Raw genomic sequence first — 115,095 nt, forward strand, 5'->3', positions numbered from 1 at the left:
AAATACTAAATACCCCCCCCCGCCTCCCGGCCTCTCCCGGGGCTCGTTGTGTGGGGGGGGGGGGGGGGGGGGGGGCGCGCCCGCGGGGGGGGGCCCCCACCCCCGGCCGGGCGCCCGTCTAGTTACGGCCGGCGGGCTGCGGCTCGCGCCGGTCCGGCGCGCCGGACGTCTCGTCGCCGAGCAGCAGCCGCAGCTTCTCGCCCTCGACGTCGACGTCCGGCAGGATGCGGTCCAGCCAGGACGGCAGCCACCAGGCGGCGCGTCCGAGCAGCGCCATCACCGCCGGGACGATCATCATCCGGACCACGAAGGCGTCGAAGGCCACCCCGGCCGCCAGCGCGAAGCCCATCATCTTGATCATGGATTCGCCGGCCGTGACGAACCCGGCGAACACCGCGATCATGATGATGGCGGCCGCGGTGACGACCCGGGCGCCGTGCCGGAACCCGATGACCACCGCCTCCTTGGGCGCGGCGCCGTGCACGTACTCCTCGCGCATCCGGGTGACCAGGAACACCTGGTAGTCCATGGCCAGCCCGAACACCACCCCGATCAGGAAGATCGGCATGATGCTGATGATCGGGCCGGTCTGGTCGACGCCCAGCACGTCGGCCAGCCAGCCCCACTGGAACACCGCCACCACGGCGCCGAACGTCGCCGCGACCGACAGCAGGAACCCCAGCGTGGCCTTCAGCGGCACCACGATCGAGCGGAACACCAGCATCAGCAGGACGAACGCCAGCCCGACGACGACCGCCAGGTAGGGCAGCAGCGCCGCCGACAGCTTGGCCGACACGTCGATGCCCATGGCGGTCGATCCGGTGACCAGGGCGTTCGCGCCGCCGATGGACGGCAGGTCGCGGATGCGTTCGACGAGGTCCTCGGTGGCCTTGTCGCTCGGCCCGCTCTTGGGCACCACGGTCAGCACGGCGGTGTCACCGGCGGGGTTGACGGTCGGGGGCGTCACCGCGGCCACGTCGCCGAGGCCCTGGATGCGGCCGGCGAACCGCTGCGCGGCGGCCTGGGCGTTCCGGCCGTCCACCACGACCATGAGCGGCCCGTTGAACCCGGGCCCGAAGCCCTCGCTGAGCAGGTCGTAGGCCTTGCGCTGGGTGGTGTGCGACGGCTTGATCTCGTCGCCGGGCAGGCCGAGCCGCAGGTCCAGCGCCGGCGCGGCCACCACGCCCATGCCGATGACGGCGAGCAGCAGCACCGGCAGCGGACGCCGGACGACGAACCGCGCCCACCGCTCGCCCATGGGCCCCTTGGCGCCGCCGTCGCCGCCGCGCAGGCCGGGGATGCGGCCGCCCAGCACGCGGTTCCCGGCGAAGCCGAGCAGCGCGGGCAGCAGGCTGAGCGCAATGAGCACGGCCACCGCGACGGCGAACCCGGCGGCGACCCCCATCTCGGTGAGGATCGGGATGTTCACCACGGCCAGCCCGACGAGCGCGATGATGACCGTCAGCCCGGCGAACACCACCGCCGAGCCCGCGGTGCCCACGGCGCGGCCCGCGGCCTCCTCGCCGTCGCGTCCCTCCCGCAGCTCGTGCCGGTAGCGGGACACGATGAACAGGGCGTAGTCGATGGCCACGGCCAGGCCGAGCATCAGCGCGAGCGTGGGGGTGGTGGAGCTCATGTCGACCAGGCCGGTCGCGGCGGTGATGCCCGCCATGGCGATGCCGACGCCGAGGATCGCGTTCAGCAGCGGCAGCCCGGCCGCGATCAGCGACCCGAACGTGATCACCAGGACCACGGCGGCGACGACCAGGCCGATGACCTCGGTGGCGCTCTGCTCGGGCATGCCCTCGGTGGCGGGACCGCCCATCTCGACGGTCAGCCCGGCGGCGCGTCCCGGCTCGGCGGCCTCCTTGAGCGCGTCGCGCGCCTCCTCGGTGACGTCGATCGCGGTCACCCGGTAGGTGACCTGGGCGTAGGCGATCCTGCCGTCCGGGGAGACCGCCCTGGCCTGGTACGGGTCGACGACGTTCGCGACCTGCGGGGCGGTCTTCAGCTTGCCGATCACCTGCTGGACGGCGGCCCGGTTCGCGTCGCCGGTGAGCGTGCCGCCCTCGGGGGCGGCGAACACCACGCGCGCGTTCGCCGCGTCCGCCGACACCTGGGGCATCCGCTTCTCCAGGATGTCGATCGTCCGCTGCGACTCGGTGCCGGGCATCGAGAAGTCGCTGGTGGTCGGCCCGCTCAACGTGGCGGCGCCGACACCGAACAGCACCAGCAGCCCCACCCAGAGCAGGGCGACGAGCCTTCGCCGCCGGTAGGAGAACCGGGCGAGCCGATACAGGAACGTGGCCATGCGAATCCCAATCGATGACGAATCGGTCACGATCAGCTGCCGGGGGAACGTCCCCTACGACGGCAGCGCACCACCTACGGGCGGGTGGCGAGATCGCCTGACGACGGGCTGGCTCGTCAGACGCGAACGGGGAGAGGGTGGGATGCCGTCAGCAGGCTTGCGGCGGCCGACCTGACGGCGGGGCCGGCGCCGAGGGGTTCAGGGGGTCGCAAGCCCGGCGCGGAGCCGGGCGAAGGCGTCCTCGAACAGCGCGGTGATGTCCGTGTCGGTCTTTCCTTCCGTCCACAGATCGATTGCGGCGCGGAGCGCCAGGCCCACGGCCCCTGCCATCAGCCGGGGGTACAGGTCGCGTTCCGCGTCGGTTCCGGTGCGTTCCGCCACGGCCGCGCAGAGCTCCTCCTGCAGCTCCACGAAGCCGCGCATGTGCCAGGCGACCAGCGCGGGGTTGTCCTTGACGGCGCGCAGCAGCGCGACGGTCTCGTCCGGGTCGCCGACGGGCCCCAGCAGCTCCAGGGCCGCCTGCCGCAGCGTCTCCCAGATCGGCTCGTCCGCCGGCCGGGCCCGCACCCCGTCGATCAGCGCCCGCACTCCGTCCACCAGCGGCGCGACGATCGCCTCCTCCTTGCCGGGGAAATAGTTGTGGAACGTCCGCGGCGAGACCCCCGCCTCGTCGGCGATCGCCTCGACCGTGACGCCCTCCACGCCCCGCGCCAGCACCAGCCGTACCGCCGCCCGGCTCAACGCCTCCCGGGTCGCGGCCTTCTTGCGCTCGCGCAGGCCCATTTCCACCGTCATGCCCCTACCGTACGACAAACTTGCATAACCAGCAAAACTTCAGCTACTGCCAACTTGCGTGATCCGCATCACGCGACCCCCGCACCCGCCGCGCCGCCCCCCCGGACACTCAGCCCAGATAGCCGCATTTGCCCTGTTCAGCGGGCGTTTGCCCCACAGCGCGGCAGGTTTCGCGCCCCCGCGCGCGGGCACTCCTGCGTCGGCGCCACCCGGTGACCCAGACGTCCTGCGCTGACCAAGGAGCGGAGATCATGCCCGACACCCGGAGAATCACGCTGGCGGTGACGGGCGCCGGTGGCGTCGGCGCGTCCAAACGGCTGCTGGCCGCTCTCCAGCAGGACGAGCGGGTCGCCCATGTGGACCTCCTGGTGTCGGCCAACGGGCGCAAGCTGGCGGCCCTGGAGTTCGGCACCCAGGACGACCCCGACTCGGTCGCCCAGGCGCTGGAGGCCACGTCGGCCAAGGTGCGCATGCTGGATCCGGCCGATCTCGCCGGCCCGGTGACCAGCGGAAGCTACCCCTACGACGCGATGGTGATCCTGCCGTGCGCGGCCGGAGTGCTCGGCCGCATCGCCCAGGGGCTGGCGCACGACCTGATCGAACGCGCCGCCGACGTCGCGCTGAAGGAACGCCGCCGGCTGGTGCTGTGCCTGCGCGAGACCCCGCTGAACCTCGTCCACCTGCGCAACATGGTCGCGGTGACCGAGGCCGGCGCGATCGTCTATCCGATGATCCCCACCTACTACAACGTCCCCGAGACCCTGGCCGAGCTGCAGGACGAACTTGTCGAGCGCGTGCTCCAGCTGCTGGGCCTGCCGCACACCGACCGGTACCGCTGGGACGGCGTCAGCACGCCCGCCCGGCGCGAGCACGCCGGGACGCCCTGACCGCACGCGCCCCGAGCCCGGATCCGCCATCGCGGGCGCACCGTGCCCGCGCCACTCGCCTGTTGGGGGAGGTTCGCCGTGCGACTCGTCGTCGCCATGACGGGCGCCACCGGCGCGATCATCGGGGTGCGCCTGCTGACCGCCCTGCGCGAGCTCGACGTGGAGACCCATCTGGTGGTGAGCCGCTGGGCGCGTGCCACCATCGCCGAGGAGACCCCGCACACCGTGCGCGAGGTGACCGGCCTGGCGAGCGTCAGCTACGCGCCGGACGACCAGGGCGCGGCGATCTCCAGCGGCTCGTTCCGCACGGACGGCATGGCGGTCGCGCCGTGCAGCATGAAGACGGTCGCCGGCATCCGGACCGGCTATGCCGACGACCTGATCGGCCGCGCGGCGGACGTCACGCTCAAGGAGGGCCGCCGGCTGGTCCTGCTGGCGCGGGAGGCGCCGCTGTCGACGATCCATCTGGAGAACCTGCTGGCGCTCTCCCGGATGGGCGCGACCGTGCTGCCGCCCGCACCCGCGTTCTACGACCGCCCGGCGACCGTCGCCGACATCGTCGAGCACATCGTCGGACGGACCCTGGACCAGTTCGGGCTCGACCTGCCGACGGCGCGCCGGTGGACCGGAATGCGGCAGGGCGCGCGCTCGCCGGCCGCCGCCCCCTCCCGCGACCAGCGTCCGGTGGCCGCCGCGGGCCGGACGCCGGTGGAAGACGACACCGTGGCCGCCACCGCCTGACCGGCCCCCCTTCCCCGGCGCGCACCGCCCGGCCGCTTCGTCCGGCGCCGGGCGGTTCGCCCGCGCAGCCCGGGTACGACCTGCGGAAAGCCCGTGGCCCGGAGCATCTCGCCGGGCCGTGAAGGGACACTCTCATGGCAGCCTATGACGACCTGCGCGGCTTCCTGGACACCCTGGACAAGGAAGGCCAGCTGCTGCGGATCACCGACGAGGTGATGCCGGAGCCGGACATCGCCGCGGCCGCGAACGCGGCGCCGCGGCTGGGCGACGCGGCGCCGGCGCTGTACTTCGACAACGTCACGGGCTTCACCGACGCCCGGATCGCCATGAACGTGCACGGCTCGTGGGCCAACCACGCGCTGGCGCTCGGCCTGCCGAAGGGGACCTCCATCAGGGAGCAGGTGGAGGAGTTCATCCGCCGCTGGGAGCGGTTCTCCGTCGCGCCGGAGTGGCGCGACGCGCCGCCGTGGGCGCAGAACACCGTGGCGGGCGACGACGTCAACGTCTTCGACGTGCTCCCCCTGATCCGCCTCAACGACGGGGACGGCGGGTTCTACATCGACAAGGCCGCGGTCGTCTCCAAGGACCCCGACGACCCGGAGAACTCCGGCAAGCAGAACGTCGGCGTCTACCGCATCGAGGTCAAGGGCAGGCGCAGGCTCGCCCTGCAGCCCGTCCCCATGCACGACCTCGCCCAGCACCTGCGCAAGGCCGAGGAGAAGGGCGAGGACCTGCCCCTCGCCATCACCCTCGGCAACGACCCGGTGATCTCTATCGTCGCCTCCACCCCGATGGAGTACGACCAGAACGAGTACGAGCTGGCCGGCGCCCTGCGCGGCGCGCCCGCCCCGGTCACCAAGGCCCCCGTGACGGGCCTGCCGGTGCCGTGGGGCTCCGAGGTGGTGATCGAGGGAGTGATCAAGGGCCGCAAACGGGAGATCGAGTGCGGTCCCCGCCCTGCTCGCCGCCGGGGCCTGCCTCGGTGTCAGCACCTACACCGGAGGGCAGGACAGGGTGGTCGTCATCGTCCACGGAACGGGCGCCCCGCCGCGTCTGCCCGACCCACCGGACGACCTGCTGCTGCGCCCGGTGCACCAATGGCCCTTCCGCCGGCACGCCACCCACCACGGCCCGGCGCCCGTCACCCCGGGCGGGTGACCGGCCGCTGGCGGCTCGGTCAGGCCTCGTCGTCGCGGTCGGGCATCGCGTCCAGATGCCGTTCGAGCGCGTCCAGCCGGTCCGACCACATCCGCCGGTAGGGCTCCAGCCAGGCGTCGATCTCCATCAGCGGCTCGGGCCGCAGCCGGTACCAGCGACGCTGGGCGTCCTGGCGGACCTCCACCAGGCCCGCCTCCCGCAGCACCCTCAGGTGCTTGGACACGGCCGGCTGGGGCAGTGGAAGCCGCTCCACCAGGTCCCCGACCATGCGCTCACCCCCGCGCAGCAGGTCGAGGATCTGCCTGCGCCGCGGTTCCGCGAGCACCTCGAACGTCGTCGCCACGCCACGAATATAACCGCGACGGAATATAGGGGCAATCCCTCCGCCCCGGCGTCAGTGCGGCCGGCCGTCGGAAGCGCCCACGGGCTGCAGGGGGCGGGTGGCGCGGCCGATGAGAGCGTCGAGGGCGGCCTGGGACGCCGGGTCGGCGGCGCGGTAGATCACCAGCCGGTGGTGCGGTTCCTGCAGCGGGGACAGCACCTCGAACTCGATGGTGAGCGGGCCCGCGTCCGGATGCGCCAGGCGCTTGTGGCCGCGTCCGTTCACCTTGACGTCGCGCTGCGCCCACAGCCGGGCGAACTCCTCGCTGCCCGCGGTCAGCGAGGCGACCAGGCCGGTCAGCGCGGTGTCGTCGGGGTGGGCGGCGCAGGCGGCCCGCAGGTCGGCGATGCCCTCACGGAGCACCAGGTCACGGTCGCGGAAGAAGCCCCGCAACGCCGGATGCATCACGCACAGCCACATCGCGTTGCGGTGCTCGTCGGGCAGTTCACCGAAGTCGAGCATCAGCGCGGACATCTCGCGGTTCCAGGCGATGATGTCGAAGCGATGGTCCAGCAGCATCGCGGGCAGCGGCGACAGGTCGTCCACCAGCCGCGCCAGCGAGGCCGGGGGCCGGACGAGGCGCGGCGGCCGGACGGACGGGCGCTGCCCCGCCAGGTCGAACAGGTAGGAGCGTTCGTCGTCGCTCAGCCGCAGGGCGCGGGCGAGGGCGTCCAGCACGCTCGCCGACGGCCGCAGGCCCCGGCCCTGCTCCAGGCGGACCACGTAGTCGACGCTGACGCCGGCCAGCTCGGCGACCTCCTCGCGGCGCAGACCGGGGGTGCGCCGGGGCCGCCGCGACTCCGGAAGCCCGACGTCGGACGGAGCCAGACGCTCACGGCGCGTCCGCAGGAACGCCGCCAGTTCCCGGGTGGTGTCCATCGCCCTGATCCTACGTCCGGGTGGGAAGACCTTTCCCAGGAAGAGGTCTCCCTGGCCGTCCCCTCGCCGGCGCCGCAGTCTGGACCCTGCATACGACACGAGGGGAATGCACGTGGAACTGGACACCTACCGTTTGCTGGGCCGTTCGGGGCTGCGCGTCTCGCCGCTCTCGCTGGGCACGATGACGTTCGGCACCGACTGGGGATGGGGCGCGGACGAGGCCGAGTCCCGCCGGATCTTCGACGCCTACGTCGACCGGGGCGGCAACTTCGTCGACACCGCCAGCCAGTACACCGGCGGCACCTCCGAACGGCTGGTCGGCAGGTTCGCCAAGGACCGGCGGGACCGCCTGGTGCTGGCCACCAAGTACTCGATGGCCTCGCGTCCGGGCGACCCGAACTCCGGCGGCAACCACCGCAAGAGCATGGTGAACTCGGTCGAGCAGAGCCTGCGCCGCCTGGACACCGACTACATCGACCTGCTGTACCTGCACGCCTGGGACTTCACCACCCCCGTCGAGGAGGTGCTGCGCGGCCTGGACGACCTCGTCCGGTCGGGCAAGGTGCTGTACGCGGGGATCTCCGACACCCCCGCCTGGCAGGTCTCCCGCATGCAGGCGATCGCCGACCTGCGCGGCTGGGCCCCGCTGGTCGCGCTGCAGGTGGAGTACAGCCTGGCGCAGCGCACCACCGAACGCGACCTGATCCCGATGGCACGGGAGATGGGCCTGGGCGTCGTCCCGTGGTCGCCGCTGGCCAGCGGCGTGCTGACCGGCAAGTACACCCGCGCCGACCTCGACCACGGCGGCGGCGAGGGAGAGGTCACGGGCACCCGCAAGAACGTCGCGGCCGCCAACGGGGCGCTGACCGAACACGCCCTGGACATCGCCGACACGGTACGGGACGTCGCCGCCGAGATGGGCCGGACGCCGTCGCAGGTCGCGATCGCCTGGACGCTGCTCAACCCGGGCGTCACCGCGCCGATCATCGGCGCCCGCACGCTCGCCCAGCTGGAGGACAACCTCGGGGCCCTGGAGGTGACCTTCACCGACGACCAGCGGGCCGCCCTGGAGAAGGTCAGCGAGATCGAGCTGGGCTTCCCGCACGACTTCCTGAACATGCCCATGCCCCGCGGCGTCATCTTCGGCGGCGCCCGCATCGAACCCCGCGCCTGACCGACCGCGCCACGCTCCCCCGGCCGCGCCTCGACCACATGACCAGCGCGGCCGGGGTTCGGCGTCACGCCGCCGTTGTCGTCCGGAATCCGCTGAGAAATTTCTCCTGAGCCATGTAGAGACCTCCCCCGCCGCTCCGACCCCCCTGTGAAACGACACCACCCCACAGGGAGGCGAAGAGATGAGCAAGGTCACCAGTGACATGGCGATGTCGATCGACGGGTACGTGACGGGCCTGCACCAGAGCCTGGACGACCCGTTCGGCGAAGGCGTCGGCGAGCGTCTGCACCGCTGGATGTTCGACGAGCCCGAGACGCACAAGGCGGTGCTGGACGGCATCGTCGCGGCGGGCGCGTTCGTCATGGGACGCAACATGTTCACCCCCGGCCGCGGGGACTGGGACCTGGACTGGACCGGCTGGTGGGGCGAGGAACCGCCGTACCACGCGCCGGTGTTCGTCCTGACCCACCACCCCCGCGAGCCGCTGACCATGAAGGGCGGCACGACGTTCATCTTCGTCACCGACGGCATCGAGGCGGCCCTGGCGGCGGCGCGCGAGGCCGCCGGCGACCGCGACGTCGCGATCGCGGGCGGCGCCCAGACGGTCAACCAGTACCTGGCGGCCGGACTGATCGACGAACTGCGCCTGCACGTCGCCCCGGTGATCCTCGGCCGGGGCGAGCGGCTGTTCGACGGCGTCGGCGACACGAACCTCGAACCGGTCGGCACCCCGACCGGCACCGCCCTCGTCACCCACCTGACGTACCGGGTGGTGCGGTAGCGTCCTGGCACGCCATGTCGGCGCCCGACGAACGATGCTCAGCCCTTCAGTGCCTTGGTGACGGCGCCGACCACGGCGGAAGGCTGTTCCATGTGCACCATGTGACCGGCGTCGTCGACGTAGGTGATTTGGGCGCGGCCGGTCAGCGTCCCGGCGTTGTCGACGGGCAGCACCTGATCGGCCCGGCCCCACACCACTCGCACCGGAGCGCCGATCCTGTCGAGCAGGCCGTCCACGTCGATGCCGGGCCGGTCGCCGTCGAGCAGGGTGCCGAGCAGCGTGTCGAGCGCCTGTGGCACGCCGTCGAGCCGCTTGTACTTCATCAGGTCGTCGGCTAGTTGCCGGGTGACCTGCGAGGGGTCGGCGAACAGTTTGGTCAGGTGCGGTTTCAGCTCGCGGCGGGACGAGGCGCCGGCGAATCCGCGCAGGTATCCGGCGTCGATGGCGGTGCCGTAACCGGCGGGCGCCACGAGTGTCAGCGACGCGACCTTGCCCGGTTCGCGGGCGGCGGCCGCGGTGACCACGGCGCCGCCGAGCGAGTGGCCGACCAGGTGGACCCGGGTGATGCCCCGCTGCTCAAGGAAGCCGAGCACGGCGTCCGCGAGCGTGTCCAGGGAGCCGTCGCCGACGTCCTTGGTGGACTCGCCGTGACCGGGCAGGTCGATCGCGTGCACCGTGGCCTCGGCGGACAGCGGTTCCTGCACGAACAGCCAGGAGTTCTTGTCGCCGCCGTAGCCGTGCACGAGCAGCACGGTCTCCTCCCCCTCGCCGAGGGTGGCGTAGGAGATGCTCCGCCCGTCCACGGTCACCGTGCCGGTGATCGGCCCGGCGACCTCCGCGACCGCGCCGGAGTCCAGCTCCTCCCGGGCGGCGCGGGCGACCTGGTCGATCAGCTCGTCCGGCACGTCGGCGGGCGCGATGAGCGCGATGGTGGCGCCGACCGGGATGTCCTCGTTCACCTCGGCGATGAGCCGCCGTACGACACCCGACCCGGTGGCCTCCAGAGCGCCCGTGATCTTGTCGGTGTCGATGTCGGCCAGCTCGTCGCCGTCGGTCACCTCGTCACCCTCGGCCACGATCCAGCCGGTGACCTTGCCGCTGGTCATCGACAGGCCCCATTTGGGCATGGTGACCTTCGTGATGGCGTCTTCGGTACTCACGGCTTTCGTCACTTCTTCCAATCCATGGTCTTCTTGACGGCGTTGGTCACCTTCTGCGCGTCCGGGATGTAGAGCGACTCGAGAGACTGCGCGAACGGGACGGGCGTGTGCGGCGCGGTCACCATCGCGATGGGCGCCCGCAGCGCGCCGAAGGCCTCCTGCGCCACCAGGCCGGAGATGTCGGAGGCCATGCCGCAGCGCGGGTTCGCCTCGTCGACGATCACGAGGCGGCCGGTGTTCTCGACGCTCTCCAGGATCGTCTCGGTGTCGAGCGGGCTGGTGGTGCGCGGGTCGATGATCTCCGCCTCGATGCCCTGGCCGGCCAGTTCCGCGGCCGCCTGCTCGGCCATCGCCACCATGCGGCCCAGTGCCACGATCGTGACGTCGTCGCCGTCACGGACCACGTTGGCCTCGCCGAACGGGATCGTGTAGCTATCCTCGGGTACCTCGCCGGTGACGTCGTACATGGCCTTGTGCTCGCAGAAGATCACCGGATCGTTGTCCCGGATGGACTGGATGAGCAGGCCCTTGGCCTCGTACGGGCTGGAGGGCAGCACGACCTTCAGGCCGGGGATGTGCGTGAAGACCGGGTACAGGCACTGGGAGTGCTGCGCGGCGGCGTTGAGGCCCGCGCCGTACATGGTGCGCACCACCACGGGGGTTTCGGCCTTGCCGCCGAACATGTAGCGGAATTTGGCGGCCTGGTTGAAGATCTGGTCGAAGCAGACGCCCATGAAGTCGATGAACATCAGTTCCGCGACCGGGCGCAGGCCGCGCGTGGCGGCGCCGACCGCGGCGCCGATGAACGCGGACTCGCTGATCGGGGTGTCCAGTACCCGGCCGGGGAAGCGGTGGTAAAGCCCTTTGGTGACACCGAGAACGCCGCCCCACGCGTCGTCGTCGCCGGGGCTGCCGGCGCCGCCCGCGTTGTCCTCGCCGATGACGATGACCGAGGGGTCCCGTTCCATCTCCTGCGCGAGCGCCTCGTTGATCGCTTCGCGGTAGCTGATCGTCCGTGCCATGACTCGCTCCTGGAAGTCCGTCGGGTCAGTAGGTGACGTAGACGTCGGTGGTCAGGTCGGCGGCGGTCGGCTTCGGCGCCAGCTTCGCCTCGGCGACCGCGGCGTCGATGAGGTCGGCGACCTGGGCGTCGATCCCGTCCAGGGCCGACGCGTCCAGTTGGCCGCTCTCGGTGACGCGGGCGCGGAAGCGCTTGAGGCAGTCCAGCGTCTCGCGGGCACGGGCGACCTCGTCGGCGCGATAGGTCTGCTGGTCGCCCTCGAAGTGGCCGAAGTAGCGGGTGAACTTGATCTCGATCAGCGTCGGGCCACCGCCCTCGCGGGCCCGCTGGACGGCCTCCCCCGCCGCCTCGTACACGGCGAAGAAGTCGAACCCGTCCACGATCACGCCCGGCATGCCGAACCCGGCGGCGCGGTCGGCGATGTTGTCCGCGGCCACCGACCACGTGCTCGACGTCGCCTCGGCATAGCCGTTGTTCTCCGCCACGAAGATCGCCGGCAGGTTCCACACCGACGCCAGGTTCATCGCCTCCAGCGTCGTCCCCTGGTTGCTCGCGCCGTCGCCGAAGAACGCGACTCCGACCCCGCCCGTGCCCTGCAGCTTGGCGGCCAGCGCGGTGCCGCAGATCAGCGGCGGGCCGCCACCGACGATGCCGTTGGCGCCGAGCATGCCCTTGGACAGATCGGCGATGTGCATCGAGCCGCCCTTGCCGTGACACGACCCCGTCTTGCGGCCGTAGATCTCGGCCATCATCGACTTGACGTCCACGCCCTTGGCGATGCAGTGGCCATGGCCTCGATGGGTGCTGGCGATCGAGTCCCGCTCGTCGAGGTGCGCGCAGACCCCGGTCGCGGAGGCTTCCTCACCGGCGTAGAGGTGCACGAACCCGGGGATCTCGCCGGTGGCGAACTCCTCGTGCAGCCGCTCCTCGAAGTCACGGATGGTGCGCATCGTCCGGTAGGCGTCGAGCAACGCCTTCTCGTCGAGCCCCAGTGAGATCCGGTCCGGCTGGGTGGTCGTCATCGTGACCGTCCTTTCTGCATGAACGTCTCTGGATGAACGTCGCTTCATTGACCGGGAGAAAGCTCGTGCCGGAGCAGGCCCGCCCTGGCCGCGTGGGTCATGGCGGCCGTGATGTCGACACAGCGGGGACCGTCCGCCCGGAGCCGCACGGCCGCCGCGCCGCCGTGCAGTTCGATCTCACGCTCGCCGTCGACCGCGACCACCCCCTGGCGGGTGGTCACCTCGATCCGCTCGCCGACGCGCAGAGGACGCCAGTCGGCCACCCCGACGGGCAGCACCAGTCCCGGAGCGATCGGTGCGTGGACGACGGTGGTCGCCCGCTCGACCGGGCACAGCCGCAGGACGACGCCGTCAGGCTCGTCCCGCGGACTCGGGCAGAGCAAGCCCGGGATCGAGGACAGGCCGATCGCGTCCGGCTCGGCGAAGGTGCAGTAGAGCTCGGTCAGCGCGTCGGGGTGCCACAGGGCTCTGGAGCCCACATAGCGTGCGGTGGACACGCCGACGTCGACCAAGGCCAGTTCACTGCGATCCCCGCTGGTCACCTCAAGGACGGTCGCCCTGTTCGTGGCCAGGGAGATGTCAACGGCGCCGGTGGCGACCAGGCCCGCCGCCAGACCCGCGACGGTCGCCTCCCGCAGTTCGGGAAAGGCGTTGTTGGTCCCCGTGGACAGCGACAGCAGCGGTATGTCGTGGCCGGGGCCCGCGAGCATCGCGGCCGTGGCCACGCGGGCCGTCCCGTCACCGCCGAGGCAGATGATCACCTGGGCTCCGGCGGCGACCATGCGGCGCACCGCGTTGGTGGTGTCCTCGGCGCCGTTGGTGATGGCGTCGTCGTCGACGAAGCGGACCTCGGGCCACGGGGTGGCGGTCTTGGGCCGGTTGCGGACGGCGCGCAGCACGTTGGCGGAGATCCCGCCCAGGTCGACGGAGACGAACACCTTCTCGACACCCACCACGCCCAGAGCGGTGAACATGCGCTGCACCATGTTGGCCTTCTCGGCCGTGGGGAAGACCGACGCACTGGCCACCAGCCGCCGGATGTCCCGGCCCGATGCGGGATTGGCCACGATGCCCACCGCGGTCATGCTGCAAAACCCCTTTCACCGGCCGATGCGGCCACCGTCCTGGCGACCGCCGCGGTCATGGAACTACGGAAACCGGCCGGGCCGACAGGGTTGCCAGGAGTTGCAAACCTCGCCGACGCCGCACCCTCTGCGCACCCCTGTTGCGGCGCCGCTTGACGCACACATTGCGACCGTCACCGCCGGCCTCGACGTCGCGGACCGGCCGGAAGCGCGGATGAAACGGAGGGTCAGCGCATCACGAGGCCTCCGTCGATCATCACGGACTGTCCGGTCATGTAGTCGGAGTCCGGGCCGGCCAGGTAGGACACGAAGGCGGCGACGTCCTCAGGGGTCTGCACGCGGCCGAGCGGGATCCCGGCGGCGTACCGTTCGAGCGCCTGTCCCTTGCCCAAGCCGAGGTGTGCGCCGAGCTTGCCGTCGATCAGATCCCACATGTCGGTGCCGACGATGCCGGGGCAGTAGGAGTTGACGGTGATGCCGTGTGGCGCGAGTTCCTTGGCCGCGGCCTGGGTCAGGCCCACAACGCCGAACTTCGTCGCCGAATACGCGCCGAGGTAGTCGAACCCGGAGTGCCCGGCGATCGAGGCGGCGTTGATGATCTTCCCGCCGGTGCCCTGCGCGCGCATCCGGGCCGCGGCGGCCTGCAGGCAGTAGATGACGCCGAACACGTTGACCCGGAACAGGGTCTCCAACTCGTCCGGTGTCACCTCGGTGAGCGGCTTGACCTGTGCGATGCCCGCGTTGGACACCATCACGTCAAGCCGCCCCAGCGCGTCGACCGCCTTGTCGACGAGGCCGAAGACGGCGTCCCGATCGCTCACGTCGGCCGGCAGCGCCACCGCTCGACGCCCGAGCGCTTCGATCTCCTCGGCCACCGCCTGGGCGCTTTCGGCGCGCACGTCGTTGACGGCGATGTCCGCGCCGTCCGCGGCGAGACGCAGGGCGATCGCCCGGCCGATGCCGCGGCCGGCGCCCGTCACGACGGCCACTTTGCCTTCGATGCTCATTCGGGTCTCCTTACGAGGGTTGATCGGTTTCAGGTCGAGGAAGGCCGTGGCCGTTCAGGCAGAGCACGTAGAACAGCGCCCACAGCACCATCCAGCCCAGCGCGGCGCCGTGCATCGCGCCTGCCACGACCGGTTCGTGAAGCACCGGCAAGGCAACGAGGAAGGAGTAGGCGAGGAACGTCGCGATGCCGACCACCAGCGTCACGGCGAGGCGCACCAGGTAGTCGACGGCGGCGTTCGGCCCTTTCGGCCGGTTGCCGAACGCGTTGGCCCCGCCGTGTTGGAGGCGTACCAGGGCAGTGCACGCCGCGCCTCGGCACGGCGAATGAGCGTGGTCGTCGTCATGGCGGGAACTCCTTCGGCTCGCCGAATCAGCAGCGGCGGCGGATCACCTGGCACCGTGATACGCGCCGCAGGCCGGGCGGCCAACGGTTGCAGCGGAGTTGCAGTCAGCCCGCGGCGGTGCACAGCGGGCGCGGTGGAGCCGGCAGCAGGTCGCCAGGATGCGCGGGCCGCTGCACCGCCACCTCGACGCGATCGTGGAACCGGTACGGGCGGTGCCGGAGGACCCTGCCCAGATGCCGCCGCAGCCGCGACATCTCGGCGCGGACGGTCACCGTCCACCCCGCGTCGCCGAAGATGGCGCACGCCAATGGGACGGCATCTCGGACCAGCGCTTCCCGCAGGTCATATGGGCGCTGCCCAGTGCCGTCCAAGAGTTGCACGGGCGTTGCGTCGCCGGATGGGCGCGGGGGCGACACACGTATCGAGATCCCGTTGATGCCGTACCGCATCGAGCAGCCGGTATTCGGCCTCCGTTGCAACAGCGCGCAACCCTTGGCCGGCACGCCCGCAGCGCGGACAGTGGCCCGATGACCGCAGTACGACCACAGGGCCGGAAGTTGCTGCGCCTCGAGGTGCGCAACAGCCGCACGCCGATCGAGCAGAAGCCGCCGTGGATCAAGGCGAGGGTCCGGCTCGGCCCGCAGTTCACCGAGCTGCAGCGCCTCGTGCGCTCCGAGGGGCTGCACACGGTGTGCCAGGAAGCGGCCTGCCCCAACATCTTCGAGTGCTGGGAAGACCGGGAGGCCACCTTTCTCATCGGGGGCGAGGTGTGCACCCGGCGCTGCGACTTCTGCGACATCGGCACCGGCAAGCCGTCCGCCGTGGACGCCGACGAGCCCCGCCGGGTCGCCGAGTCGGTGCGCGCCATGGGGCTGCGGTACGCCACCGTCACCGGCGTCGCGCGCGACGACCTCCCCGACGAGGGAGCCCGCCTGTACGCCGAGACCGTGCGGCAGATCCACGAGCTCAACCCGGGAACCGGCGTCGAACTGCTGATCCCCGACTTCAGCGGCGACACCACGCTGCTGGACGAGGTGTTCACCGCGCGGCCCGAGGTGCTGGCGCACAACATCGAGACGGTCCCCCGGGTGTTCCGGCGCATCCGGCCCGGCTTCGACTACCTGCGCTCCCTCGACGTGCTCGCCCAGGCCCACGCGGCGGGCCTGGTGACCAAGTCGAACCTCATCCTCGGGCTGGGCGAGACCTCCGGCGAGGTGATCGAGTCGCTGCGCGACCTGCGCGCCGCCGGCTGTGACCTGGTCACCATCACCCAGTACCTGCGGCCGTCCCCACGGCATCATCCCGTGGCGCGGTGGGTGCGCCCTGAGGAGTTCGTGCGGCTGCGCGAGACCGCGCTCGAGATGGGATTCGCGGGTGCGATGTCCGGGCCGCTGGTGCGGTCGTCCTATCGCGCCGGACGGCTCTACGCGGAAGCCCAGGCGCGCCGGACGGGCACACGACGACGAGGAGAGCGGACATGACGGATCTGGTGATCCTGGGCGGTGGATCGGGGGGCTACGCCGCGGCGTTCCGCGCGGCCGAACTCGGTCTGTCCGTGACGCTGATCGAGAAGGACAAGCTGGGCGGCACCTGCCTGCACCGCGGCTGCATTCCCACCAAGGCGCTCCTGCACGCGGCGGAGGTCGCCGACACCGCCCGTGAGGGCGAGCACTTCGGCGTCAAGACCACCCTCGCGGGCATCGACATGGCGGGCGTGCACAAGTACAAGGACGGCATCGTCACGCGCCTGTACAAGGGGCTGCAAGGGCTGGCCAAGGCCCACCGGATCACCCTGGTCGAAGGGGCCGGAACGTTTCTGGGGGACAACACCGTCGAGGTGGACGGCGTCCGCCACACCGGCAGGCACACGATCCTGGCGACCGGCTCCCTCCCCCGCACTCTGCCCGGTCTTGAGCTCGGCGGGCGCATCATCACCAGCGACCAGGCGCTGACCCTGGACCACGTGCCGGAGCGCGTGGTCGTGTTGGGGGGCGGGGTGATCGGGGTGGAGTTCGCCTCCGTGTGGGCCTCCTTCGGCGCGCACGTCACCATCGTCGAGGCCCTGCCCCGCCTGCTGCCCACCGAGGACGAGTTCGCCTCGAAACTTCTCGAGCGGGCCTTCCGCCGCCGCAAGATCGCGTGCAGGACCGGGGTGAAGGTCATCGGCGCCGCCCAGACCGCCACGGGCGTGTCGGTCGGCCTGGAGACCGGGAACGACCTCGACGCCGACCTCCTGCTGGTCGCCGTGGGACGCGGCCCGAACACCGCCGGGCACGGCTTCGACGAAGCCGGGGTCGCGATGGAACGCGGATTCGTGACCGTCGACGAGCGGCTGCGCACCAACCTGCCGGGCACCTACGCCGTCGGCGACATCGTCGCCGGGCCGCAACTGGCGCACCGCGGCTTCGCCCAAGGCATTTTCGTCGCCGAAGACATCGCCGGGCTCGCCCCCCGCCCGATCGACGACACCGGGATCCCGCGCGTCACGTACTCACACCCCGAAGTCGCCTCCGTCGGTCTCACGGAAGAGCAAGCCGAACGGGAATACGGAACGCGGGTCACCACCCTCACCTACGACCTCGGCGGCAACGGCAGGAGCCAGATCCTCAAGACGTCCGGCGCCATCAAGCTCGTCCGCGTGTCCGACGGCCCCGTGGTCGGTCTGCACATGGTCGGCGACCGTGTGGGTGAACTCATCGGCGAAGCCCAGCTGATCCACCACTGGCAGGCCGAACCGGACGAGGTGGCCTCCCTGATCCACGCGCATCCGACCCAGAACGAGGCTCTCGGCGAGGCCATGCTCGCCCTGGCCGGAAAACCACTCCACACACACGCGTGAGCGGAACACCCGAAGACGGGGACACGGCGCCCCCGACAACCTTCGCCCGGTCGACGCCAGGAGCCCCATCCGGGACATCACCGAACGCATGATCGTCTACGGCGACCTGCCGCACACAGTGACCTTCGTCCTGCACCGCCGCGACCGTGACAGAGATCTGAAGGCGCCGGCCACAGCCGATACACGCGGCAGGTCGCCGATATGGCGGTGTCGCGATCCTGACGCTGCCACAACAGTCGGCCATCGCCGACCGTGCCTCATGTTCCGCCAGGCCACCAGGTGCACCCCTCACAGGCCACCTGCGCCTTCCGGGCTCCAGAAAGCTCACCCGAAACTTCGTCTGTGGAGCTATGGGGATTCGAACCCCAGACCTCCTCCATGCCATGGAGGCGCGCTACCAACTGCGCCATAGCCCCGGATGCCGTTCCAACCGGCCAACAAAAAGCTTAGTGCACCCGAGACACCACTCGCGCCACCCTTGCCACGCCCCACCCACCTCCGCCGCGCCGCCACGACCGCGCCCGCATCCGTGACCACGACCAGAAGGGAAGTGAGCGGCGGCCGTCCTTCACAGCCTGAGCGAATACCGCCCACTCCACACGGGCCGACACGAGCCTGGCCCTCTCCGCATCCTTCAAATCCCGCACGGCGCCGCGTTCATGGCTGTAGCTGCTCTTGCTCCACTGGGCGATCTCGACGCACATGCCGCCGCTCTCGCCGCCGTGGGGGCTCCGACGCCACCGAGCGACCTCAACACGCGACCTTCTTTCGGGTCGCTGTGACTGCTCTTGCGCCATATGACGCCCTCAACGCACCTGCGGCGGATCGGCGACGCGGTCGTCTCGCGTCCCTCTTGGCGCCTTCCCCGCGTGCGCTCTCCGTCAGACCAGGTCGTGCGTGCTGCTCTTCACGGACTGGGCGAACGCCGCCCAGGCCCCAGCGTCGAACATCAACATCGGCCCGTCCGGATCCTTCGAGTGCCGCACCGCCACCGCAGGCGCAACCCTTGCCGCCTCAACACACAAGCCGCCATTTCCACGAGGGCCAGTGGAACCGGCTTGCCGCGACCACACCGGCCCCAGGTCCGAACAACCGGGAACGCGGCTGACCACACCAGCCACACGCGGCGAGCGTCCAACGCGAGCCGCAGCCGGGGGGCTCCGGGGGGTCGCCCCCCGGGAGAAACGACGAGAGCCGATGGGGAAGCAGCGAGCTGCGACCACACCGGCCCCAGGTCCGAACAACCGGGAACGCGGCTGACCACACCAGCCACACGCGGCGAGCGTCCAACGCGAGTCGCAGCCGGGGGGCTCCGGGGGGTCGCCCCCCGGGAGAAACGACGAGAGCCGATGGGGAAGCAGCGAGCTGCGACCACACCGGCCCTCGGATCGAGTGGAGCTATGGGGATTCGAACCCCAGACCTCCTCCATGCCATGGAGGCGCGCTACCAACTGCGCCATAGCCCCGCCGCTGCGTGGACGTTCATCCCGCAGCGCTCCGCCAGTGTATAGGAACAGGGGCGGTGGACTCGAATCGAATATCGGGCGGTGGGTCAGGCACCGTTGTCGGTGCGGTCGTCGCTGAGGACGGGTTCGGGGAGGGTGCCGGCGTTGTGCTCGGCCAGGCGCCAGCCGCCGTTGCGCCGCTCGGTGAGGACGGACCAGCAGCAGTTGGACAGGCCGCCGATGCTGTCCCAGACGTCTTCGGGGAGGCCGAGCATCTGGGACATGCCGAGGCGGATCGCGGCGCCGTGGGAGGCGACGACGAGCAGGCCGTCGGGGGGCAGGTCGTCCATGGCGCGTTCGAGGGCGGCGCTGACGCGCTTGCCGACCTGGGCGGCGGTCTCGCCGCCGGGGGGCTGCCAGACGGCGCGCTCGGCCGGGTAGCGTTCGCGGATCTCCTTGCCGGTGAGGCCCTCCCAGGCACCGCCGTCGCGTTCGACCAGGTCGGGGTCGTGCCGGACGGGCAGGCCGGTTACGGCGGCCAGGGCGTCGGCGGTGCGGGCGGCCCGCTGCAGGGGCGAGGCCAGGATCGCGGTGGGGCGCAGCGCCGCCAGCAGCCGGGCCGCGCGTTCGGCCTGCCGGACGCCGGTCTCGTCGAGCGGGACGTCGGTCCGGCCCTGGAAGCGGTTCTCGACGTTCCAGAGGGTCTGGCCGTGGCGCCAGAGGACGAGGGTGCGTTTGCCGGGGGTCCTGCGGGGCTCAGTCACGCGGGCTCCCCACGGCGCGGGGGCGCTGGGCGGCGTGGGCGTTGATGCTGTCGGGCAGCTCGATGAGGGGGCAGTCCTTCCACAGCCGCTCCAGGCTGTAGTAGCCGCGTTCCTCCTCGTGCTGGATGTGCACGATGACGTCGACGTAGTCGAGCAGCACCCAGCGGCCCTCGCGTTCGCCCTCGCGGCGGACGGGCTTGGCGCCGGCGTCCTCGCGCAGGCGCTTCTCGACCTCGTCGACGATGGCGCGGACCTGCCGGTCGTTGGGCGCCGAGCACAGCACGAAGGCGTCGGTGATCACCAGCTGCTCGCTGACGTCGTAGGCAAGGATGTCGTCGGCCAGCTTGTCGCTCGCCGCCTCGGCGGCGAGCCGGACCAGCTGCACGGCCCTGTCGGATGCGGTCACGATGCGCTCGCGATCCTCCCTGTCGGGGACGGTTCCCGGATACACCCTCTCACGGGCGGTGGGAACGGGCCCCGTTCGTTGTCGTGTCCCGGTGCGGCCAGGTCCTCCGGCACCGGGCGGTCCCTTTCCAGGGTATGGCCCGCGCCGCGTCGCGGGGAAACCAATATCAGGTGATGTCCGGGCAGGTCAGGGCGATGACACCCTAGTGACCCCCCGGTCAGGCGGCCTGGTCGTGATACAGGGCCCGCTTGTTGATGTACTGGACGATCCCGTCCGGCACCAGGTACCAGATCGGCTCGCCCGCGCGGACCCGGTCCCGGCACTCGGTGGAGGAGATCGCCAGGGCGGGCACCTCCATCAGGCTGACCCGGCCGTTGGGCAGCCCCGGGTCGGCCAGCTTGTGGCCGGGGCGGGTGCAGCCGATGAAGTGCGCCAGCTCGAACAGTTCCTCGGCGTCGTGCCAGGTGAGCATCTTGGCCAGGGCGTCGGCGCCGGTGATGAAGAACAGTTCGGTGTCGGGGCCGTGCAGGCGGCGCATGTCGCGCAGGGTGTCGACGGTGTAGGTGGGGCCGGGCCGGTCGATGTCGATCCGGCTGACCGAGAACCGGGGGTTGGACGCGGTGGCGATCACGGCCATGAGGTAGCGGTCCTCGGCGGGGGTGATCAGGCGGCCCTCCTTGTGCGCGGAGCGGCCGGTGGGCACGAACACCACCTCGTCCAGCGAGAAGACGTGGGCGACCTCGCTGGCGGCCACCAGGTGGCCGTGGTGGATGGGGTCGAACGTGCCGCCCATGATCCCCAGTCGCCGCTTTTGCGTCATGGCGACGAGAATAGCCAGCGGCGGGCGTGATCGAACCCACCGGGGGTCGATCGGGTGCCGTCAGGTGGCCGCCAGGGGCCGGTCCAGGCCCGGGATGGGCGGTTCGCCGGACTCCCACGTCACGACCCGCACCGCCTTGCCGACCTCCACGCGCGGGACGGCGCCCGCGGGCAGGGCGCGCACCTCGGCGGCCAGGCCGATCTCGGCGCGCAGCAGCCGGGCCAGCTCGGCGGACACCTCCCGGCCCTCGTGCGGCTCGCAGGCCACGATCAGCCGGCTGCGGGGCTCGCGGCGGTCGACGACGAGCTGGTAGTGCGGTCCGACCAGGCCGGACGCCAGCAGCACCCGTTCCACCTCGCTGGGGTAGACGTTGACGCCGCGGATCACCAGCATGTCGTCGACGCGGCCGGTGACCTTGCTCATCCGCACCAGCGTCCGGCCGCAGTCGCACGCGCCGTGGGTGAGGGAGGCGATGTCGCCGGTGCGGTAGCGCAGCAGCGGAAGCGCCTGCTTGGTGGGGGTGGTGAACACCAGTTCGCCGAGCCGCCCCTCGGCGCACGGCTCGCCCGTCTCGGGGTCGATCGTCTCGACGATGAAGTGGTCCTCGTTGACGTGCAGGCCGTTCTGCTCCAGGCACTCGGTGGCCACGCCCGGCCCGATGATCTCCGACAGCCCGTAGATGTCCACCGCCTTGATCGGCAGGACGGCCTCGATGGCGGCGCGCATCTCCGCCGACCACGGCTCGGCGCCGAACACCCCGGCGCGCAGCGACGACACGTCCGCGCCCGCCTCGGCGGCCGCCTCGCCCAGCCGCAGCGCGTACGCGGGCGTGCAGGTCAGGATGTCGGGACGCAGGTCGGCGATCATGCGGACCTGCCGTTCGGTCATCCCGCCCGACATGGGCACCACGGTGGCGCCGAGCGCCACCGCGCCCTGGTGGATGCCGATGCCGCCGGTGAACAGGCCGTATCCGTAGGCGTTGTGGACGACGCTGCCGGGCCCGGCGCCCGCGCACGCCAGCGACCGGGCGCACATCGCCGCCCACAGCTCCAGGTCGGCACGCGTGTAGGCGACGAGGGTGGGCCGTCCGCGGGTGCCGCTGGACCCGTGCACGGCCGCGATCTGGTCCCGCGGCACGGCCACCATGCCGAACGGGTAGGCGTCCCACAGGTCCTGTTTGGTGGTGTACGGCAGCCGCGGCAGATCGGTCAGGGTGACGTCGGCGCCGCGTTCGATCCCGGCCTCGCGGAGCCGTTCGCCCTGCACGCCCCCGGTCGCCAGCAGCCGGTCGATCAGGCCCCACAGGCGGTGCCGCTGCAGCGCGGCCCGCTCGTCCCGGGACATGGCCTCGGCCTTCGGATCGAACATCGCGCCTCCTCGCGCCACGCCGCTGCTGATCCGCATTCCAGCCCCAAGCCCGCCGGGAGCGCAACCCCCCGGCGCGATCACGCCGCCCTGATCCCGCATGCCAGGCCGTACGCACCCCGCCCGCGCCGCAGTTCGGTGGGGCCCGGACTCGGGCGCGGGCACGCGGACGCCGGCCACACGGGAAAAGTTCGCGGCCGCTGCCGGACGCGGCCGACCGGCGATCTTGCGGGGAACCCGGGGGCCGCGGCGTTCGTCGGACATACCATGCCGGATATGACGACGAATACACCGGACCGAGCGCGCACACGCTTTCCCGGGATCAGTTCCCGTGCCTACGAACACCCGGCGGACCGTTCGGCGCTGGTGGCGCTGCGCTCGCTGACCGGGTTCGACGTCGTCCTGCGACGGCTGTCGGGGCTGTTCAACGAGCGGGCGATCCGCCTGGCCTTCCTCGGCGGGGCGGTGCGGGCGGGCGACAACCAGTTCCGCAACCTGCACGACATGGTGCGCGACGCCGCCTACATCCTGGACCTTCCGGAGGTCCCCGAGGTCTACGTCCAGCAGTCGCCGCAGCCCAACGCCATGGCGATCGGGTCCGACCACCCGTTCATCGTGGTCAACACCGGGCTGCTGGACCTGCACGACGACGAGGAGCTGCGGTTCATCATCGCGCACGAGGTCGGGCACATCCTGTCCGGCCACGCGGTCTACCAGACGATGATGATGATCCTGACCCGGCTGGGCGCGCGGCTGGCGTGGCTGCCGCTGGGCAACATCGGCATCGCGGCGATCATCATGGGGCTGCAGGAGTGGTTCCGCAAGGCCGAGCTGTCGGCCGACCGGGCGGGGCTGCTGGCCGGGCAGGACCTCGACGCGGCCAAGCGCACGATGATGAAGATGGCCGGCGGCACCCGCCTGTCGGAGATGAACACCGAGGCGTTCCTGGCGCAGGCCCGCGAGTACGACGCCGCCGGGGACGTCCGCGACGGGTTCCTGAAGTTCCTCAACCTGCTGAACCTCACCCACCCGTACCCGGTCATCCGGTTCGCCGAGATCGACCGGTGGGCGACGAGCGGCGAGTACGAGCGGATCCTGGGCGGCGACTACCCGCGCCGCGAGGACGACGCCAACGCCTCGATCTCCGAGGAGATCCGCAACGCGGCCAACGCCTACCGCGAGTCGTGGTCGCAGAGCGCCGACCCGTTCATCGGCAAGGTCCGCGACATCGCCGAGGGCGCCGCGTCCGCCGCGGGCGGCCTGTTCGACCGCGTCACCCGCCGGACCAACGGCGGCGCCTGACCGCACCGCGCCACGACGGCCCGCGCGTCCCCGCCGGGACGCCCGGGCCGTCGCGCGTCTCCGCCGCACACGCCAGGATGGGCGCGTGCTGCTCGACGCGCTGAAGAAGAACCGCTCCCTCCAGGACGGCCCGCTCGCGGGTGTGATGGCCACCGCCGCGGTCACCTACGCACTGGTGCATCCCGGCCACCGGCCGCTGAACGCGGTGGGCGTGCTGCTGCTGGGCGGCGCGTACACGGTGCTGACGTGGCGGCGCAGATGCCCGGCGGTGGTGATGGTCGCCGTGGTCGTGCTGCTGGTGCCCTACAACCTGCTGGAGTACCGCAACGAGGCGGGCATCCCGGCCGGGCTGCTGGCCCTGTTCACCCTGTCCGCACTGGGCGGGCGGCGGCAGGCGGTGCTGTCCGGCCTGGGGGTCCTGGCGGTCGTGCTCACCGGCATGACCGTGGTGAAGTCGGGCGTGCACTTCGGCGCGCCGCAGCTGGGCGCGATCGGGTGGACCGCCGACGCGGTGATCGCGGGCCAGGCGTGGCGGAGCCACCGGGCGTACGTGGCGGCGATCATCGACCGGGCCGAGCGCGCCGAGCGGACCCGCGAGGAGGAGGTCCGGCGGCGCGTGGCCGAGGAGCGGCTGCGCATCGCCCGCGACCTGCACGACCTGCTCTCGCACAGCATCACGGTGATCGGGGTGCGGGCCGGGGCGGCGGCGCACCTGGTGGGGGGCGACCGGCCGATCGACCGCGCCGAGCTGGCCGAGGCCCTCGGCGACATCGCGGGCACCTGCCGGACCGCCCGCAAGGAGCTGCGCGCCACCCTGGCGGTGCTGCGCGCCGCCGACGGCGGCGCCGGCGAGCCCCTGCCCGAGCTGGACCGGGTGGGCGAGCTGGCGGACGTGGCGCGGGCCGCGGGCCTGGAGGTCACGCTGGACGAGCGCGGCGACACCGAGATCCCCGCCGAGGTCGGCGTGGCGGCGTACCGCATCGTTCAGGAGGCCCTCACCAACGTGATCAAACACGCCGACGCGCGGTCGGTGCGGATCTCGCTGTGCCGGGCGGACGACCGGCTGCTGGTCACCGTCGAGGACGACGGCCGCGGACCGGCGGCGGACGACGGCCCTCGGGGGTTCGGGCTGGTCGGCATGACCGAACGGGCGCGCAGCGTCGGCGGGACGCTGCGCGCCGGTCGCGGGCCGCTCGGCGGCTTCGTCGTCGGCGCCGAGCTGCCGCTCGACGCCGGGCACGGCGGCTGAGCGGCGGCCTCAGGAGGCGGGCGGGGTCTGGCCCTTCAGGTGGCCCTCCCCCGTCACCACGTACTTGGTGGACGTCAGCTCCGGCAGCCCCATGGGGCCGCGGGCGTGCAGCTTCTGGGTCGAGATGCCGATCTCGGCGCCGAAGCCGAACTCCTCCCCGTCGGTGAAGCGGGTGGAGGCGTTGACCATGACCGCGGCCGAGTCCACCGTCGCCACGAACCGGCGGGCCTCCTGCTGGGAGGAGGTGACGATCGCCTCGGTGTGCCCGGAGCCGTACGTGCGGATGTGCGCGACCGCCTCGTCCAGGGAGTCGACGACGCGGACGGCGATGTCCAGGGACAGGTACTCGGCGTACCAGTCCTCCTCGGTGGCCGGGACGACATCGTCGTGGCCGTTCCGGGCCGCGAGGGCGCGGACCCGCTCGTCGCCGTGCACGGTCACGCCCTTGGCGCGCAGCGCCTCCAGCGCCCGCGGCAGGAACGCCTCGGCGATGCCCGCGTGCACCAGCAGCGTCTCGGCGGCGTTGCACACCGACGGCCGCTGGGTCTTGGCGTTGACGACGATGTCGACGGCCATGTCCAGGTCGGCCCAGGCGTCCACGTACACCGCGCAGTTGCCGACCCCGGTCTCGATCACCGGGACGGTCGACTCCTCCACCACCGAGTTGATCAGGGACGCGCCGCCGCGCGGGATCAGCACGTCCACCAGGCCGCGCGCCCGCATCAGGTGCTTGACCGACTCGCGGCTGGTGCCGGGCACGAGCTGGACCGCCTCCTGCGGCACCGCCGTGCCGGCCAGCGCGTCCTGCATCACCCGCACCAGCACCGTGTTGGACTCGATCGCCGACGACGAGCCGCGCAGCATCGCCACGTTGCCGCTCTTGAGGCACAGCGCGGCGGCGTCCACGGTGACGTTGGGACGGCCCTCGTAGATGATCCCGACCACGCCCAGCGGCACCCGGATCTGCCGCAGCTCCAGCCCGTTGGGCAGGACGTTCCCGCGCACCGTCTCGCCGACCGGGTCGGGCAGCGCGGCGACCTTGCGGACCGCCTCGGCGATCGCGGCGATCCGCTCGGTCGACAGGCTCAGCCGGTCGATCATGTACTCGGAGATGCCCGCCTCCCGGGCCCGCGCCACGTCGCCCGCGTTGGCCTTGACGATCTCGGGCGCGGCGGCCGTCAGCCCGTCGGCGATCGCGTGCAGGGCCGCGTCCTTGGCCGCGCGCGGCAGCGGCGCCAGCGTCGCCGTGGCGTCCTTGGCCAGCCGCGCCACGCGCAGGAACTCCTCGCGCTCCCGGTCCCGCTCACCCATCACCGGCTCCTTACTGTCCAGGTCCAGTCAGACGTCCAGGATCACGAGATCGTCGCGGTGGATGATCTCGCGTTCGTACTCGGGCCCCAGCTCGCGGGCCAGCCACCGGGTGGAGCGGCCCATCAGGTCGGGGATCTCCCCCGCGTCGTAGTTCACCAGCCCGCGCGCCACCACGCGGCCGTCCGCGCCGCACAGGTCCACCGGGTCGCCCGCGGCGAAGTCGCCCTCCACGCCGGTCACCCCGGCGGGCAGCAGCGACTTGCGGCGCTTGACCACGGCCTCGACCGCGCCCGCGTCGAGGACGATGCGGCCCTGCCCGGTGGTGGCGTGCGCCAGCCACAGGTGCCGGGTGGACATGCGGCTCTCCCGGGACGGGTGGAAGTACGTCCCGACGGGCTCCCCCGCCAGAGCGGGCGCGGCGGACGCGGCGTTGGTCAGCACCACCGGCACGCCCGCGATCCGCGCCGCCTCGATCTTGGTGATCATGCCGCCGGTGCCGACCTTGCGCGCCTGGTTCGGCCCGCCGATGCGGATGCCCGCCAGGTCGGCGGGCTCGCGGACCTGCTCGACGCGGCGGGCGCCGGGCCGGCGCGGGTCGCCGGTGTAGAGGGCGTCCACGTCCGACAGCAGCAGCAGGGCGTCCGCCCGGGTCAGATGCGCGACCAGCGCGGCCAGCCGGTCGTTGTCGCCGAACCGGATCTCGTCGGTGGCGACCGTGTCGTTCTCGTTGACGATCGGCACGATGCCCAGGGCGAGCAGCTGGTCCAGGGTGCGCTGGGCGTTGCGGTGGTGGGCCCGGCGGATCATGTCGTTGGACGTCAGCAGCACCTGCCCGACCGTCAGCCCGTAGCGGGCGAACGAGGAGGTGTAGCGGGCGATCAGCAGGCCCTGCCCCACGCTGGCCGCGGCCTGCTGCAACGCCAGGTCGGACGGCCGGCGCGCCAGGCCCAGCGGCCCGAGGCCGGCGGCGATCGCGCCGGACGAGACGAACACGATCTCCTTGCCCGCGGCGCGCCGGGCGGCCAGCACGTCGACCAGCGCGTCCACCCGGTCGGCGTCGATGGTGCCGAGCGGGGTGGTCAGCGAGGACGACCCCGCCTTCACCACGATCCGCCGGGCCCCGGCGAACACCTCACGCGCCCGCGCGAGCTCGTCGCCGGCCGTCATCACGGCGCTGCGCTCGCTGCTCATGCTCTCCCTCGCCGATGGAGCCGATGGATGGGTCTGGTTCAGCGGCCGTCGAGGCGGCTGTCGGTGCCGCGCGGGCCGTGCCCGGGACCGCCGCCGGCGGACACGTCCGGCTCCCAGTCGAAGACCACCGAGTCGTCCGGCGTGCCGATCAGCACGGTGGCGCCCGCGGCCGCGCCCGCCTCGGCCAGCGCCTCCTCCACGCCCAGACGAGCCAGCCGGTCGGCCAGGTAGCCCACCGCCTCGTCGTTGGTGAAGTCGGTCTGGCGCAGCCAGCGCACCGGCTTCTCACCGGTGATCAGGTAGGTGTTGTCGCCCATGTCCTTGATCTCGAAGTCGGCGCCGCCGACCGGACGCGGCCGGATCACCAGGCGGGTCGGCTCGGCCGGGGGCAGCGCCGCCCGGTACGCCTCCACCATCTCCGCCAGCGCGAACGTCAGCTCCCGCAGCCCCTCGCGGCTGGCCGCCGACACCTCGAACACCTTCATGCCGCGCTTCTCGAACTCGGGCCGCACCAGCTCGGCCAGATCACGGGCGTCCGGCACGTCCACCTTGTTCAGCACGACCAGGCGGGGCCGGTCCGACAGCGGGCGGTCGCCCAGCTCGCGGTCGTAGGCGGCCAGCTCCCGCTCGATCACCTCGAAGTCGCTGACCGGGTCGCGTCCCGGCTCGGGGGTGGCGCAGTCCAGCACGTGCGCCAGGGTGGAGCAGCGCTCGATGTGCCGCAGGAACGCGTGGCCCAGGCCGCGGCCCTCGCTGGCGCCCTCGATCAGGCCGGGCACGTCGGCGACGGTGAACGTGGTGTCGCCCGCCTCGACCACGCCCAGGTTCGGCACCAGCGTGGTGAACGGATAGTCGGCGATCTTGGGGCGGGCCGCGGACATCGCCGCGATCAGCGACGACTTGCCCGCGCTGGGGAAGCCGACCAGCGCCACGTCCGCGACGCTCTTGAGTTCGAGCACCACCTCGCGCTCGTCGCCGGGCTCGCCCAGCAGCGCGAACCCGGGCGCCTTGCGCTTGGCCGAGGCCAGCGCCGCGTTGCCGAGGCCGCCGTGCCCGCCCTGCGCGATGACGAAGCGGGTGCCCTCCCCCACCAGGTCGGCCAGCACGTTGCCGTCGCGGTCCTTGACGACCGTGCCGTCCGGCACGCTGAGCTCCACGTCGTCGCCGTTGGCGCCGGTGCGGTGCCCGCCCTGCCCGGGACGCCCGTTGGGCGCCTTGCGGTAGGGGCGGCGGTGGTACTCCAGCAGGCTGGCGGTGCCGGTGTCCACGCGCAGGACCACGTTGCCGCCGCGGCCGCCGTTGCCGCCGTCGGGGCCGCCGAGCGGCTTGAACTTCTCCCGGTGGATCGAGGCGCAGCCGTGGCCGCCGTGACCCGCGACGACGTGCAGCACCACACGGTCGACGAACTGCGCGCCCTGCTGGGTGGCTGCGGCCATGGTCTTCTCCTACGGCTGGACGGCTGAGGCTGGACGGTTCGGTGCCCGGTAACGAGACGAAGGGGCGGACCGGGTTCGGTCCGCCCCTTCACCAACGTCGCTGTGCGGCGGATTACTCCGCCGGCGGGACGATGCTCACCGCGTTGCGGCCGCGGTAGCGCCGGAACTCCACGGTGCCCGCGACCAGCGCGAACAGCGTGTCGTCACCACCGCGCCCGACGCCGGGCCCGGGGTGGAAGTGGGTGCCGCGCTGGCGGACCAGGATCTCGCCGGCGTTCACCAGCTGGCCGCCGAAGCGCTTGACACCCAGGCGCTTGGAGGTCGAGTCGCGACCGTTGCGGCTGGACGACGCGCCCTTCTTGTGTGCCATGTGACCGCTCCTTACTTCCCGGCCTTGATACCGGTGATCTTGACCTGGGTGTACGGCTGGCGGTGGCCCATCCGCCGCTTGTACCCGGTCTTGTTCCGGTAGTGCATGATGTTGATCTTGGGGCCCTTGACCGCGCCGAGAATCTCGCCGGTCACCTCGTAGTTGGCAAGGTCGGCCTTGGAGCTGACGACGTCGTCGCCGTCGACCACCAGCACGGCCGGGAACGTGACCGTCGAGCCGACCTCACCGGCCAGCTTGTCGACGGTGAGCACGTCGCCCGTGGCCACCTTCTCCTGCCTGCCGCCTGCGCGGACAATCGCGTACACCGCGGAAACCCTTCGTTAGCGCGCGCTTCCGGAATCAACCGGTCCCACACGTGGTCTTCCACCAGCCCTCGGATGAGGGCCTACCCCCGGCCGGAACCGGAGGCGGCACACCGGGGTCTGGACCCGGTGCTCTGTGCTTGGACCCCGCCGGACGAGCGGGGGACGCACGTCCCGATCCCTCGGGCTCGGGGTGCGAAGCCGAACGACGCGCTCGCACGCGCCGAAGTCCAAGGGTACCGGATGCCCGGACCGGAGCGCGAACCACGCGGTCCGGTCCGGGCGCCCGGCTCATCGGCCCTACTCGGCGTCGGCCTGCCCGGCGTCGGCCGCGCCGACCTCGGCCTTCGCGCGGGTCCGGCGGGTGCGGCGGCGACGGCCGTTGGCCGCGGTCGGCGCCTCCTCGCCGTCCTCGGCCGCGGCGGGCTGCTCGCCGTCGTCGGCGGGCTCCACGGCCTCCAGCGTGCCCGGTACGGCCTCGGCCGCGGCGTCGGCGGCCTCCACGGCCGCCTCCGCCGGCGACTCCTCCTCGTCGCTCGCGGCCTCGGCCGCCGGCGCGGCCTCCGCCTCGGCCTTGGCCGCCGCGCTCTTGCTCCGGCTGGAACGGCGGCGACGGGCGGGACGCTCGGCGGTCTCGGCGGCCTGCGCGGCCGCCGGCTCCTCGGCGGGCGCCTCCTCGGCGTCCGCCTTCGCCGCCTCGGCCTTGGCGGACTCGTGCTGCGCGAGCTTCTCCTCGACGGCCTTCTCGACCTCGCCCTTGCGCTTGCGGCGGCGGCCGCCGCCGGTGCCGGCCGACTTGTCCGGCTTGGGCTCCACGGGCGTGAGCTGGACGTGGATGCCGCGGCCGTTGCAGCACTCGCAGGTCTCCGAGAACGCCTCCAGCAGGCCCTGCCCGACCCGCTTGCGCGTCATCTGCACCAGGCCCAGCGACGTGACCTCGGCGACCTGGTGCTTGGTACGGTCCCGCGACAGGCACTCCACCAGGCGGCGCAGCACCAGGTCGCGGTTGCTCTCCAGCACCATGTCGATGAAGTCGATCACCACGATGCCGCCGATGTCGCGCAGCCGCAGCTGGCGCACGATCTCCTCGGCCGCCTCCAGGTTGTTGCGGGTGACCGTCTCCTCCAGGTTGCCGCCCTGGCCGGTGAACTTGCCGGTGTTGACGTCGATCACGGTCATCGCCTCGGTGCGGTCGATGACCAGCGAACCGCCGCTCGGCAGCCACACCTTGCGGTCCAGCGCCTTGGCGATCTGCTCGTCGATGCGGAACACCGACACCACGTCGGGGCCGCCGTTCCAGCGCTCCACCCGGTCGGCCAGGTGCGGCGCCACGTACCGCACGTACTCCGAGACGGTGTCCCACGCCTCGTCGCCGGAGACGACCAGCTTGCTGAAGTCCTCGTTGAAGATGTCGCGGACGACCCGGATGGTCAGGTCCGGCTCCCCGTACAGCAGCGACGGCGCCGAGGCCGACTTGACCTGCTTCTGGATGTTCTCCCACTGGGCCGCCAGGCGCGACACGTCGCGCGCCAGCTCCTCCTCGGTGGCGCCCTCGGCGGCGGTACGGACGATCACCCCGGCGTTGTCCGGCATGATCTTCTTGAGGATCTGCTTGAGGCGGCTGCGCTCCTTGTCGGGGAGCTTGCGGCTGATGCCGGTCATCGAGCCGTCCGGCACGTACACCAGGTAGCGGCCGGGCAGCGAGATCTGGCTGGTCAGCCGGGCGCCCTTGTGGCCCACCGGGTCCTTGGTGACCTGCACCAGCACCGACTGGCCGGACTTGAGCGCCGACTCGATGCGGCGCGGCTGGCCCTCCAGGCCCGCCACGTCCCAGTTGACCTCGCCGGCGTACAGCACCGCGTTGCGGCCCTTGCCGATGTCGACGAACGCCGCCTCCATCGACGGCAGCACGTTCTGCACCTTGCCGAGGTAGACGTTGCCCACGTACGACTGGTGCGTGGCGCGGTTGACGTAGTGCTCGACCAGGACGTTGTCCTCGAGGATGGCGATCTGGGTGCGCTCGCCCTCCTGGCGGATCACCATGACCCGCTCCACCGACTCGCGGCGGGCCAGGAACTCGGCCTCGGTGATCACCGGCGGGCGGCGGCGGCCCTGCTCGCGGCCCTCGCGGCGGCGCTGCTTCTTGGCCTCCAGCCGGGTCGAGCCGCGCACCGCCTGCACCTCGTCCTCGGCGGCCGCGCGGGCCTCGGCGGCGGGCCGCGACTCGCGCACGTGGACCACGGTGTTGGGCGGGTCGTCGGGCGCCACCGCCGGTTCGCCGTCCCCGGTCCCGGAGCGGCGACGGCGGCGCCGCCTGCGGCGGCTGGTGCCGGACGCGCCGGACTCGGCGCCGTCCTCGTCGTCGCTGTCGGCCTCGTCCTGCTCGTCGGCGGGGGCCTTGGAGTCCTTGGCCTTGGCGTCCTTCGCCTTGGCGTCCTTCGCCTTGGAGTCCTTGGCCTCGTCGTCCTTGTCCTTGGGCTGCTGCTCGGTGGCCTCGGCGTCGTCCTCGGCGGTGGTGTCGTCCTCGCCGGCGTCCTTGCCGCGTCCACGGCCGCGTCCGCCCCGGCGGCGGCGCCGCCGCGAGGGACGGTCGGAGTCGTCGTCCTCGTCGTGGTCGGAGGGCCCGGTGTCCTCGTCCTGCGCGGTGTCGGCGTCGCCGGCCGTCTCGGCGGGCGCGGGGGCGGGCGCCACCGGCTGCGGCGGCTGGAAGACGACCATGGGCGGCTGGAAGGTCACCGAGGGAATGCCGAACGCGGCGACGGGCTCGGTCTCGGCGCCCTCCTCGGGCCCCTGCACGGCCGGCACCTCGGGCACCTGCGGGACGACCGGAACGGCCGGGGCCTGCGCGGCCTGCCGCGTCTCGGGCCGGGTCTCCGGCTCGGGCTCCGGCTGCGGTTCGGGCTGGGGCGGGGCCGCGGCCGCGGTGCGGCGGCGCGTACGGCGCGGGGCCGCCTCCTCGTCGCCGGTCTTGGCGCGCGAGCGCGTGGCCCGCTTGCGGGGGGCGGGCTCCTCGGCGGCCGGCTCCGCGCTCGGCTCGGTGCTCGTCTCGGCGGCCGGCTCAGTGGTCGGCTCGGTCGTCGGTTCGGTCGTCGGCTCGGTCGTCTGTGCCGTCTCGTCGGACTCCTCGCCGGTCGTCTCACCGGAGGTCTCGGCGGGCGGTGCGGCGGGCGCGGCGGCCTCGGCGGCCGCCCGCGGGGGCTCCTGCCCGTCGCGCGTCGCGGGGCCGGACGCCTCGGCCGACACCGTGATCACGGCGGGGGCTTCGTCCACCTCGGGGGGCGGGCCGGCGGGGCGGCTGGCGGCCCGGCGGCGCGGGCGCCGCGGGGCGCTTGCGGCGGGGTCCGCGGAAGTGATCTCGTTATCTGTGCCTTCGGCAGTGGCCGGATCGGCTTCGTTCTCCAACATGCGGGCAACTCCCGTCAGGCTCCCGGGCGCGACCACGCGCTCCGCCCCGGGGGCGGTGCGGTGCGGTGCGCCGCACGGGAGCTCTCTCCGTCAGTCAATCGGCGCCGTCACGTCCGGACCGCGATCCGGCAGCGACGACGAAGTCGTCGGGGGCGCGCCCGCCGTTCCCTGGAGACCGGTTCCGTGCGTCCGGCACGGCTTCGGCCCTTACGGACGGGCGCTGACGGCATCCGCGCTCGCGGGCTCCGCGCTCTGCGTGCGCGCAGGGCCATGGCCCGCCGCGGCGTCGTCGCCGGACGGGGCCACGGTCTCCCGGTCGGGATCCAGCGGATCCGCGAGCTCACCGGTGCCTGCGTCCACGGGCCCCTGCGCCAGCCTGGTCACCAGCGGCGGCGACGGCGGCGCGAGGTCGGCGACCTGACGCAGTCCGGCGAGGATGTCGTCGGGTCGTACGGCGGGTGTGGTATGCCGAACAACCATTCGAAGTATCGCACAAGGGGCATCCGCCGCCGCCGAGGCGCGCCGGTCCAGCTCACAGGCGGACACGGCGGCGCGCACGTCGAACCGGCGCCGTCCCTTCTTCGTGAGGCGTTCCACCTCGATCCGGTCGGCGGCGACGAAGGCGTCGACGGCCCTCGCGGCGGCCTCGGCGTCCACGCCGTCCAGCCGCACCTGCCACAGCGACGCCTCCAGCCGGTCGGCCAGCGCCGCGGGCCGTGCGGCCTGCGCCTCCCCCGCGCGGGCCGGCGGCCGGGCCTCCACCACGTCGAGGACGTCCAGGCCGGCGGGCAGGGCGGCGTCAAGATCGCCGCGGACCCGCGCAGGGTCGCGGGTCTCGGTCAGCCCGAGTTCGAGGTATTCGGCCTCGCTGGCGACCCCGGTCGCCGCCGCGCCCGTGTACGAGATCTTCGGGTGCGGGGTGAATCCCGCGCTGAACGCGACAGGGATCCCGGCGCGCCGCACGGCGCGTTCCACGGCCCGGGAGATGTCGCGGTGGCTGGTGAACCGCATCCTGCCGCGCTTGGCGTACCGCACGCGCAGGCGCTGGATCACGGGGGCCGGCGCGGGACCCTCCGGCTGGGGTGCCAGGGCTCCAGTCCTTCCTACTCGCATCGAGTCGAAAACGTCTCCCTATAGAGTACGGGCCCCCGGCCCCCCTTTCGCCCACGCCCGGCCCCAGACACCCCCGCATCGGCCAGGACGGGCCGTCCTCCACCCCGTGTGAACGGCGGGCGGAACAGGCTCCGGACGCCCGTGCCCACGCCGTCGGGCGCGCGGGCACAGGCGGTCAGGGCCAGGTCAGACGACCGAAAGGGGAAGGAGTTTGCGGCCGGTGGGACCGATCTGGATCTCGGTGCCCATGGTCGGGCAGACGCCGCAGTCGTAGCAGGGCGTCCAGCGGCAGTCCTCGACCTCGGTCTCGTCGACGGCGTCCTGCCAGTCCTGCCAGAGCCACTCGCGGTCGAGACCGGCGTCCAGGTGGTCCCAGGGCAGCACCTCGACCTCGTCGCGCTCGCGCGTGGTGTACCAGTCCAGGTCGACCGGCTCGTCGGCCAGGGCCTTGTCGGCGCAGGCCACCCAGCGGTCGTAGGAGAAGTGCTCGCTCCAGCCGTCGAAGCGGCCGCCGTCCTCCCACACCGCGCGGATGATCGCGCCGACCCGGCGGTCGCCGCGCGACAGCAGGCCCTCGATGATCGACGGCTTGCCCTCGTGGTAGCGCAGGCCGATGGCGCGGCCGTACTCCTTGTCCCTGCGCAGCGTGTCGCGCAGGGCGCGCAGCCGCCGGTCGACGGTCTCGTGGTCGCACTGCGCGGCCCACTGGAACGGGGTGTGCGGCTTGGGCACGAACCCGCCGATGGACACGGTGCAGCGGATGTCGCGGCGGCCGGTGGCCTCCCGGCCCGCCTGGATCACCCGGCGGGCCATGTCGGCGATGGCCAGGACGTCCTCGTCCTCCTCGGTGGGCAGCCCGCACATGAAGTACAGCTTGACCTGCCGCCAGCCGTTCTCGTAGGCGGTGGTCACGGTGCGGATCAGGTCGTCCTCGGTGACCATCTTGTTGATCACCTTGCGCATCCGCTCGGAGCCGCCCTCGGGCGCGAACGTCAGCCCGGACCGGCGGCCGTTGCGCGACAGCTCGTTGGCCAGCGTGATGTTGAAGGCGTCCACGCGGGTGGACGGCAGCGACAGCGAGGTGTTGGTGCCCTCGTACCGGTCGGCCAGCCCCTTGGCGATGTCGCCGATCTCGCTGTGGTCGGCGCTGGACAGGCTGAGCAGTCCCACCTCGGGGAAGCCGCTCTCCCGGACGCCGGTCTCCACCATGTCGCCGATGGTGGTGATCGACCGCTCGCGCACCGGACGGGTGATCATCCCGGCCTGGCAGAAGCGGCAGCCGCGGGTGCAGCCCCGGAAGATCTCCACGCTGTAGCGCTCGTGCACGGTCTCGGCGAGCGGCACCAGCGGCTTGCGCGGGTACGGCCACTCGTCCAGGTCCATGACGGTGTGCTTGGCGATCCGCCACGGCACGCCCGGGCGGTTGGGCGCGACCCGCTGGATGCGGCCGTCCGGCAGGTACGTCACGTCGTAGAACTTCGGCACGTACACCCCGCCGGAGGAGGCCAGCCGCAGCAGCAGCTCGTCGCGGCCGCCGGGACGGCCCTCGGCCTTCCACTCCCGGACCACCTCGGTGATCGCCAGCGCGATCTCCTCGCCGTCGCCGAGCACCGCCGCGTCCAGGAACTCGGCGATCGGCTCGGGGTTGAAGGCGGCGTGCCCGCCGGCGAGCACGATCGGGTGCTCGTCGCCGCGTTCGGCCGCCGCCAGCGGGATGCCCGCCAGGTCCAGCGCGGTCAGCAGGTTGGTGTAGCCCAGCTCGGTCGCGAAGCTCACGCCCAGCAGGTCGAACGCGGCGACCGGGCGGTGCGCGTCGACGGTGAACTGCGGGACGCCGTGCTCGCGCATCAGCTTCTCGAGGTCCGGCCACACCGAGTAGGTGCGCTCGGCCAGCACGCCCTCGCGCTCGTTGAGGATCTCGTAGAGGATCTGCACGCCCTGGTTGGGCAGCCCCACCTCGTAGGCGTCCGGGTACATCAGCGCCCAGCGCACCTCGGCCTCGTCCCAGTCTTTGACCTGGGAGTTCAGTTCGCCGCCCACGTACTGAATCGGCTTCTGCACGCGCGGGAGCAGCGGCTCCAGACGCGGGAAGATCGACTCGACCGGCATGACGGTGCCTCCGATGATGTGGACGCGGGATGCAAAGCTCACTCAGGGCTTTTCAGCCTACCGGCGCCCACGACCTCGCGCGGATCCGTCGAGTCGCCGGGGTGGACGTCCCGCCGGTCGAACCGCCCGTGGGGACGACCCACCGGTCGGGTCCCCCCGATCAGTCGAAAGGATTGCGTCTCAGGTGGACGGCCTGCAGCAGGCCGAGGGCGATCATGTTGGCGAACGTGGCCGAGCCGCCGTAGGACACGAACGGCAACGGCAGTCCCGTGATCGGCATGATGCCCAGCGTCATGCCGATGTTCTCGAACGACTGGAACGCCAGCCAGCACACCACGCCGCTGGCCACCAGCGTGCCGAACAGGTCGGCGGCCTGGGTGGCGATGCGCAGGCCCCGCCACAGCACCACGCCGAGCAGCACCACGATCGCGGCCGCCCCGATGAAGCCGAGCTCCTCGCCGGCGACGGTGAAGATGAAGTCGGTCTGCTGCTCGGGGACGAAGTGGCCGCCGGTCTGCTCGCCGTGGAACAGGCCCTTGCCGAACACGCCCCCCGACCCCACGGCGATCTTGGCCTGCTGGGCGTTGTAGCCGGCGCCGCGCGGGTCGTGCGACGGGTCGAGGAACGCGGTGAACCGGGCGATCTGGTACGGCTTGAGCAGCCCGAAGAAGAACACCAGGAACCCGGCCAGCAGGCCGCCGCCGACCAGCCCGGCCAGCCAGCGCTTGCGCACCCCGCAGATCGTCAGCATGCCCAGCAGCACCGCGCCGAACACCAGTGTCGTGCCCAGGTCGGGCTGGCCCATGACCAGCGCCGCGGGCAGTCCGGCCAGCGCCAGCGCCCACAGGATGTCCTTGTTGCTCGGGCCGACCTCGCCGTCGCGCGGCTCGCCGAGCAGCATCGCCAGCAGCACCACCAGCCCGACCTTGGCGAACTCCGACGGCTGCACCTGGAACCCGCCGCCGAGCACGATCCACGAGTGCGACCCGTTGATCGTCTCGCCGAGCGGGGACAGCACCGCCACCAGGCCCACGCAGGCCAGCCCGTACAGGATCGGCGCGTACGCGCGCAGCAGCCGGTAGTCCAGCAGCGCCACCACGGTGCCCAGCACGAACCCGATGACCAGGTTCAGCAGGTGCCGCTGGACGAAGGTCTCGGGGTCCCTGCCCTGCTCGGTCAGCAGCGGCACCGTCGCCGAGCGCACCAGCAGGGTGCCCACCACCGACAGCGCCAGCGCGGCCAGCACCAGCGTCCAGTCCAGGCGGCGCATGCCCGCCAGGCGGCGCCGCCACACGGTCCGGTCGCCGTAGCCGCCGACCGCTCCCACGCCCGCCCCGGCGCCGCCGGAGCCCAGCCCCCCGCCGATCACCGTGCCGTCCTCGGCGTCGTGCCGGGTTCCTGGCGCGGCGCGGTGCTCGGCGGCAGGCCCGGCCCGTCGGTCAGCACGGTGTTCGGCGCGCCGCCCGGCGAGTCGTCCGGCGACGCCCCCGGGGACACGCCCGCGGACGCGCCCGGCGACGCGCTCGGGGAGGCGCTCGGCGTCGCGTCGGAACTCGTGCCGATCACCCCGCCCGATCCGGCCGGGGGCTTGGGCAGGTCCTTGGGCAGCTCGCCGTTCTCCAGCGCGGGCTTGGCGTCCTTCTTCAGCCCGTAGATCGCCTCGTAGATCTCGCGGACGGCGGGCGCGGCGGCCGAGGCGCCCGTGCCGCCCTGCGCGATCATCGCCACCACCGCGAACCTCGGCTTGTCCGCCGGGGCGAACGAGGCGAACCAGGAGGTGTCGGCCTTGCCGTAGACCTCGGCGGTACCGGTCTTGCCCGCCACGTGCACCTTCTTGAGGTCGAAGCCGCCGAACGCTCCGGCCGCGGTGCCCTCCTTGGTGACGTCGGCGAGCGCGTCGCGCATGTAGTCGAGGACCTTGCGGTCGACGTCCAGCTTCTTGGCCGGGGGCGGCGGGACGCGGCGCACCACCGAGCCGTCCGAGCGGACCACGGCCACGCCCAGGTGCGGGGTGACCAGCCGCCCCCCGTTGGCCACCGCGGCGTACGCGCGGGCCAGTTGCAGCGGCGTCACCAGCACGTCGCCCTGCCCGACGGAGAAGTTCGCGGCGTCACCGGCCCGCCACACGTAGCCCTCGGCGCAGTTCTCGGCGGCGATCGCCTTCAGGTACGCGGCGCGTCCGGGGTCGGTTCGCTCCAGGTTCGGGTAGCCCTGCTTGGCCGCCTTGCAGTCGGCGGCGCGGGTGGCCTCCCAGTAGCGGCGCTTCCACCCACGGTCGGGGATGCGCCCGGTGCTCTCGCCGGGCAGGTCGATGCCGGTGCGGCTGCCGAAGCCCCACTTGCGGGCCATCGCCACCATCGGGTCCTTGGGGTTGGCGCGCGGTTTCGTGCCGCCGTCGCGCAGCCACTCCTCGTAGGCGAACTTGTAGTAGATGGTGTCGCAGGACACCACCAGCGCCTTGTGCAGGTTCATGTCCCCGTGCCCCTGGCCCTCGAAGTTGCGGAAGGCGCGGCTGCCCACGTTGTAGGAGCCGGGGCAGGGGTAAGTGCCGTTGAGCGAGTAGCCGTCGGCCACCGCCGCGGCCGTCGAGGAGATCTTGAACGTGGAGCCCGGCGCGAACTGGCCCTGGGTGGCGCGGGAGATCAGCGGCTCGCCCTGCTTCTTGCCGAGCAGCGCGTCGTACTTCTCCTGGGAGATGCCGCCGGTCCACACCGACGGGTCGTAGGTGGGCATGCTCGCCAGCGCCACGACCTTGCCGGTCTGCACGTCCAGCACCACGGCGGCCGCCGCGTCGGCCGGGTGGCCCTGCGAGCGGGCGCTCTTCATCGCGTTGCGCAGCGCCTGCTCGGCCGCGCCCTGCACCTTCGCGTCGATGCTGGTGACCAGGTGACCGCCGGGCAGGGCGGCCTGCTCGGACGCGGTGCCGGTGACACGGCCCTGGCTGTCGACCAGCACCCGCCGCACCCCCGGACGGCCGCGCAGGTCGGCGTCGTAGGCGGCCTCCAGCCCGTCGCGGCCGACCAGGTCGACGCCGCTGTACCCGGTGACCCGGATGCCCTTGCGCTTGTCCAGCTCGTCCTGGGTGATGGGCTGCAGGTAGCCGAGCGCCTGCGCGGCGTTGGCGCCCTCGGGCTCGGGGTACTCCCGGACGGCCTGGAACTGCGCCGTCACGCCGGGGAACTCCTCCTGCCGCTCCATGATCTGCAGCGCGCGTTTGGGGTCGACGCGGTCGTCGACGGGGATCGGCTGGAACGGCGAGCCCGGCCAGCAGGGCCGCTGGATGCCGGGCGCGCACAGCCGGATGCGTTTCTGCAGCTCGTCGTAGCCGATGCCGAGCACTCCGGCCAGGCGCCTGAGCACGGCCTCGCCCCGGTCCTTCTGCCGCATCAGGGTCGTGCGGTCCACCGACACGACCAGCGCGGTGCGGTTGCGCACCAGCGGGCGGCCCTTGTCGTCCAGGATCATCCCGCGGATGGCGGGCACCACGATGTCGCGGGTGCGGTTCTGCGCGGCGACCTGCCGGTAGTGCTCGCCGTCGAGCACCTGCATCGTCCACAGGCGGCCCATCAGCACCAGCAGCAGGGCGCCGACCAGCACGTACAGGACCACCAGCCGGAAGTGCGTGCGCGCGTTCACAGCCCGCCGCCCCGCCCGGACATCGCGCGGTAGCGGGCCGCAGGGACCGCGAACCGGTCGCGGCCCTTGTCGCCCCGGTCGTAGCGGCGGGTCACCCGCAGCACCGCCCACACCACGAACGGACTGGCCAGCACGTCGTAGAGCACCTGCAGCGGCACCATCCGCGACACCACGTCCCAGCTCGCGCGCGGGTCGGCCAGCAGCATGCCGGTCATCGCGTACAGCACCGTCCCGGCCAGCGCGCCGACGGCCACCGCCATGAAGGGCACGAAGGTCTGCCGGTCCAGCTCCGCGGCGGCCATCCCGCACGCGTAACCGATCAGGCAGTACACCAGGGCGTAGCGGCCGAGGGTGTGGTCGGCGGGCGGGATGATGTCGGCGGCCAGCCCGGCGCAGAACCCGGTGACCACACCGGTCAGCGAGCCGTTGACCAGCGCGAGCGCCACCACCGCCAGCAGCACCAGGTCCGGTGTGACGTCACCGGGCAGCGGCAGCCGGTTGGCCACCGACACCTGCAGGATCAGCGCCACCGCGATCACCAGGGCGGCGGTCAGGCCCCGTCCGGCCGTCGACGGCTCCGGCGGGTTGGTCATGGGCGCGCGCAGCACGTCAGCCCTCCGAGGTCGGCGTGGTGGACGTGCCCGTGGACGGCTCACGCCCGGCGCGGTCGCCGCGGTCGCCGCGTCCGCCGGTGGTCTCGCTCTCCAGCGGCGTGGCGCCCGGTGAGGTCAGCGGGGACGACGGCGCGCCCTCGGGAGCCCCGCCGCGCGTCGCGAACGGTGTCACGCTGGACGACGCGGACGGCGTGGGCGTCGGTGTCGGTGTCGGCGTGGGCTTCGGCTTGGGCGGCAGCACCGCGTCGCGCGGGTCGCTCTTGGGCGGCGCGACCACCACCGCGACCACGTCCAGGCTGCTGAACCGCACGAACGGCCGCAGGTAGGCGGTGCGGGTGAGGCCGCCCTCGGGCTTCTCGATGCGCTCGACCGCCCCGATCGGCACGCCCGGCACGTAGGGGCGCTCGCCCTGCGACCCGAGCGTCACCAGCCGCTGGCCCGGCCGCAGGGGGGCGTTGGCGTTGAGCATCTGGAACTTCAGCGGCGCGTCGTTGCCCGCGCTCAGACCGCGGCGCCCCCGCCCCTGGACGATGCCGATCTCGCGGGAGTCCTCCAGGCGCGCGCCGACCGAGGACGCCACGTCGGTGGCCAGCAGCACCGTGGCGGTCGCCGGGCCGACCCGGGTGACCCGCCCGACCAGGCCGTCGGCGTTCATCACCGTCATGTCGCGGCGCACGCCGCTGCGGCTGCCGACGTCGATGGTGACGGTCTCCTCGAAGCCCTGTCCGGCCGAGATCACCTGCGCCGCCACGATCTTGTAGCCGCCGATGCCGGCCGAGCCCAGCAGCCGGTGCAGCTGCTCGTTGCGGGAGGCGTCGATACGGCCGGCGCGCAGCTGCTCGCGCAGCCGCTGGTTCTCCCGTTCCAGCCGGTCGGCGCGGCGGCGCTCACCGGGCGCGTCGGTGATCGCGTCGACGGTGTTGCCGACCGGCCGCACCACCGACGCCGAGGCCCGCTCGACCGGGCCGAACACGGCCGCGCCCAGACCGCGCAGGCCCGAAAGCGGGGAGTGCTGCCCGCCGCGGTAGTCCACCGTGATCATGGTCAGCGCCACCGCAAGCAGCACGCCGAGGACCCAACGGGTCCGCCGGGTGTCCTTCACCCACCGACCTCCCGTTTCCGTCTCGCGGGGGGCGTGGGGGGTCGTCCCCCCACAAGAAGAGAAACTCGCGCGCCCGGCTCAGTGACGCGGTTCGGGGACCAGCACCTGGCGCAGCGACTCGAAGTCCTCCACGCACTTGCCGGTGCCCAGCACCACCGAGTCGAGCGGGTTGTCCACCAGGTGGATGGGCATCCCGGTCTCCTCGCGCAGCCGCTCGTCGAGCTGCTTGAGCAGGGCGCCGCCGCCGGTGAGGGCGATGCCGCGGTCCATGATGTCGCCCGACAGCTCGGGCGGGCACTTGTCCAGGGTGGTCTTGACCGCGTCGACGATGGCGTTGACCGGCTCCTCGATGGCCCGCCGCACCTCCTCAGCGGAGATCACCACGGTCTTGGGCAGCCCGCTGACCAGGTCGCGGCCGCGGATCTCGGCGTGCGGCTCGTCCTCGCCGCCCGGATGCGCCGACCCGATCGCCATCTTGATCTCCTCGGCGGTGCGCTCGCCGAGCATCAGCGAGTACTCCTTCTTGGAGAAGGAGATGATCGCCTGGTCGAGTTCGTCGCCGCCGACCCGGACCGACTGGCTGGTCACGATGCCGCCCAGCGAGATGATCGCGACCTCGGTGGTGCCGCCGCCGATGTCGACCACCATGTTGCCGGTCGGCTCGTACACCGGCAGGCCCGCGCCGATCGCCGCGGCCATCGGCTCCTCGATGATGTAGACCCGGCGGGCACCGGCCTGGTAGCCGGCCTCCTTCACGGCGCGCTGCTCCACCCCGGTGATGCCGCTCGGCACCGCCACCACGATGCGCGGCTTGGCGAAGTGCCGACGCTTGTGCACCTTCTGGATGAAGTAGCGCAGCATCCGCTCGGTCACGTCGAAGTCGGCGATCACGCCGTCCTTCAGCGGGCGTACCGCGACGATGTTGCCCGGGGTACGGCCGATCATCCGTTTCGCCTCGATGCCCACCGCGACGATCTTGCCGGTATTGGTGTTGATCGCGACGACGGACGGTTCGTTCAGAACGATGCCGCGCCCGCGCACGTAAACCAGCGTGTTGGCGGTTCCGAGGTCGACCGCCATGTCACGGCCGAGAAACGACAGCTTGTTACCCATGAAGAAAGGGAGCCCTTCGATGTCGGCGGGCGTCTAGAGCGGCGTCCCCATCGTAACGCGACGAAGCGGGGCCAGGCAGGCACCCCGGCTCCGCGAGTCGATCAAAAAACCGGCGTCGAGCAGGCAGTTCTCGTTAAAGCGCACGCGGGCCGGATGACCCGGCCCGCGTGTGTCGGCGTTGCCTCGATCGACCCCCTCCCGGGGGTGCTCAGCCCAGGTCGGGGAAGAACAGCTTGATCTCCCGCTCGGCCGAGTAGGTCGAGTCGGAGCCGTGCACGATGTTCTCGCCGATCTCCAGGGCGAAGTCGCCGCGGATGGTGCCGGGGGTGGCGCTCACCGGGTCGGTGGCGCCGGCCAGGGCGCGGAACGCCTCGACGGCGCGCGGGCCCTCGACCACCATCGCCACCAGCGGCCCGCCGGTGATGAACTCCACCAGCTCGCCGAAGAACGGCTTCTCGGCGTGCTCCTCGTAGTGCGCCTCGGCGGTCTCCCGCGGCAGCGTGCGCAGGTCCAGCGCCACGATCTTCAGGCCCTTGCGCTCGATGCGCGAGATGACCTCGCCGATGACGCCGCGGCGGACGCCGTCGGGCTTGACCAGGACAAGAGTGCGCTCGGACACGGGTGGTTCACTCCTCATGCGTGCGGATTGGAGGTGGGGACGCGCCGGTCGCGGGCGCCCACGGCGAAGGGGGCCGGGCCCTGAAGGGCCTGCACACCACTGCCTCTCGCGCGAAGCTTACCGTTCCCCGCCGCCTGAAACCGCCTCGCTCGTCCGTCCTGACGGCGCCCGTCGGCCGGCCGCGGCGGCCAGGGCGACGGTGAGGACGCCCGCGGTGATGAGCCAGACGCGGTAACCGGCGCTCAGCGCGTAGAACTGCTGCGCCGCGGTCTCCGGACGGCCCCGCTGCCACTGCCCCGCCTGCAGCGACAGCACGATGAGCTGCCCGGTGAGGATCGCGGGCGGACACAGCGACAGCCCGTACAGGGCCGCGCCGGCGCTCGTCCCGCGCAGGGACGCGGCCAGCGCCGTGCCCAGGCCCGCGCCCAGCGGGACCAGGCACGCCGTGAGCGTCCAGCGGCCCGCCGTACCGTCCACGGCGAGGGTGAGCAGGACGGCGACCACCACCAGGCCGAAGCCGCCGTGGACCGCTCCCCGCGCGCCTTCCGGCGGCAGGCGGACGGTGGCGAGCGCCCCGGCCACGGCGGCGCAGGCTGCCGCCGCGAACGGGACAGGCGACACGCCGCCGCCCTCCCCCGCCGCGGCCTGCACCAGCCCGGCCAGCGGGCCGGTCACCGGAAACGCCAGCAGCCCCACGGCGACCATGACGACCGCGCAGGCCCGGGAGTCGGGCGTCGTCCGAGCGTTGGCGGCGATGTCGTCGCGGCCGCCGGTCAGGGCGAGACCGAGCAGCGTCACCACCCCGACGCCCGCGACGACCAGCCGCGCCCCGGGCGACCACCCGTAGGTGGTGACCACCGCCAGGAAGCCGAGCCCGGCGGCGGGGGCGGCGGGGAGCAGCAGTTGCCCGCGCTCGGCGCTGCGCGCGGCGCCGCGGGCGGCGGGCGGCGCTTCCGCCGGTGCGGTGTCCCGCAGCAGCAGGCACAGCAGCGCGGCGCCCAGCGCCACGGCGGCGACCTGCGGGTACGGGGCGAGGGCCAGGCGCCAGTCGACGGCGCCGGTGGCGGGGTCGGGACGCGGCGCGGCGCGCAGCGCCACCGGCATGGCGGCCAGCAGCACCGCGGCCAGCGTCCCCGCCCACAGCGCGACCGGCAGGGCGCGGCGGCGTTCCAGCGCCAGGACGAGCGCGGCGGGCAGCGCGATGCCCGCGCCGAGGCCCTGCGCCGCCCTGGCGGCGGCGAGGAACGGGACCGAGCCGGCGTACCGGACGGCGACCAGCCCGCCCAGCAGGCAGAGCAGCCCGGCCGCCAGCACGGGCCGCGCGGGCAGGCGGCGGACGGTCACGGCGGCCAGCGGCACGGCGACCAGCAGGGCGGGCAGCGTGGCGCCGGTGGCGCGCACCAGGTCGGCGGCGCCGGCGTCGTTCAGGCGCAGCTCGTCGCGCGCGGCGTCGAGGGCGCCGTGGCCGCCGCCCGGCACCGTGAGCGCCACGGCGGGCAGCACGGTGACGGTGACCGCGATGACGGCCAGCGTCCGCGCGCGGCTGCCGGCCCCGCGGTCGGGCTCGTGGTCGTGCTCGTGTTCGTGTTCGGGCGGGGGCTGCCGGGCGGGCGCGGCGCCGTTCTGGACGGGTGCGGGCGCGCCGAACTCCACGGTCCGGGTCGGGTCGGCGAGACGATCGCGTGACGGGTCGCGTGACGGGTCGGAGGACACGGCCTTGCTCCTTTGGGAGATGGTCGTCCGCCGACGCCTTTCCCCGCGGCCGGGTGCCCGAATTGCGCGTTAAATCGAAATGGCGGAATTTCGGCGGACGATTGACGTGCCGTCGTCTCCGAATTTAACGCGCCCCGGCGTTCTCCGCCTTGCGTCCGAGCCAAATGGCGGTGACCCACAACGCGCCGAACAGCGCGCCGAGGAAGAACATGGTCGGCACCATGAATCCGGTGGCGATGATGAGTATCTGCAGCACGGCGCCCGCGGGCACCGCCCAGCCGAAGCGCAGCAGCCCGGCCAGCACCACGCACAGCACGGCCAGCCCGCCGCACACCGCCCCGGCCACCGCCCCGTCCACGCCCAGCACCGTGACGGCCACCGGGATCGCCAGCGCGATCACGATCGCCTCGCACCCCAGCACCGTCGCCAGCAGCCGTCTCATCGCCTCGCTCCGCTCGTCACCGCGTCGTCCCCCGCCCTCACTTCGCCGGTGCCCTCACTCCGCCGCCGGGGCGCCGACGCGCAGCAGGGTGCGGGCCTCGCCGACGGTGACCACCGAGCCGGTGATCAGCACGCCGGCGCCCGCGTACTCGCCCGTCTCCTCGGCCAGGCCGATGGCGCGGTCGATGGCGTCGTCCAGGCGCGGCACCAGGTGCACCCGCTCGGCGCCGAACACGCCCTCGGCCAGCTCCGCCAGCTCCTCGGCGCGCATGGAGCGCGGCGAGGAGTTGCGGGTGACGACGACCTCGGCCAGCACCGGCTCCAGCTGGTCCAGCAGGCCGGGCACGTCCTTGTCGGCGGCCACGGCGACGACCCCGACCAGGCGGCTGAACCCGAACGACTCGTGGACCGCCTCCACCGTCGCGGCCATGCCCGCCGGGTTGTGCGCCGCGTCCAGCAGGACGGTCGGGCCGGTGCGCGCCACCTCCAGGCGGCCGGGCGAGGTGGCCTTGGCGAACCCGCTGCGCACCAGCGCCGGGTCGAGCTGCCCCTCCTCGCCGCCCGCGTAGTCGTCCCCGGCGGCGATCCGGGTGGCCGCCTCCAGGCTCGGCTGGGCGCGGGTGGGCGCTCCGGACGCGAACGCCTCGACGGCGGCCAGCGCGACGGCCGCGTTCGCCGCCTGGTGGTGGCCGAACAGCGGCAGGAAGATGTCGTCGTAGGTGCCGTGCAGGCCGCGCAGGCTGAGCTGCTGGCCGCCGACCGCCACGTCCCGGTGCAGCACGCCGAACTCGATGCCCTCGCGGGCGGCCACCGCGCCGGTCTCGGCCACGCGGCGCAGCAGCACCTCGGCGGCGGGCAGCGGCTGCTGGGCCAGCACCGCCACCGCGCCCGGCTTGATGATCCCCGCCTTCTCCGTGGCGATCTTCTCGATCGTGTCGCCGAGGTGGCGGGTGTGGTCGAGCCCGATGGGGGTGACGACGGCCACGTCCCCGTCGGCGACGTTGGTGGCGTCCCACGCGCCGCCCATGCCGACCTCGACCACGGCAACGTCCACCGGCGCGTCGGCGAACGCCGCGTACGCCATCGCGGTCAGCACCTCGAAGAACGACACCCGCACGCCGTGCTTGTCGTCCACCAGCCGCACGTAGGGCAGGATGTCGCGCAGCACCTCCACGAAGCGGCGCTCGCCGATCGGCTCGCCGTCCACGGCGATCCGCTCGTGCAGGGCGGTCAGCTCCGGGCTGGTGTACAGGCCGGTGCGCAGGCCGCGTTCACGCAGCAGCGTCTCGATCATCCGGGCGGTGCTGGACTTGCCGTTGGTGCCGGTGATGTGGATCACCGGGTAGGTGCGCTGGGGTTCGCCCAGCACGTCCACCAGGTCGCGGATGCGGTCGAGGGACGGTTCGATCTCCCACTCGACCCCGCGGCTCATGATCTCCCGGACGGCGGCGGGGTAGTCCGACGGCTCTTCCACGTGGTTCACGATGCTCCATGCTGCGTCGACCGACCTCTGCAGCCTATCGCCGCCCGTCCGCGCATCGGCCGGGACTCCCGGCCTGCGAGCATGGATCGTCGGGGCACGGCCGGGGTGTGATCGGGGGGTGTGATGGACGCCGACGAGGTGTTCTTCCGCGAGTGGCATGCCCGGCGTCGCGGCCAGACGCGCGACCTGGGGCGGGCGCGCCGCGTCGCCGGCCTGCTGGGCGTGGGGGATCTTCGGGTCCCGGTGCTGACGGTGGTGGGTTCCAAGGGCAAGGGCACGGCCGCCACGTTCGCGTCCGCCTGCCTGGCCGCGGCCGGGTGGCGGGTCTGCACGGTGACCAGCCCCGGTCTGCGCGGCAACACCGACCGGATCCGGGTGGACGGCCGCGCCATCGGCGAGGACGCCCTGCGCGCGCTGGGCGGCCGGATCGAGGACGCGCTGCGCCGGATGCCGCCTCCCGGGCCCAGCTACCTGTCGCCCGCCGGGCTGTTCACCGTCGCGGGGGCGGCGCACGGGGCCGGCGTCGGCGCGGACGCGCTGGTGCTGGAGGCGGGCATGGGCGGACGGTCGGACGAGGTGTCGCTGTTCGCCCCGGCCGTCGTCGCCATCACGCCGATCTTCGGTGAGCATCTGGGCGTGCTCGGCGACACCGTCGTGGCGATCGCCGCGGAGAAGGCGGGGGTGGCGGCCCGGGGCACGCGGGCGGTGGTGTCGGCTCCGCAGGACCCGGCGGTCGCCGAGATGCTGGACGGCGTGGTCGCCGCCCGCACCGGAGGCGCCGCCACCGTCGAGTACGTGGCGGGCGACGGCGGCGAGGTGCCCGCCGGGGCGCTGCCGCAAGGGCTTGGGCGCGTCAGCGCCGTGGTGGGCGTCACCGCCGGGCTGCGGCTGCTGCGGGCGCGTGGGGTGCCGAGGCCGACGGCGTCGCGGCTGCGGTCCGTCCTGGAGTCGGTGCGGCTGCCGGGCCGCCTGTCGTGGCACCGGCTGCCCGGCACGGCGACCCAGGTCATGGCGGACTCGGCGATCGACGGCACCGGCGTCACCGCGGCCCTGGACGCCGCGCACGCCCGCTGGGGCGCCGTCGACCACGCCCTGGTCTGCCTGCCCGACCACAAGGACCTGGACGGCGCCGTGGCCGCGCTGGGGGCGCTGCCGGTCACGTTCGTGCGGCTGCCGTACCGGCACCTGCGCTTCACCCGGCCGCTGCCGCCGCACTGGACGGTGATCGACGCGTCCGACCTGACCCGCGAGCGCGTCGCGGGCCTGGGGCGGCACGTGGTCGCGCTCGGCACCGTCTACTTCGTCGGCCTCGTGCTCGACCTGGTGGACGCCGACACCGGCCGGCTGTTCACCGTCTGAGTCACTTCTCCAGGTCGGCGCGCATCCGGCGCATCAGGTCGGCCATGGCGGGGGTGCCGTCGCCCACGGTGGGCATGTTGGACGCCACGAACCCGAACGAGGACTCCGTCGCCCACGAGCAGTAGACGTGCACGTCGGACAGGACGGCGAACGTCCCGCACACGCCGCGGCCGCCGCCCTTGCCCGGCTTCACGTCCCGCGCCGTCAGCACCGTGCCGGGACGCACCTTGCGCAGGAACGCGGCGGGGTCGCCGATCTTCCCGGTTCCGCCGAGGAACACCACGTTCTGCGAGCGTTGCGGCAGGTCGGCGTACACGGCGGCCACGTTGCCGGGCCGTTCGGCGCCGCCCGCCCGCACCGCCGACGCCAGGAACGGGTAGGCGGCGCTGGCGGCGGGCATGCCGGGGGTGCGCTGCAGGCCGCCCGCGACCGCCGCCGCCGTGACGCGGTGCCGGGGGGCCTTCGTGCCGTCGCGCTCGCCGGAGGCGCCGTCCTGCCGCAGCACCAGCGCGCCCACGGCCAGCGCCGCGACCAGCCCGACGGACGCGGCCGCCGCCATGATCACGACGTAGCGGCGGGCGGTGCGCCGTTTCGCCGGGGAGACGCCGGACGGGACCTGCCCGTTGGACGCTCTCCCGGACGAGGCCTGCGCGTTGCCGACGGCGCGCTGCGGCCCCGTGGACACCACCGGGTGCGCGCCGGACGTCACCACCGGATGCCCACCCGACGTCACCACGGGATGCCCGCCGGACGTCACGACGGGGTGCCCGCCGGACGTCAGCGCCCCGTTGGTCCTGGGGAGGGCGTGCGGGCCGGTCGAGACGTCCCCGGACGCCCCGGCCAGGTCGGGGATGCGCTGCGGCCCGGAGGCCAGGTCGGGAGGAGCCTGCATCCACCACGGCTGCGCGGGAAGCTCCGCCGAGGACCCGTCCGGGCCCGCCGCGGTGCCGTCGAGGGCGGGCATCTCGACGTCGACGGCCGTGGTGGGCACGGCGGACGCCACGGGAGGCGCGGAGGCGCCCACCGCAGGCGCAGGCGCGGGACGCGCGGACGCGGGGACCGCCCGGTCACCCGCCTCGTCCGGCACATCGGAGCGATGGGGCGATTCAGCCACCTGACCTCCCGACACTTACATCGAGCCCCGAAGCACGCGGACCACCACAACGATCACACGGGATCGTAACGCCGCAGAGCCGGGCATGCCGCGCGTTCCGCACACCTGACGGCAACGCCACGTCCCACCGCGCAACGGTGGGACGTGGCGGGAGGCGGTCAGGCGGTGGGCAGGGCGGCCAGCTGGGATTCCAGGCGGGCGATGTCGGCCTCGGCCTGGCTCAGCCGGTCGCGGGTCTTGGCGACCACGGCCTCCGGGGCCTTGGCCATGAACGACTCGTTGCCGAGCTTGCGCCGGGACTGGTCGGCCTCCTTGCGGGCGTTGGCGAGGTCCTTCTCCAGGCGCTTGCGCTCGGCGGCCACGTCGATGGCCCCGGCGGTGTCCAGGCGGACGGTCACGCCCTCCACCGGCAGCGACGCGGTGGCCGAGAAGCCCTCGCCCGGCGCGTCCAGGCGCAGCAGCATCCGCACGCCCTCCTCGTGACCGGACAGCGGCGACCCGCCCCACTCCAGGGCGGCGGCCACCCGCTGCCCCGGCTTGAGGCCCTGGTCGGCGCGGAACCGCCGGACCTCGGTGACCAGCCGCTGCAGCGACGCCACCAGCGCCTCGGCGCCGTCGTCGTGCCGCGCCGCGTCCGCCTGCGGCCAGGCGGCCCGCACCAGGGTCTCCTCGCCCGTCAGGGACGTCCACAGCTCCTCGGTGACGAACGGGATGACCGGGTGCAGCAGCCGCAGCAGGCTGTCCAGCACCTCGCCCAGGACGCGGCGCGTGGCGTCGGCGGTCGCGGCGTCGTCCAGCTGCACCTTGGACAGCTCGACGTACCAGTCGCACACCTCGTCCCACGCGAAGTGGTAGAGCGTCTCGCACGCCTTGGCGAACTCGAACGACTCCAGGTGCGCGTCGACCTCGGCGATCACCTTGTTGAGCCGCGACAGGACCCAGCGGTCGACGGTCGTCAGCCCCTCGGACGGCAGCTCGCCGCGCACGTGCGCGCCGTTCATCAGCGCGAACCGGGTCGCGTTCCACAGCTTGTTGCAGAAGTTGCGCGAGCCCTGCGCCCACTCGTCGGCCACCGGGACGTCGCCGCCGGGGTTGGCGCCGCGCAGCAGCGTGAAGCGGGTGGCGTCGGCGCCGTAGCGGTCGATCCAGTCCAGCGGGTCGACCACGTTGCCGAACGACTTGGACATCTTCTTGCCGTGCTGGTCGCGCACCATGCCGTGCAGCGCGATCACCTTGAACGGCTCGACCCCGTCCATCGCGTACAGCCCGAACATCATCATCCGGGCCACCCAGAAGAACAGGATGTCGTAGCCGGTGACCAGCACCGACGTCGGGTAGAAGCGCTTGAGGTCGGGCGTGTCGTCCGGCCAGCCGAGCGTGGAGAACGGCCACAGCGCCGAGGAGAACCAGGTGTCGAGGACGTCGGTGTCCTGGGTCCACCCGGCGGGCGGCTCCTCGTCCGGGCCGGGGCACACCGTCTGGCCGTCCGGGCCGTACCAGACCGGGATGCGGTGCCCCCACCACAGCTGGCGGCTGATGCACCAGTCGTGCATGTTGTCGACCCACTCGAAGTAGCGGGCCGCCATCTCCGGCGGGTGGATCCGCACGCGGCCGTCGCGGACGGCGTCGCCCGCGGCCTTGGCCAGCGGCGCGACCTTGACGAACCACTGCAGCGACACCCGCGGCTCCACGACGGTGGAGCAGCGCTGGCAGTGCCCGACCGAGTGCTCGTACGGGCGGACCTCCTTGACGATCCGGCCCTGCTGGCGCAGCGCGGCGACCACCGCGGGACGCGCCTCGAACCGGTCCAGGCCCTGGAACGGCCCGTGCGCGGTGATCACGCCGCGCTCGTCCATGATCGTCAGCGAGGGCAGGTCGTGCCGCCGCCCGATCTCGAAGTCGTTGGGGTCGTGCGCCGGGGTGACCTTCACCGCGCCGGTGCCGAACTCGGGGTCGACGTGCTCGTCGGCCACCACCGGGATGCGCCGGCCCGTCAGCGGCAGCTCGATCTCCCGGCCCACCATGTGCTTGTAGCGGGTGTCGTCGGGGTGCACGGCCACGGCGGTGTCGCCGAGCATCGTCTCGGCCCGGGTGGTCGCCACGACGATCTCGTCCTCGCCCGACCCGTACCGGATCGACACCAGCTCGCCCTCGCGGTCGGCGTGCTCGACCTCGATGTCCGACAGCGCCGTCAGGCAGCGCGGGCACCAGTTGATGATCCGCTCGGCCCGGTAGATCAGGCCGTCGTCGAACAGCCGCTTGAAGATCGTGCGGACGGCGCGGGCGCGGCCGTCGTCCATGGTGAACGCCTCGCGGCCCCAGTCCACGCTGTCGCCCAGGCGGCGCATCTGGCCGAGGATGCGCCCGCCGGACTCGGCCTTCCACGCCCAGACCCGCTCGACGAACGCCTCACGGCCCAGGTCGTGCCGGGACTTGCCCTCCTTGGCCAGTTCCCGCTCCACCACGTTCTGGGTGGCGATCCCGGCGTGGTCCATGCCGGGCACCCACGCCGTCTCGTACCCCTGCATGCGGCGGCGCCGCACGAGCGCGTCCTGGATCGAGTGGTCCAGCGCGTGGCCCATGTGCAGCGAGCCGGTCACGTTGGGCGGCGGGATGACGATCGAATAGGCCGGACCGCCGGGGTTCCGCGCCGGATCGGCGGCGAAGTACCCTGCCGATACCCAGCGCTCGTACAGCCTGCCCTCGACGTCAGCCGGTTGGTACTTGGTGGGCAGGTCGACGTGGGCGGCCGCCTGGCCGCGCTCAGTGCTGGGCGTTGTCACGGGCCCAGATTCTACGGGCCCCGAGACGGTAGAACGCGCGGCCCTCGGTACACGTCCCAACTATCAGACCCCCACGGCGGGACGTCCGACGCCGCGGCGCCCGTCCGAACCCCCTGAGGAGTGAGATGAGCGGTTGGAACCCCCCTCCGGCGCCCGGCGGTCCTCCGGGCGGCGGCGTCCCCTACGGCCACGGCCCGCAACCGCCGGGTTTCCCACCCGGCCCGTACGGCCCGGGCGGCGGCGCCTACGGCCCCCCGCCGCCGCGCCGCTCCTCGTCCGCCCCGCTGATCATCGGCCTGGTCGCCGTGCTGGCCGTGGCGGTGGTCGCCGTGCTGGTGGTGGCCGTCGTGCTGGTCGGCGGCGGGCCCAGCTCCATCGACACCCCGTCGTCGGCGGGCGGGCTGAGCCGTGACTACTCCGCCGAACGCGAGCTGGGCACCCAGATCAGCAACCAGCAGTCGACCCTGCGCAACATGGGCGGCGCGGAGATCGACGACGTCAAGACCGCGGTCTACAGCTCGGGCTCCGACCGGTACCTGTTCGTCGGGGGCACCGGCACCTTCGACCCCGACCAGCTGCAGAGCGAGTTCCGGCGCAGCATGAACAACACCGGCGGCAGCGGCCTGTCGGTCATCACGATCCCGCTGGCCGACCCGGGCGGCGACGGCGAGGCGGCCTGCGCGTCCATCCGCGCCAGCGTCCCCGGCAGCAGCCTGTCCTACCAGACGGCCACCTGTGTGTGGATGACGGACAAGACGTTCGGCATGGTCACCCCGGCCCCGCAGTCGGGCGGCTCGCTGGGAAGCGTCCGCACCTACACCTACGGCATCGTCGCCGACCAGATGCGCCGCCTGCGCCAGGACGTCGAGAGCTGACCCTGGAATCCCGCCGGGGACGGGACACAGGTCACCTGACGCCGGGTCGTCCGACCGGAAAGGCTGGCCGCGGAGGTTCTCCCTCCGCGGTCCGCGGGCGCCGGGACGACGGGCACGACGGCAGGAGGTGCGATGGCGGCGGTACTGGGGCGCGTCGCCGGCCTTGCCGCGGCGTTCGCCGCCGGCGCGGCCGTCGCGCACCTGGCGAGCATCCCCCGCCTGCACCGGCTCACCGTCGACCTGCAGCACTCACGGCAACGGATCCTGGCCGCCCGCGAGGAGGAACGGCGCCGCCTGCGCCACGACCTGCACGACGGGCTCGGCCCCACACTCGCCAGCCTGGCCATGTCCCTGGACGCCGTCCGCCTCACCCTCCCCGGCGAACCCGAACGCGTCGCGCCGCTGCTGTCGGAGCTGCGCGACCGGCTGGCCGGCACCGTCGGGCAGATCCGCGAGCTGGCGCACGGACTGCGCCCGCCCGCCCTGGACGACCTGGGCCTGGCCGGGGCGATCGAGGCGCTGGCCGCGGGCTGCTGCGAACGCGTCGACGTGCGGGTCGGCGGCCTGGGCGAGGACGCCGGGGACCTGCCCGCGGCCGTGGAGGTCGCCGCGTACCGCATCGCGCGCGAGGCGCTGGCCAACGTCCGCGCCCACTCCCGGGCCGACACGGTGCTGGTGCTGCTGAACCGGGACGCCGCCCTGCACCTCATGATCGCCGACTCGGGCGTGGGGCTCCCCGACCAGCCCGCCCGCGGCACCGCCGACGACCGCCGCTGCCCCCACCGCCGCGGCGGCCTGGCGTCGATGCGCGAGTGGGCCGCCGAGGTCGGCGGCACCTGCCTGATCACCTCACGGCCCGGCGCGGGCACGATCGTCTCGGCCCGGTTGCCCCTGACCGTCCCGGACTACCATCGGGCTTCCCCCGAGTGAAGGTGAGCGGAGCGCGACCATGACCGAGCCGGAGCGGACCGGCGAGCCCATCCGGGTCCTGATCACCGACGACCACCCCATCTACCGGCAGGGCCTGCGCGGGCTGCTGCAGGCCCTCGGCATCGAGGTGGTCGCCGAGGCCGAGAACGGCCCCGACGCCGTCCGGCTCGCCGCCGAACTGCAGCCCGACGTCGTCGTGATGGACCTGCAGATGCCCGGCGGCAACGGCATCGAGGCCACCCGCACCATCACCCGCACCAGCCCCCGCATCGGCGTGCTGGTCCTGACGATGTTCCGCGACGACGACTCGGTGTTCGCCGCCATGCGCGCCGGCGCCCGCGGCTACCTGCTCAAGGAGTCCGGCGCCGAGGAGATCGCCCGCGCCGTCCGCGCCGTCGCCGCCGGCGAGGCCATCTACGGCCCCGAGATCGCCCGCCGGGTGCTGGCCTACTTCACCGAGATGCCCGACCCCCGCCAGGCCGCCTTCCCCCAGCTCACCGAACGCGAACGCGAGGTCCTCGAACTCATCGCCCAGGGCCGCAGCAACGCCGAGATCGCCGCCACCCTCTTCCTCAGCCAGAAGACCGTCCGCAACCACGTCTCGAACATCTTCCTGAAACTCCACGTCGCCGACCGCGCCCAGGCCATCGTCCTGGCCCGGGAAGCCGGCCTCGGCGACCCCACCCGCTCCCCCGGCCCCCGCTGACCCCACCCACGCAAGCACCAGCGAAGGTGAGCGCAGCTCACCGGGCAGGCCGGACGCGGCCCGCGGCGAGCGTCCAACGCGAGACGCAGCCGGGGGGCTCCGGGGGGTCGCCCCCCGGGAGACACCAAGGGCGGGGCCCCGGCGAAGGTCAGCGCAACTCACCGAGCAGGCCGGACGGCCCGCGGCGAGCGTCCAACGCGAGACGCAACCGGGGGGCTCCGGGGGGTCGCCCCCCGGGAGACACCAAGGGCGGGGCCCCGGCGAAGGTGAGCAAAGCTCACCGAGCAGGGTGACCCGCCCCGTCCGCCCCCCTCTCAGGCGGACTTTTCGCGGGGTTCGCGTTTGGTGCGTTCGCGGGGGACGAGGGTGGGGTTGACGTGCTCCAGCACGGCCTCGCGCGTGATCACGACGCGGGCGACGTCCTGGCGGCTGGGGACCTCGTACATCACCGACAGGAGGACCTCCTCCATGATGGCGCGCAGGCCGCGGGCGCCGGTGCCGCGCAGGATGGCCTGGTCGGCGATGGCCTCCAGCGCGTCGGAGGTGAACTCCAGGTCCACACCGTCCAGCTCGAACAGCCGGTGGTACTGCTTGACCAGCGCGTTCTTCGGCTCGGTGAGGATGTTGATCAGCGCCTCCCGATCCAGGTTGTGCACGCTGGTGATGATCGGGAGACGGCCGATGAACTCGGGGATCATGCCGAACTTCAGCAGGTCCTCGGGCATCACGTCGGCCAGCACGTTGCTGGACTCGGCGAAGTCGTCCTTGGAGCGGATGACCGCGCCGAAGCCCATGCCCTGCTTGCCCACCCGGGACTCGACGATCTTCTCCAGCCCGGCGAAGGCGCCGCCGCAGATGAACAGCACGTTGGTGGTGTCGATCTGGATGAACTCCTGGTGCGGGTGCTTGCGGCCGCCCTGCGGCGGGACGCTCGCGGTGGTCCCCTCCAGGATCTTCAGCAGCGCCTGCTGGACGCCCTCGCCGGACACGTCGCGGGTGATCGACGGGTTCTCGCTCTTGCGGGCGATCTTGTCGACCTCGTCGATGTAGATGATCCCGGTCTCGGCCTTCTTGACGTCGTAGTCGGCCGCCTGGATCAGTTTGAGCAGGATGTTCTCGACGTCCTCGCCGACGTATCCGGCCTCCGTCAGCGCCGTCGCGTCGGCGATCGCGAACGGCACGTTCAGGAGCTTGGCGAGCGTCTGCGCGAGCAGCGTCTTACCCGACCCGGTCGGCCCCAGCAGCAGGATGTTCGACTTGGCCAGCTCGACCGCGTCGTCCCGCCCGGTGTCGCCGGACTGGATGCGCTTGTAGTGGTTGTAGACGGCCACCGACAGCGCCTTCTTGGCCGCCTCCTGCCCGATGACGTAGGAGTCCAAGAATTCGTAGATCTCCCGCGGCTTGGGCAGGCTGTCCCACTTGAGGTCGGAGGTCTCGGCGAGCTCCTCCTCGATGATCTCGTTGCAGAGATCGATGCACTCGTCGCAGATGTACACGCCCGGACCCGCGATGAGCTTCTTGACCTGCTTCTGGCTCTTCCCGCAGAACGAGCACTTGAGCAGGTCACCACCGTCGCCGATGCGTGCCACCCAACTGTCTCCTTTTCGTGGGGCCGCCCGCCCGTGGAGGATGCGGCGCAGCTCGGTTGCGTGTCCCGAAGGCTCTCGACGTTGGAATCGACGTTACCGTCTCCAACGGACTTGGTAAGCCCCTCGCCCGGAAGAATGCCGACCGGGCTGGGGGTCTCCCACGTCCGGGTGCCGTCTCAGGACGACACTACCTCGGCCTTGCGCTTCCTGCTGACGAAGACGTCGTCGATCAGACCGTACTCCTTGGCCTCATCAGCGGTGAGGATCTTGTCGCGCTCGATGTCCCGCCGGACCTCTTCGATGCTCTTGCCGCTGTGCCGGGCCAGGATGTCCTCCAGCTGCTCTCGGATGCGCATGATCTCGCGGGCCTGGATCTCGATGTCGCTGGCCTGGCCGTAGGAGCCCTCGGTGGCCGGCTGGTGGATGAAGATCCGGGAGTTGGGCAGCGCGGCGCGCTTGCCCGGGCTGCCGGCCGCCAGCAGCACCGCCGCGGCGGAGGCCGCCTGGCCGATGCACACCGTCTGGATGTCCGGCTTGACGAACTGCATCGTGTCGTAGATCGCCGTCATGGCCGTGAACGAGCCGCCGGGCGAGTTGATGTAGATGCTGATGTCGCGGTCCGGGTCGATCGACTCCAGGGTGATCAGCTGGGCCATGACGTCGTTGGCCGACGCGTCGTCGATCTGCACGCCGAGGAAGATGATCCGCTCCTCGAAGAGCTTGTTGTACGGGTTCATCTCCTTGACCCCGTACGTGGTGCGCTCGACGAAGGAGGGGATGATGTAGCGGTTGTCCACGGGCATCGGCGCGCGGCCCGCCTGGATCAGGTCGTACGCGCCGGGCCGGATGAGCTCACTCACTGAAAGTGCCTCCGCTTTTCGTGCGGGTGGTCAGGAGACGGGGCCCTCGGAGGGCACCTGGGTGGCGCTGAGCACCACGTGGTCGACGAAGCCGTAGTCGCGGGCCTCCTCGGCGGTGAACCAGCGGTCGCGGTCGGAGTCCTTCTCGATCTGCTCGACCGACTGACCGGTGTGCGAGGCGATCCGCTCGGCCAGCGTCTTCTTGACGTACAGCATCTGCTCGGCCTGGATCTTGATGTCCGAGGCGGTGCCGCCGATGCCGCCGGACGGCTGGTGCATCATGATCCGCGCGTGCGGCAGGGCGTAGCGCTTGCCGCGGGTGCCCGCGCACAGCAGGAACTGCCCCATCGACGCGGCCAGGCCCATGGCGACGGTGACGATGTCGTTCGGCACGTACTGCATGACGTCGTAGATCGCCATGCCCGCGGTGACCGAACCGCCGGGCGAGTTGATGTACAGGGTGATGTCGCGGCGCCCGTCCTCGGCCGACAGCAGCAGCAGCTCGGCGCAGATGCGGTTGGCGATGTCGTCGTCGACCTGCTGGCCGAGGACCACGATGCGCTCACGCAGCAGGCGCTGGAACAGCTGCTCGCTGAGCGGCAGCAGGGGCGCTTCGGCGACCCTCGACTGGATCGGCGACTGGTCGTTCGTCGGAGGCATGCTCACCGGTGTGTTCCTCCGGTCCTTTAATCGGTTCGGATGATTGGACATTAACGCGCTGGAGCGACCGTTCACGCCGGGAGGGCTGCCTTTTCGCTGGGGGCGTACCCCCGACGCCCGGACGCACCGGTACGTTTCACCCCCGCCCCCACGCGGGCACGCCCTGCACCTCTGCAAGGTGCAAGGCATTCCCATGCACGTCGCAGGGCCGCCTGGTACTCCCCTCCCGGTTCCCCCGCTGCGCCCCAACAAGCCACAACGCATCCGCCGCTTGGCCGAAGTCACCTGCCGGCACGCCCAGCCCCGTCCCAGGTGCCCCACCAGCCATCCCGCTACCGTGCGCGCCCTCCAGTCCGGCCCCTCCGGCGTCAGCCATTGCGTGTGGACACGGTGGCCGTGCGCTGCACCGAGGGTGTCTCTGCACTGGCTCACAGGGGCGCGGTGCGGCATGCGGCGAGTCAGGGACGCGCGAGGGGGCGCCTCGCCTTGGGGAGGGCACCGGCTCTCCGGCGGCCGATGGGCCACTGACTTCTGGCGGTAATGATCGGCCCGGGGGGGTATCGGCAGGGCGATCGCAGAGGGGCCCTGCTCGCGCGGACGGCGACAGGGCGGAACCGGTGGGACGTCGGCGCTGCCAGCGCGTGAGGGGACGCCTCGTTCTCGGGCGATGGCGCTGGAGCTGGGGCGTGGTGAGCGCCGGGCAGTTGCGGCGAGGGGCGGCAGCGGCGGCGCGCCTGAACGGCGTACACGGGCGCAGGGCCGGTGAGAAGGCGGCGGGCTCTGCGCGGTCAGATGGCGGGGCCCGGGAAGGCCATGGGAACGGCACGTCCGTTCCCTGGCAGAGGTGGCGCCGGCGGCCGTTGCCGTGGGGCCGGGGCGGCGGGCGCCACCTCGTGCGGGTGTTCGAGCGGTGCGCGTGGGCCGACGCCACAGCGCCCTGGGCGTCCGGCGGCACGCGGCCGCACGCCGCCTGCCGGCGGGCGCGCCGGGCAGGCGGGCTCGTCACATCCCCGTCAGGAGTCCTTCTTGTCGGACTCGGCGGGCTTGTCCGTCTCGGCGGCGGGCTCGGCGGCGGCCTCGGCGGCGGGCTCGGCCTCGGTCTCGGCCTCGGCGGCGGGCTCCTCGGCTTCCGGAGCCTCCTGCGCGTCCTCGGACTCGGCCTGGACGGTCTCGCCGTTCAGTTCGCGCTGGATCGCCTCGACGTCGAGCTGGTTGCCGGACTCGTCCTTGATCGTGACGTGCTCGACGACCAGGTTGAGGGCCTTGCTGCGCAGCACCTCGGAGACGATCGCGGGCAGCTGGTTGTTCTCGGTGAGGTACTGGGCGAGCTGCTGCGGCGCCACGCCCATCTGCATGGCCTGCGTGACGACGTACTCGCTGAGCTCCTCGTTCTCGACGCCCAGCTCCTCCTGGACGGCGAGCTGGTCGAGCACGAAGCCGCCCTTGACCGCCTGGCGGGCCGCCTCGGCGACCTCGGCGTCGAAGTCCTCCTCGGACTTCTCCTCGCCCTCCAGGTAGTCGGCCTTGGTCATGCCCGCCATCTGCAGCTGCTGCTCCAGCTGCTGGTTGCGGCGGCTGATCTCCTCCTCGACCACCTTCTCGGGCAGCGGGATGTCGATCTTTTCGAGCAGGGCCTCGAGGGCGCGGTCGCGGGCCTGGGACAGCTGCTGCATGCGCAGCTGCCGCTCCAGCCGGGTGCGCACGTCCGCGCGCAGCTCCTCCAGCGTGTCGAACTCGCTGGCGAGCTGGGCGAACTCGTCGTCGAGCTCGGGCAGGTTCTTGACCTTGACGCTCTGCACGGTGGCCGTGATCTCGGCCTCCTCGCCGGCGCGCTCGCCGTCGGTGAGCGAGGCGGTGAAGGTGGCGCTCTCGCCCGCCTTCAGGCCGGTGAGGGCGTCGTCCAGGCCCTCCACCGACGAGCCGCTGCCGACCTCGTACGACAGGCCGGTGGTGGAGGCGTCCTCGACGGTCTCGTCGTCGATCTTGGCGACGAGGTCGACGACGGCGAAGTCGCCCTCCTCGACGGCGCGGTCGACGGTGGTCAGCGAGGCGAACCGCTCACGCAGGTTGCCGATGGTCTCCTCGACGCGCTCGTCGGTGACGACCGCGTCGTCGACCACGACCTCCAGGCCGTCGTAGTCGGGCACCTCGAACTTGGGCCGGATGTCGACCTCGGCGGTGAACGCGAACTGCTTGCCGTCGTCGAGTTCGGTCACCTCGACGTCGGGCTGGCCGAGGACGAAGATCTCCGTCTCCTCGACGGCGCGGCCGTACAGCTGCGGAAGCGCGTCGTTGACCGCCTCCTGCAGGACCGCGCCCCGGCCGACGTACTTGTCGATCAGCGGGGCGGGGACCTTGCCGGGCCGGAAGCCCTTGATCCGCACCTGACGCGAGATCTCCTTGTACGCCTTGTCGAGGTTCGGCTTGAGCTCGTCGAACGGAACCTCGACGGTGAGCTTGACCCGGGTCGGGGTCAGCTCCTCGACATCGGTCTTCACTGGGGTTGGTCTCCTTGATCGGGCGCTGTCTCGGCCGCGGCGTTCGACGCGTACTCAGCCAGCCGGTATCTCAGGCAGGCGCGGGCACGCCGAAGAGGACTCCGCGCCTTCGCGCCGCCAAGTCTATGGGGTCGCGGCGGCGTCTGCGGACATCGGACGGCCACTTTCGGCGGCCGGACGCCCCGAGCGCGTACGCCGAGGTCATCAACTTGTCGCGTACCGGATGACATACCCAGAGTAGGGACGGGCCGGTCAACGATCATGCGAGGGGTGTGACATGGCGCACCCCGAACATCCATACTCGTGCGGGATGAACGGGATAGCCGCGGCCTTTGGGGCGACTGCGCTCTATTATGTCGCCTTCGCCGTGTTCCGACTGGCCGCCGCCCGGGTGGAACCCCTGCGCGGCAACCGCATCCCGCGCATGGCCTGGGTGGTGCTGACCGACTGGATCTTCCTGGCCGGGCTGGCGCTGGCGCTGGGCGGACTGGTGCTGCAGATCATCGCCATGGGCGAGCTGGCGCTGGGCGTGGCCATCCCGATCTTCATGTCCGGACTGCTGCCGCTGCTGCTCATCGCGCTGGTGTTCTTCGGCGAGGGGCTGACCGCGCGCGAGTGGCTGAGCCTGGTGCTGGTCGGCGGCGCGGTCGCGCTGCTGGTGCTGTCGATGCGCGACGCCCCGTCGATCGGCGGGGCGGACGTGCCGCCGTGGCGGCTGGCGGCGGCCGCCGTTCCGGCGCTGCTGGTGCCGCTGGTGATCCTGGTGATGGAGGACGTGCGGCCGGACGGACGGCACGCGCGCCCGGTGACCGGCATCGCCTACGGGCTGGCGTCGGGGTTCCCGGTGGGCACCGCCGAGCTGGCGATCAAGGGGTGGAGCGACGCGGGCGGCGCCGACCCGGACGTGCTGGCGACCCCGTACCCGTATGTGACGGTGCTGGCGGCGGCGGTCGGCTTCGGCATCATGGTCGCGGCGTTCCAGCGGTGCCGGGTGGCGATCGTGGCGACCGTGATGACCGTGGCCGCCAAGTCCTACCTGCTGCTCATGGGCACGCTGCTGTACGGGGAGCCATGGCCGCGGGACATGGCGCACTCGGCGATGCGGCTGGGCGCGCTGGCGCTGGCGGCGGTCGCGGTGGCGCAGTTCCCCCGGCACCGTCCCGTCGCGGAGTCCGCCGAGGCCGGGGAGCCGCAGCCGCCCGCACGCGATCCGTTCGGCGGGGTCCCGCCGTCGCGCGATCCGCTGTCGCGTGCCCCGTTCGGGCAGGCGCATCTCGCCGCGCCGTACCTGGAGCAGCCGCCTCCGGGTGCGCCGCCCGCGCGGGGCCCTTCCGCGGACGATCCCCCGGGGCAGGTCCCATACTGGCCGAGCCCCCCGGAAGAAGAGCAGCGTCCTCCGGGCTAGAGAACGCCCCGGCACCGCGCGGTGCCGGGGCGTTCTTTCCGTCACTCAGTTTTTACGTCGTTCAGCGGCGACCTTTGCCTTGGCCGCCCATGCCGGGGAGCCCCTTGTCGAGACCGGCGCGGCGCAGCGCGTCGGCCATGGCGCCGCCGCCGCCCGCGGGTCCGCCGCGGCGGCCGTCGCCGCGTCCGCCGCCACGGCCCTGGCCGTTGCCGCCGCGCCCCTGGCCGTTGCCGCGGCCGCCCTGGCGGCGCTGGCGGTCGCCCTGGCGGTCGCCCTGGCCGCCGCCGCGCCTGCCGCCCGGACCGCCCGCGCCGCCGCCCGCGCCGCCGGAGGCGGGGAGCTCGTCGTCCAGGCGCAGGGTCAGCGAGATCCGCTTGCGCTGCAGGTCGACGTCCAGCACCTTGACGCGGACGATGTCGCCGGGCTTGACGACGTCGCGCGGGTCCTCCACGAACCTGTCGGACATCGCGGAGATGTGCACGAGGCCGTCCTGGTGCACGCCGACGTCGACGAACGCCCCGAACGCCGCGACGTTGGTGACCACGCCCTCCAGGATCATGCCCGGCTTGAGGTCGCCGAGGGTGTCGACGCCCTCCTTGAACTCGGCCGTCCGGAACGCCGGACGCGGGTCGCGGCCGGGCTTCTCCAGCTCGGCGAGGATGTCGGTGACGGTCGGCAGGCCGAAGGTGTCGTCGACGAAGTCGGCGGGCTTGAGCGAGCGCAGCGCGGCGGTGTTGCCGATCAGGCCCTTGATGTCGGTGCGGGCGGCGTCGAGGATGCGGCGCACCACCGGGTACGCCTCCGGGTGCACGCTGGACGCGTCGAGCGGGTCGTCGCCGCCGGGGATGCGCAGGAAGCCCGCGCACTGCTCGAACGCCTTGGGGCCGAGCCGCGGCACCTCCTTGAGCCCGGCGCGGGTGCGGAAGGGGCCGTTGGCGTCGCGGTGGGAGACGATGTTCTCCGCCAGCGTCTCGCCGATGCCCGACACGCGGGTCAGCAGCGGCACCGAGGCGGTGTTGACGTCGACGCCGACGGCGTTCACGCAGTCCTCGACGACGGCGTCCAGCGAGCGCGACAGCTTCACCTCGGACACGTCGTGCTGGTACTGCCCGACCCCGATCGACTTGGGGTCGATCTTGACGAGCTCGGCCAGCGGGTCCTGCAGCCGGCGGGCGATCGACACCGCGCCGCGCAGCGACACGTCCAGGTCGGGCAGCTCGCGGGCGGCGTAGGCGGACGCCGAGTACACCGACGCGCCCGCCTCCGACACCATGATCTTGGTGAGCCCGAGGTCGGGGTGGCGGGCGATGAGGTCGGCGGCGAGCTTGTCGGTCTCGCGGGACGCGGTGCCGTTGCCGATCGCGACCAGCTCGACGTTGTGGGCGCGGGCGAGCCGGGCCAGGGTCTCGATCGACTCGTCCCACCGGCGGCGCGGCTCGTGCGGGAAGATGGTGTCGGTGGCGACGACCTTGCCGGTGGCGTCCACGACGGCGACCTTCACGCCGGTGCGCAGCCCCGGGTCCAGGCCCATGGTGGCGCGGGTGCCGGCGGGCGCGGCCAGCAGCAGGTCGCGCAGGTTGGCGGCGAACACCCGCACCGCCTCGTCCTCGGCCTCCTGGCGCAGCCGGGTGCGCAGGTCGATGCCCAGGTGGACCTGGATGCGGGTGCGCCAGGCCCAGCGCACCACGTCGTTGAGCCAGCGGTCGGCGGGCCGGCCCTGGTCGACGATGCCGAAGCGCCGGGCGATCTCCACCTCGTAGGAGCTGCGCGCGACCGGCTCGTCACCGGTCTCCTCCGGCTCCAGGTCGAGGTCGAGGACCTCCTCCTTCTCGCCGCGGAACAGCGCCAGGACGCGGTGCGAGGGCAGCTTGTCCAGCGGTTCGGCGAAGTCGAAGTAGTCGGCGAACTTGGCGCCGCTCTCCTCCTTGCCCTCGCGCACCTTGGACACCAGGCGGCCGCGGGACCACATGCGCTCGCGCAGCGCGCCGATCAGGTCGGCGTCCTCGGCGAACCGCTCGACGAGGATCGCGCGGGCCCCCTCCAGCGCCGCGGCGGTGTCGGCGACGCCCCGGTCCTGGTCGACGTAGGCTGCGGCCGCCTCCTGCGGGTCGTTGGCCGGGTCGCCGAGGAGCAGGTCGGCCAGCGGCTCCAGGCCCGCCTCGCGGGCGATCTGCGCCTTGGTGCGGCGCTTGGGCTTGTAGGGCAGGTAGATGTCCTCCAGCCGCGCCTTGGAGTCGGCGGCGATGATCTGCGCGCGCAGCTCGTCGGTGAGCTTGCCCTGCGACTCGATGGACTCCAGGATCGCGGTGCGCCGCTCGTCCAGCTCCCGCAGGTAGCGCAGGCGCTCCTCCAGGGCGCGCAGCTGCCCGTCGTCGAGGGCGCCGGTGGCCTCCTTGCGGTAGCGGGCGATGAACGGCACGGTGGCGCCGCCGTCGAGCAGCTCGACGGCGACGCGGACCTGCCCTTCGCGCACGCCGAGTTCCTCGGCGATGCGCTGGGCGATCGGCGCGGCGCCGGGGACGGCGCGGCCGTCGGCCGCCTGGGCGGGGTTCGCTGTCTGCGTGTTGGACGCTGTCACGTTCTTGGATTCGCTTTCTCCGCTGGGTTCGCCAGTGCATTGTCCAGGGAATCGGCCCGCTTGTCGCGTCGCCCGCGCGGATCGGCGAGGCCCCGCGTCGGTCGCGGGCGCCGCGGATGGTGGGGTTTCACCCACCCCCTGAGTGCCCGCAGGTGGGGCTAGGCCCCTGCCGACCCTGCCCGTGGACGAACACAATGGGCGGGTCGCGTCACGATACGAGTCGCGTCACGATACGAGAGGGGAAGCGGTGAACCAGAAGGTCGGCGGCCGCTTCTGGAAGACGGCGCAACGGGGGCTGCTGTCCTGCCTGCGCGGCCTGGTACGGGCGATTCTGTCGCTGGCGGCGGGGATCCCGTTGTTCGTCCTGAGCGTGGTGTCCATCGTGTTGATCCCCGTGGGGGTGGGGCTGGTCCTGGCCCCGCTCGCGCTGACCGGCGTGCGCCTGTTCGCCGATCTGCAGCGGGTGTGGGCGGCTGAGTGGTCGGGCGTGCCGGTTCCCAGCCCGTACCGTCCGCTGCCCGCACGTGGGCCGCTGCGGCGGCTGCGGGGCATGCTGGCCGACCCCGCGACGTGGCGTGACCTGTTGTGGACGCTGCTGAACGCGCCCGTCGGGCTGCTGCTGAACCTCCTGCCCCTGGCCATGGTGGTGTACGGGCTGGAGGGCGTCGTCGTGGCCTCGTGGCTGGGGCAGGTCGCCGGGTACGGGTGGGGTCCGTTCTGGCCGCTGGGCGACTGGGGCGTCGTCGGCGTCGCCGGATGCGTCGTGCTCGGCGCCCTGCTCACGCAGGCCGGGCTGCGGTGGGGGCCGCACATCCTCAAGGGGTACGCGCTGTTCGTCCAGTCGCTGCTCGCGCCCACCCGCGGCGCCCTCCAGGAGCGGGTGCGGCGGCTCACCGAGACGCGCGCGGACACCGTGGACGCCTCGGCCGCCGAGCTGCGCCGCATCGAACGCGACCTGCACGACGGGGCGCAGGCCCGGCTGGTGGCGCTCAGCATGAACATCGGGCTGGCCGAGGAGCTGATGAAGCAGAACCCCGAGGCCGCGCAGGAGCTGCTGGCCGAGGCGCGGGCGGCCAGCGGGCAGGCCCTCACCGAGCTGCGCGACCTGGTGCGCGGCATCCACCCGCCGGTGCTGGCCGAGCGCGGCCTGGACGGCGCCGTCCAGGCGCTGGCGCTGTCCCTGCCGCTGCCCGTCGACGTGCGGATCGACGTGCCGGGACGGGCCGAGGCGCCGGTGGAGTCGGCGGCGTACTTCGCCGTGGCCGAGATGCTGGCCAACGTGGTCAAGCACAGCGGCGCCCAGCGCGCCTGGGTGCAGATCGAGCACGACGGCGACCGGCTGCTGATGCTCGTCGGGGACGACGGGACCGGCGGCGCCGACCCGGGGCGGGGCAGCGGCATGCGGGGGATCGAGCGGCGGCTGGCCGCCTTCGATGGCACGATGGCCGTGACCAGTCCCCCGGGCGGACCCACCGTCGTGACCATGGAGCTGCCGTGCGCGTTGTCATCGCCGAGGACCTCGCCCTCCTGAGGGACGGCCTGATCAGGCTGCTGGAGGCGTTCGGGTTCGAGGTGGTGGAGGCGGTCGACAACGGGCCGTCCCTGGTGCGGGCCCTGACCACCCACCGTCCCGAGGTGGCGGTGGTGGACGTGCGGCTGCCGCCGACGTTCACCGACGAGGGGCTGAAGGCGGCGCTGGAGGCGCGCAAACAGATCCCGGGCCTGCCGGTCCTGGTGCTGTCGCAGCACGTGGAGCAGCTGTACGCGCGCGAGCTGCTGTCCGACAGCACCGGCGGCGTCGGCTACCTGCTCAAGGACCGGGTGTCGGACGTCGGCCAGTTCGTCGACGCGGTGCGCCGGGTGGCGGGGGGCGGCACGGCGCTGGACCCGGACGTGGTGGCCCAGCTGCTGACCAAGCGGGCCCGGGAGGAGCCGCTGCAGGCGCTGACGCCACGCGAGCGCGAGGTGCTGGGCCTGATGGCCGAGGGACGGTCGAACGCGGCGATCGCCGCCCGCCTGTTCGTGACGGAGAAGGCGATCAGCAAGCACACCAACAGCATCTTCGGCAAGCTCGGCCTGCCGCCGTCGGAGGACGACAACCGCCGCGTGCTGGCCGTCCTGGCCTACCTCGGCGCCTGACCGGCGGCGGCCGCCGGCGCTAGGCGGCCCACGGCGGGACGATGCGGTCGGTGCCCTTGGGAGCCATGTCGCATCCGTCGCCGACGCCGTCGGGGTTGTAGACGCGGCCGCCCGCCGCCGCGGCCACCACGGCGACGAAGCCGCCCTCGGTGGTCACCCGGCGGGGAACGTCGGCGGCCATCACCACGGTGTCCCCGGCGGCCGCCTCCAGGACGCGGCCGCCCAGGTCGATCGTGGCGTCGCCGTCCAGGAAGCTCCACACCTGCTCGGCGTCGATGGCGTGCAGCGGGCCGCGGCGTCCGGCGGGCATGTCGACGCGCCACACGGCGACCGCGCCGGTGCCGCCCTGCGTGGGCGTGGCGAGGGTCGTCATCAGGGCGTTGGGCGTCCGGGTCCGGCGCGCGTCGGCGTCGCGTACGAGGGTCATGTCCGTTCACCCCTAGGATAGACAATAAGGTTGTCCATATAGTCAACGAGGTTGTCTTTCATGTCAACTCCGGGGTACGAGCTGCCGCTGCGGCTGCTGATGGGCTTTCGCGTGATCATCGATGAGCTGCACGCGGAGCTGGCCTCCCAGGGGCATCCGGACCTTCGCCCCATGCACGGCTTCGTGTTCCAGGCGATCGGGCCGAACGGCACGACGGCCGCCGAACTGGGCCGCCGCCTGGGCGTGTCCAAGCAGGCCGCGGGCAAGACGGTCGAGCACCTGGAACGGCTCGGGTACGTCACGCGGGGCGGCGACCCCGCCGACGCGCGGCGCAAGGTCGTCCGGCTGACCGACCGGGGCCTCGACGCGCTGGCGCGCTCGGCGCGCGGCTTCGACCGCATCCGCGAGCGCTGGGAGCGGACGCTCGGGGCCGACCGGCTGGCGGCCGTCGAGGAGGACCTGCGGACGATGACGCCGGCCGACCACTTCCCGCTCGACGTCCCCGGCTGGTTCGGCAACCTGTGAACCGGGCGCGGCGGCCGCGCGTACCAAGGCGCGTCCGGCGCGCGGCGAGGCCCGCGGCCCCGGCGGGGCGGACGGAGCGGCGACCGTACGTCCGCAGGCAGCCGCACAGACCACCGCGGCGCCGGGAAATCGGCGGTCAGGGGCCTCTTGATGGGGCGGGCGGCCGCGGCTACGATCCAGCTAATTCTTAGGAAACTTTCCTAAGAGTGGCGCCGAACGGACGCCGTGGCCCCCCGCCGTGACCCGCCGACCATCCGCCTCCGCACACCCGTACACCGCGCCGCGCGACGCGCGCACCGCGGGCATGGCGGCACGGGCCCGCGCTCCTCGGCCGATCGGGGTTTCCGACTGGTTTCGGGGGACGAGCGAACGGAGAAGCATGTCCAGATCGGGCGGACGGCGGGCGATCGCCCTCGCCGGCGCACTGACGCTCGCGGCGGCCGGAACTGCGGTCGTCGCACCCGCGGCCGCGACCGCGGCGGCCGCGGTCACCGCGACCTGTACCAAGACCTCCGACTGGGGCACCGGCTTCGAGGGCAAGTGCACCATCACCAACGGGACGGCCACGGCGCTCTCCGGCTGGAAGCTGGAGTTCGACCTGCCGTCCGGCACGTCCATCGGGTCCACCTGGGACGCCACCAAGACCGTCTCGGGCAACCACTACACGTTCACCAACGTCGGCTGGAACGCCACCGTCAACCCGGGCGGCACCGCCTCGTTCGGCTTCGGCGGCACCGGCTCCGGCTGGATCTCCGGCTGCACGGTCAACGGCGGCGCGTGCGACGGCAGCGGACAGCCGGGCGGCGACACCCAGGCCCCGTCCGCGCCGGGCAACCTGCGCTCCACCGGCAAGACCTCCACCAGCGTCACGCTGGCGTGGAACGCCGCGAACGACAACGTGGGCGTCACCGCCTACGACGTGTACCGGGGCGACACCAAGGCCGACACCGTCACCGGCACCACGGCCACGGTGTCGGGCCTGTCGCCCAGCACCGCCTACACGTTCACGGTCAAGGCCCGGGACGCGGCGGGCAACACCTCTCCCGCGTCCAACGCCGTGTCGGTCACCACCGACGCCGGCGGCGGCGACCCGGGCCCGTCCGGCGGCAAGGTGATCGGCTACTTCGCCCAGTGGGGCGTCTACCAGCGCGGCTACCACGTCAAGAACATCGACACCAGCGGGTCGGCCGCCAAGCTCACGCACATCAACTACGCCTTCGGCAACGTGCAGAACGGCCAGTGCACGATCGGCGACAGCTACGCCGACTACGACCGGTTCTACAGCGCCGCCGAGAGCGTCGACGGCCAGGCCGACTCCTGGGACGCCGGCGCGCTGCGCGGCAGCTTCAACCAGCTGCGCAAGCTGAAGAAGAAGTACCCGCACCTGAAGGTGCTGTGGTCGTTCGGCGGCTGGACCTGGTCCGGCGGCTTCGGGCAGGCCGCCGCCAACCCGGCCGCGTTCGCCGACTCCTGCTACAAGCTGGTCGAGGACCCGCGCTGGGCGGACGTGTTCGACGGCATCGACATCGACTGGGAGTACCCGAACGCCTGCGGGCTGACCTGCGACAGCAGCGGCCCGGCCGCGTTCCGCAACCTGATGTCGGCGCTGCGGCAGCGGTTCGGCTCCGGCAACCTCGTCACCGCCGCGATCACCGCGGACGCCACGGCGGGCGGCAAGATCGACGCGGCCGACTACGCGGGCGCCGCCCAGTACGTCGACTGGTACCTGCCGATGACGTACGACTTCTTCGGCGCCTGGGACGCCGCGGGCCCGACCGCCCCGCACTCGCCGCTCACCTCCTACCCGGGCATCCCCCGGGAGGGCTTCAACTCGGACGCGACCATCCAGAAGCTGAAGTCCAAGGGCGTCCCGGCGAGCAAGCTGCTGCTGGGCATCGGGTTCTACGGCCGCGGCTGGACGGGCGTCACGCAGAGCGCCCCGGGCGGCTCGGCCACCGGCCCCGCGCCCGGCACCTACGAGCAGGGCATCGAGGACTACAAGGTGCTCAAGGGCCGCTGCCCGGCCACCGGCACCGTGGGCGGCACCGCGTACGCCCACTGCGGCAACCAGTGGTGGAGCTACGACACGCCCGCCACGATCGGCGGCAAGATGACCTACGCCAAGAACCAGGGGCTGGCGGGCTCGTTCTTCTGGGAACTGAGCGGCGACACCACCAACGGCGAGCTCATCACCGCCATGCGCAACGGCCTCGGCTGATTCCCGCCGGACCGTCCGCCGGGTGACCGCCGCCACGCAGGCGCCTCAACGATCATCCGACGGGCCGGGCCCCTGACGGCTCCACGATCGGCCGTCAGGGGCCCTTCCACGTACCGGCCCCTGTATCAGCCCGCTGTGCCGGTCGCCCGTGTCAGTCGTCCAGGACGGGCGCGAGGGCGTCGGCGAGGGCCCGCAGGTAGTCGTCGGCGTCGCCCGGCACGTCCGGGTACTCCTTGCGGAACTCGTCCCAGTCCACGCCGCCGCGCAGGATGCGGCGCAGGCCGGTCTCCCCCGCGCCGGCGGCGGCGAACGTGTCGCGCAGCAGCCGGGCCGACGGCGTGACGTGGCGGGACAGGAGCCACGCGTCGTACAGGTCCTTGCCCTGCGGGTACGGGTCGTCGGCCAGCCACAGCAGCTTCCACGCCAGCGACAACTCCGGTGTGGCGGCGTTGAGCAGGGCGGGCTCGCCGTCGTCGCCGCGCGGGACGAGCGTGGGCTCGGGCGGGGCGGGCAGCTCCTCCCCGAAGACGAAGTCGAGCTGGACGGTGCCGTGCGGCAGGCCGTCGGTCCTCCAGTGCAGCAGGAGCCGCCGTCCGGGCACGCGGTCGTAGGTCCAGATGTCCTCGGTGACGGCGCCGTCGGCGCGCACCCGCACCTCGTCGCCGGCGGAGAGGTGGTCGGCGGTCGCGGCGATGCCGTCCATCATCCGGCGGGTGCGCCCCTCGGGCATGCGCCACGACGGCGGCACCACCACGAAGTCCAGGTCGCCGGGCTCGCGGGCGGCGGCGCCGTACCACGCACGCAGCAGGACGCTGCCGCGCAGCACCAGGTTGTCGGCCCACGGCGACTCGCCGACCGCGGCGAGCACGTGGTCGACGGCGCGGCGGCGCGCGGCGTACCAGCGGGCGTCCTGCTCGGCGGACGCGAACCGAGGCTCGCCCGCCCGCATCGCCATGAAGTGCTGGACGAGCGCCGGGTCGAACACGGGCCGCTGGACGGCACCGGGCACCGGGCGCAGCGTCGCGGGCAGGCCGAGGCGGCGGCGCGTCCCGGCGTCGGGGGTGTCGTGCGGAACCTCGTCGTCGGCCGGCCAGGGGCCGTGGTCGAAGTCGTCCCACCGGGTCGTCATGGCGCGGCCTCCGTGATCCAGCCGTCGTCGAGCGAGACGTCGTCGTCGAACACCACGAACTCGCGTTCCACGGACGCGATGTCGAGCCCCTGGGCGCGGAGGACGGCGGTGAGCGCGTCCAGGCGCCGTCCGGCCGTCCGCGCGCCGACGCCGTGGCAGCGCTGGGTGACGAACCGTTCGCGCCTGCCGTCCGCGCGGACGCGGCGCGCGTTGCGCGACAGGTGCGCGGCATGCGGGGCGACGGACGCGGCCAGGGCGGCGGTGTCGTCACCGGCCTCCAGCAGCAGCTTGATGTGGTGTTCGAAGTAGTACGGGCCGCCGGCGTCGGCGTCGGCGTCGGACGCGGGCACGCCCTCGTTCCAGGGCGCCGCCTCGATCTTCGTCCGGGTCACCGTGAAACCGCCGGCGCGCAGGTCGTCGGCGGCGCGCCGGGCGGCGGCCCTGGCCTGGGCGAAGGTTCCGGTCGTGCGCCGCGTCAGCATCGGCTGGGAGGGGACGCGGCCACGGTCGAGGACGATGTGCGCGAACTTCAGCCCGTGGTCGTCCGCCCAGCGGGCGAGGGCGTCGATGTCCTCCTCGCCGCGGCACCGCACCGTCAGATGCGTCTCGAATTCGCCGATCACGCGCATGAACGGGGATTATCCAGAACGGTTCTCCGCACGGCACGCGGATTTCGCGGCAGGGTAGATTCACCCTGTGGGAAAGCCGAACGCCGTCGAGGCGGTGCTGTTCGACCTCGACGGCACGCTGATGGACCACGAGGCGGCGGCGTCGCGGGCCGTCGTGCGGTCGCTGCCCGGCTTCGACCCCGAGCACGTCGCCCGCCGCTGGCACGAGCTGACAGAGATCACCATGAACCGCTACCTGGCGGGCAAGCTGGGCTTCACCGAACAACGCCTGCTGCGGATCACCACGCTCGCCGACGAACTCGGCGTCGGCCCCTGGGACGCCGACCGCGCCGCCGCGTGGATGACCGAATACCAGCGGCGCTACCGGGAGGCATGGCGCGCCTACCCCGACGCGCGGCCCGTGCTGGAGGAGCTGGAGCGGCGCGCGCTGCTGCTGGGCGTCATCACCAATGGAGACGCCGCCCAGCAGCGCGCGAAGGTGCAGCGGATCGGTCTCGGTTCCCACCTGCCGTACGTGGTGGCGTCGAGCGAGGCGGGGGCCGCCAAGCCCGACCCGGCCATCTTCCGCCGCGCCTGCGCGGGCCTGGGGCTGGCCCCGCACGCGGTCGCCTACGTCGGCGACCGGCTGCACACCGACGCCCTCGCCGCGGCGTCGGCGGGCCTGCACGGAGTCTGGCTCGACCGCCCCGGGGGAACCCGCGTGGAGGCGGACGGGGACGCCGGGCCGGAGGCTCCCCAGGTCCACCGGATCACCACGCTTGCCGACCTCTCCGACCTTTTCAGTCGGTTTTGAGCACGGCTTCGATGTCGAGGGTGATGTCGATCGAGTGGGCCAGCACCACGGCGCCGCCGGGGACGGTGCCCTCGCCACCGACCCCGAAGTCGAGCCGGTTGATCCGGCCGGTGGCGGTGAACCCGGCGCGGGCGCCCTTGGACGGGTCCTCCAGGAAGTAGTCGGGGCCGAAGCCGCCGAGTTCCAGGCGCAGCGGCACGGGCCTGGTCACGTCCTTGATGGTCAGCTCGCCGTTCAGCGCGAACACCTCCCCGTCGGGCCGCAGGCCGGTGGAGCGGTAGGTGATCGTCGGATACCGGTCGGCCTCGAAGAAGTCGGCGTTGCGCAGGTGGGCGTCGCGGTCGGCGTTGCCGGTGTCCACCGAGGCCACCTGGATGGTGGCGGTCACCGCGGACTCCAGCGGGTCGTCCGCGGTGACGATCTCGGCGGTGAAGTCGCCGAAGCGCCCGCGGACCCTGGCGACCATCAGGTGCCGGATCGATCGAGGGCATCAGCCAGCGGATGCTCACCGTCACCCTGCGCGGCCTCGAACGCGACGGGCTGGTCTCCCGCACCGTCTACCCGGTGATGCCGCCCCGCGTCGACTACGCCCTCACCCCGCTCGGCCGCACCCTGCTGGACGCCGTCGGCACCCTCGTGACCTGGGTGGAGACCCATCTGGAGGAGGTCGTCGAGGCCCGCTCCCGCTACGACGCCCGCGCCCGGGAGGAAGCCGCCCTCACCGCCCGCTGACGGCCGGAAATCCGCGGGCCGCCCCTCAGGAGGGGAGGTCGGCGTCGCAGAAGACGCACACGTAGTGGGCGTCCTTCACCAGGTTGAGCTCCCCGCAGGACGGGCAGTGGCGGAAGACGAACACGTCCGTGAAACCGCCGGGGTGCGGCACTCGCGCCCGGTCGAGCGCGGCGGCCACGGCGGGCCAGCATCCGGCGTCGGGGCAGTAGCCGGTGGACTGGTTGGTGACCCCGGTGACGGCCCAGCGTCCGTCGCGGCCGTCGAAGGCGATCTCTCCGGCGGCCAGCACGGGGCGGCCGCCGGCGCACGCCACGTGCTCGCTGCGGCGCGGCGCGATCAGCAGCGTGCCGTCCCCGTCCACGACGAAGGTAAACGGCTCGTCGCGTTCGTCGCGGCGCTCGGCGAGCCATTCGTCCAGGTCGGCCGGGGAACGGACGGGCCGTCCCGCCACCCCGTCGACCCGCCGCAGGATCTCGGCCGGCCCGACGTACTCGTACGGCATACCGGCGACCCTACGGAAAATCCGGACGAGGCCGCGGACCACGAACGGTCACCGTCGAACGCACGAGGCCGCCCTCAGGCGGACCACGAGTCACACGACGCCGTCATTTTCCCGAGGCGTAAAGTCGGAAGACACGCGCGATTGTCAGAGGAACCAGCTAAAACGATCACATGTCTCACGTTCCACCGATGATCCACTCCGCCACAGCGTCAGGCCCGGCGTACCTGCTGGCCTGGGAGCGGCTGCCCGACGGCGTCTGGGGCGCCCGCATCGCCTGGATCGAGATGGAGGGCGAGTCCTGGAAGGGCCGCACCGCCCATGTCACCGCCGACGACATCGCCAAACTGGACGGCCAGGACTACTCCACCGTCCCCCGCCGCGATTCCTGACGCCCCGCCCCCATCGACACCATCACCGGCAACCACCCGCCCCATTGCCCTGTGACAGCGCGGCATATTCGGGTGGCCCTTACCCCCGAGGCCGGCCCGCCATTAGAGGGCGCTTTCGCGGCTGACACCGCACAGGTTGACGAAAACACCTCCGCCAGGGCGCCGGGGAATGTCGCACGGTCGCACGTCGGAGACCATCGCGTTCGGACGCGCAGACGGCGACGAAATGTGGAACTCTGCCGGGTTGAGGGTGTCATGGATGCGGTACTGTCCTGCCACCCCCATATTCGCGCGACCGCCTGGGGAGGACCGGTGTCGCACTTCACCAGAGTACGGACGCGGATGGTCGACGGGCAGGTGCTGCGGCGGGCTCTGGAGAAGATGGGGTACCGGGTCGAGCCGGCCGGGCAGGGCGTGCGCGGTTACGGGGGGCAGCGTTCCGCGGCCGAGTTCAAGATCCAGCCCGCCGGAAGCGCACACGAGATCGGCTTCGTCTCCTCGGGGCAGGGATATGTGATCGTCGCCGACTGGTGGGGGATCAGGGGTCTGGAGCAGGCCGCGTTCACGCGGACGGTGAATCAGCAGTATGCGCTCGTGAGCACGCTGTCGGCACTCGAGGCGCGCGGTTTCGAGGTCGACGCGCAGACCACCGGCGAATCCGGAGAGATCAGGGTCGTGCTGCGCCGGACCGCGGGGATGTGATCACGTGGAAGAGACCGTCGAGGTGACGATCCGCCCGGACGGACGGGTCGAGATTCACGTCACCGGGGTGGACGGCATGGCATGTCTGGACACCACCCAGGAACTCGTCTCCCTTCTCGGCGGTGAGGTCGAGGCTCAGGAACTCACGGCCGAGGCGTACAACACCGAAACGGAAGAGCAGCAGGACAGGTTGTGGCACTAGCGCCCGACGCCTGGCTGGTTCACGCCGTATTGCCCCGGAGCCTCGCGAACGGTCCGGGCGAACGGTTCGTCATCTGGACCCAGGGCTGTTCGCTCGGCTGCGAGGGCTGCTTCAATCCGCGGACCCACGGCTCCGGCGGCCGGCCTGTCCGGGTGGAGGACATGGTCGACGACGTCCTCGGCACCGAAGGGATCGAAGGGATCACGATCACCGGCGGAGAGCCGCTGGAGCAGCCACGGCACCTCGCCGAGTTCTGCCGGGAGATCCGGCGTCGCCGCGATCTGGGGATCGTGCTGCTGACCGGCTTCACCAGGCCGGAGATCGAGGCCGACCGGGACCGCCTGCCCGCCGCCGCCCTCGCCGACATGGTGATCGCCGGCCGGTACAACGCCCGGCTCCGTCTGGGGCGGGGGCTGCGCGGCTCCGCGAACAAGGAGTACTGGGCGGTGACCGGCCGGTACGCGCCCGCGGACTTCGACGCGCTCCCCGACACGGAGGTCGTGATCGAGGCGGACGGCACGGTGCTGGTGACCGGAATGCGGGCGTGGCAGGAGGAGTGAGGGTGCCCATCCACGACGAGCTGATGCTGTATCTGCGGGCCAGGGTGCCGATGATCGTCCTGGTGACGGTCGAGGAGCAGCGGGCGCTGGACATCCTCGACGGCGTCCGCAAGGCCCGGCCCGGCCCGTCCGGGACGGATCTGGTCACCTGGGACATCGCCGAGGGGCTGCGCTCACGGGACGGCCGGCAGCTGCCGGCCGCGGCGACACCGGACGCCGCGCTGGAGAAGATCGCCGAACTGGCCATGGCCGCGCATGACCGCGCCGACCTGTACGTGCTCAAGGACTTCCACGAGTTCTGGGCGAAGGCCCCCTCCGTCAAGCGCAAGCTGCGCAACCTCGCGCAGAAGCTGGTGTTCACCCGGTCCTCTCTGGTCCTGACGACCCACTCCGCCCAGGTTCCCCCGGAGCTCGGCGACGACGTGGTCATCGTGGACATGCCGCTGCCCGACGCCGAGACCCTGCGCCGGCACCTGGACGAACTGATCGGCCAGGCGGGCGTGCGCAGTGAGCTCACGCAGCACGGCCGGGCCCGGCTGGCCCAGGCCGCGCTGGGCCTGACGGCCACCCAGGCGCGCAGGGCGTTCGCCAAGGCGATCGTCCGTGACAGGGTCCTGGACGACCGGGACATCGTGGCGGTCCTGGAGGAGAAGAAGGCGGTCATCCGCGCCTCCCAGGCGCTTGAGTTCTACAGCGCCGAGGAGACCCCCGACGACGTCGGCGGCCTGGAAGTGCTCAAGGAATGGCTCACCCTGCGCGAACGCGCCTTCAGCCAGGAGGCGGCCGACTTCGGCCTGCCCTCCCCCAAGGGGCTGGCCCTCATCGGGATCCCCGGCACGGGCAAGAGCCTGACCGCGAAGATGATCAGCGGGCTGTGGCGGCTGCCGCTGCTGCGGCTCGACGTGGGGGCGTTGTTCGGGTCCCTGGTGGGCGAGTCCGAGGAACGCGTCCGCCAGGCGTTGAAGATCGCCGAGACGGTCGCGCCGTGCGTGCTGTGGATCGACGAGATCGAGAAGTCGCTGGCCGGCGGCGGGCAGGACGGGGGCACCTCGCAGCGGGTCTTCGGCACGATCCTGACGTGGATGCAGGAGAAGACCAAGCCGGTGTTCGTCGTCGCCACGGCCAACGACGTGACCGCCCTCCCGCCGGAGGTGCTGCGGCGCGGCCGCTTCGACGAGGTGTTCTTCCTGGACCTGCCGACGGACGCGGAAAGGCGCGAGATCCTCACGGTCCATCTGCGCAAACGGCGCCGCGACCCCGGCGCCTTCGACATCAGGCTGCTGGCCCGGCTGTCCGACGGCTACGTGGGCGCCGAACTCGAACAGGCGGTCATCGACGCGATGTACCGGGCGTTCGCCGAGGGGCCCCGGGACATCACCACCGAGGACATCGCCGCCGCCATCGGGCGCCTCGTCCCGTTGAGCAGGTCCCAGCGGGAACGCGTCGAGAGCCTGCGGACGTGGCTGCGGGAGGGACGCGCGCAGTCCGCCTCCTTCGACGAGACCGCGCAGGCCGTCCAGCAGCAGGTCCGGCTGGAGCTGGCCTGAGCGGACGGACGGCGTGATCAGCGAGCGGAAGGCCGAGCGGTGGGTGCTCAGGTCCGCCTCCGGCACGGGGTTCAGGGCGCGGCGGGCCGCCCGCCGCCTGTTCGCGGCCGCGGACGGCGACGACCTCGTGGCGCGTGCCGCCGTCGCCCGGATCGCCGCGGGGCCGGAGCACCCGCATCAGCGCGAGGCCAGGCACCTGGTCGCCGAGTGGTGGGCGACCGGCCGGGCCCCCGACCTGCGCGACGTCGTCCTGCGGACCGGGGCGGTCGCCCGCGAAGGCCCGGCCATGCTGCGCAGCGCGGCGCTGGTGAACCGGCTCCAGGACTTCTGGAGTCCGGAGCACGCCGGGTTCTCGGCCGCCCTCGTCACCGACGACGACGCCGACGTGGCCGCCGCCATGGCCGTGCTCTGCCGGACCGCCGACGGACCGGCCCTGGAGGCGCTGTGGCGGCACGCGCCGCATTGCTCACGGCTGCGTTCGGCGCTGCTGGCCAACCCGACGGCGCCGGGGGAAACCGTGATGCGGGACCTGTGGGCACGGCGGCTGGACCGGCCCGATCCGCAACTCGTGGCGGCACTGTCGCGATGGCCCATCCCCCCGGCGGCCAAGATGCTGATCGGGGAGAGATGGGCCGCGGCACGCACCCCCGAGCTGCGCCGGCTGGTTCTGGAAACCGGGGCCACGGCCGGCCACGGGTTGGCGAGGCTGCAGACTCTCGCACTGCTCGACCGACTCGACGACGGCTGGAAGCCGGGCGAGGCCCGGCTGGCCAACTGGCTCCTCATCGACGAGGACCCGGAACTGCGCGAGCGGGCCGAACGGTTCTGCCGCACGGCCGACGGCCCGATGCTCCAGGCGCTGTGGGCGGCGGCGAACACGCGGGGGCCGCTGCGGTCGCTGCTGATGACCAACCCGTCGCCGCCGCCGGCGATGACGCTGAACGCGCTGTGGCAGGCGTGGCTGAAGAAACCCGACGAGCGACTCTGGGACGCGCTCGCGCGGTGGCGGGTCCCGGCGACCTCGGGACGTGCCGAGCTGCTGAGCACCATCGCCGTGGCCTCGGATCCGCAGACCCTGGCGGGTCCTCGTCTCCGGCAGGCGCTGGTGGAGGCCGCGTCGCTCCGGGAGCACCCGCTCGGGGCCATCGCGCGCGCGAAGATCGTGGACGTCCGTGACCAGGAGCTCGTCGACGCGCTCTGCGAGGCCGCCCTGAGCGACGGCGACCTCGTCTCCTTCTGCCGGGAGAACAGGTTCGCCCCGAAAGATCCCGTCCGCCGGGTCGTGTTCTTCCTGCTGACCGACCAGCCCGAGCAGTACCACGGGATGGACCCGGACGGCGGCCTGCTGGCCCTCGCCTACACCTCGGCGTCTCCGGAGCTTCGTACGCGGATCCAGCACGCGATGCTGGCCGCGGGAGAACTCGACCTGGTCCGGGTCATCGTCGGCGACGACCGGCGGGCCCGGATCCAGAACATGACCGAGGAGGAGACGCGTTACCTGGCGGAACAACTCGCCGCCCGCAACGAGTGGGCGGACCTGTGGGCCGTCGTCCAGGATCTCCCGCTCGACGTCGGCGTGCCCCTGATGCGGCTGTTCGACCGGTGGGCGCCGCGGGACGAGGACAGCCGCCGGATCTTCATGATGTACCGGCGCACCGAGCCGCAACTGGTCCGGCGGGCCTTCGGCGCGATGCGGTCCCGGTGGCCGGTCGCCGTACGGCAGGCCACGATCCAGTTCCACGGGCGGGTCAACGACATCTCCTTCGCTCCCGACGCTCCGCTGCTGGCGGTGGCGGGCAGCAGCCGGGTCGCCGGCGTCATCGACCTGAGCCGGGCGCGGCTCATCGAGCGTTACGACGGCTTCCGCTCCTCGGTGGGACGGGTCCTGCACGTCGGGAACGGTGCGTTCGTCGCCGGTGAGCGCACCAACGGCCCCGACCGCGTCTGCCGGATCGTCCGGTGCGCGCACGGCGACCGCCACACCCTGCACGAGACCCGGGGGTCGGTGACCTCCCTGGCCCTGACCAGCGACGAAGGCGCGTTCGCGGCGGGCACGCGGTCCGGCCACCTGGTGATGGGCGCGCCTTCGGCAGGACCCGTCACCGCGCAACCCGTCACCCGGCTCGGGCTGCGCGAGGACGACTGGCCGAGGTCGCTGGCGGCGCACCGCCCGTCGGGCCGCCTGGCCGTCCTCGGCAGGCGGCTGGTCCTGGCCGGGGCCACGGCCCAGCAGGTCCTGGCCAGGGGCACCACCGGCCAGGTGATCGTCCGCGCCGAGTTCACCGACGAGGACACCCTGGTCTGCGTCGGCAACACCGGCGTCGTCCGGCAGTTGCACCGCCGGGCCGGTTCACTGCACGAGAAGGCCCGGACATCGGTGGACGCCGCCGGACCTCTCGGCGGTCTCGGCTCCACACCCGAACTCGACCGGGTCATCGTCGCCGACCGGAGGGGCGCACTGCACTTCCTCGAAGCCCGCACCCTGAAGACCGGCAGGAAATACTCGTCCCGCCGGCGCGAACCGGCGACCAGCATGAACCTCTCCCCCAGCGGGGAATTCCTGGCCGTCGGGTACGGCAGCGGCAGCACCGACCTGTACGACCTGCGGATCGGCCAGGTGCCGGAGATCGCGCGGCAGCCCCTGGTGAACCTGGTCCCCCGGCACCTGGGCGTCATCGGCGGGGCGCTGGCCTCCCCCGACCTGCAGGAGGGGCCCAAGGAACTGTTGACGCTCCTGCACGCGTGCCTGGAACATCGTTTCCGCTTCGACATCGAGATCGGCGACGCGGTCACCCTGAGTGCCGGTGAGTACGACATCAGCCTTTGAACAGCCGAGGACGCGATGACCACCCGTATCGGAATCGATTTCGGAACGGCCAACACCGTCGTGGCCGGCTGGGACCAGGCCCTGGACCGGGGCGAGCCCGTCCCGCTGCCCGGCCTCGACCTGGCACGCGAGGGGGAACGCGGCATCGAGCAGCGCGTCGTCCCCTCCCGCATCGCCTACCCCGCCGCGGGCGGTCCGCGCCGGGTCGGCGCCCAGGTCACCCCCGCCATGCTGGACGACCCGAACGTCGAGATCTTCCAGTCGACCAAGAGCGCCGTCACCGGCCGGGCGATCGACATCCCGCGGCGCGTCGGCGACCGTTCCGTCAGCGGACGCCAGGCGGCCACCGACTTCCTCACCGACGTCATGGCCGCCGCCGTCCTCGCCGTCGACTCCGACGATCTGGAGATCGTCGCCACGGCACCGGTCGAGTCGTTCGACTCCTACCGCGACTGGCTGGTCCGCGAAGTCGGCGACAACGCCGGCCGGACCCGGCTGCGCGTCGTCGACGAGGCCACGGCCGCCGCCGTCGGCTACAGCGCCCGGCTCAACCCCGGGGAGGTCTTCCTCGTCTTCGACTTCGGCGCCGGCACCCTCGACATCTCCGTCGTCCGGGTACTGGATCCGTCGCAGGCCACGGCGGGCGCCGCGGTGCGGACCATCGCCAAGGCCGGGCTGGACCTGGGCGGCGACCACATCGACGGGCTGATCGCCGACCATGCGGCGGAGCGCACCGGAGTGCCCCTCGGCGACACCGGCGCCTACAACAGGATCTTCCGGCGGCTGCTGCGCTCGGCCGAGGCCGCCAAGATCACCCTGACGCACGCCGAATCCGCCACGGTCGAGGCCGGCGCGTACCGCTGCGAGATCACCAGGGCGGAGTTCGAACGCCTGCTCAGGGACAAGGACATACTGGGACGGGTCAACCGCGCCCTGCGCAAGGCGCTGGACGGGGCGGCCGCGGCTGGCTTCCCCGCCGAAGACCTCGCTCAGGTCTTTCTGGTCGGCGGCACCAGCCTCGTCCCCGCCGTCCAGGACGTCCTGCGGCTGCACTTCCCGCCGGACGTGATCCGCATGGACCGTCCCCTGGAAGCCGTCGCGGCGGGGGCGGCCGGCATCGCCGGCGGCTACGAGCTCAGCGACCACATCCAGCACGACTACGCGATCCGCCACGTCAACCGCGACACGGGCGTCTACGAGTTCGAGACCATCGTGAAGGCGGGCACGGAGTATCCGACGCCGGAACCGATCAGGACCCTCACGATCAAAGCGATCCGCGACGGCCAGCGCAATCTCGGCATCGCCGTCTACGAACTCGCCCACGCCAGTTTCCGGGAGGCGAGCGCCGATCTGGAAATCGTCTTCGACGCGCACGGAGGCGCACGGACCGTCGCCGTCACCGCCCAGCAACTCCAGGAACGCTCCCGCCTGTGGCTCAACGAGGACAGCCCCACCTTCCTGGAGGCCGATCCCCCCGCCAAGGCCGGCGTCGACAGGTTCCAGCTGGAGTTCCGCATCGACGCCCAGAAACGCCTCACCGTGTCGGCCCTCGACCTGGAACGCCGCACCCTGGTGCTCGACCGGCAACCCGTCGTCCGCCTGGCCTGAACGGCATGCTCGCCGCAGCGCTGGCCGCGCGGCTGGGCGCGGGAACGCGACGCGAGGACGCGGTGCTACTCGCGGATGCCCATGCCCTCGACCGGCGGGGTACGGAGGAGCCGTCCGATCGGGATGATCGTGGACACCAGCGCCAGTGCCACCGTGCCGCCGACGATGACCACCCAGCCCAGCGCCGGAACGTACGGGACGGGCTGCCCGGCGACGGCGTTGACGATCGAGGACAGCGTGACCGCCGCGATCGCGATGCCGATCGTGAGCGCCACGCCCAGCAAGGCGGCCTGTTCGGCGTTCGCCATCCGCTTCACCTGGCGGCGGGTCACCCCGACCAGGCGCAGCAGGGACAGCTCCCGGGCCCGGGCCAGCGCGGCCATGATCAGTGTGTTGGCGGCCGCGAGCACCGCGTACCCGACCAGCACGGCGACAAGCAGCTTGTTCAGCCACGAGCTGATCGCCAGGTCCTCGGCCAGCTCGCCGGTGAACTGGTCGGTGCTGGTCACGGCGCTCGCCGGGTAGGCGCCCGCCAGCTTCGTCAGGGCCGGGCCCACGTCGGCGTCCGGCGCGCTGCGGATCAGCACGTGGTCGTGGAGATCGCTCGCGGTGTGTCCGGCGAGCGTCGCGTTGCTCAGCGTGATGTCGCCGAACCCGAAATTCCGGTCGTAGATGGCGACGACCTTGAGGTGGACCGGCGTGCCGTCTCCGAGCCACAGCCTGGCCTTGCCGCCGATCTTCCAGCCCGCCGTGTCCGCTTGGGACGAGGACACCGCCACGGTGCCGGCCTCCAACTCGGCGAGGCTCCCCGCTTTCACCTTTAAGTCCATGGTCTGGTTCGCGCCCTGCGGATCGATGCCCTGGGCGACCACCGTCATCGCCTCATCCATGAACGGCACGAGCACCGAGGTACGGCGGACTCCGGTCGCGGCGAGCACGCCGGGGATCTGACGGGCCTGGGCGGCCGCCGCCGCAGGCAGGCCGGCGCCGCCGACCAGCGCGTGCTGGGCGAGCGTCCCCTCCCTGCTCTGGATCACCGTCTGGCGCTCCAGGTTGTCCTGCAGGAACCAGACGGTGCCGCCGAACCCGACGGAGAGCACCAGCGCCGTCAGCACGGCGACCATGCCGCGCGCGTTCGCCCGCAGGTTCGCGGCGGCCAGGTAGCCGCTGTCGCCGAAGACGGTCCGCAGGACCGGGGCGAGCGCCACCGCGGCGGCCCGGTTGATCCACGGGGCGAGCAACGCGATCGCCAGCACGAACGTGTACAACATGCCCACCGCGGCGCCCATGGCCGTCTGGCCACCGGTGCTGCCGGTGAGGCCGATCAGCGCGACCGCGCCGCCGAGGAGCGCCAGGCCGGACACGACCCGGACCCTGCCGCCGAGGGCCGTCTCCACGGCCGCCTCGCCGAGCGCCTCGGTGGGCCGGATGCGGGTGGTGCGCCGGGCGCCGATCCAGGCGGACAGCAGCGCGACGGCGGCCACCGCCGCGGTCACCGCCGGCGCGGCCAGGAGCCCGCCGCTCATGGTGAAGTTCTCCGGGACGAAGCCGCGGGTCACCAGCTCGTCCCCGATCCAGAGGCCGGCGAGCAGGCCGATCGGGACGCCCACCACCGCGGCGAGCAGGCTCAGCATGCCCACCTCGCCGAGGAGCAGCAGCCGTACCTGGCCCGGCGTCGCCGCGATCGCCCGCAGCAGGGCGAAGTCGCGGCGGCGGTACCGCACCGACAGGCCGACCGTCGCGGCGACCACGAAACCGATGATCAGCGCGGCGTAGCCGCCGAACGCGCCGCCCGCCTCCAAGGCGAAGCTCTTGGCGGCGACCGCCTCGGGCTGTTCGGCCAGCCCCAGCTCGTCACCCGTGTAGGCCTTCGCCCCCGCGTCGTCCGCGATGCGCTCCACCGCGGCGGTCACGGCCGCCCGGTCGGCGCCCTTCTTGGGGATCACGCCGATCGCGTCGACGCGGCCGGGACGCGGATAGAGCCGGGCCGCCTGCGCGTCGGTGAAGAACAGCGCCGCCTGCGGCCCGCGCACGCCGGACGCCTTGACGACGCCGCTCACCCGGACCTGCTGAACGGTCCCGCCGGTGAGGATCGCCGTGGTACCGCCGGGACGCAGCTTCCCCGCCGCGGCGAGCCGCTCGTCGACGACGACCTCACCCTGGATCCGCGGCGCGGTGCCGGACACCACCTTGTACGGAGTGAGCGCCGCGCTTGTCCAGCCGTGGCCTGTGACGGGCACCTTCGGCGCGGCCGCCGCCGCAACCGTGATCGTGCGATCCGCCACAGCGCTCGCCACGCCGGGCACCGCGGCGACCTTGCCGACCAGCGACTCCGGGACGGTGCCGCGCTCGGGCAGCGTCACCGTGCTGGTCTCGCGCTCGCCGAACCGCTCCGGCCCCTGCACCGTGAGCTGGTGCCGTGCGACGACGGCGAAAGCCGCGCCGTACCGCTGCGGCTCTCCCTTGTACCGCAGGCCCGACTCCACGAGCACCCCGCACACCGTCAGGACCACGACCCCGGCGGCGAGCGCGAGGAAGGTCGCGACGAAAGTGCCCTTGCGGTATCGCAGCATCTGTGCGGCGAGTCCGAGCATCGCTCAGCCCTCCCTGCTCGTGATGGGCTGCCGCTGCCGGCGGTCGAGCATCGCCAGCTGTTCGGCGATCCGCTGGACGCCGGGCTGGGGCATGTCCCGCACGATCCGGCCGTCGGCCAGCACCATGACGCGGTTGGCGTACGACGCGGCGACCGGGTCATGGGTCACCATGATCACCGTCTGCCCGGCCTGGTCGACCACCGACCGCAGCAGGCCCAGCACCTCGGCCGCGGTCTGGGTGTCGAGCGCGCCGGTGGGCTCGTCGCAGAAGATCACCTCAGGCCGGGTGACCAGCGCCCGGGCGATCGCCACACGCTGCTGCTGCCCGCCGGACAGCTGCGTCGGCCGGTGCCCGAGGCGGGGGCCCAACCCGACCCGTTCGATCACCTCGGCGACCCACGCCGGGTCCGGACGCCTGCCGGACAGCCGTGCCGGCAGCAGGATGTTCTGCTCCACGGTCAGGGCGCCCACAAGGTTGAACGCCTGAAAGATGAAACCGATCCGGTCGCGGCGCAGCTCGGTCAGCCGCTTCTCGGACATCGACGAAAGATCGGTTGAGCCGATCATGACGCGACCGGAGGTGGGCCGGTCCAGTCCGGCCGCGCAGTGCAGCAGGGTGCTCTTACCGGAGCCGGACGGCCCCATCACCGCCGTCATCGTTCCACGGGCGAACCGGACGTCGACCTCGGCCAGCGCCGTGACGGGTTGATCACCTCCGTACGTCTTGCTGACGCGTTCGAGGCGGACGACGTCGGCGGGCAGGGGCACTGACATGGCGGGTACCTTCCAGGAGCCTGAATCGACGGCTTTCGACGCTAGAAAGCGCGTGCCGCCCCATCAATGCAGCCAGTTGCCCATGCGAAGTAGTGCAGGCACTACCGAGCGCTCCATCCCGCACCGGTCGTGATCACCATTACGCACAGCTACACATTCGGGTGCCGACGCGCCCGCCGAAGAGGACCGGTGAGGCTTCTGCATCCGCCGGACCGCGAGCGGTGACGGCCGAAGCTCCTGAGCTCGGCAAGGGCAGGGTGTACAGGTACGGCGCGCCGCCGCACCGTGCCAGGTCGCCCCACCGGGCCAGCACGTCGGGTGCGGCCGTGCACACCTGGGCTGGTGACCAGGGTTGGACATCGACTGGACCACTGAGCTGATGAGCAGGAGTGCGCGGCCGGCCGCCGTACCCCCGATCAGGCTGCCGACCTGATCAACCCCCGTCTCGAACGCATGCAGTACCCACCCCCTGATCAGCGGTTTCGTCACCAAGATCGGCCTGTACGTCCACCTCCCTCGACGAAGCGTCCGGTTCTCAGCTCATGCCGAGTTGCCGGGAGAAGGTCTGGACGTCGGAGATCACCCAGTACTCCGCGAACCGGCCGCCCTCGACCCTCAGGATGTCGTGGCCGCTCAACGAGACAGCCGTGCCCGGGGGTGCGGTCGCGCCGGGGATGCCGCCCTTGTAACGCCCGCCGAACGTCCACCGCGCGGCGACCCGCTCACCGTCGACGATCGGCCCCACATCCAGCGTCACCGTGACGTCGTCGAACGGGGCGTGCGCCTGGGCCAGCGCCTCGATCAACTGCTCGGGCCCCCGCACCTCCCGTTCCGGCCAGTGCCCGACAAAGCCGGGCGTGACCAATTCGTGGGCGAGCCCGAAGTCCCCGGCCCACATCTCCAGCAGCCACCGCTCGTACAACGTCGCGATCATGCAGACCCCCTCGTTCGGCATCCTCACCCGTACCGTCGCCTCAGACCGCCCCTCTCCGACTCCCCTGCGGGTGTCATCCCCCTTACCCCGCAAGCCACTTCCGGTGGCTGCGCAAGACGCATCCGTTTCCCGCACCACTCGTACGCCTCGGACGGACGAGTTCGGCGAGCCGGCCCCGTCACGTTGCCCGCAACATCGGCGGCGGCATCGGAGACGCAGGGCATTTCAGTCGAATTCTCGGCAGGCGTCTCGCTGCCGCATGCGGACCCTTTGTGGCTGGACACGCCGCTGGCTGGAAACGCTCGTCGCCGGGGCGGCGTCCGCGTGTGGCCGGACGGTGGCTGGACCCGCGAGTGGCGGGCGTATCGGCTGGAGACAGCCCCGGCCCGGAGGCGCCGACGCTCTTTTGACGACAATCTCGCAGGCCAAGACGCCGGAGAAGTCCGGCCAGCGGGGGCGACATCGGGATGGGGACGGTGGCCTGCGGCGAGGTAGGTGTTTTTGCCAGTCTTGAGCGTTTTAGTCCGCTTGTGGCCACAGCGTCAGGCTTTAGACGATCTTAGGCGTCCTCACTGTCGATGACCTGCTTCGTGGGACGCGGGCCCCGTCCCCCCGGCACGGTCTCGATCCGTCGATCAGATCAGATGGGGGATTGATGAGAAAAAGCCTAGTGGTCGCTGCGCTGCTGCCGGCGGCCCTGATGGCGGTGCCCGGCCAGCAGGCATCGGCCGCCGCGTGCAGTCCGACGCTGACCGGGTTCACCGCGCCCGCGGTGGCCTATGCGGGTGACAAGGTATCCGGCGCGGTCAGCCTGAGCTGCGCGCCCCGCTCCCCCGTGAAGATCTCGCTGCGCTCGGACCGGTCGTCGCTCACCGTCCCGGCCAGCATCACGGTGCGGCCTGGGCAGACAAGCGCCGCCGTTCCCATGACCGCCGAGCTGGTCGAGGGCCCCCAGTACGTCGCGCATGTCACCGCCGGCTACAAAGGCCAGTCCCTCAACCATGACCTCAACGTCTACCCGGGGCTGAAGATGGTGGAGATTCCGCCGTCGTCGGCACCCAACTCCGTGAGCGTGAACATAGGCCTCACCGGTCCCGCCCCCGCCGGTGGGACGATCGTGCGGCTGGCCTCCGACAATCCCGCGGTGACGGTGCCCGAAACGGTCCTCATCAGCGCGGGGGGCTACGGCGTGATCACGGAGTCGGGAATCCAGGTGCGCCCGGTCACCCAGGACACCAAGGTCACCATCTCATTCACGCTGGGGACCCGCACTCTCACCGCGTCGAAGGTCCTCGTTCCCCCGTTCGACGGCAGCCAGAAAGTGAGCATCCGCCCCGGATACACGGGTGATCTCTACGGACTGCAGCACTGGGAACAGTTCCACGTCGAGCTCGCCAACCCGGCCCCGGAGAGCGGCGTGCCGGTGCAGGTGAGCGTCGTCGACGACAACCCCGCCGTGCGGCTGGAGACAAGCTCCGTCTACATCGGCGAGGGCAGCACCAGCGGGGGCTTCTCCCTCAGCACCACCGATGTCACCAAGACGACCCGCGTGCTGCTCAAGGCGACCGCTTTCCAGGCCACCGCCTTCCTCGAGATCACGATCCATCCCCGGATCACGGCGGTCACCCTGCCCGAATCGGCCAAGAGCGGCACGTCCTTCGAAGGGACCATCACCCTCGCAGGCCCCTCCGATATCGACACCGAGGTCTTCCTGCAGCCGAGCTGGGGAATTCTGGACGTCCAGACCCCGGTGACCATCCCCGCGGGTTCCACATCCGCCACCTTCAAGGCGACGTCCGTCCATGTCGACGAGCCCTCGGACGTCTTCGTCACCGCATTCTTGGGCCGCACCGAATTCCAGTCCGCCAGGGTCACGCTGACGCCCTGACCCTCTGACCTCTCGGCCGACCGCCCCGGCCCGGCCTTGTCGGCTGGGGCGGTCGGCCCAGTTTTCAGAACCGTCTTCTGGGTGCCTTGGGAGGTGGTGCGGACCGAAATCGCTGACGCGAACCCGAGCCGACGGAGAGGGCGGGACGCCCCCTCACAGAGCCCGCTGCTCAACCGCCCGATTGAGGCGTTGGCCCTGGCGCCGGGCCTGTCGGCGGCCTCGCAGGACATCCCGGTGGAGTACTTCGCGCGCGGCCCGCTTCCTGGCCGCCCAGCCTGGGCGCCGACCCCGCACGCCTGGTCATGCGCGGCCATTTCATGAAGCGAAGCCCCCCTCCTGATGGGCCAGTACTACCGGGAACCGATCCGCGGCGTCATCGCCTGCGTCCCCTCCTCCGAGGTGATTCCGAGGCCCATCCCCCAACAATCACGTCAACAGCCCCGTCCTGGCGAGCGCCGGCGCCGACGACCGGTGATCCGGGCGGGACCCGCCAGGTCTTGATCGGGCGGGTCCCGCCTCACCGTGTATCGATCTGCCGGCGGAGATCGCCGCACTGCCCAGGTCAGCGCGCGGGTGCGCCGGTCGCTGACGGCGGAGGTCAGTGAAACGCGAAGCTGCCCGACCAAGAGCCCCAGGTGGAGGTCTTGACCCCATTGCGTTTCGCTCCGGCATACGACTCCCGGCCAGGACGGATCTGGAACGTGACCGTTCCCCCCTGCCTCAGGGAAATGATGCCGGCATGAACCGCCGCCAAACCGATCGAAGAATCATCAGTGTAGATACCGTCACCCCACACATTGCCGTCGCGCACGTTTCCTCCGGGCGGGAGAATGACGGTGAATATCTCGTCATTACGGCCGCGGAAGCTCGCCGCCGTGGCACCCCAATCCATGACACCGAGGAAGACCGGTTCCGTGACCGGCCGGCTCGCGTGCGCTGCCGGCTGCGGCAGGGGAAAGACGAAGCTGCTCGACCAGGAGCCCCAGGCGGAGGTCCTGACACCATTGCGTTTCGCTCCGGCATACGACTCCCGGCCAGGACGGATCTGGAACGTGACCGTTCCCCCCTGCCTCAAGGAGATGATGCCGGCATGAACCGCCGCCAAACCGATCGAAGAATCATCGGTGTAGATACCGTCACCCCATACGGAGGCGCCGCGCGCGTCTTTTCCGGGCAGGAACACGGCGGTGAAGGTCTGGTAGTCGCGGCCGCGGAATTCCTGCGCTGTGGCGTTCCAGTCCATGGTGCCGAGGAAAACCGCTCCCTCCACCTGGGGATCCGGCGTGTTCGCCGACCCCACGCGCCGGGTCCGCGCACCAGGAGGTTGCTGCCCCGCGGCGGCGGCGCGCAGCCGGGCGGCGAGCACGGTGGCGTCGTCCGGACGCTGGGCGGGACTCTTGGCCAGAAGTTCCAAGAGGATCTCGTCGAGGGCGGAGGGGATTTCGGCGCGCAGTGAACTCGGCAGGTCGGGCGTCCTGGACAGGTGCCCCGCCAGAATCGCCATCGGAGTGTCTCCGTAGAACGGCGGGCGCCCGGTCATCAGGTGGTACAGGGTGCAGCCCAGCGAATACAGGTCGGCACGCGCGTCGACCGTCTCGTTCGAAAGCTGCTCGGGAGCCGCGTACGCCAGGGAGGCGTACCCCTGAGCGGTCACGCTGGCGGTGGCCCCGGCGGCTCGCGCGATGCCGAAGTCGCAGACCTTGATGCGTCCGCCGTCCAGCAACATCAGGTTGGCGGGCTTGATGTCGCGGTGCACGATGCCCGCGGCGTGCGCCACCGCCAGCGCCTCCGCGACCTGCGCGCCCCACTCGGCGACCTCGGTGATCTCCAGGCCCTGCGGGCTGGTCGCCAGCACCGCGGCCAGGTCGCGGCCGCCGAGCAGTTCCATCACCACGAACCAACGGGCGGAGTCGACCCCGACGTCGTGCACCACGGTGATCCCGGGATGCGCCAGCTTCGCGCCGAGCTTGGCCTCGCGTTCGAAGAGTCGGGCGGCCTGCGGGTCCGCGCCGCCCAGCAGGACCTTCACCGCCACTTCGCGCTCAAGGCGCTCGTCCACCCCGCGCCAGACCTCGCCGAAGCCGCCCGCCCCCAGCCGGTGAACCAGCCGGTATCGGCCCGCTAGCACCTGCCCGTCCGCATCGGCCACCTGGCGAACCCCTCCCTGTCTCAGCGGCTCCAGTGCACTTATCTCATAGGAACATCCATGTCTGATCAACCCGTCGAGATCATCTCAAATCCGGCCGTCCGTGTCCTGAACAGGCGGAAGATGGCGGCACAGCTGCCTACCCGTCGACCTTTCGGAGACGGCCAAGGACACCGGCGCGTTGGGACACAACTACGTCGGCTGTGAGCACCGGCTCCTGGGACTGGTCACCGAACGGCACCGCCGGGCAGGTGCCGCTGGGCGCCGAAACCCCGGCTGGTGCACCGGGCTGTAACGGCGGCCCTGGCCGGCTACGCGCACCCGCGAGCCCAGACCTCCGCGGGAGGAGTTGGGGGCTAATTCAAGCGGGTCGTGCCACCGTCGCCGACGTGGCCGCAAGTGGCGGGCGGTGCCGGTACGGCGATCGGAAGGGTGCCGGCGGCGATCGTGTTCGTGGCCACCACGGGCTGCACGTGGCGGCAGTTGCCGAGGGTGTTCGGCGCGTCCTGGCAGACGGTGTATCGCCGCTTCGCACACGTGGACCCAGGCCCGAGTGTGGGCCAAGCTGCACCGGATCATGCTGGGCGACTCGGCGCGGCCGGTGAGCTGAACTGGTCGCGGTGCGCGATACGACTCGGCCAGCGTCCGCGCGGTCAGGGGAGCTGGCAGGCCCCAGTCCTGTCGCCCCCGGCAAACCTGGGGCGAAGATCCATCTGCTGGTCGATCGTGCCGGAGTGCCGCTGTGTGTCGGGTTCTTGGCCGCCAACACCCACGGCAAGTCGGCGTCGCGGCCGCTGGCCGAGGGCCTCCCGCCGATCCGCTCGCGCCGTGGCCCGCGCCGCCCGCGACCGGGCACGCTCCACGCCGACAAGGAATATGACCACGCCTGGCTGCGCAAGGCATCATCCCGTGCATCGCCCGCCGCGGCATTCAGTCCTCCACCAGGCTGGGCCGCTTTCGAGTTCTCCGCTGTTGGCGGTGCTTTTCGGCAAGACGAGGGCCCGGGGTTGCTCAGCGTGACCTTCGTTCCGACGTTCTTCGACTCCCGGAGCGGTCACAGCACCGCGCCGGCCTCGTCGTTCGACGTGCGGGACGGCCGCTTCGAGGACGCCGCTGAAACCATGAAACCGATGAGCCCCGCCGCTCCCAGCATCCATGCGACAGGGTTGACGTATCCGGGCACCGACGAGGTGGTGTAGCTTCCGCCGCCGGTCAGGTGGCATTCGAAGCGGAGCGGTACCAAACCGACCCGGTAGTCGATGACCCGTGCCACCGTCGCGGGGTCGGCCTCCCCTCGGCATGGCCTGAGCGGGGAGGAGTCCGTACCGCCGTCCTCTGCCTCCAGCACCGCCATTCCCGTGTACGCCATCCCCCAGGCGTACACGCCGATGGCCACTCCGACAGCAAGGAACGCGGCCGCTCTCAGCCGCCTGGCCGAGGAGCGCCGCCAATGCCGGACGGCCATCACAACGCCACAGACGACCACGACCAAGGCGGTGATCATTCCGGCCAGAAAACCGAACAGCAGGACGAGCGCCAGCATGGTGGGTCCCCTCGGTCATGACCGGTTCCACAACGAACCACAACGCGGTCAAGGTTAGAGCGTTCTGCGCCCGCTGGGTGTTGGACGGCGCGGCCGCCCTGCTCGCGCACGCCCAGTTCCAGCCACGCCAGGCCGGGCAGACGTATCTGCGCGCGTAACCGCAGCAGTCGTCCCGGTTCGATCTCCTCGACGCGCCAGAAGTCGACGCTCTCGCCGACGCAGCCGCCGGGGGGCGCGGCGGCCCCGGCACAGGCCCACGCCCCCCACCAGCCGGTCGATGACCCCCCGGCCCCACCAGGCGAGCGGGAAGGAGCACCAGCCGTGCTCCCCGCCGATGCCCACAGCCGTTCGGCGACGCGCCCGTGGCACAGGACCGATCGTCCATGCTCGACCTCGGCCCGGGACGCCGGGTGTGGCGCCAGCCGGTCGGCAGGCGCCATGCCGGCCCTGGTGGACCAGCCGTCCCACGCCCCGCTCGCGGGCCGCCCGTCGGCGGCCTCGGCCAAGCCGTGCCCACTGGCGATCGCGTGGATCAGGTAGTGGGCGACGTCTACGCCGTCCTTGGCGCGCCCGGTCGACTCGGGGTCCGTCGCGTCGGCCTCGGCGATCTCCACGCGGCCGCCAGCCGCAACCTGACCGCCTCACTCCATCTGCGATCAAAAATCTGCGGTCAGACGAGCGTCCCGCCCACGGATGGTCGCGCAGCCGCCGCGCCGAACGGGCAATGCACCGCATCCGGTGGCGCCGGAGTCGCGCCCGCGTCAGTCTCGGGCGCGCCCGGCGGAGGGCGCCGCGCTGGCAGCTCAGGCACCAGCCGTCCCCCGATGTAACCACTGGCCCCCGTCGCCAGGCACGACCGGTCGCCCAGCTCAGCTCCCCCGTCCTCGCTCACCGGCCGGGCGGCGCCCCGTTCCTAGCCTCCGCGGTCACCGGCAAGCGCGGGTCCCATGAGGACCGGGTCAGCTGGTCGCGGTGAGGAGCCCCGCGACGAGGCGGCGCGCGTACGAGGCGTCGAGTCCCGCCGGGCGGAAGAGGATCCGGTACATGATCGGCGCGACGACACGGTCGATGACCGTCTCGACGTCGGGCGTGGGCTCCCCGCGTCCGGCCGCCCGAGCCAGGATGACCTTGATCTGCTCGGCCGCGTAGGCCGAGCACTGGCCCGCGTTGTCGCCGTCCGGGTCGCCGAGCAGCGCGTCGCGAATGTAGGCGCGGCCGGGAGGAGAGGCCATCTCCTCCAGGAACTGCTCGGCCCAGGCGTCGAGATCGGACGCCAGGTCTCCCCGGTCCTCCGGTGGCGTCTCGGGCCGCAGCCGCTCCACCGCCACGTCCGACAGCAACTCTTGCAGGTCGCCCCAGCGGCGGTAGATCGTGGACGGGGTGACCCCCGCGCGAGCGGCCACCAGCGGCACCGTCAGCGCGTCACGTCCCAGCTCCGCCTCCAGCTCGCGGACGGCGGTGTGCACCGACGTCTGCACTCTGGCACTGCGCCCACCCGGGCGCACCATCGGCCTGCGGCTCATACGACCAGCTTAAAGCGAATCCGTTGCGTCAAGGCTCGGCGGTGGTGCGGGCCGGCCCGGACGTCCAGGACCGGCCCGCCCCCTACGCGGCGGCGAGTTCGCGGGCCGGCTCGGTCTGCTCGTAGGCGTGTCCGATCCGCAGCAACACGGCCTCCCCGAGCGGCCGCCCGATCAGCTGCATGCCGACCGGCATGCCCGCCGCGTCCCGGCCGACCGGGACGGACAGCGACGGGATCCCTGTGATGTTGGCGGGGGCGGACAGCCGCACGTAGGCGTCGGAGACGCTCTCGGCCGTGCCGTCCGGCCAGGTGATCGACTCCTGGCCGGACGGCACCGCGGCCACCGGGACCGTCGGCGCGGCGATCGCGTCGACCTCGTCCAGCAGGCGCGCCCACGCCCGCCGCATCAGCGTCCGGGATCGCTGCGCGCGCAGGTAGTCCGCGGCGGGCATCAGCGCACCGGCCTCCAGCAGGACGCGGACGTCCGCCGCGTACAGGTCGGGCACCGCCCGCAGCGTCCTCTCGTGGTACGCGGTCGCCTCGGGGACCATCAGGCCCCACTGCGTCGCCTGGATGTAGCGCGTCATCGGGATCTCGACCTCGACGAGCCGCGCGCCGAGGGACTCCAGCCGCTCGACGGCCCGCCGGACCGCGGCCTCCACCTGCGGGTCGACACGGTCGAAGTAGTGGTTGCGCGGCACCCCGACGCGCAGGCCCGCCAGGCTCGTGCCCGGGTGCGGCCGGTAGTCGGCGGCCGGGACGGACAGGGAGGCCGGGTCGCGGGGATCGTGCCCCGCCAGGGCGGACAGGACGAGCGCCGCGTCCTCGACGGTGCGGGTGACGGGGCCGACGTGGTCCAGCGACCAGGCCAGCGACGTGACGCCGTGCCGGGGGACCAGGCCGTACGTCGGTTTCAGGCCGACGACTCCGTTCAGCGCGGCGGGCACCCGGATCGATCCGCCGGTGTCGGTGCCCAGGGCGAACGTCGCGGCGCCCGCGGCCACGGCGACGGCCGACCCGCCGCTGGAGCCGCCCGCGACCCGGCCGCGGTCCCAGGCGTTGTGCGTCTGCGGGGTCGTCAGCCCGTAGGCGAACTCGTGGGTGTGGGTCTTGCCGACCAGCACCGCGCCCGCCGCCGCCAGCCGCGCGGCGACCGTGCTGTCGGCGTCCGCACGGTGATCGGCCCGGACCCGGGAGCTCGCCGTGGTCGCCACGCCGGCGACGTCGATCAGGTCCTTCAGGCCCATGGGGATGCCGTGCAGCGGGCCTCGGAACCGGCCGGCCGCGGCCTCGCGTTCGGCCTCGCGCGCCGCCTGACGTGCCCGTTCCGCCGTGACGGTGACATAGGCCCCGAGGCCGGGGTCCACCTGCGCGATGCGGTCGAGCACCGAGTCGACCAGTTCGACGGGCGACAGGCGCCGGGCCCGTATCGCGTCGGCGGCGGCGGTCAGGGACAGCTCATACGGCCGCATCGCACTCCTCCTCTCCCGCGCGGTACGCGGCGGCGGGCGGGGTGTCCCCGAAGTCCAGTTCCCGCAGGACCGAGACGACGGAGCGGATGTGGTCGGCGGTGGCGGCGACCGCGGTGCGACGGTCGGCGGCCAGCGGGATCCCGGCAAGGACGGCCCAGCGGGCCGCCTCCGCGGGTGTGAGCCCGGCGTCGGACATGGGTGGTGTCTCCTGATCGGTCGGGAGCGGCGGGACGCGACCGCCCCGCACGCAAAAGCTAAAAGTTTGCTTTAGTGCACGATAGGTCCTAGGCTGCACTTAAAGCAAACGATTTGCTTTTAGGTAGGAGTCTTCATGTCCAGCGCCTCGCCGGGCGCACTCGCGGGCCGCTGTGCGACGCCCCGCGGGTCCTTCGTCCTCCACTCCTCGGTCCTGGGCGCCCTCCTGGCGGCGTCCAGCGCTCCCACCCCGCTCTACACCCGCTACCAGGACCAATGGGACCTGTCGGCGCTGACCGTCACGCTCGTGTTCAGCGCCTACTCCCTGACGCTCCTGCTGTCCCTGCTCACCACCGGAGGGCTCTCCGACCACCTCGGGCGACGCCCCGTCCTCGCGGGCGCGCTCGTACTGGAGGCGGCCGCCATGCTGCTGCTCGCCGCGGCGGACGGCTCCGGCGCACTGATCGCCGCCCGGATCCTGCAGGGGGCCGCCACCGGTGCGGCCACGAGCGCCGCGGGCGCCGCCCTCCTCGACCTCGAGAGCCCGGCTCACCCGGGCCGGTCCGCCCTGATCAACGGCATCGCCCCCGTGGGCGGCATGGCCGCCGGCGTGCTGGCCTCCACGCTGCTCGTCCGGTACGCGCCCGCGCCCACGGTCACCGTGTACCTGCTGCTGGCGACGCTGTTCACCGCGCAGGCGATCGCGATCGCGTTCACCCCGGAGACGGCCCGCAGACGTGCAGGGGCGTGGCACTCCCTGCGTCCCCGCCTCGCCGTCCCGGTCCCGGCCCGCCACGCCCTGCTGCTCGCGGGAACGGGCGTCGTCGCCGTCTGGGCCCTGGGCGGTTTCTACTCCTCCCTGGGGCCGGCCCTCGTCCGCCTCGTCGCGCCCCGCACCTCCGAGGCAGCCGGCGGCATGCTCTTCTTCACCGTCACCGCCGCCGCCGCGCTCACCGTGTGGACGCTCCGGCGGACGTCCGCGGTCACCGGCGCGACGGCCGGAAGCTGCGCCGTCGTACCGGCCGCGGCGCTGACCCTGGGCGGCCTGCACGGCGGGGGACTGCCCGCCCTGTTCGGCGGAGCGGCCCTGGCCGGCGTCTCCTTCGGCGCCGTGTCACAAGGCGCGCTGCGCATGACGCTCGCCGCGCTCTCCGAACACGACCGCGCCGCGACCCTGGCCGCCTACTACGTCCTCAGCTACCTGTCGATGAGCCTGCCCGCCATCGCCGCGGGCGCCGCCACCGAGCGGTACGGCCTGGACCTCACGTCGCACGCCTACGCCGCGACCGCCGCCCTGCTCGCCCTGGTGGCGCTCGCGGCACTCACCGCAGCACGCCGGTGCTCCTGACACACGATCGAAGAAAGGCGCGAACGAACATGCACATGACCACCGACGTCCTCGTCCCCTCCTGGACCGTGGGCGATGTCACCGTCCACCGCATCGACGAGATCCCTTTGCCGCCCGCGACCGGACCGTGGCTGCTGCCCGCCGCCACCGCCGGCGTCGTCGCGGAACAGGAATGGCTCCGTCCCGACTTCGCCGACCACGAGGGCGTCCTGCGCATCGACAGCCACAGCTTCGCCCTGTCCGTCGACGGACTGCGCGTCCTCGTCGACACCGGGATCGGCAACGGCAAGACGCGCGCCAACCCCGCCTGGCACGACCTCCGAACCGAGTACCTCGCCCGCCTCACGGCCGCGGGCTTCTCCCCCGAACTCGTCGACCTGGTGATCCTCACGCACCTGCACACCGACCACGTCGGCTGGAACACGCGGGAATCGCACGGCGAATGGGTACCGACCTTCCCCAACGCCCGCTACGTCACCTCCCGGGCCGAGCGGGAGTTCTGGGCCGGATACGGCATGGACGAGCCGCGGCGGCAGATGTTCCGCGACTCGGTGCATCCCATCGAGGACGCGGGCCTGCTCGACCTCATCGACGTTCCGGCCGAGGGCATCGACCTCGCCCCCGGCCTGCGTCTCCTGCCCACCCCCGGCCACACTCCCGGCCACGTCGCCGTGCAGGTGAGCAGTCACGGCGAGACCGCGCTGATCACGGGCGACTGCGTGCACCACCCCGTGCAGCTCGCCCACCCTTCCATCGGCAGCTGCGTCGACATCGATCCCGCCCAAGCCGAGGCCACGCGCCGCTCATTGCTCGACTCGCTCGCCGACACCGACACCCTCCTGCTGGGCACCCACTTCCCCCCGCCCACCGCCGGCCGAGTCACCACCCGGGGCACCGGCTACCGCCTCACCCCCGTCCCTCCGACCCACCACTGACCCGCCGTGCACATCTGCCTCGCCCGGCCATCGACTCGTGACGGCGTCTGTAGCAGCACGGCGGCGACGCTTCCGTTTCGGTGGGCACGGCCGCGTCAAGGCACATGACCTCGCCACGTCGGCGTCGGGCTCGCATGTCCAAGCACCCGGGCGGCGGCCCGCCCGGGCGCATCGATCCAGGCGGTTTCAGGTGGTGGCGGCGGCCGGGCGGCCGTGGGCGGCTCCGGCGAAGAACGTGCGGCCCGCCATCGTCATGGCCGGCTGGAACTCGGCCATCAGCTGCGCCCGGTACGGCGCGTCGGCGAAGCGCGGCTGGAGCTGGAACTCGGCGGCCACCGACCACCAGGTGACCGGGACGACACCGGCCATCACCATCCGCTGCACCGCCGCGTCGTGGGCCTCCCTGCTGAGCGAGGCCGAGGCGTCGACGACCACGTACGGCTCGTAGCCTTCGCGCAGCGCGCCCAGGACGGTCTGCAGGACGCATCCGTCGGTGGCGATCCCGCCGATGATCAGCTTGCGCCGGCCGGTGCCCCGGACGGCCTCGGCGAAGTCGGGGTCGAGAAACGAGTTGAACGCGGTCGAGCGCTCGATGACCGGGTGGTCGCCGATGGCCTCCAGCAGCTCCGGGTACAGCGGGCCGGAGGGCTTGGACGCCTCGCCGTTGGTCACCACCAGGCCGCTGCCATAGAGCTTGGCGGTCTTGGCGAGGCCCACCGCGTTGGCGATGTGCTCGCGCAGGTCGTGCGAGCGCAGCAGGTTGGCGAACCCGACGGCGTAGTCGACCAGCACGACGGCGGCGTTGTCGGGGGACAGCGGTTCGAGGTCCATGGTCGTCCCTTCAGGGCGGCACTAATGACCAATTGGTTAGTAACGTACCTCCACCCCCCACTAATGTCCACGCGTACAGTAAGGGGCATGGTGTCTGACACGTCACGGCAGAGCGCGCGGCATCCGGCGCCGAAGAAGAAGCGGGTGCGCGATCCCGAGGCGCGCCGGGCCGCCATCCTGGCCGCGGCCCGCTCGGTCTTCGCCGAGCGCGGCTACGCCAAGGCCACCATCCGGGAGATCGCGCAGCGCGCCGGGGTGACCCACGGGCTGGTGGTGCTGCACTTCTCGACGAAGGAACAGCTCTTCCTCGCCGCCGTGCCCGGCCCCCGCGACCTGGCCGACAGCGTTCAGGGCGACGCCGCCGGGCTGGCCGAGCGCGTGGCCCGCGCCTACGTCGCGCGCATGGAGTCGGCGGACGGCGCCGACCCCTTCATCGCGCTCATCCGCAGCGCCGCCGCCGACCAGGACGCCGCCAAGGCGCTGCTGCGCGCCATGCGCGAGGAGAGCGTCAACGCCTACGGCACCGTCCTCGACCGGCCGGACGTCCCCCAGCGGGTCGATCTGGTGGGCGCCCACCTCATCGGAGTCACGTTCAGCCGCTACGTCCTGGCCGACGGCCCCCTCGCCGCCATGTCCCCCGAAGAACTCACCCGCTACCTCACCATGACCCTGGCCGGAATCCTCCAAGGCACCCCCGGCCGGCCCCCGGCCACCGGCTGAGCGAGGGCCCGCGGCGACATGGTGGACGCCGAGGTCAATCAGGGCGACGGGCGGCGTCCGGTCGTCCGTCCGGAAGCGTGATCCGGTAAGGCTTGTGCTTGCGCCAGTGCCATCCGTGCCGGAGGACCAGCGCCGCGATGTCCAGGTTGCCGATCTGGTGGTTTTCGCGGAGCGTGAGGATGGTCTCCCAGGTCACGGGACGCTTGCGCAGTATGGCGGCCAACGCGTTCTCGACGGGCATGCTCGCCGACCGCATAGGAACCAACCAAATCGACATCGCCGCCCGGCTCATCGTGATTCATCGTCGTTGCGGTCCGGCCTCGGCACCTCGGCGATCAACCGGGATGCCTACGCCCTTGTCGCATCGCGCGTAGGCGTTGGGGCGGGCTGGCTGGTGTGGGCGGGCGAGGGTGATCGGGGGGTTGGTGAGGCGGCGGCGGGCCTGGGTCAGGAGGGCGGCGGCGGGGCCAGTGAGGGTTGTGCCGGTGCGCCAGACGGCGCAGAGGGAACGTTCCAGTGTCAGGCCGGCGATGGGGATCTCCGCGAGTGTGCCGGCGGCGAGGTCGGCGGTCACGACGAGTTCGCTGATCAACGCCGGGCCGGCACCGGCGACGACCGCGTTGCGGACGGCGGTGCTCGAGCCCAGCTCCAGCAGGGGCGGGACAGGACGCAGGCCGTGGGCGGCCAGCGCCTGAGCGGCGGCCTCGCGGGTGCCGGAGCCGGCTTCGCGGCTGATCAGCGGGGTGGCCGCGACTTCGGCCGGGGCGACGGGGCGGCGGCGGCGCGTCCAGCGGTGGCCGGGCGGCGCGACCAGGACGAGGCGGTCTCCGGCGACGGCACGGGAACGGAGCCCGGCCGGGCGGCCGGGCGACTCGATGAAGCCGATGTCGATCTCGCCGTGCCGGGCCAGCTCGCAGACCCGCGCGGAGTTGGTGACTTGCAGTCCGACGTGCAGTTCCGGGTGGCTGCGGCGCAGTTCACCGATCCAGGCGGGTAGCAGGTATTCGGCGACGGTGAGGCTGGCCGCGACGGAGAGTTGCGCGGTGCGCGCGCGGCGGAGAGCGGCGGCACCGTCGGTGAGGGCCGCGAGGTCGTCCAGAACGCGGCGGGCCCAGGCGGTGACCAGCGCGCCGTCCGGGGTGAGGGCGGAGCCGCGGCGGGTGCGGTCGAGCAGGCGCAGGCCGAGGCGGCGTTCCAGCCGGGACATCCGTTTGCTCGCCGCCGGCTGGCTGATCCCGAGCTCGGCCGCTGCGGCGGAGAGACTGCCCTGGTCGGCGACGTGTACGAGCAGCTGCAGCGACTCCACGTCCGGATGAGACATGCCCTCAGGTTATGACGTGAGGTCGAATCGCCCGGTACCGGCGGCGGCCGGGCCGAAGAAGGCTCGCGTGCATGAACACGTTGGAGATGGCGCGGCCGGCACTGGGACGAACGGCGCCCGGTGTCGCGGTGGCCGTGGCGGGCGCGGCGGCGGCGATGGTGGTCAACTGGTCGGTGCCGGCGTTGAGCGCGCTGACCGTGGCGGTGCTGCTCGGGGTGCTGCTGGGCGGGGTGCTGCCGACGGCGACGTCGGACGGCCTGCAGTGGGCGACCCGGAAGTTCCTGCGGGTCGGCGTTGTGCTGCTGGGCCTGCAGTTGAGCGTCAGCGAGGTGCTGCGGCTCGGGCCCGGCATGCTGGCCGTCGTGGTGATCACCGTCGGGACCGGGTTCGCCGGGACGATCGCGCTCGGACGGCTGGTCGGTGTGTCCCGCGGGCTGGCGCTGATGGTGGCGACCGGGTTCTCGATCTGCGGCGCCTCGGCGATCGTCGCGATGGACGGCGTGACCCGCAGTGACAAGAAGGACGTCGCCACCGCCGTCACGTTGGTGACGATCTACGGCAGCGCCGCCATCGCACTCGTGCCGTTCCTCGGCACCAGGGTGCTCGGCCTGGATGATCAGTCGCTCGGCATGTGGGCGGGGCTGAGCGTCCACGAGGTGGCGCAGGTCGTCGCGGCCGCCTCGCCGGCAGGCGCGGCCGCCGTGGGGACGGCCGTGATCGTGAAGCTGACCCGTGTGGTGCTGCTCGCGCCGATGGTGGCCGGGATGGGGATGGTCGAGCGGCGCGGCACGGAGGGCCGGCCGCCGGTCGTGCCGCTGTTCGTCGTCGGGTTCCTGGTCATGCTCGCGGTGCGCAGCACCGGCGCGGTGCCGGGCTCGGCCTTGGCGGTCGCGAAAGAAGCCTCGACGGTGTTGCTGGCCGCCGCGATGTTCGGGCTCGGGTCGGCGGTGCGCGTCCGGGCTCTGGTGAAGACCGGGCGGCGGGGGCTCCTGCTCGGCGCCCTGTCGACGGTGCTGGTCGGTGCGGTCTCCCTCACCACGCTGACGCTTTTCGGACCGTAAGGCGCCGAGTTCACCTCGCACTGTCACCACCGCGCCGGGCGCGCTGCGGCAGTGTAATGGACGGTGAAGCGCCCCAGATTGCCGCCGCCCACCCCGCACGCTCCGGGCTGCGTGGGCGCGGGGCCAGGGCGGCGACCCGAGCGCCGCCGCCCTTGACGCGGATGGCGCTGACCAACCAGCACGCCGGTCAGGATCGAAACAAGATCTTCGCGGACGCCCTCGGGGCTGCGCTCGTGATAGTGGCACGGCCGCGTTCGTCGAGCCAGGCCGCCAGGAGCATGCGGGCGGGCGCCGGCAAGGCCGCGGGCACCAGGGCAAGGGGCGCGAACAATGTCGGAGCCATCGCGTTTAATCGTGGGGGTGGACGTTGAGAAGCGCATCGCTGAGCTGACGGCCGAGGTCAAGCGGCTGAACGACCTGTACTACGGCACCGGCGACAGCCCGCTGCCGGACGCTGACTACGACGCGCTGAAGGACGAGCTGGCGGCGCTCGTCGCCGAGCACCCGGAACTGGAGCCGGCCGACAGCCCGCTCGGCAAGGTCAACGCGCCGGCGGAGCTGACCGGCCCGACCATTCGCCACGCGCGCCCGATGCTCTCGCTGGCGAAGGCGACGAGCGAGGAGCAGATCCGCACGTTCTGCGGACGATTCGCAGGCCAGGTCTTCCGCGTGTCGGAGAAGCTCGACGGGCTTTCGCTCAGCGTCGTCTACGTCGACGGAAAGCTCGACTACGTTGCCACGCGCGGCACCGGCACGGTCGGCGAGCTGGTGACCGAGAAGGTACGCCACGTGATTCCGGGGCTACCGACCGAGATTGCGATGCCTGGGCGCGTCGAGGTCCGTGGGGAGGCCGTGATGCTGCGGTCGGTGTGGGCCGCCTACAACGAGGCGCACCCGGACCGGACGCTGACCAACCCGCGGTCGGGCGCCGCCGGGACGCTGGTGCTCAAGGACCCCGAAGCGGCTGCGAAGGCCAAGCGGCTGCTGAGGTTCTTCGCGTTCGGCGCTGATCGCCACGGCGCCGCGGTGGAGATCCCGGCGGGTTTCGAGCCGGTCGCCCAGTACGTGTGCGCGAGTGTCGAGGAGGTGATGGACGCGATCCACGAGATCGGCGGGCGCCGCGACGGGCTGGACTATGACATCGACGGCGCGGTCGTGCGGCTGCACGAGCCGGCGGCGTTCGACGCGGCGGGCTTCAACAGCGCCGAGCCGCGCGGAGCGATCGCGTTCAAGTACCCGCCGGAGGAGAAGCTGACGACGCTGCTGTCGGTCGAGTGGCCGGTCGGCAAGATCGGCCGTGTCCCACCGCGCGCGAAGGTCGCGCCGGTGTTCGTCGGCGGCGTGACGGTGGAGAACATCACCCTCCACAACCCGCGGCTGATCCGCGAGCGCGACCTGCGGATCGGTGACACGGTGGCGGTCGTGCGGCGCGGCGATGTGATCCCGTTCGCGGGCCGCTCGCTGCCGGAGCGGCGCGACGGGAGCGAGGTCGAGATCGTCCCGCCGACGCACTGCCCGTCGTGCGGCTCCGAACTGGAGGTTCGCGGCACCGGCGAAGAGCGCTGGTGTGTGAACCTGCAGTGCCCCGCGCAGGCGACGCGGCGACTGATGCACTGGGCCTCGCGCCAGGCGGCCGACATGGAAGGCGTCGGCGACACCTGGATCGAGAAGCTCGCCGAGGACGGCGTGCTCAAACGCCGCAGCGACTTCTATGACCTGACCGCCGAGCAACTGCTCGGCTACGAACGGATGGGCGAGGTCAGCGCCAAGAACATGATCGACTCGATCGCGTCCTCCAAGAACATGGGGCTGCGGCGCGCACTGATCGGACTGGCGATCCCGATGGCCTCCGAGGGCACGGCCAAGCGCCTGTGCCTGGCCGGCTACGAGCGCATCGAGGACATCGCGGCGGCAACGGTCGAGGACCTGGTGGCGATCCGCGATATCGGCCCGAAGGTCGCCGAGAGCATCGTGGCCTTCTTCGCCCGCGCGGAGGTGCAGGAGGAGATAGCGGCGCTACGTGAGCGCGGCGTGAACCTCGATGTGCTGGCTGAGGACCGGCCGGTCGACGCGGCGGCCGCAGGCGACTCGCCGCTCAAGGGCAAGTCGGTCGTGATCACCGGCGCGTTCGCCGACCCACGCTCGGGCGCGAAGATCAGCCGGCCGGACGTCACGCGCCTGGTCGAGCAGGCGGCGGCGACGACCGCCTCGTCGGTCTCGGCCAACACCCACTACCTGCTCGCCGGCGACAACGTCGGAGCAGCGAAGATCGGCAAGGCCGAAAAGCTCGGGGTCACGGTCGTCAACCAGGACGAATTGTGGCGCTGGCTGGCCGAAGCCGGCGTCATCTAACGCATCGGGCACGTGGAGCCGATCGGCCGGAGTCCGGCCTCCGCCAGGATCGGGATGCCGCGCTGATATCCCGCCTGCGGGGCCGAGCCATCGAGTGCGAGCAGTCTGGGGCGGTCATCCCCGAAGCCGGCGCGACCCGCTCCAGCCAGATCTGGTTCGCCGCGAAGCCGTACAGCGGCAGGTTCCGCAATCCGCTGTCCTTGGCGCACCAGATGCGGTCCTGGGCCCGGGCCCGGCGGCGGTGCCGACGGTCCGCGCTGTTTGGACGGGCGTCGTCAGCCGACGTGTACCAGGGGGCGGTTTTCGATGTCGGGCTCGGCCTGGCGAAGGATCTCACGGGTGAGCGGAGGCACGTCACCGCCGCCGAAGACCAGATAGCGCAGCAGGGCCCCGACCGGATTGCCTTCGGCCCAGTGGAAGTAGACGTGCGGAAGCCTGCCGGTCTCGTCGCGCACATGCAGCAGGATCGCAGCGATCGCGTTGGAGATGCTCGGGCTCTCGGCCCGCAGGATCCGGTACCCGTGCCGTTCCTCGGCGGTCACCTGCAGCTCGGTCTCGAACTCCGAAGCGTCGGTGACGGTGATCTCGAGGAAGGCCAGCCGTTCGTCGCTGCGCAGGCGATGCAGTTCCCACGCCTCCCGGGCCTTGTCGACGTACTCCTTGTGGTCGCGTTCGTCCGGCTCGTTGGCGATGAACCGCAGTTCGCCCGCCTCGGCGAGATAGCGGCGGGCCTCATCGGAGAAGGTGACGGAGGTGACGCGCAGCTCGGTCGACCGGGTGGCACGGGACAACAGCGAGGTGACGACGATCGCCACACAGAACAGCATCGCGATCACCAGGCCGTCGGGCCGTTCGATGATGTTGGCGATCGTCGCGTACGACAGGATCAGCGCGATGACGCCGAACGCGACGGCCGCCCGGCGGTGCCGTCGCTTCCACGCCGCCAGCGTCGCGGCCACCGCGGCCGAGAGGATCAGCGCGAGCACCCCGGTGGCGTACGCGCCTCCCTGCGCCTCCACCTCCGCGTTGAACAGCACCGTGATCGCGAACGAGATACCGGTGAATATGAGCACCATCGGCCGGGTGGCGCGCGTCCAGTCCGGCGCCATGCCGTAGCGGGGCAGGTACCGGGGCACGATGTTGATCAGCCCGGCCATCGCCGAGGCCCCCGCGAACCACAGGATCGCGATGGTGGAGATGTCGTAAAGAGTTCCGAACCAGTCGCCCAGGTACTTGTGGGCCAGATAGGCCAGGGCGCGCCCGTTGGCTTGGCCGCCCTCCTCGAATTCCCGTTTCGGGATCAGCACCGTGGTGGCGAGGCTTGAGCTGATCAGGAAAACGCTCATGATGGCGGCCGCCGTGGTCAGCAGCTTTCGCGCGCCCCGGATCCGCCGGTCGAGGTCCCCCTTCACCAGCGGCATCACCGCCACACCGGTCTCGAAGCCGGACAGGCCGAGGGCGAGCTTGGGCATGACGAACACCGAGACCGCGACCATCGCCAGCGGACCGGAGTAGTCGGCGGTGAGCACGTTCCGCCAGTCGGTCACCAGTTCCGGGCTGCTGATCACCTCGGCGACCGCCGTCCCGACCACCACCGCGTTCAGCGACAGGTAGACCGCCACCAGCACGACCGCGATCGAGATCGCCTCGCTGAATCCGCCCAGGAACACCCCGCCGAGCGCCGCGATCAGCACCAGCGTGACCGGCACCTGCCATCCGGCCATCCAGTCCGGGGCGAACGGGTTGTGCAGCACATGCGCGGTGGCGTCGGCTGCTGACAGCGTGATCGTCACAATGAACGCGGTGGCCACGAAACCGAGCAGGAACAGCACCAGCAGCTTGCCGCGCCAGCCGGGCAGCAGCCGCTCCAGCATCGACAACGACCCCAGACCATGCGGGCTCTGCCCGGCCACCGACCGGTAGACCGGCAACGCGCCGAACAGGGTCAGGGCCACCAGCAGCACGGTGGCGATCGGGCTCAGCGCGCCTGCGGCCAGAGCGGCGATCCCCGGCTGGTAGCCCAGCGTGGAGAAGTAGTCGACGCCGGTGAGGCACATGACCTGCCACCAGCGATGCTGCTTGTGCGTGACCTGCTCATGCTCGGGCGTGCGGCGATGATGCGGGCCCGCCTTGCGGCCGGGCCGGTGCAGTCCCTGTAGCAGCCAGCGACGCATTGACGATCCGCCGGACGACTCCGTCGACGTGTCCACCACGCTCACCCGCGCCTTTGTCAGCGATCAACGAGCAGGCATGTTACCCACTGGCAGCCGCCGGCATACAGGCGCTACGCCCCTCCGCGGCCCGCGCCGAGGCCGAGCCCGAGGCCGCCGCGCAGCCGGACGCCTCTGGCAGTCCCACCTGGATCCGGCGCAGCCGGTCGGCTTCGATCCGCACATCGTCCGAGCTCGCTGGCGGCGGAGGTCCGCCACGGCTGGGACCACTGGCGAGTAGTCCCGCATTCGTCGCGGCGGTCCGTCCCCGCGGCGGCGCGGTTTCCGTAACGATTTTCAGGAGGAGCGGCGGCGGCGCATTTCATCGAACGCCACCCCGGGGTCCCAACGCTCCCACTCGGCCAGGAACTCGCGCCGTTCGCGGGGCTCGTCCGGATGCACGACGCGCACGGCCACGACGCGGTCGCCGAGACTCAGGGCCGCGGCGAGGGCCTGGCACGTGAGCCTGGTGACGCCGCCGACGGGCACGATGACCAGCGACCCGTGCGGACGCGGCGGCGCGGGAACGCAGCCGAGTTCCAGCTTCTCGCCGATCCGGCGATAGGCGCGGTTGACCCGTTCCATGACCAGCACCAAGGCGGGGAGCGCGATGAGGATCAGCCAGCCGCCCTCGGTGAACTTGCACATCGTCACGACCACCGCGGCGATCGCCGTGAGCAGCGCGCCGAAGCCGTTCAACGCGACCTTGCCCCGCCAGCCGTCCGGACGGGCGGCCAGCCAGTGCCGCACCATGCCCGCCTGCGACAGGGTGAAGCCGACGAACACCCCGATCGCGAACAGCGGGACCAGGGTGTTCATGGCGCCGCCCGCGACCACCAGCAGCAGTCCCGAAGTGAGCGCCAGGAAGCCGATGCCGTTCCTCCCTATCGGGAGGCTCCTCTCCGGCACCAGCCGCACCTGCGGCGACGATGCTCTCACCTTGGTCACGGCGGGCGTGGGGCATGCTTCCTCCTGACGGGTTCACCCGCCATGTTCACGCCGCCAGACTCGTCCGACATATCCCTTTAGCGCATTCCAGACGCCGAATGGGTGATTCTTAACGCCGCCCTGACAGCTGAAAACGCCGGCCAGGTGGGAACACACTCGTTCTCGCGGCCGCGTGGGCGGGGCTGCGGCAGCTGGTCTCGGGGTTCGAAGCGGTAGCCCATGCCGGGCTCGGTGATCAGGTGCCGGGGACGGGCCGGGTCGGGTTCCAGCTTGCGGCGCAGCTGGGCCAGGTAGACGCGCAGGTAGCCGGTCTCCTTCTCGTACGCCGGACCCCACACCTCGCGCAGCAGCCGCTTCTGGTCGACCAGCCGCCCGGCGTTGCGGACCAGCACCTCCAGCACGTGCCACTCGGTGGGCGTCAGCCGCACGCCGGCGCCGCCGCGGGTGACCTTCCGGGCGGCCAGGTCGACGGTGAACGCGGCGGTCTCCACCACGGCGTGCTCCCCGGCGGGAGCGGCGCGGCGGACGGCGGCGCGCAGCCGGGCCAGCAGCTCGTCCATGCCGAACGGCTTGGTGACGTAGTCGTCGGCGCCGACGTCCAGGGCCTCCACCTTGTCGGCGGACGCCTGCCGCGCCGACAGCACGATGATCGGCACGTTCAGCCAGCCGCGCAGCCCCTGGATGACCTCGACGCCGTCCATGTCCGGCAGGCCCAGGTCGAGCACGACCACGTCGGGGTGGCGGCGCGCGGCCAGGTCCAGGGCGGTGCGGCCGTCGGGCGCGGCGTCCACCTCGTAGCCGCGGGTCCGCAGGTTGATCCGCAGCGCCCGGACGATTTGCGGATCGTCCTCGACGATCAGTACCCGCGTCACCGCGTCTCCTCTGTTTCCTTCCTCATCCCGGTCATCGTCCGGTCCTGGTGGATGATCGCGCGGCGGGAGGGACGATCGCGCGTGCCCATGCCGGTCGTCACCTCCCCGGACAGCAATGCCCGTCCGCGGACCGGCGAAATCGAGCAAAGGGTGTTGGATGCACCCGATGGAGAACCGTCGAGGTACACGGTGTTGAGGTTCACTTCGACGTGTCTCGACGCCGTCTGCGGGCGGCGGGCTCCGCATGGCGCGGGCCGTTCACGGGTCGAAGCGGTAGCCCATCCCGGGTTCGGTGATGAGGTGGCGCGGGCGCGACGGGTCGCGCTCCAGCTTGCGCCGCAGGGTGGCCATGTAAACACGCAGGTAGTGGGTCTCCTTGACGTGCGCCGGACCCCACACGTCATTGAGCAGCTGTCGCTGGGTGATGAGCCTGCCCGGATTGCGGAGCAGGGGCTCCAGGATCGCCCATTCGGTGGGCGTGAGGCGCAGCGGGGCCCCTTCAGGCGCGGAGACGGTCTTGCGCTTGAGGTCGACCGAGAACTCGCCCACCTGGACGAGCGGCGTGCCGCTGTCGGAGGGCACTCGCCGCGTGATCGCCCGAATGCGGGCCAGCAGTTCGTCCACGCCGAACGGCTTGGTGACGTAGTCGTCGGCGCCCGCGTCCAGGGCGTCCACCTTGTCGCCGCTGCCGGACCGCCCGGACAGCACGATGATCGGCACCTGGCTCCAGCCGCGCAGCCCGCGGATCACCTCGACTCCGTCCAGGTCGGGCAGGCCGAGGTCGAGGATGACCAGGTCGGGGTGCCAGTCGGCGGCGCGGCGCAGCGCCTGCTCCCCGGTGGGCGCCTCGGCCACCTCGTAGCGCCGGGCCCGCAGGTTCAGCCGCAGCGTCGCCAGGATCTGCGGGGAGTCGTCGACGACGAGGACGCGAGTCATGGACGTGCCTCCAGCCCCGGTTCCGGATCGGTGCCGTCCCGCCAGGCCGCGACCCGGTCGAGGATCATCGGGTCGGCGAGCGGTTCGCCGTCGGTGGTCGTGCCGGCGGCGGGCAGCGTGACGATCATGGTGAGGCCGCCGCCGGGGGTCTCCTCGGGGGTCAGGGTGCCGCCCATCGCCTCGGTCAGCCCGCGCGACAGCGCCAGGCCGAGCCCGACGCCGCTGCCGTTGTCCCGGTCGCCGAGCCGCTGGAACGGCAGGAACACCCGGTCCCAGTCGGCGGGCGGGATGCCGGGCCCGCGGTCGATCACCCGCACCTCGACGTGCTCGGCATGTGCGCTGGCGGTCACCGCGACCGGCTCGCCGTCCGGCGGGTTGTGCCGGACGGCGTTGCCGACCAGGTTGGCCAGCACGCGTTCCAGCAACGCCGGGTCGGCCACCACCTCGGGCAGCCGCTCGGGGATCTGGATGCGCGCCTCGGCCTTCCCCACGTCGCCGAGGGCACGGGGAACGACGTCCTCGACGGCGACCCGCTGGGACGAGACGCCGAGCACCCCGGCCTGCAGGCGGCTCATGTCCAGCAGGTTGGCCACCAGCCGGTCCAGGCGGCCGAGCGACTCGGCGGCGGTGTCGAGCAGCTCGTCGCGGTCCTCCTCGCTCCAGTCGACGTCGGGGCTGCGCAGGCTGTCGACGGCGGCCTTGGCCGAGGCCAGGGGGGTGCGCAGGTCGTGGCTGACGGCGTTGAGCAGGGCGGTGCGCATCCGGTCGGCCTCGGCCAGCGGCCGCACCTGCTCGGCCTCCGCCGACAGCCGCTGCTGCCGCAGCGCCACGGCGGCGTGCGCGGCGAACGCCTCCAGCACCCGCCGGTCCTCGGCCCGCAGGGTGCGTCCCCGCATGACCAGCACCAGTTCCTCGGAGATCGGGATCTCGGTCTCGCCGGCCTGCGGGGTCGCGCACGGCGGGCCGCCCGCCGTGGCCACGATGCGCCAGCGCTCCGGGTCGCTGAGCAGGCCCGGCGTCTCGGCCGTGCCCGGCTCGCGTTCCAGCAGGGTGACGGCGGTGAGCGCGAAGGTCTCCCGGAGGCGATCGAGGATGTCGTGCACGGCGCTCTGCCCGCGCAGCACGCCCCCGGCCAGCGTGGACAGCACCTCGGCTTCGGTCCGGGCGTGCGCCGCCTCGCGGCTGCGCCGGTAATTGACGTCCACCACGGCGCTGACCGCGACGGCGACCGCCACGAACACCACCAGCGCCAGCAGGTTGTCCCGTTCCGCAATGGTGAACTCGTGGATCGGCGGGGTGAAGAAGTAGTTGAGCAGCAACGATCCGGCCACGGCGGCGAACAGCGCGGGACGCAGCCCGCCGACCATCCCGACGCCGATCACCGCGAGCAGGAACAGGAGGATGTCGCTGGGCAGCGAAAGGTCGGGCTGCGCCTCCCGGAGCACCAGTGTGAGCAGAGGCAGCACCATGGCGGCCAGCGCGAAGCCCGCCACCCGCCGCCGCCGCGACAGCCCGCCGCCCGGCGGTCGCGCCCGCCTGCCCTTGCTGACCTCCTCGTGAGTGACCAGGTGAACGTCGATCGTCCCGGACAGGGCGGTGGTGGTGACCCCGACGCCGCGGGAGAAGATCTGCGCGACGCGGCCCCGGCGGGACGCGCCCAGCACCAGCTGGGTGGCGTTGACGCCGCGCGCGAAGTCCAGCAGCGCGGTCGGCACGTCGTCGCCGACCACCTGGTGGTACGTGCCGCCCAGGCTCTCCACCAGGGCGCGCTGCCGGACCAGGTTGGCGGGGTCGGCGCCGGTGAGCCCGTCGCTGTTGGCGACGTGCACGGCCAGCAGGTCGGCGCCCTTGGAGCGGTCGGCGATGCGGGCGGCGCGGCGGATCAGCGTGTCGCCCTCGGGCCCGCCGGTCAGCGCCACCACGACGCGTTCGCGTGCCTCCCAGGTGCCGCGGATGCCGTGGTCGGCGCGGTAGCGGTCGAGCTGGTCGTCGACCTTGTCGGCCAGCCACAGCAGCGCCAGCTCGCGCAGCGCGGTCAGGTTGCCGACGCGGAAGTAGTTGCCGAGGGCGGCGTCGATCTTCTCCGGGGCGTAGACGTTGCCGTGCGCCATGCGGCGCCGCAGCGCCTCGGGCGTCATGTCGATCAGCTCGACCTGGTCGGCACGGCGGACCACCTCGTCGGGGACGGTCTCGCGCTGCGGCACGCCGGTGATGGCCTCCACGACGTCGTTCACCGAGTCCAGGTGCTGGATGTTGACGGTGGAGATCACGTCGATGCCCGCGTCGAGGATCTCGTCGATGTCCTGCCACCGCTTGGCGTTGCGCGAGCCCGGCACGTTGGTGTGCGCCAGCTCGTCGACCAGCGCCACCTGCGGGTGCCGCGCGATCATCGCGTCGACGTCCAGCTCGGTGAAGGCGGTGTCCCGATACTCCATGACCTTGCGGGGCACCACCTCCAGTCCCTCCAGCTGCTCTTCGGTGCGAGGGCGGCCGTGCGTCTCGACGAAACCGACCACCACGTCGGTGCCCCGCCCCTTGCGCCGGCGCCCCTCCGCGAGCATCGCGTAGGTCTTGCCGACGCCCGGGGCAGCCCCCAGATAGATGCGGAGCCGCCCGCGCCCCATGACCTTTCCTCCTGTCTATCCGTGGAAGGGATGGGTCCTGTCCAGGTCAAGGTTGAGCTGGAGGACGTTCACCGTGGGCTCGCCCATGAACCCGAGGGTGCGCCCCGTCTCGTTGCGCTTGATGGCCGCCACCACCTGGGTCACCGGGACGCCTCGTTCCCTGGCGACACGCGGCGCCTGGAGCCGTGCGTAGGCGGGGCTGATGTGCGGGTCCAGGCCGCTGCCGCTGGCGGTGACCGCGTCGGCGGGCACCCTCGGCGTGGCGGGCGCGTCCCCGCGGATCGGCACGGTCAGCCCGGCTGCCAGGTCCTCGCCCGGCCTGGCGCACTCGACCTGTACGCCCTTGTAGGTGGCCAGGAACGGCCGGGCGGGGCACGCCTGGTTGGCGCTCACCACACGGGTCGGCTTGGGGACGGACCCGCCCGCGGCGCGCGCGCCGAACACCTTCAGCACCGCCCCCACCCCGTCAGGGGTGCAGTACGGCCGGGCACCGCTCACGCCCTCCAGTTCCCCCACGGTCTTGCTGCGCTCGCACACCTGGGTGAGCAGGCTCTGCTTCCCCTCGTCCGGGTTGCCTTCCTCATCTTTGGCGCCGGGAACCGGCAGTGTGTCGAGGATGTCCTCGGGGCCGAGGTTGCCGGCGCCGGTGGACGTGGGATCGTACCCGTCGCCGGCGGCGGACGGGCGGCTCTGGAAGTACTGTCTGAGCGGGTTGCCGTCCTTGTCGGTGAACGACTGGCCGATGAGACGGCTGCCCACCGGCCGGCCGTCGGCCGACCTGACGATCGACCCGTTCGCCTTGTCGTTCAGGCCGGGGAACTGCGCGACCGCCCAGACGGCCAGCGGGTAGGCGACGCCGAGCACCACCGTGAACACGAGCAGCGCGCGCACGGCGGCCAGGTGCCGGCGAATCCAACTTGGCATACGCATGTCAGGACATCCCAGGAAGGAACTGGACGATCAGGTCGATGAGCTTGATGCCGATGAACGGGGTCACGATCCCGCCCAGGCCGTAGACGTACAGGTTGCGCGACAGCAGCTTGGAGGCGCTGCCGGGCCGGTACCTGACCCCGCGCAGGGCGAGCGGGATCAGCGCCACGATGACCAGCGCGTTGAAGATCACCGCGGCCAGGATCGCCGACTGCGGGCTGTGCAGCCGCATCACGTTCAGCGCGTCCAGCCCGGGGAACAGCCCCACGAACAGCGCGGGAATGATCGCGAAGTACTTGGCGATGTCGTTGGCGATCGAGAACGTGGTCAGCGCGCCGCGGGTGATCAGCAGTTGCTTGCCGATCTCGACGATCTCGATGAGCTTGGTCGGGTCGGAGTCCAGGTCCACCATGTTCCCGGCCTCCTTGGCGGCCGAGGTTCCGGTGTTCATGGCCACCCCGACGTCGGCCTGGGCGAGGGCGGGCGCGTCGTTGGTGCCGTCGCCGGTCATCGCGACCAGGCGTCCCCCCTCCTGCTCCTTCTTGATGAGGGCGAGCTTGTCCTCCGGCTTGGCCTCGGCCAGGAAGTCGTCCACCCCGGCCTCCTCGGCGATCGCCCGGGCGGTCAGCGGATTGTCCCCGGTGATCATCACCGTGCGGATCCCCATGGCGCGCATCTCGTCGAAGCGTTCGCGCATGCCCTGCTTGACCACGTCCTTGAGATGGATCACCCCCAGGACACGGGCGGAGCCGTCCACGAGTTCGCCCACGACCAGGGGCGTGCCGCCCGAGGCGGAGATGCCGTCGACGATCTCGCTGAGCCGCGGCGGGACGGTCCCGCCCTGCTCGCGCACCCAGTCCGCCACCGCGCCGGCCGCACCCTTGCGCAGACTCCGGTCCGGGCGTCCGTCGCCGGACTCGTCCAGGTCCACGCCGGACATGCGGGTCTGGGCGCTGAACGGCACCCACGTGGCGTGCGTCAGCTCGCCGGGCGTGCGCTCGCGCAGCCCGTAACGCTGCTTGGCGAACACCACGACCGACCGGCCCTCGGGGGTCTCGTCGGCGAGGCTGGCCAGCTGCGCCGCGCTGGCCAGCTCGTCCTCCGTCACACCGTCCAGCGGGACGAATTCGGCGGCCTGCCGGTTGCCGAGGGTGATCGTGCCGGTCTTGTCCAGCAGCAGGGTGTTGACGTCGCCCGCCGCCTCGACGGCGCGTCCGCTCATCGCCAGCACGTTGCGCTGCACGAGCCGGTCCATCCCGGCGATGCCGATGGCCGACAGCAGCGCGCCGATCGTCGTCGGGATCAGGCACACCAGCAGCGACACCAGCACGATCCCGCTGACCCCGTGCGCGTTGAGCGCCGGCGAGTCGGGCACGCCGGGGTTGTTGCCCTTGGAGTAGATCGCCAGCGGCTGCAGCGTGGCGGTGGCCAGCAGGAAGATGATCGTCAGCGCCGCCAGCAGGATGTTCAGCGCGATCTCGTTGGGCGTCTTCTGCCGGCTGGCCCCCTCCACCAGGGCGATCATCCGGTCGATGAAGCTCTGCCCGGGCTTCTGGGTGATCTTCACGATGATCCGGTCCGACAGGACCTTGGTGCCGCCGGTGACGGCGGACCGGTCGCCGCCCGACTCGCGGATCACCGGGGCCGACTCGCCGGTGATGGCCGACTCGTCCACGCTGGCGATGCCCTCGACCACGTCCCCGTCGCCAGGGATGATCTCACCGGCGTCCACCACCACGATGTCGCCCTGCTGGAGCTCCGGCGCGCCCACCCGCTCCTCACGCGCCCCGGCCCGACCGGCGGTCCAGCCGACCAGACGGCGAGCCATCACGTCCGTCTTGGCCCGGCGCAGCGAGTCGGCCTGTGCCTTGCCGCGTCCCTCGGCCACCGCCTCGGCCAGGTTCGCGAAGATCACCGTCAGCCACAGCCAGATCGTGATCAGCCAGCCGAACCAGCTCGGCCGGGCGACCGCCAGCACCGTGGTCCACACGGCGCCGACCTCGACGATCAGCATGACCGGGTTGCGCCACAGCGTGCGCGGGTCGAGCTTGCGCACCGCGTCCGGCAGCGACCGCACCAGCTGCCGGGGATCGAGCAGTCCTCCGGAGACCTTGCCGCCGCCCTTGGGGGTGGGCGTCCGCGCCGGGGCCGGTGACGGGCTCAGCGTCCGTGTACTCATCAGTGGATTCCTTCAGCCAGCGGCCCGAGCGCCAGCGCGGGCAGGAACGTGAGCGCGACCAGCACGACCGTCACGCCGGCGACCATGCCGACGAACTGCGGCCGATGGGTCGGCAGGGTGCCGTCGGATTCCGGCGTCCGTCCCTGGCGGGCCAGCGACCCGGCCAGCGCCAGCACGAAGATGATCGGCAGGAACCGGCCCAGCGCCATGCACAACCCCAGCGCCGTGTCGTAGAACACCGTGTTCACCGTCAGCCCGGCGAACGCCGAGCCGTTGTTGTTGGACGCCGAGGTGAACGCATACAGCACCTCGCTCAGCCCGTGCGGCCCGGAGTTGAGCATCCCCTCCCGGCCGCTGTCGGTCGCCATCGCGACCCCCGTGCCGACCAGCACCAGAATCGGCGTGATCAGGAAGTACATCGACGCGAACTTGATCTCCCGGGCGCCGATCTTCTTGCCCAGGTACTCGGGGGTGCGGCCGACCATCAGCCCGGCCACGAACACCGTGACCACCGCCAGGATCAGCATCCCGTACAGCCCCGCGCCCACACCGCCGGGCGCGACCTCCCCGAGCATCATGTTCACCAGCGGCATCATCCCGCCGAGGCTGGTGTAGGAATCGTGGAAGGAATCGACCGCGCCGGTCGAGGTCAGCGTGGTGGACACGGCGAACACCGCCGAGTTCAGCACCCCGAACCGCGCCTCGGTGCCCTCCGTGGCCGCCCCCACCGCCGTGGGCACCGTGCCGTGATGCATGCCCTGGAACAGCATGGTCAGCGACACGCTGACCAACGCCAGCACGGTCATCACCGCGGCGATCGCATACCCCTGCCGCACCTGCCCGACCATCCGCCCGAACGTGCGGGTCAACGCGAACGGGATCAGCAGGATCAGGAAGATCTCCAGCCAGTTCGTCCAGGACGTGGCGTTCTCGAACGGGTGCGCGGAGTTGGCGTTGTAAAAGCCGCCGCCGTTGGTGCCCAGCTCCTTGATGACCTCCTGACTGGCCACCGGCCCGCCGGTGATGGCCTGCGTACCGCCGGCAATGGTGTTCACGGTGTGATCGGCGGGATTCCAGAAGTTCTGCACCAGCCCGCCGCTGACCAGAATCAGCGCGCCGACGAACGCGATGGGCAACAGGATCCGCACGGTGCCGCGGGTCAGGTCCACCCAGAAGTTGCCCAGCTGGTCGGTCCTGGTGCGCGCGAACCCGCGCACCAGCGCGATCGCCACGGCCATGCCGGTCGCCGCCGACACGAAGTTCTGCACCGCCAGCCCGGCCATCTGCACCAGGTGCCCCATCGTCGACTCACCCGAGTACGACTGCCAGTTGGTGTTGGTGACGAAGCTGACCGCGGTGTTCCACGCCTGGTCCGGCTTGACCGGATCCATGCCCAGGCTCAGCAGCAGACGGTCCTGCAGCCGCTGCAACCCGTACAGGAACAGCACGCTGACCACCGAGAACGCCAGCACGCTCCGGGCGTAGACGCCCCAGCGCTGCTCGGTGTCGGGCTTGACCCCCACCAACCGGTAGATCCAGCGCTCACCGCGCAGGTGC

Annotated in this window: 100 protein-coding genes, 2 tRNA genes and 2 pseudogenes (1 of these 104 only partly in view); 35 read left to right on the forward strand and 69 right to left on the reverse strand. The window is 72.2% G+C overall.

Features of this window, described 5'->3' with window-relative positions:
* Window positions 1-118: 118 nt before the first annotated feature.
* Together ABZ801_RS26565 and ABZ801_RS26570 are read right to left on the reverse strand one after the other, a co-directional pair.
* Entirely contained in the window at window positions 119-2,311 is a 2,193-nt protein-coding gene (locus ABZ801_RS26565) for an MMPL family transporter (RefSeq protein ID WP_360702562.1), read from the reverse strand.
* 198 nt (window positions 2,312-2,509) lie between these two features.
* Window positions 2,510-3,106 (reverse strand): TetR family transcriptional regulator, encoded by a 597-nt coding sequence (locus tag ABZ801_RS26570; RefSeq protein ID WP_360702565.1) that lies wholly within the window; start codon window positions 3,104-3,106, stop codon window positions 2,510-2,512.
* A gap of 251 nt (window positions 3,107-3,357) precedes the next feature.
* Between ABZ801_RS26570 and ABZ801_RS26575 the strand changes: the two genes are divergently transcribed.
* The 3 genes from ABZ801_RS26575 to ABZ801_RS26585 all read left to right on the forward strand — a co-directional run bounded on the left by ABZ801_RS26575 (window position 3,358) and on the right by ABZ801_RS26585 (window position 5,993).
* Complete coding sequence (locus tag ABZ801_RS26575; protein WP_360702568.1) at window positions 3,358-3,993, forward strand: UbiX family flavin prenyltransferase; 636 nt, start codon at window positions 3,358-3,360, stop codon at window positions 3,991-3,993.
* Between the two features lie 78 nt (window positions 3,994-4,071).
* Window positions 4,072-4,734, forward strand: coding sequence for a UbiX family flavin prenyltransferase (locus tag ABZ801_RS26580; RefSeq protein WP_360702571.1), 663 nt, complete (start codon window positions 4,072-4,074; stop codon window positions 4,732-4,734).
* A gap of 134 nt (window positions 4,735-4,868) precedes the next feature.
* Window positions 4,869-5,993 carry a UbiD family decarboxylase domain-containing protein gene (locus ABZ801_RS26585; RefSeq protein ID WP_360702574.1) on the forward strand — a complete coding sequence of 375 codons (1,125 nt, stop codon included), beginning with the start codon at window positions 4,869-4,871 and terminating at the stop codon, window positions 5,991-5,993.
* Here the strand turns inward: ABZ801_RS26585 and ABZ801_RS26590 are convergent.
* The gene (locus ABZ801_RS26590) at window positions 5,912-6,235 is read right to left on the reverse strand and encodes a metalloregulator ArsR/SmtB family transcription factor (RefSeq protein ID WP_360702577.1); all 324 of its coding nucleotides are present in this window, start codon (window positions 6,233-6,235) and stop codon (window positions 5,912-5,914) included. The genes ABZ801_RS26585 and ABZ801_RS26590 overlap by 82 nt on opposite strands.
* A gap of 51 nt (window positions 6,236-6,286) precedes the next feature.
* A complete protein-coding gene (locus ABZ801_RS26595) occupies window positions 6,287-7,153 on the reverse strand; it encodes a helix-turn-helix transcriptional regulator (RefSeq protein WP_360702580.1) in 867 nt (288 codons plus the stop codon).
* 112 nt (window positions 7,154-7,265) lie between these two features.
* Between ABZ801_RS26595 and ABZ801_RS26600 the strand changes: the two genes are divergently transcribed.
* Window positions 7,266-8,327: an aldo/keto reductase gene (locus tag ABZ801_RS26600; protein ID WP_360702583.1), complete on the forward strand. Its 1,062-nt coding sequence runs from the start codon at window positions 7,266-7,268 to the stop codon at window positions 8,325-8,327.
* 181 nt (window positions 8,328-8,508) lie between these two features.
* On the forward strand, window positions 8,509-9,108 hold the full coding sequence (locus tag ABZ801_RS26605) for a dihydrofolate reductase family protein (RefSeq protein ID WP_360702586.1): 600 nt from the start codon (window positions 8,509-8,511) through the stop codon (window positions 9,106-9,108).
* 38 nt (window positions 9,109-9,146) lie between these two features.
* Here ABZ801_RS26605 and ABZ801_RS26610 read toward each other — a convergent pair whose 3' ends face one another.
* The 7 genes from ABZ801_RS26610 to ABZ801_RS26640 all read right to left on the reverse strand — a co-directional run bounded on the left by ABZ801_RS26610 (window position 9,147) and on the right by ABZ801_RS26640 (window position 15,056).
* A complete protein-coding gene (locus ABZ801_RS26610; protein WP_360702589.1) occupies window positions 9,147-10,268 on the reverse strand; it encodes an acetoin dehydrogenase dihydrolipoyllysine-residue acetyltransferase subunit in 1,122 nt (373 codons plus the stop codon).
* A gap of 8 nt (window positions 10,269-10,276) precedes the next feature.
* Window positions 10,277-11,290 carry an alpha-ketoacid dehydrogenase subunit beta gene (locus tag ABZ801_RS26615; RefSeq protein ID WP_344951073.1) on the reverse strand — a complete coding sequence of 338 codons (1,014 nt, stop codon included), beginning with the start codon at window positions 11,288-11,290 and terminating at the stop codon, window positions 10,277-10,279.
* A 25-nt stretch (window positions 11,291-11,315) separates the two neighbouring features.
* On the reverse strand, window positions 11,316-12,311 hold the full coding sequence (locus ABZ801_RS26620) for a thiamine pyrophosphate-dependent dehydrogenase E1 component subunit alpha (RefSeq protein ID WP_344951075.1): 996 nt from the start codon (window positions 12,309-12,311) through the stop codon (window positions 11,316-11,318).
* A 44-nt stretch (window positions 12,312-12,355) separates the two neighbouring features.
* The gene (locus tag ABZ801_RS26625) at window positions 12,356-13,396 is read right to left on the reverse strand and encodes an NAD(+)/NADH kinase (RefSeq protein WP_360702594.1); all 1,041 of its coding nucleotides are present in this window, start codon (window positions 13,394-13,396) and stop codon (window positions 12,356-12,358) included.
* Between the two features lie 227 nt (window positions 13,397-13,623).
* On the reverse strand, window positions 13,624-14,403 hold the full coding sequence (locus ABZ801_RS26630) for an acetoin reductase (protein WP_360702597.1): 780 nt from the start codon (window positions 14,401-14,403) through the stop codon (window positions 13,624-13,626).
* Between the two features lie 10 nt (window positions 14,404-14,413).
* Complete coding sequence (locus ABZ801_RS26635; protein WP_360702600.1) at window positions 14,414-14,608, reverse strand: hypothetical protein; 195 nt, start codon at window positions 14,606-14,608, stop codon at window positions 14,414-14,416.
* 244 nt (window positions 14,609-14,852) lie between these two features.
* Window positions 14,853-15,056, reverse strand: a complete 204-nt coding sequence (locus ABZ801_RS26640; protein WP_360702603.1) for a hypothetical protein — start codon at window positions 15,054-15,056, stop codon at window positions 14,853-14,855.
* Window positions 15,057-15,275: 219 nt separating this feature from the next.
* Here ABZ801_RS26640 and lipA point away from each other — a divergent pair, with 219 nt between their 5' ends.
* Window positions 15,276-16,229, forward strand: coding sequence for a lipoyl synthase (lipA, locus tag ABZ801_RS26645; protein WP_360702606.1), 954 nt, complete (start codon window positions 15,276-15,278; stop codon window positions 16,227-16,229).
* Window positions 16,226-17,587 carry a dihydrolipoyl dehydrogenase gene (lpdA, locus tag ABZ801_RS26650; protein ID WP_360702609.1) on the forward strand — a complete coding sequence of 454 codons (1,362 nt, stop codon included), beginning with the start codon at window positions 16,226-16,228 and terminating at the stop codon, window positions 17,585-17,587. Before lipA ends, lpdA begins: the two co-directional genes overlap by 4 nt.
* Before the next feature lie 343 nt (window positions 17,588-17,930).
* Here the strand turns inward: lpdA and ABZ801_RS26655 are convergent.
* The 8 genes from ABZ801_RS26655 to ABZ801_RS26690 form a co-directional block, all read right to left on the reverse strand.
* A tRNA-Ala gene (locus tag ABZ801_RS26655) sits at window positions 17,931-18,003 on the reverse strand.
* A gap of 30 nt (window positions 18,004-18,033) precedes the next feature.
* Window positions 18,034-18,384 (reverse strand): DUF397 domain-containing protein, encoded by a 351-nt coding sequence (locus ABZ801_RS26660; protein WP_360702612.1) that lies wholly within the window; start codon window positions 18,382-18,384, stop codon window positions 18,034-18,036.
* Between the two features lie 84 nt (window positions 18,385-18,468).
* Window positions 18,469-19,017, reverse strand: coding sequence for a DUF397 domain-containing protein (locus tag ABZ801_RS26665; protein WP_360703109.1), 549 nt, complete (start codon window positions 19,015-19,017; stop codon window positions 18,469-18,471).
* A tRNA-Ala gene (locus tag ABZ801_RS26670) sits at window positions 18,981-19,053 on the reverse strand. The genes ABZ801_RS26665 and ABZ801_RS26670 overlap by 37 nt, the downstream gene beginning before the upstream one ends.
* 86 nt (window positions 19,054-19,139) lie before the next feature.
* On the reverse strand, window positions 19,140-19,796 hold the full coding sequence (locus ABZ801_RS26675) for a histidine phosphatase family protein (protein ID WP_360702615.1): 657 nt from the start codon (window positions 19,794-19,796) through the stop codon (window positions 19,140-19,142).
* Window positions 19,789-20,202, reverse strand: coding sequence for a ribosome silencing factor (gene rsfS, locus ABZ801_RS26680; RefSeq protein ID WP_344951095.1), 414 nt, complete (start codon window positions 20,200-20,202; stop codon window positions 19,789-19,791). The genes ABZ801_RS26675 and rsfS overlap by 8 nt, the downstream gene beginning before the upstream one ends.
* 217 nt (window positions 20,203-20,419) lie before the next feature.
* A complete protein-coding gene (nadD, locus tag ABZ801_RS26685; RefSeq protein ID WP_360702619.1) occupies window positions 20,420-21,022 on the reverse strand; it encodes a nicotinate-nucleotide adenylyltransferase in 603 nt (200 codons plus the stop codon).
* A 60-nt stretch (window positions 21,023-21,082) separates the two neighbouring features.
* The gene (locus ABZ801_RS26690) at window positions 21,083-22,390 is read right to left on the reverse strand and encodes a phenylacetate--CoA ligase (RefSeq protein WP_360702622.1); all 1,308 of its coding nucleotides are present in this window, start codon (window positions 22,388-22,390) and stop codon (window positions 21,083-21,085) included.
* Window positions 22,391-22,663: 273 nt separating this feature from the next.
* On the opposite strand from ABZ801_RS26690, the gene ABZ801_RS26695 reads away from it, so the two are divergent.
* Together ABZ801_RS26695 and ABZ801_RS26700 are read left to right on the forward strand one after the other, a co-directional pair.
* Window positions 22,664-23,689 carry a M48 family metallopeptidase gene (locus ABZ801_RS26695; protein WP_344951103.1) on the forward strand — a complete coding sequence of 342 codons (1,026 nt, stop codon included), beginning with the start codon at window positions 22,664-22,666 and terminating at the stop codon, window positions 23,687-23,689.
* An 85-nt stretch (window positions 23,690-23,774) separates the two neighbouring features.
* On the forward strand, window positions 23,775-24,938 hold the full coding sequence (locus ABZ801_RS26700; protein ID WP_360702625.1) for a sensor histidine kinase: 1,164 nt from the start codon (window positions 23,775-23,777) through the stop codon (window positions 24,936-24,938).
* A 9-nt stretch (window positions 24,939-24,947) separates the two neighbouring features.
* Here the strand turns inward: ABZ801_RS26700 and ABZ801_RS26705 are convergent, their stop codons facing one another.
* From ABZ801_RS26705 to ABZ801_RS26785, 17 genes are all read right to left on the reverse strand, one after another.
* Window positions 24,948-26,249 carry a glutamate-5-semialdehyde dehydrogenase gene (locus ABZ801_RS26705; protein ID WP_360702628.1) on the reverse strand — a complete coding sequence of 434 codons (1,302 nt, stop codon included), beginning with the start codon at window positions 26,247-26,249 and terminating at the stop codon, window positions 24,948-24,950.
* A 27-nt stretch (window positions 26,250-26,276) separates the two neighbouring features.
* Window positions 26,277-27,416, reverse strand: a complete 1,140-nt coding sequence (proB, locus tag ABZ801_RS26710; RefSeq protein ID WP_344951172.1) for a glutamate 5-kinase — start codon at window positions 27,414-27,416, stop codon at window positions 26,277-26,279.
* Window positions 27,417-27,478: 62 nt separating this feature from the next.
* Window positions 27,479-28,876 (reverse strand): GTPase ObgE, encoded by a 1,398-nt coding sequence (gene obgE, locus ABZ801_RS26715; protein ID WP_360702631.1) that lies wholly within the window; start codon window positions 28,874-28,876, stop codon window positions 27,479-27,481.
* Between the two features lie 112 nt (window positions 28,877-28,988).
* Complete coding sequence (gene rpmA, locus ABZ801_RS26720) at window positions 28,989-29,246, reverse strand: 50S ribosomal protein L27 (RefSeq protein ID WP_344951115.1); 258 nt, start codon at window positions 29,244-29,246, stop codon at window positions 28,989-28,991.
* Between the two features lie 11 nt (window positions 29,247-29,257).
* A complete protein-coding gene (gene rplU, locus ABZ801_RS26725; RefSeq protein WP_344951118.1) occupies window positions 29,258-29,572 on the reverse strand; it encodes a 50S ribosomal protein L21 in 315 nt (104 codons plus the stop codon).
* A gap of 297 nt (window positions 29,573-29,869) precedes the next feature.
* The gene (locus tag ABZ801_RS26730) at window positions 29,870-32,974 is read right to left on the reverse strand and encodes an Rne/Rng family ribonuclease (RefSeq protein WP_360702634.1); all 3,105 of its coding nucleotides are present in this window, start codon (window positions 32,972-32,974) and stop codon (window positions 29,870-29,872) included.
* Window positions 32,975-33,181: 207 nt separating this feature from the next.
* Window positions 33,182-34,027, reverse strand: coding sequence for a TIGR03936 family radical SAM-associated protein (locus ABZ801_RS26735; protein ID WP_360702637.1), 846 nt, complete (start codon window positions 34,025-34,027; stop codon window positions 33,182-33,184).
* Window positions 34,028-34,273: 246 nt separating this feature from the next.
* Window positions 34,274-36,196 (reverse strand): TIGR03960 family B12-binding radical SAM protein, encoded by a 1,923-nt coding sequence (locus ABZ801_RS26740; protein ID WP_344951178.1) that lies wholly within the window; start codon window positions 36,194-36,196, stop codon window positions 34,274-34,276.
* A gap of 160 nt (window positions 36,197-36,356) precedes the next feature.
* Window positions 36,357-37,565, reverse strand: coding sequence for a rod shape-determining protein RodA (gene rodA / locus ABZ801_RS26745; RefSeq protein WP_360702639.1), 1,209 nt, complete (start codon window positions 37,563-37,565; stop codon window positions 36,357-36,359).
* The gene (gene mrdA, locus ABZ801_RS26750; RefSeq protein ID WP_360702641.1) at window positions 37,562-39,832 is read right to left on the reverse strand and encodes a penicillin-binding protein 2; all 2,271 of its coding nucleotides are present in this window, start codon (window positions 39,830-39,832) and stop codon (window positions 37,562-37,564) included. The genes rodA and mrdA overlap by 4 nt, the downstream gene beginning before the upstream one ends.
* Window positions 39,829-40,440: a rod shape-determining protein MreD gene (gene mreD, locus ABZ801_RS26755; RefSeq protein WP_344951127.1), complete on the reverse strand. Its 612-nt coding sequence runs from the start codon at window positions 40,438-40,440 to the stop codon at window positions 39,829-39,831. Before mreD ends, mrdA begins: the two co-directional genes overlap by 4 nt.
* Before the next feature lies 1 nt (window position 40,441).
* Window positions 40,442-41,548 carry a rod shape-determining protein MreC gene (gene mreC / locus ABZ801_RS26760; protein ID WP_360702644.1) on the reverse strand — a complete coding sequence of 369 codons (1,107 nt, stop codon included), beginning with the start codon at window positions 41,546-41,548 and terminating at the stop codon, window positions 40,442-40,444.
* 78 nt (window positions 41,549-41,626) lie between these two features.
* The gene (locus tag ABZ801_RS26765; protein WP_285497226.1) at window positions 41,627-42,661 is read right to left on the reverse strand and encodes a rod shape-determining protein; all 1,035 of its coding nucleotides are present in this window, start codon (window positions 42,659-42,661) and stop codon (window positions 41,627-41,629) included.
* Window positions 42,662-42,869: 208 nt separating this feature from the next.
* Window positions 42,870-43,280 (reverse strand): nucleoside-diphosphate kinase, encoded by a 411-nt coding sequence (ndk, locus tag ABZ801_RS26770; protein WP_344951132.1) that lies wholly within the window; start codon window positions 43,278-43,280, stop codon window positions 42,870-42,872.
* Between the two features lie 117 nt (window positions 43,281-43,397).
* Window positions 43,398-44,993, reverse strand: coding sequence for a hypothetical protein (locus tag ABZ801_RS26775; RefSeq protein ID WP_360702647.1), 1,596 nt, complete (start codon window positions 44,991-44,993; stop codon window positions 43,398-43,400).
* A 124-nt stretch (window positions 44,994-45,117) separates the two neighbouring features.
* On the reverse strand, window positions 45,118-45,435 hold the full coding sequence (locus ABZ801_RS26780) for a DUF4233 domain-containing protein (RefSeq protein ID WP_344951138.1): 318 nt from the start codon (window positions 45,433-45,435) through the stop codon (window positions 45,118-45,120).
* A 54-nt stretch (window positions 45,436-45,489) separates the two neighbouring features.
* The gene (locus tag ABZ801_RS26785; RefSeq protein ID WP_360703112.1) at window positions 45,490-46,866 is read right to left on the reverse strand and encodes a folylpolyglutamate synthase/dihydrofolate synthase family protein; all 1,377 of its coding nucleotides are present in this window, start codon (window positions 46,864-46,866) and stop codon (window positions 45,490-45,492) included.
* Window positions 46,867-47,040: 174 nt separating this feature from the next.
* Between ABZ801_RS26785 and ABZ801_RS26790 the strand changes: the two genes are divergently transcribed.
* Window positions 47,041-48,276: a hypothetical protein gene (locus ABZ801_RS26790; RefSeq protein ID WP_360702649.1), complete on the forward strand. Its 1,236-nt coding sequence runs from the start codon at window positions 47,041-47,043 to the stop codon at window positions 48,274-48,276.
* Window position 48,277: 1 nt separating this feature from the next.
* On the opposite strand, the gene ABZ801_RS26795 is transcribed toward ABZ801_RS26790, so the two are convergent.
* The gene (locus ABZ801_RS26795) at window positions 48,278-49,267 is read right to left on the reverse strand and encodes a hypothetical protein (RefSeq protein WP_360702651.1); all 990 of its coding nucleotides are present in this window, start codon (window positions 49,265-49,267) and stop codon (window positions 48,278-48,280) included.
* Window positions 49,268-49,548: 281 nt separating this feature from the next.
* Window positions 49,549-52,173, reverse strand: coding sequence for a valine--tRNA ligase (locus tag ABZ801_RS26800; protein WP_360702654.1), 2,625 nt, complete (start codon window positions 52,171-52,173; stop codon window positions 49,549-49,551).
* Window positions 52,174-52,298: 125 nt separating this feature from the next.
* On the opposite strand from ABZ801_RS26800, the gene ABZ801_RS26805 reads away from it, so the two are divergent.
* From ABZ801_RS26805 to ABZ801_RS26815, 3 genes are all read left to right on the forward strand, one after another.
* Window positions 52,299-53,048 carry a hypothetical protein gene (locus ABZ801_RS26805; protein WP_344951150.1) on the forward strand — a complete coding sequence of 250 codons (750 nt, stop codon included), beginning with the start codon at window positions 52,299-52,301 and terminating at the stop codon, window positions 53,046-53,048.
* Window positions 53,049-53,180: 132 nt separating this feature from the next.
* Complete coding sequence (locus ABZ801_RS26810) at window positions 53,181-53,978, forward strand: histidine kinase (RefSeq protein ID WP_360702656.1); 798 nt, start codon at window positions 53,181-53,183, stop codon at window positions 53,976-53,978.
* A 19-nt stretch (window positions 53,979-53,997) separates the two neighbouring features.
* On the forward strand, window positions 53,998-54,684 hold the full coding sequence (locus ABZ801_RS26815; protein WP_360702658.1) for a response regulator transcription factor: 687 nt from the start codon (window positions 53,998-54,000) through the stop codon (window positions 54,682-54,684).
* 314 nt (window positions 54,685-54,998) lie between these two features.
* Here the strand turns inward: ABZ801_RS26815 and clpX are convergent, their stop codons facing one another.
* The 4 genes from clpX to tig form a co-directional block, all read right to left on the reverse strand.
* Entirely contained in the window at window positions 54,999-56,273 is a 1,275-nt protein-coding gene (clpX, locus tag ABZ801_RS26820) for an ATP-dependent Clp protease ATP-binding subunit ClpX (RefSeq protein WP_344951159.1), read from the reverse strand.
* 176 nt (window positions 56,274-56,449) lie between these two features.
* Entirely contained in the window at window positions 56,450-57,076 is a 627-nt protein-coding gene (locus tag ABZ801_RS26825; protein WP_344951184.1) for an ATP-dependent Clp protease proteolytic subunit, read from the reverse strand.
* A gap of 87 nt (window positions 57,077-57,163) precedes the next feature.
* On the reverse strand, window positions 57,164-57,793 hold the full coding sequence (locus ABZ801_RS26830; protein WP_344951187.1) for an ATP-dependent Clp protease proteolytic subunit: 630 nt from the start codon (window positions 57,791-57,793) through the stop codon (window positions 57,164-57,166).
* 1,013 nt (window positions 57,794-58,806) lie between these two features.
* Window positions 58,807-60,291: a trigger factor gene (gene tig / locus ABZ801_RS26835; protein ID WP_360702661.1), complete on the reverse strand. Its 1,485-nt coding sequence runs from the start codon at window positions 60,289-60,291 to the stop codon at window positions 58,807-58,809.
* Between the two features lie 367 nt (window positions 60,292-60,658).
* Here tig and ABZ801_RS26840 point away from each other — a divergent pair, with 367 nt between their 5' ends.
* The gene (locus ABZ801_RS26840) at window positions 60,659-61,696 is read left to right on the forward strand and encodes a hypothetical protein (RefSeq protein WP_360702664.1); all 1,038 of its coding nucleotides are present in this window, start codon (window positions 60,659-60,661) and stop codon (window positions 61,694-61,696) included.
* A 61-nt stretch (window positions 61,697-61,757) separates the two neighbouring features.
* Here the strand turns inward: ABZ801_RS26840 and ABZ801_RS26845 are convergent, their stop codons facing one another.
* Window positions 61,758-64,199, reverse strand: a complete 2,442-nt coding sequence (locus ABZ801_RS26845) for a Tex family protein (protein ID WP_360703114.1) — start codon at window positions 64,197-64,199, stop codon at window positions 61,758-61,760.
* Window positions 64,200-64,521: 322 nt separating this feature from the next.
* Between ABZ801_RS26845 and ABZ801_RS26850 the strand changes: the two genes are divergently transcribed.
* Together ABZ801_RS26850 and ABZ801_RS26855 are read left to right on the forward strand one after the other, a co-directional pair.
* Window positions 64,522-65,805, forward strand: a complete 1,284-nt coding sequence (locus ABZ801_RS26850; protein ID WP_360702667.1) for a sensor domain-containing protein — start codon at window positions 64,522-64,524, stop codon at window positions 65,803-65,805.
* Complete coding sequence (locus ABZ801_RS26855) at window positions 65,769-66,413, forward strand: response regulator transcription factor (protein ID WP_344952512.1); 645 nt, start codon at window positions 65,769-65,771, stop codon at window positions 66,411-66,413. Before ABZ801_RS26850 ends, ABZ801_RS26855 begins: the two co-directional genes overlap by 37 nt.
* Window positions 66,414-66,432: 19 nt before the next feature.
* Here ABZ801_RS26855 and ABZ801_RS26860 read toward each other — a convergent pair whose 3' ends face one another.
* Window positions 66,433-66,840 (reverse strand): cupin, encoded by a 408-nt coding sequence (locus ABZ801_RS26860; RefSeq protein WP_360702670.1) that lies wholly within the window; start codon window positions 66,838-66,840, stop codon window positions 66,433-66,435.
* 60 nt (window positions 66,841-66,900) lie between these two features.
* Here ABZ801_RS26860 and ABZ801_RS26865 point away from each other — a divergent pair, with 60 nt between their 5' ends.
* Together ABZ801_RS26865 and ABZ801_RS26870 are read left to right on the forward strand one after the other, a co-directional pair.
* Window positions 66,901-67,365, forward strand: a complete 465-nt coding sequence (locus ABZ801_RS26865; RefSeq protein WP_360702673.1) for a MarR family winged helix-turn-helix transcriptional regulator — start codon at window positions 66,901-66,903, stop codon at window positions 67,363-67,365.
* 379 nt (window positions 67,366-67,744) lie between these two features.
* Window positions 67,745-69,583: a glycosyl hydrolase family 18 protein gene (locus tag ABZ801_RS26870; protein ID WP_360702675.1), complete on the forward strand. Its 1,839-nt coding sequence runs from the start codon at window positions 67,745-67,747 to the stop codon at window positions 69,581-69,583.
* 151 nt (window positions 69,584-69,734) lie between these two features.
* On the opposite strand, the gene ABZ801_RS26875 is transcribed toward ABZ801_RS26870, so the two are convergent.
* The gene (locus ABZ801_RS26875) at window positions 69,735-70,712 is read right to left on the reverse strand and encodes a nucleotidyl transferase AbiEii/AbiGii toxin family protein (protein ID WP_360702678.1); all 978 of its coding nucleotides are present in this window, start codon (window positions 70,710-70,712) and stop codon (window positions 69,735-69,737) included.
* Window positions 70,709-71,341, reverse strand: coding sequence for a hypothetical protein (locus ABZ801_RS26880; RefSeq protein ID WP_360702681.1), 633 nt, complete (start codon window positions 71,339-71,341; stop codon window positions 70,709-70,711). The genes ABZ801_RS26875 and ABZ801_RS26880 overlap by 4 nt, the downstream gene beginning before the upstream one ends.
* Before the next feature lie 67 nt (window positions 71,342-71,408).
* Here ABZ801_RS26880 and ABZ801_RS26885 point away from each other — a divergent pair, with 67 nt between their 5' ends.
* The gene (locus tag ABZ801_RS26885; protein ID WP_360702684.1) at window positions 71,409-72,134 is read left to right on the forward strand and encodes an HAD family hydrolase; all 726 of its coding nucleotides are present in this window, start codon (window positions 71,409-71,411) and stop codon (window positions 72,132-72,134) included.
* Here the strand turns inward: ABZ801_RS26885 and ABZ801_RS26890 are convergent.
* Complete coding sequence (locus tag ABZ801_RS26890; protein WP_360702686.1) at window positions 72,121-72,600, reverse strand: YceI family protein; 480 nt, start codon at window positions 72,598-72,600, stop codon at window positions 72,121-72,123. The two genes, ABZ801_RS26885 and ABZ801_RS26890, sit on opposite strands and share 14 nt — an antisense overlap.
* 35 nt (window positions 72,601-72,635) lie before the next feature.
* Between ABZ801_RS26890 and ABZ801_RS26895 the strand changes: the two genes are divergently transcribed.
* On the forward strand, window positions 72,636-72,866 hold the full coding sequence (locus tag ABZ801_RS26895) for a helix-turn-helix domain-containing protein (protein WP_360702689.1): 231 nt from the start codon (window positions 72,636-72,638) through the stop codon (window positions 72,864-72,866).
* Window positions 72,867-72,891: 25 nt separating this feature from the next.
* Here ABZ801_RS26895 and ABZ801_RS26900 read toward each other — a convergent pair whose 3' ends face one another.
* On the reverse strand, window positions 72,892-73,368 hold the full coding sequence (locus ABZ801_RS26900) for a hypothetical protein (protein WP_360702692.1): 477 nt from the start codon (window positions 73,366-73,368) through the stop codon (window positions 72,892-72,894).
* A gap of 170 nt (window positions 73,369-73,538) precedes the next feature.
* On the opposite strand from ABZ801_RS26900, the gene ABZ801_RS26905 reads away from it, so the two are divergent.
* From ABZ801_RS26905 to ABZ801_RS26935, 7 genes are all read left to right on the forward strand, one after another.
* Window positions 73,539-73,757 carry a hypothetical protein gene (locus ABZ801_RS26905; protein WP_360702695.1) on the forward strand — a complete coding sequence of 73 codons (219 nt, stop codon included), beginning with the start codon at window positions 73,539-73,541 and terminating at the stop codon, window positions 73,755-73,757.
* A 342-nt stretch (window positions 73,758-74,099) separates the two neighbouring features.
* The gene (locus tag ABZ801_RS26910) at window positions 74,100-74,459 is read left to right on the forward strand and encodes a DUF1257 domain-containing protein (RefSeq protein ID WP_360702698.1); all 360 of its coding nucleotides are present in this window, start codon (window positions 74,100-74,102) and stop codon (window positions 74,457-74,459) included.
* 4 nt (window positions 74,460-74,463) lie between these two features.
* Window positions 74,464-74,661, forward strand: a complete 198-nt coding sequence (locus tag ABZ801_RS26915; RefSeq protein ID WP_360702701.1) for a DUF2997 domain-containing protein — start codon at window positions 74,464-74,466, stop codon at window positions 74,659-74,661.
* Window positions 74,652-75,221 carry a 4Fe-4S single cluster domain-containing protein gene (locus ABZ801_RS26920; protein WP_360702703.1) on the forward strand — a complete coding sequence of 190 codons (570 nt, stop codon included), beginning with the start codon at window positions 74,652-74,654 and terminating at the stop codon, window positions 75,219-75,221. Before ABZ801_RS26915 ends, ABZ801_RS26920 begins: the two co-directional genes overlap by 10 nt.
* A 2-nt stretch (window positions 75,222-75,223) precedes the next feature.
* The gene (locus tag ABZ801_RS26925; RefSeq protein ID WP_360702706.1) at window positions 75,224-76,768 is read left to right on the forward strand and encodes an AAA family ATPase; all 1,545 of its coding nucleotides are present in this window, start codon (window positions 75,224-75,226) and stop codon (window positions 76,766-76,768) included.
* 13 nt (window positions 76,769-76,781) lie between these two features.
* On the forward strand, window positions 76,782-79,595 hold the full coding sequence (locus ABZ801_RS26930; protein WP_360702709.1) for a hypothetical protein: 2,814 nt from the start codon (window positions 76,782-76,784) through the stop codon (window positions 79,593-79,595).
* Between the two features lie 15 nt (window positions 79,596-79,610).
* Entirely contained in the window at window positions 79,611-81,203 is a 1,593-nt protein-coding gene (locus ABZ801_RS26935; protein WP_360702712.1) for an Hsp70 family protein, read from the forward strand.
* 65 nt (window positions 81,204-81,268) lie between these two features.
* Here ABZ801_RS26935 and ABZ801_RS26940 read toward each other — a convergent pair whose 3' ends face one another.
* The 3 genes from ABZ801_RS26940 to ABZ801_RS26950 all read right to left on the reverse strand — a co-directional run bounded on the left by ABZ801_RS26940 (window position 81,269) and on the right by ABZ801_RS26950 (window position 85,505).
* Window positions 81,269-83,797, reverse strand: coding sequence for an FtsX-like permease family protein (locus ABZ801_RS26940; RefSeq protein ID WP_360702715.1), 2,529 nt, complete (start codon window positions 83,795-83,797; stop codon window positions 81,269-81,271).
* 3 nt (window positions 83,798-83,800) lie between these two features.
* Window positions 83,801-84,571 carry an ABC transporter ATP-binding protein gene (locus ABZ801_RS26945; RefSeq protein ID WP_344952535.1) on the reverse strand — a complete coding sequence of 257 codons (771 nt, stop codon included), beginning with the start codon at window positions 84,569-84,571 and terminating at the stop codon, window positions 83,801-83,803.
* Window positions 84,572-85,106: 535 nt separating this feature from the next.
* Window positions 85,107-85,505: an ester cyclase gene (locus tag ABZ801_RS26950; protein WP_360702719.1), complete on the reverse strand. Its 399-nt coding sequence runs from the start codon at window positions 85,503-85,505 to the stop codon at window positions 85,107-85,109.
* Between the two features lie 670 nt (window positions 85,506-86,175).
* On the opposite strand from ABZ801_RS26950, the gene ABZ801_RS26955 reads away from it, so the two are divergent.
* Window positions 86,176-87,393 (forward strand): hypothetical protein, encoded by a 1,218-nt coding sequence (locus tag ABZ801_RS26955; protein WP_360702722.1) that lies wholly within the window; start codon window positions 86,176-86,178, stop codon window positions 87,391-87,393.
* A 598-nt stretch (window positions 87,394-87,991) separates the two neighbouring features.
* Here the strand turns inward: ABZ801_RS26955 and ABZ801_RS26960 are convergent.
* Complete coding sequence (locus tag ABZ801_RS26960) at window positions 87,992-89,542, reverse strand: protein kinase (RefSeq protein WP_360702724.1); 1,551 nt, start codon at window positions 89,540-89,542, stop codon at window positions 87,992-87,994.
* A 369-nt stretch (window positions 89,543-89,911) separates the two neighbouring features.
* On the opposite strand from ABZ801_RS26960, the gene ABZ801_RS26965 reads away from it, so the two are divergent.
* A complete protein-coding gene (locus ABZ801_RS26965) occupies window positions 89,912-90,559 on the forward strand; it encodes a transposase (protein ID WP_360702726.1) in 648 nt (215 codons plus the stop codon).
* A gap of 34 nt (window positions 90,560-90,593) precedes the next feature.
* On the opposite strand, the gene ABZ801_RS26970 is transcribed toward ABZ801_RS26965, so the two are convergent.
* Window positions 90,594-91,082 carry a hypothetical protein gene (locus tag ABZ801_RS26970; RefSeq protein ID WP_360702728.1) on the reverse strand — a complete coding sequence of 163 codons (489 nt, stop codon included), beginning with the start codon at window positions 91,080-91,082 and terminating at the stop codon, window positions 90,594-90,596.
* A 17-nt stretch (window positions 91,083-91,099) separates the two neighbouring features.
* Here ABZ801_RS26970 and ABZ801_RS26975 point away from each other — a divergent pair, with 17 nt between their 5' ends.
* Window positions 91,100-91,240, forward strand: coding sequence for a hypothetical protein (locus ABZ801_RS26975; protein ID WP_360703128.1), 141 nt, complete (start codon window positions 91,100-91,102; stop codon window positions 91,238-91,240).
* Here the strand turns inward: ABZ801_RS26975 and ABZ801_RS26980 are convergent.
* From ABZ801_RS26980 to ABZ801_RS26995, 4 genes and pseudogenes are all read right to left on the reverse strand, one after another.
* Window positions 91,193-91,421: pseudogene (locus ABZ801_RS26980) on the reverse strand (DUF2867 domain-containing protein); the annotation flags it as partial. The gene ABZ801_RS26975 and the pseudogene ABZ801_RS26980 overlap by 48 nt on opposite strands.
* Before the next feature lie 620 nt (window positions 91,422-92,041).
* A complete protein-coding gene (locus tag ABZ801_RS26985; protein ID WP_360702731.1) occupies window positions 92,042-92,605 on the reverse strand; it encodes a TetR/AcrR family transcriptional regulator in 564 nt (187 codons plus the stop codon).
* An 82-nt stretch (window positions 92,606-92,687) separates the two neighbouring features.
* Window positions 92,688-94,076, reverse strand: a complete 1,389-nt coding sequence (locus ABZ801_RS26990) for an amidase (RefSeq protein WP_360702733.1) — start codon at window positions 94,074-94,076, stop codon at window positions 92,688-92,690.
* Window positions 94,063-94,272, reverse strand: coding sequence for a hypothetical protein (locus ABZ801_RS26995; protein WP_360702736.1), 210 nt, complete (start codon window positions 94,270-94,272; stop codon window positions 94,063-94,065). The genes ABZ801_RS26990 and ABZ801_RS26995 overlap by 14 nt, the downstream gene beginning before the upstream one ends.
* A 135-nt stretch (window positions 94,273-94,407) precedes the next feature.
* On the opposite strand from ABZ801_RS26995, the gene ABZ801_RS27000 reads away from it, so the two are divergent.
* Window positions 94,408-95,619: an MFS transporter gene (locus ABZ801_RS27000; RefSeq protein WP_360702738.1), complete on the forward strand. Its 1,212-nt coding sequence runs from the start codon at window positions 94,408-94,410 to the stop codon at window positions 95,617-95,619.
* A gap of 35 nt (window positions 95,620-95,654) precedes the next feature.
* A complete protein-coding gene (locus ABZ801_RS27005) occupies window positions 95,655-96,554 on the forward strand; it encodes an MBL fold metallo-hydrolase (protein WP_360702741.1) in 900 nt (299 codons plus the stop codon).
* A 186-nt stretch (window positions 96,555-96,740) separates the two neighbouring features.
* On the opposite strand, the gene ABZ801_RS27010 is transcribed toward ABZ801_RS27005, so the two are convergent.
* Window positions 96,741-97,385, reverse strand: a complete 645-nt coding sequence (locus tag ABZ801_RS27010) for an isochorismatase family protein (RefSeq protein WP_360702743.1) — start codon at window positions 97,383-97,385, stop codon at window positions 96,741-96,743.
* An 87-nt stretch (window positions 97,386-97,472) separates the two neighbouring features.
* Between ABZ801_RS27010 and ABZ801_RS27015 the strand changes: the two genes are divergently transcribed.
* Complete coding sequence (locus ABZ801_RS27015) at window positions 97,473-98,105, forward strand: TetR family transcriptional regulator (protein ID WP_360702746.1); 633 nt, start codon at window positions 97,473-97,475, stop codon at window positions 98,103-98,105.
* A 34-nt stretch (window positions 98,106-98,139) separates the two neighbouring features.
* Here the strand turns inward: ABZ801_RS27015 and ABZ801_RS27020 are convergent, their stop codons facing one another.
* Window positions 98,140-98,346: a hypothetical protein gene (locus tag ABZ801_RS27020; RefSeq protein WP_360702748.1), complete on the reverse strand. Its 207-nt coding sequence runs from the start codon at window positions 98,344-98,346 to the stop codon at window positions 98,140-98,142.
* A gap of 57 nt (window positions 98,347-98,403) precedes the next feature.
* Window positions 98,404-99,426 (reverse strand): LysR substrate-binding domain-containing protein, encoded by a 1,023-nt coding sequence (locus tag ABZ801_RS27025; RefSeq protein WP_360702750.1) that lies wholly within the window; start codon window positions 99,424-99,426, stop codon window positions 98,404-98,406.
* Window positions 99,427-99,497: 71 nt separating this feature from the next.
* On the opposite strand from ABZ801_RS27025, the gene ABZ801_RS27030 reads away from it, so the two are divergent.
* Window positions 99,498-100,487, forward strand: a complete 990-nt coding sequence (locus ABZ801_RS27030; RefSeq protein ID WP_360702753.1) for a putative sulfate exporter family transporter — start codon at window positions 99,498-99,500, stop codon at window positions 100,485-100,487.
* Window positions 100,488-100,847: 360 nt separating this feature from the next.
* Window positions 100,848-102,839: an NAD-dependent DNA ligase LigA gene (gene ligA / locus ABZ801_RS27035; protein WP_360702756.1), complete on the forward strand. Its 1,992-nt coding sequence runs from the start codon at window positions 100,848-100,850 to the stop codon at window positions 102,837-102,839.
* A 275-nt stretch (window positions 102,840-103,114) separates the two neighbouring features.
* Here the strand turns inward: ligA and ABZ801_RS27040 are convergent, their stop codons facing one another.
* The 9 genes and pseudogenes from ABZ801_RS27040 to kdpA all read right to left on the reverse strand — a co-directional run.
* Window positions 103,115-105,013 (reverse strand): amino acid transporter, encoded by a 1,899-nt coding sequence (locus ABZ801_RS27040; protein WP_360702759.1) that lies wholly within the window; start codon window positions 105,011-105,013, stop codon window positions 103,115-103,117.
* A 333-nt stretch (window positions 105,014-105,346) separates the two neighbouring features.
* Window positions 105,347-105,988 carry a hypothetical protein gene (locus tag ABZ801_RS27045; RefSeq protein WP_360702761.1) on the reverse strand — a complete coding sequence of 214 codons (642 nt, stop codon included), beginning with the start codon at window positions 105,986-105,988 and terminating at the stop codon, window positions 105,347-105,349.
* 212 nt (window positions 105,989-106,200) lie between these two features.
* Window positions 106,201-106,869 (reverse strand): annotated as a pseudogene (locus tag ABZ801_RS27050) (response regulator); the annotation flags it as partial.
* The gene (locus ABZ801_RS27055) at window positions 106,866-107,072 is read right to left on the reverse strand and encodes a hypothetical protein (protein WP_360702763.1); all 207 of its coding nucleotides are present in this window, start codon (window positions 107,070-107,072) and stop codon (window positions 106,866-106,868) included. The pseudogene ABZ801_RS27050 and the gene ABZ801_RS27055, both read right to left, overlap by 4 nt.
* Before the next feature lie 55 nt (window positions 107,073-107,127).
* Complete coding sequence (locus ABZ801_RS27060; protein ID WP_360702765.1) at window positions 107,128-107,805, reverse strand: response regulator; 678 nt, start codon at window positions 107,803-107,805, stop codon at window positions 107,128-107,130.
* Entirely contained in the window at window positions 107,802-110,429 is a 2,628-nt protein-coding gene (locus tag ABZ801_RS27065) for a sensor histidine kinase KdpD (RefSeq protein WP_360702768.1), read from the reverse strand. Before ABZ801_RS27065 ends, ABZ801_RS27060 begins: the two co-directional genes overlap by 4 nt.
* 15 nt (window positions 110,430-110,444) lie before the next feature.
* Entirely contained in the window at window positions 110,445-111,353 is a 909-nt protein-coding gene (locus ABZ801_RS27070) for a potassium-transporting ATPase subunit C (protein WP_360703117.1), read from the reverse strand.
* Between the two features lie 7 nt (window positions 111,354-111,360).
* A complete protein-coding gene (gene kdpB, locus ABZ801_RS27075; RefSeq protein WP_360702770.1) occupies window positions 111,361-113,538 on the reverse strand; it encodes a potassium-transporting ATPase subunit KdpB in 2,178 nt (725 codons plus the stop codon).
* On the reverse strand, window positions 113,538-115,095 hold the 3' portion of the coding sequence (gene kdpA, locus ABZ801_RS27080; protein WP_360702772.1) for a potassium-transporting ATPase subunit KdpA. It continues 110 nt past the right edge of the window; the window shows 1,558 of its 1,668 coding nt (coding positions 111-1,668); the start codon falls outside the window, past its right edge; its stop codon occupies window positions 113,538-113,540. The genes kdpB and kdpA overlap by 1 nt, the downstream gene beginning before the upstream one ends.

The sequence above is a fragment of the Actinomadura sp. NPDC047616 genome, assembly GCF_040642915.1.
GTDB lineage: Bacteria > Actinomycetota > Actinomycetes > Streptosporangiales > Streptosporangiaceae > Spirillospora > Spirillospora miaoliensis.

Coding starts and splice junctions, on each gene's coding strand:
- ABZ801_RS26565 (WP_360702562.1), bottom strand. CDS start 2,311: ATGGCCACGTTCCTGTATCGGCTCGCCCGGTTCTCCTACCGGCGGCGA.
- ABZ801_RS26570 (WP_360702565.1), bottom strand. CDS start 3,106: ATGACGGTGGAAATGGGCCTGCGCGAGCGCAAGAAGGCCGCGACCCGG.
- ABZ801_RS26575 (WP_360702568.1), top strand. CDS start 3,358: ATGCCCGACACCCGGAGAATCACGCTGGCGGTGACGGGCGCCGGTGGC.
- ABZ801_RS26585 (WP_360702574.1), top strand. CDS start 4,869: ATGGCAGCCTATGACGACCTGCGCGGCTTCCTGGACACCCTGGACAAG.
- ABZ801_RS26595 (WP_360702580.1), bottom strand. CDS start 7,153: ATGGACACCACCCGGGAACTGGCGGCGTTCCTGCGGACGCGCCGTGAG.
- ABZ801_RS26605 (WP_360702586.1), top strand. CDS start 8,509: ATGAGCAAGGTCACCAGTGACATGGCGATGTCGATCGACGGGTACGTG.
- ABZ801_RS26615 (WP_344951073.1), bottom strand. CDS start 11,290: ATGGCACGGACGATCAGCTACCGCGAAGCGATCAACGAGGCGCTCGCG.
- ABZ801_RS26620 (WP_344951075.1), bottom strand. CDS start 12,311: ATGACGACCACCCAGCCGGACCGGATCTCACTGGGGCTCGACGAGAAG.
- ABZ801_RS26625 (WP_360702594.1), bottom strand. CDS start 13,396: ATGACCGCGGTGGGCATCGTGGCCAATCCCGCATCGGGCCGGGACATC.
- ABZ801_RS26630 (WP_360702597.1), bottom strand. CDS start 14,403: ATGAGCATCGAAGGCAAAGTGGCCGTCGTGACGGGCGCCGGCCGCGGC.
- lipA (WP_360702606.1), top strand. CDS start 15,276: ATGACCGCAGTACGACCACAGGGCCGGAAGTTGCTGCGCCTCGAGGTG.
- lpdA (WP_360702609.1), top strand. CDS start 16,226: ATGACGGATCTGGTGATCCTGGGCGGTGGATCGGGGGGCTACGCCGCG.
- ABZ801_RS26660 (WP_360702612.1), bottom strand. CDS start 18,384: ATGGCGCAAGAGCAGTCACAGCGACCCGAAAGAAGGTCGCGTGTTGAG.
- ABZ801_RS26665 (WP_360703109.1), bottom strand. CDS start 19,017: ATGGAGGAGGTCTGGGGTTCGAATCCCCATAGCTCCACTCGATCCGAG.
- nadD (WP_360702619.1), bottom strand. CDS start 21,022: ATGACGCAAAAGCGGCGACTGGGGATCATGGGCGGCACGTTCGACCCC.
- ABZ801_RS26690 (WP_360702622.1), bottom strand. CDS start 22,390: ATGTTCGATCCGAAGGCCGAGGCCATGTCCCGGGACGAGCGGGCCGCG.
- ABZ801_RS26695 (WP_344951103.1), top strand. CDS start 22,664: ATGACGACGAATACACCGGACCGAGCGCGCACACGCTTTCCCGGGATC.
- ABZ801_RS26705 (WP_360702628.1), bottom strand. CDS start 26,249: ATGGGTGAGCGGGACCGGGAGCGCGAGGAGTTCCTGCGCGTGGCGCGG.
- proB (WP_344951172.1), bottom strand. CDS start 27,416: ATGACGGCCGGCGACGAGCTCGCGCGGGCGCGTGAGGTGTTCGCCGGG.
- obgE (WP_360702631.1), bottom strand. CDS start 28,876: ATGGCCGCAGCCACCCAGCAGGGCGCGCAGTTCGTCGACCGTGTGGTG.
- rpmA (WP_344951115.1), bottom strand. CDS start 29,246: ATGGCACACAAGAAGGGCGCGTCGTCCAGCCGCAACGGTCGCGACTCG.
- ABZ801_RS26730 (WP_360702634.1), bottom strand. CDS start 32,974: ATGTTGGAGAACGAAGCCGATCCGGCCACTGCCGAAGGCACAGATAAC.
- ABZ801_RS26740 (WP_344951178.1), bottom strand. CDS start 36,196: ATGCCGGTCGAGTCGATCTTCCCGCGTCTGGAGCCGCTGCTCCCGCGC.
- ABZ801_RS26765 (WP_285497226.1), bottom strand. CDS start 42,661: ATGGGTAACAAGCTGTCGTTTCTCGGCCGTGACATGGCGGTCGACCTC.
- ABZ801_RS26780 (WP_344951138.1), bottom strand. CDS start 45,435: ATGAGACGGCTGCTGGCGACGGTGCTGGGGTGCGAGGCGATCGTGATC.
- ABZ801_RS26785 (WP_360703112.1), bottom strand. CDS start 46,866: ATGAGCCGCGGGGTCGAGTGGGAGATCGAACCGTCCCTCGACCGCATC.
- ABZ801_RS26790 (WP_360702649.1), top strand. CDS start 47,041: ATGGACGCCGACGAGGTGTTCTTCCGCGAGTGGCATGCCCGGCGTCGC.
- ABZ801_RS26805 (WP_344951150.1), top strand. CDS start 52,299: ATGAGCGGTTGGAACCCCCCTCCGGCGCCCGGCGGTCCTCCGGGCGGC.
- ABZ801_RS26810 (WP_360702656.1), top strand. CDS start 53,181: ATGGCGGCGGTACTGGGGCGCGTCGCCGGCCTTGCCGCGGCGTTCGCC.
- ABZ801_RS26815 (WP_360702658.1), top strand. CDS start 53,998: ATGACCGAGCCGGAGCGGACCGGCGAGCCCATCCGGGTCCTGATCACC.
- ABZ801_RS26825 (WP_344951184.1), bottom strand. CDS start 57,076: ATGCCCGTGGACAACCGCTACATCATCCCCTCCTTCGTCGAGCGCACC.
- ABZ801_RS26830 (WP_344951187.1), bottom strand. CDS start 57,793: ATGCCTCCGACGAACGACCAGTCGCCGATCCAGTCGAGGGTCGCCGAA.
- ABZ801_RS26860 (WP_360702670.1), bottom strand. CDS start 66,840: ATGACCCTCGTACGCGACGCCGACGCGCGCCGGACCCGGACGCCCAAC.
- ABZ801_RS26865 (WP_360702673.1), top strand. CDS start 66,901: ATGTCAACTCCGGGGTACGAGCTGCCGCTGCGGCTGCTGATGGGCTTT.
- ABZ801_RS26870 (WP_360702675.1), top strand. CDS start 67,745: ATGTCCAGATCGGGCGGACGGCGGGCGATCGCCCTCGCCGGCGCACTG.
- ABZ801_RS26875 (WP_360702678.1), bottom strand. CDS start 70,712: ATGACGACCCGGTGGGACGACTTCGACCACGGCCCCTGGCCGGCCGAC.
- ABZ801_RS26880 (WP_360702681.1), bottom strand. CDS start 71,341: ATGCGCGTGATCGGCGAATTCGAGACGCATCTGACGGTGCGGTGCCGC.
- ABZ801_RS26890 (WP_360702686.1), bottom strand. CDS start 72,600: ATGGTCGCCAGGGTCCGCGGGCGCTTCGGCGACTTCACCGCCGAGATC.
- ABZ801_RS26895 (WP_360702689.1), top strand. CDS start 72,636: ATGCTCACCGTCACCCTGCGCGGCCTCGAACGCGACGGGCTGGTCTCC.
- ABZ801_RS26900 (WP_360702692.1), bottom strand. CDS start 73,368: ATGCCGTACGAGTACGTCGGGCCGGCCGAGATCCTGCGGCGGGTCGAC.
- ABZ801_RS26905 (WP_360702695.1), top strand. CDS start 73,539: ATGTCTCACGTTCCACCGATGATCCACTCCGCCACAGCGTCAGGCCCG.
- ABZ801_RS26910 (WP_360702698.1), top strand. CDS start 74,100: ATGGTCGACGGGCAGGTGCTGCGGCGGGCTCTGGAGAAGATGGGGTAC.
- ABZ801_RS26935 (WP_360702712.1), top strand. CDS start 79,611: ATGACCACCCGTATCGGAATCGATTTCGGAACGGCCAACACCGTCGTG.
- ABZ801_RS26940 (WP_360702715.1), bottom strand. CDS start 83,797: ATGCTCGGACTCGCCGCACAGATGCTGCGATACCGCAAGGGCACTTTC.
- ABZ801_RS26945 (WP_344952535.1), bottom strand. CDS start 84,571: ATGTCAGTGCCCCTGCCCGCCGACGTCGTCCGCCTCGAACGCGTCAGC.
- ABZ801_RS26950 (WP_360702719.1), bottom strand. CDS start 85,505: ATGATCGCGACGTTGTACGAGCGGTGGCTGCTGGAGATGTGGGCCGGG.
- ABZ801_RS26970 (WP_360702728.1), bottom strand. CDS start 91,082: ATGCTGGCGCTCGTCCTGCTGTTCGGTTTTCTGGCCGGAATGATCACC.
- ABZ801_RS26975 (WP_360703128.1), top strand. CDS start 91,100: ATGACCGGTTCCACAACGAACCACAACGCGGTCAAGGTTAGAGCGTTC.
- ABZ801_RS26985 (WP_360702731.1), bottom strand. CDS start 92,605: ATGAGCCGCAGGCCGATGGTGCGCCCGGGTGGGCGCAGTGCCAGAGTG.
- ABZ801_RS26990 (WP_360702733.1), bottom strand. CDS start 94,076: ATGCGGCCGTATGAGCTGTCCCTGACCGCCGCCGCCGACGCGATACGG.
- ABZ801_RS26995 (WP_360702736.1), bottom strand. CDS start 94,272: ATGTCCGACGCCGGGCTCACACCCGCGGAGGCGGCCCGCTGGGCCGTC.
- ABZ801_RS27000 (WP_360702738.1), top strand. CDS start 94,408: ATGTCCAGCGCCTCGCCGGGCGCACTCGCGGGCCGCTGTGCGACGCCC.
- ABZ801_RS27005 (WP_360702741.1), top strand. CDS start 95,655: ATGACCACCGACGTCCTCGTCCCCTCCTGGACCGTGGGCGATGTCACC.
- ABZ801_RS27010 (WP_360702743.1), bottom strand. CDS start 97,385: ATGGACCTCGAACCGCTGTCCCCCGACAACGCCGCCGTCGTGCTGGTC.
- ABZ801_RS27015 (WP_360702746.1), top strand. CDS start 97,473: ATGGTGTCTGACACGTCACGGCAGAGCGCGCGGCATCCGGCGCCGAAG.
- ABZ801_RS27020 (WP_360702748.1), bottom strand. CDS start 98,346: ATGCCCGTCGAGAACGCGTTGGCCGCCATACTGCGCAAGCGTCCCGTG.
- ABZ801_RS27025 (WP_360702750.1), bottom strand. CDS start 99,426: ATGTCTCATCCGGACGTGGAGTCGCTGCAGCTGCTCGTACACGTCGCC.
- ABZ801_RS27030 (WP_360702753.1), top strand. CDS start 99,498: ATGAACACGTTGGAGATGGCGCGGCCGGCACTGGGACGAACGGCGCCC.
- ABZ801_RS27040 (WP_360702759.1), bottom strand. CDS start 105,013: ATGCGTCGCTGGCTGCTACAGGGACTGCACCGGCCCGGCCGCAAGGCG.
- ABZ801_RS27060 (WP_360702765.1), bottom strand. CDS start 107,805: ATGACTCGCGTCCTCGTCGTCGACGACTCCCCGCAGATCCTGGCGACG.
- ABZ801_RS27065 (WP_360702768.1), bottom strand. CDS start 110,429: ATGGGGCGCGGGCGGCTCCGCATCTATCTGGGGGCTGCCCCGGGCGTC.
- ABZ801_RS27070 (WP_360703117.1), bottom strand. CDS start 111,353: ATGCCAAGTTGGATTCGCCGGCACCTGGCCGCCGTGCGCGCGCTGCTC.
- kdpB (WP_360702770.1), bottom strand. CDS start 113,538: ATGAGTACACGGACGCTGAGCCCGTCACCGGCCCCGGCGCGGACGCCC.